Raw genomic sequence first — 113,217 nt, forward strand, 5'->3', positions numbered from 1 at the left:
AGTAGGGGCTGCCGGCCGCTACGGGTGCGGGCAGCGCCGGTTCGGGGGAGATCCCGTCGGCGGCCTGGAGGGCGGCGACCGGGTCCACCAGGCCGAAGCCGCGGGCGTCGTCGCGGCCGCCGGAGGGCGAGTTGGAGGCGGTGTCCTCCAGCAGCTTCTTGACCTGCGCCGGTGACAGGCCGGGGTGGGCGGCCTTGACCAGGGCGACCGCGCCGGAGACGAACGCGGAGGCCGCGCTGGTGCCCCAGCCCTCGTAGTACGAGCGGTCGGGGTCGGCGATGACCACGCCCACGCCGGGGGCGCTGACGGTGGCGTACCAGCTGCGGGTGGAGAACGAGGCCTTCTTGCCCTTGCGGTCGACGGCCGTCACCGCGATCACCCCGGGGTAGGCGGCCGGGTAGGAGGCGCGGTCCCCCTGTTTGCCGCCGTTGCCCGCGGAGGCCACGACGATCACGCCCTTGCCGAGGGCGTACTGGACGGCCTCGTCCTCGGCGGCCTGGTGGTGGGCGGAGCTGCTGTCGTCCCCGAGGGAGAGGTTGATCACGTCGGCGCCGTGGTCGGCGGCCCAGCGGATGCCGTCTGCCAGGGCGCCGCCCTTGCTGTCGCGGGCCTTGTCGCGGCCGGGGTCGCCCTCTTCCAGAATCACGCGGACCGGCAGGATCTTCGCCTGGGGGGCCACGCCGAGGACTCCGCCCAGCCGGCGGGAGCCGTGGCCGTGCCCGGCGATGATCCCGGCCATGGCGGTGCCGTGGCGGGCCCAGGCGCGGTCGCCCCGGACGGCGCCCATGCCGACGAGGTCCGTGCCGACGAGGACCTGGCCGGCCAGGTCGGGATGGGTCGGGTCGACCCCGGTGTCGAGGACCGCCACGGTGACCCCCTCGCCCTGGGTGGTGCCCCAGGCCTCCTTGGCGCGCAGGGCCATCAGCGCCCACTGGCGGTCGCGGATGGCGTCGGCGGCGGCCGGGGGCGCCGCGGTGACGACGAACAGGGCTCCGAGGGCGAGGGCTGCCGGGAGCAGTGCGCGGCGGGTCATCGGGTGGCCTCCGGAGCTGCCGCCGGGGCCGGCGAGGACTGCGGCGTCTGCGGGGCCGGCCCGCTCGGCTTGGCGGGCGAGCCGGCCACGAGGCTCCGCAGGGAGCCTTCCATCAGGTCGGCGACGGCCTTGGCCTCGTAGCCGAGGCCGGACTCGGCCACGCGGCCGCTGGCGTCCTCGCCCATCTTCTCCTCGGCGGGGGCGGGAGCACCGAGGCGCCGGCCGTCGGCGAAGGCGGAGACGGTGTAGACGACGACGGGTGCCTCGGTGAGCACGGAGGCGGTCCATGCGGCCCGGCGGTTGTCGCGGAACCCGTATCCGGAGGGCGCTGTCAGCCGGCCGCGCAAGGAGTCCATGGCGGGGGCGGTGGCGGGGGTGAAGACCATGCCGACGGTGACGAGCGAACTGCGGGTGGCGTCGGTGTAGGTGGCGCGGAGCACGCGGGCGCACCCGGTGGCGGCGAGCAGGGCCTGCCAGTCGGCGGTGAGCGCGTCGGGGCAGTCGGCGTCGGTGGCGGGGGTGATACGGGTCCACGTGCGGTCGGCGCCGCCGGGCCCGGCGCCCTGCCCGTCGAGGACGAGCGGGAACAGGGTGTCGACCGGGGTTTCATGCCAGAGGGACGCGGCCTTGCGATAGGCGGCGTCGGGGGCCACGGGCCGGTGTGCGGCCTGGTGGTCGATGACGGCCTTGTAGCCGGCCCCAATGGTGAGATTGAGGCCGATGAGGCCGCACAGGACGGCGGCGAGGACCGCTCCCGGGCGTCGCCGTGGCGGTACTGGGGTCCGGTCGGGCGCGGTCAGGACCTCGCCGTGCGGTGTGGACGTGCTCATCCGGCGGCTCAGCCCCCCGGTTCCGTCGGCTGCCTGCCCCTACTTTACGCGCCCGCCGGTGCTGCGATGTTCGGCCGGGGAGGAGTGGCAGCAGACCGATTCGAACTATCGCCTCAATACCCAAAACGGGCACCCGGTGGTCGGGACCGAGCTGTGACCGGAGCGCCCTTCCCGTCCCCTGACCTGGCCGGGCGTCCCGCCGCGCCCGCGCACCCCTACCCACGGGTACACCCATCTGGCAGGCTGCCGCCCATGAACTCCCCCGCCGCCGACCGGGCCCGTTACGACCGGGCCACCGCCCATCTCGACGCTCCGCTCGCCCTCGTGGACCTCGACGCGTTCGACGCGAACGCCGACGACCTCGTGCGGCGCGCCGGCGGGAAGCCGGTCCGGGTGGCGAGCAAGTCCGTACGGTGCCGGGTCCTGCTCGAACGGGTCCTCGCACGGCCCGGCTTCGCCGGGATCATGTCGTACACCCTCGCCGAATCGATCTGGCTGGCCCGCTCCGGCTTCGAGGACGTCCTGCTCGCCTACCCGTCGGCCGACCGGGCCGGCTTCGCCGAGCTCGCCGCCGACCCGAAGCTGGCCGGCGCGGTCACCGTGATGGTCGACGACATCGCGCAGCTGGAGCTCGTCGACCGGGCCCGCGACGGCGGCGGCCAGGAGATCCGGGTCTGCCTGGAACTGGACACCGCCCTGCACCTCTTCGGCGGCCGGGTGCGCGTCGGCGCCCGCCGCTCCCCGCTGCGCGAGCCCGCCCAGCTCGCCGAGCTGGCCCGCGCGGTGAGCTCCCGGCCCGGCTTCCGGGTGGTCGGGCTGATGGGCTACGAGGGCCACGTGGCCGGGGTCGGCGACGCCCTCGCGGGGCGCCCGCTGAGGTCGCGCGCCATCCGGCTGATGCAGGGCGCCGCCCGCAAGGAACTGGCCGCCCGCCGGGCCGAGGCCGTACGGGCCGTGCGCGCGGTGGTCCCGGACCTGGAGTTCGTCAACGGCGGCGGCACCGGCAGCGTCCAGCAGACCGCCGCCGAGGACGCGGTCACGGAGATCGCCGCCGGGTCGGGGCTCTACGTACCGCGGTTGTTCGACAACTACACCTCTTTCAGCGGCCGTCCGGCGGCGCTCTTCGCCCAGCCGGTGGTCCGCCGGCCCGGGGTCGGGGTGGTCACGGTGCTCGGCGGCGGCTACCCGGCCTCCGGCGCTCCCGGCGCGGACCGGCTGCCGGTGCCGTACCTCCCCGAGGGGCTGCGCTACGACCCGCAGGAAGGGGCCGGCGAGGTGCAGACCCCGCTGCTCGGCAGCCCGGCCGACGATCTGCTGATCGGCGACCGGGTCTGGTTCCGGCATGCGAAGGCCGGTGAACTGTGCGAGCGCTTCGACGAGTTGCACCTGGTGCAGGGCGACCGGGTGACGGCCACCGCCCCGACCTACCGGGGCGAGGGCCGCACCTTCCTCTGAGGGTGGCGGGGCCTACTGGAACACGGAGTCCGTCTGGTCGGGGATGACGCTGGTGTCGCCCCGCAGGACGGGCCCCGGGGTGCCGTCCCGGCCGGTGAAGCCGGTGGTCGCGCACGGGTACGGCGCGGCCTTCTGCTTCTTGGGCTGGATGAACATCGGGTTCACGATCCACTTGCCGTCGCTGTTGTCGTACGCGCGGCACATCAGCTCGCTCTTGTTGCGGTTCAAGACGAGCCGCAGCACGGTCGCGTCCCGCAGGAACGACACGTCGGTGTCGGAGTCGCCCGCGGCGAACACCTGGCGGCGGGCGGCCGGCTGGACCTTCTCGGCCGCGGCCCCGCGGACCCCGAAGATCTCCTTGTTGATCCAGCAGCGCTTGCCGTCGATGTACGTGATCATCGTGTCTGCGCCGTCCTCGACGGACCCGCAGCCCTGCAGGTGGGAGGTGAGCTTCCCGCCGCGCGTGGTGGTGTTGCGGATGCCGATGACGTGCCCGGCGTCGATGCCCACGCCCTCGGCCCACACCTCGACGACCGGCTGCGGGGAGGCCGAGCTGATCCAGACGTCGAAGCCGGCCTTCTGCAGGGCGTCGATGAGCTCCTTCTGCTGGTCGTAGTAGCGCACCCAGCCGGTGGCGGTGGTGCTGCCGACCCGCTGTGTGGCGTCGACCGGCGCGGCCAGGTTCTCGGCCCGCGCGGCGGCCGCGAAACCCCGGACCTCGCGCGCGGTCCAGCCCTGCATGAGCTGCGGCAGCCAGGCGTAGGCGGGCTCGACCGTACGGCGGTCCCAGCCGGCGAAGGCGGGAGCGGCCGAGCGGGTGGCGGCGGTGCCGTAGACGGCGATGAGCTCGTCGGCGCAGCCGGCTCCCTCGGGGGCGCCGGTGGGCAGCGGGGCGCCGGGGGACGCGAGGGCGCCGCAGGCCTCGGCCAGGGCCTTCGCCGCGGCCGGGGTGAGGTAGCGGCTGGTGCTGGTCCAGTCGCCCTTGGCGGGCTGACGGATCTTTCCGTTGCGCAGCAGCCAGAACATCTGCGCGTCGCCCACGTCGTTCTTGACGACGGTGTTGTCCCAGTCGAAGACCGCGACGGGCTTGTCGCGGTTCGGCCGGTACGGGTTGCACCTGCCGTAGTCGTCGATGAGCCGCTGGAGCCGGGCCTGGTTGTCCCCGTACCAGTCGGCCTTCAGCACGGGAGTGGTGCAGTGGGCGCCGGGGCGTGCCTGGGCCGCGGGCGCGGCGGCCACGAGGGTGCCGGCGGCTATCGCGACGGCGGCGCCGACGGCCTGGAGCCGCCGCATGGAACTGAGTCGGGTCACTGGGGTGAACTCTCCTGGTTCTTCTACGAGATCGTCGCGGACGGTGGAGCACGACAGCCGGGCGTCGTGCGACGCCCGGCTGTCGGGGAGGTGCGGTCCGGGGTGAATCCGTGGCGGCGGGCGCCCCTGTGCGGCCTACAGGGGGGTGACGTACGCGCCGGAGATTCCGCCGTCCACCAGGAAGTCGGTGGCGTTGATGAAGGAGGAGTCGTCGCTCGCGAGGAAGGCGACGGCGGCGGCGATCTCGGTGGGCTCGGCGAACCGGCCCAGCGGGATGTGCACGATCCGGCGAGCGGCGCGCTCCGGGTCCTTGGCGAACAGCTCTTGCAGGAGCGGGGTGTTGACGGGCCCCGGGCAGAGCGCGTTGACGCGGATGCCCTCGCGGGCGAACTGCACGCCGAGCTCGCGGGACATGGCGAGTACGCCGCCCTTGGAGGCGGTGTAGGAGATCTGCGAGGTGGCGGCGCCCATCCGGGCGACGAAGGAGGCGGTGTTGATGATGGAGCCCCGGCCCTGGCGCTGCATGTAGGGCAGGGCGGCCTTGCAGCACAGGTAGACGGAGGTGAGGTTGACGTCCTGGACCCGCTTCCAGGCCTCCAGGCCCGTGGTGAGGATCGAGTCGTCGTCCGGGGGCGAGATACCGGCGTTGTTGAAGGCGATGTCCACCGAGCCGTAGGTGTCGAAGGCGGTCTTGAACAGGGCCTCGACCTCCTCCGGGCTGGTCACGTCGACCTTCACGAAGGTCCCGCCGACCTCCTCGGCCGCTGCCTTGCCGGCGGTCTCGTCGATGTCACCGCAGACGATGTTGGCGCCTTCGGAGGCCAGTCGGCGGGCGGTGGCGAGGCCGATGCCGCTGCCGGCTCCGGTGATGACGGCGGTACGGCCGACCAGACGGCGGCAGACGATCTCTTCGGTGGGTTCGGTGCTCATGTTCTTCAGGCCTCCGTGCTGATGAAGACGTTCTTGGTCTCGGTGAAAGCGGTGAGGGAGTCCGGTCCGAGCTCGCGCCCGAGTCCGGACTGCTTGTAGCCGCCGAAGGGGGTCGAGTAGCGGACGCTGCTGTGCGAGTTGACCGACAGGTTGCCGGCGGCGACGGCCCGCGAGACGCGGAGCGCGCGGCCCACGTCGCGGGTCCACAGGGAGCCGGCGAGGCCGTACTCGGTGGCGTTGGCCAGGCGTACGGCGTCCTCCTCGTCCTCGAAGGGCAGGACGACGGCGACCGGTCCGAAGACCTCCTCGGTGGCCACGGCGGCGGTGGGGCCGACGCCGGTGACGAGGGTCGGGGGGTACCAGAAGCCGGGGCCCTCGGGGGCGGTGCCCCGGACGACGGTGAGGTCATCGGTGACGTAGGACCGTACGCGGTCCAGTTGCGCGCGCGAGATCAGTGGCCCCAGCTGCGTGTTCTCGTCGAGCGGGTCCCCGACGACCACCTTCTCGACGGCGGGGACCAGCAGTTCCATGAACCGGTCGTACGCGGAGCGCTGTACGAGGATCCGTGTGCGGGCGCAGCAGTCCTGGCCGGTGTTGTCCAGGAAGGACATGGGGGCCGCGGCCGCCGCCGCCTCCAGGTCGGCGTCGGCGAAGACGATGTTGGGGTTCTTGCCGCCGAGTTCGAGGGTCAGCCGCTTCACCCGGTCGGCGCACTTGGCCATGATCCGCTTGCCGACGCGGGTGGAGCCGGTGAACACGATCTTGGCCACCCCCGGGTGCTCGACGAGGGCGTCGCCCGCGACATCGCCCCGGCCGGGCAGCACCTGCAGCAGGTGCTCGGGGAGTCCGGCCTCCCGGGCGAGCTCGGCGAGGCGCAGTGCGGTGAGGGGGGTGGTCTCGGCGGGCTTGAGGATGACCGCGTTGCCGGCGGCCAGGGCCGGGGCCAGGCCCCAGGCGGCGATCGGCATGGGGAAGTTCCACGGCGCGATCACGCCGATGACACCGAGGGGTTCGAGGAAGGTGATGTCGATGCCGCCGGCGACGGGGATCTGGCGGCCGGAGAGCCGTTCCACTCCCCCGGCGGAGAAGTCGAGCACGTCACGGACGTTGCCGGCTTCCCAGCGGGCGTTGCCGATGGTGTGGCCCGCCTCCCGGACCTCCAGCAGGGCCAGTTCCCCGATGTGGCCGTCGACGACCGCGGCGAAGCGGCGCAGCAGCCTGGCCCGGTCGGCGGGCGCGGCCGCCGCCCAGACCCGCTGGGCGGCGGCGGCCCGTACGACGGCGGCGTCGACGTCGTCCCGTGTGGCGGCCGGGACGACGGCGACGATTTCCTCGGTGGCCGGATTCAAGACTTCCAGCGCATCGGACACGTGGTGGCCTTTCAGACGTTCGGGTGCGGTGGGTGCGGCGGGTCCGGTAATGGGGTGATGCGGTGAGCCCGGCGATGCGGTGAGCCCCGCGACGCCATGGGGCCCGTGACGCGGAGAGCCCCGCGACGCCGTGGGCCCCGTGACGCCGTAGGTCCCGTGCTGCGGTGCGGACGGGCGTCCGGACGGCTCCGGCCCTACAGGCGTTCGAAGGAGCGGCGCAGTTCCCAGTCGGTCACCGCGGAGTCGTAGGCGTCCAGTTCGACGCGGGCCATGTTCCGGTAGTGGGCGACGACCTCGGGGCCGAAGGCGGCCTTGGCGATCTCGCTGTTCTCCCAGAGCTCGGCCGCCTCGCGCAAGGTGGTGGGAACGTGCGCGTAGTCCGCGGTGTAGGCGTTGCCGGTGCAGGGCTCGGGCAGTTCGAGGCGGTTCTCGATGCCGTAGATCCCGGCCGCGACCAGGCCTGCGACGGCGAGGTGCGGGTTGACGTCGCCGCCGGGCAGGCGGTTCTCGAAGCGCATGGAGCGGCCGTGGCCGACCACTCGGAGCGCGCAGGTCCGGTTGTCCACGCCCCAGGCGACGGCGGTCGGCGCGAAGGATCCCGGCCGGAAACGCTTGTAGGAGTTGATGTTGGGGGCGTAGAGAAGGGAGAAGTCGCGCAGTGCGGCGAGCTGGCCGGCCAGGAAGTGGCGCATCACGGGTGACATACCGCCGTGCTCGTGCGCGTCCGGGCCCTCACCGGCCATCGCGCTGCGTCCGTCGGCGTCGGTGAGCGAGAGGTGGATGTGACAGGAGTTGCCCTCGCGCTCGTCGTACTTGGCCATGAAGGTGAGCGAGACGCCCTCCTGGGCGGCGATCTCCTTCGCGCCGGTCTTGTAGACGGCGTGCTGGTCGCAGGTCTTCAGCGCCTCGTCGTAGCGGAAGACGATCTCGTGCTGGCCGAGGTTGCACTCGCCCTTGGCCGACTCCACGACCAGGCCGGCGGCCTGCATCTCGTTGCGGATGCGGCGCAGCAGGGGCTCGATGCGGCCCGTCCCGAGGACGGAGTAGTCGATGTTGTACTGGTTGGCGGGGGTCAGGCCCCGGTAGTTGGAGTTCCAGGCCTGCTCGTAGGTGTCCTGGAAAATCATGAACTCCAGCTCGGTGCCCACCATCGCGGTGTAGCCGTGTTCGCCGAGGCGCTCCAGCTGGCGGCGCAGGATCTGCCGGGGGGCGGCGACCACGGGCGAACCGTCGTTCCAGGCGAGGTCGGCGAGGAGGAAGACGCTGCCCGGGTTCCAGGGGATCCGGCGCAGGGTGGCGAGGTCGGGGTGCATGGCGAAGTCGCCGTAGCCACGGTCCCAGGAGGACATCTCGTATCCGTCGACGGTGTTCATGTCCGTGTCGACGGCGAGGAGGTAGTTGCAGCCCTCGGTGCCGTGCTGGAGGACCTCGTCGAGGAAGAACTGTGCGGCGAACCGCTTGCCCTGGAGCCGCCCCTGCATGTCGGGGAAGGCCAGGACCACTGTGTCGATTTCACCGCTGGCGACGAGAACGCGGAGTTCCTCGGGCGAAAGCGGAGGCTTGCGGTCTACCACGGGATTCTCTCCTTCGGTGAGCCGAGGGGGCCTAAGGTATTGAATAGAACCATTGCTTGGGAAGGGGAGGAGCCCATATGACCGATACGGCGAACGAAGGCGACGCGGTCGCCCGGCTCAATCCCGTACTGCGACAGGTACGGGCGGGCAACGGTTTCGAGGAGGCGCTGGAGCAGATTCTCCAGGTGGTCCGGCTCGGGCTGGTGCCGGGCGGGGAACGGCTGCCACCCGAACGCGAGTTGGCGGAGCGGATGGGGATCAGCCGGGTGACGCTCCGCGAGGTGCTGAAGGTACTCCAGGACCAGGGCCTGGTGGAGGCCCGGCGCGGACGGTACGGCGGAACGTTCGTGCTGTCCCGCCCCGACACCCCGGCCGGAGGTACCGAGGAGGAGCTGCGGCGCCGGGTCGAGGGCGTGGACATCGAGGACGTCCTGCGCTTCCGCGAGGTCCTGGAGGTGGGAGCGGCCGGCCTGTGCGCCTCCCAGGGACTGTCCGAGCGGGACACGGACCGGCTGCTCGGCGCGCTGACCGCCACCCACGACGCCCCGCTGACCGAGTACCGCCGCCAGGACACGCTCTTCCACCTCACCTTGTGCGAACTCGCCGGATCCGCCACCCTGACGGCCCAATACGCGGCGGTCCGGGCCACCGTGAACGAGCTGCTGGACTGCATCCCGCTGCTGGTGCGCAACCTCGAGCACTCGCAGCAGCAGCACAGCACCCTGGTGGAGGCGGTACTGGAGCGGGACCCGGAGGCGGCGCGCGAGGTGATGCGCGAGCACTGCTGCGGCACGGCGGCGCTGCTGCGGGGGTTCCTGGCCTGAACCCGGGGCGCACGGAAACCTGCCGGCCCGGGGGCGCGGAAGCCGCCGAGAGCCATTCGTAACCCCCGTTTAACGCAGGGGTCTTGCGCCCGCCACGCCCGAGAGGCAAAGGTACGCCACACAACCATTGCCCTAGGCAGGAGCGCACATGGCCGACGACACCGGCGCACGGCTGGCAGCCGTACCCGAACCCACCACGTCCCTCGAGAACTCTGCCCCCGAGAACGGCGCCGACGGCTACCTGGCGCGCCGCACCCTGCGCCGCGGCAGCGCCGGCTGGCTGCTGCTGACCGGTCTCGGCGTCGCGTACGTGGTCTCCGGCGACTTCTCCGGCTGGAACATCGGCCTCGCCCAAGGCGGTTTCGGCGGCCTCGCCATCGCCACCGTCCTGATGGGCGCGATGTACGCGTGCCTGGTCTACTCCCTCGCCGAACTCTCCGCGATCCTGCCCACCGCCGGCGGCGGTTACGGTTTCGCCCGCCGGGCGCTCGGCACCTGGGGCGGCTTCCTCACCGGCACCGCGATCCTCATCGAGTACATCCTCGCCCCGGCCGCCATCGCCATCTTCATCGGCGACTACGTGGAGTCCCTCAACCTCTTCGGCCTCACCTCGGGCTGGCCCGTCTACCTCGCCTGCTTCGCCGTCTTCATCGGCATCCACCTGTGGGGCGTGGGCGAGGCGCTGAGCTTCTCGCTCGTGGTCACCGCCATCGCCGTGATCGCGCTGATCGTCTTCGCCGTCGGCGCGTTCACCCAGTTCGACCCCGCCAACCTCGACAACATCGCCGTCGACACCACCGCCGCCGGCTCGAGCTCCTGGCTGCCGCTGGGCTTCCTCGGCATCTGGGCCGCGTTCCCCTTCGGCATGTGGTTCTTCCTCGGCGTCGAGGGCGTGCCGCTGGCCGCCGAGGAGGCCAAGGACCCGGTCCGCTCGGTGCCGCGCGCCCTGTCGATCTCCATGGGCATCCTGGTCCTGCTCGCCCTGGTCACCTTCCTCGCCTCGACCGGTGCGCGCGGAGCCGACGCCATCAAGGACGCGGGCAACCCGCTCGTCGTCGCCCTGGAGGGCGACCCCGGCCTCTCCTGGCTGAAGACCTTCGTCAACTACGCCGGTCTGGCCGGGCTCGTGGCCTCCTTCTTCTCCCTCATCTACGCCGGCTCCCGCCAGCTGTTCGCCCTCTCCCGGGCGGGCTACCTCCCGCGCTTCCTGTCCTTGACCTCGAAGCGCAAGGCCCCGTACCTGGGTCTGCTCATCCCCGGCGCCATCGGCTTCGCCCTGGCCGCCGCCACCGGCAACGGCCCGCGCATGCTGAACATGGCGGTGTTCGGCGCGACCATCTCCTACGCGCTGATGGCCCTCTCCCACATCGTGCTGCGGCGCCGCGAGCCCGGCCTGGAGCGCCCGTACCGCACGCCGGGCGGCATGGCGACCTCGACGGTGGCCCTCGTACTGGCCCTCTCGGCCCTGGTCGCCACCTTCCTGGTGGACAAGGACGCGGCATTCATCGCCCTGGCCGTGTACGCCGTCGCCCTCGCCTACTTCGCGTTCTACAGTCGGCACCACCTGGTGGCCTCCGCGCCGGAGGAGGAGTTCGCGGCGCTGGCGGAAGCCGAGGCCGAGCTCTCCCGCGACTGATCCCCGCCCGCCGCCCTTTTCGGAGGTATCCCCCGTGCCCAGGCCGCTCATCGGCATCACCACCTACGTCGAGGAATCCACCCGCTACGGGGTGTGGGACGTCCCCACGGCCCTCGTGCCCACCGGGTACCACCGACTCGTCCAGGCCTCGGGCGGCAGCGCCGTCCTGCTGCCGCCGGACGAACCGGAGGCGGCGGCGGAGGTACTGGCCCGGCTCGACGGGCTGGTCGTCGCGGGCGGGCCGGACGTGGACCCGGCCCGCTACGGGGCCGCGCGCGATCCCCGCACCGGACCGGCGGCGACCCTGCGCGACGACTGGGAGCTCTCCCTGATCTCCGCGGCCCTGTCCTCCCGTACGCCCCTCCTCGGCATCTGCCGTGGGATGCAGGCACTGAACGTGGCCCTGGGCGGGACCCTGATCCAGCACATCGACGGCCACGCCGTGGTCCCGGGGGTGATCTCCTGGCACTCGGTCCGCCCGGTCCCCGGCACGCTGTACGCGGCGCTGGTCCCGGAGGAGTCGCACGTCCCGACCTACCACCACCAGGCCGCGGACCGGCTGGGCCGGGGCCTGATCGCCTCGTCCCACGCGGCCGACGGCACGGTGGAGTCGATCGAGCTCGCCGACCCCGCGCACTGGGCCCTGGGCGTCCAGTGGCACCCGGAACTCGACGAGGACACCCGCGTGATGTCCGCCCTGGTCGCGGCGGCCTCGATCTGCTCCGTCCCCGCCTGACCGGCCGTCACCCGCCCGCGCCGTCGTCCGGCTTGTGTCCGGAGGGTGGCGGGGGCGGGCCCCGGACGCCCATGCTGGGGGGATGGACGACACGGGAACCCCGGTGTTCCGCTGGCGGGCCGGGCACCAAAAGCAGTGGATCTTCGAAGGGGGAGCGTTCCCCGTCTGCGTGCTGACGCCGCTGACGGTGCTGCTCGCCTTCCTCGCACCGTCCGTTGCCCAGCCCCTCGGACTCGGTACCGCCTTCGCGATCGTGTTCTGGGGACGGGGCTGGGTCCGCACGTGGAGGACCGTGACCGAGGTGCGGGTGGAGACCGGCTCCCGGCAAGGGCTCCTGCTGCGCCAGCGGTACGGCCGCACCCGCGCCTACCCGTTGGACGCCGTCACCGCGGTGCGCCCGCTGCAGGTCGGGGCGGTCTCCAGGGTCATGGTGGAGGCCGGCGAGGACGACGAGCGGACCGAGACCGACGAGATGGTGCTGATCCTGGAGGTGGGCGGAACCACCCGCACCACGTACGCCGCGCACGGGATCTCCACGGCCGCCGTCCGGCCCCTGGTGGAGGAACTGCGCCGCGCGTGCCCGCGGGCCGTCGTGGCCGAAACGGAGTACCGCATGCGCCACTACGTCGACGTCGAACGGGGCATGTCCCCGGGCTGACCCGGGCCTTGCCCTTGGGCCGCGGCCCCGCCCGTGGCCCTACGCGGCGGGCCGGTCCGGCGGGCCGGGTCAGTCCGGCGGTCAGTGCCGGGTCAGCGACAGCAGGTCCCGCGCCGGGCCCGCCGGGCGGGAGCCCGCGGGCCACACCGCGCGCAGCGCCCGGTCCAGGGGCGTACCGAGGACCGGCACGGACACCAGCCGTCGCCCCGCCAGCTCGTCCCTGACCGCCAGTTCCGACAGCACGCACGGCCCGGCCCCGCTCAGCGCCGCTGCCTTGACCGCCGTGGTGGAGGCCAGTTCGAGCAGCGGCTCCGCCAGCCCCCCGCAGCCGGCCAGCGCCGCGTCCAGGACCTGCCGGGTCCCCGAGCCCCGCTCCCGCAGGATCAGCGGGGTCGCCGCCAGCTCGGCCGCCTCGACCCCGCGCGAACGCCGCGCCCACGGGTGTCCCGGAGCCACCGCCACCACCAGCCGGTCCTGGGCGATCACCGCCGCGTCGAGCCCCTCGGGCACGCTGAGGCCCTCCACGAAGCCGAGGTCCGCCTCGTGCGTGAGGACCCGCTCCGCGACGGCCGCCGAGTTCCCCGCGTGCAGGGACACCGCCGTGTCGGGCCGCTGCCCGCGCAGCGTGATCAGCCAGCCGGGCAGCAGGTACTCCGCGATGGTCATGCTGGCCGCGACCCGCAGCCGGGAGTCGCGGCGGCCCCGTAGCGCCTGCGCGCCCGCGTCGAAGGCCTCGGCCGCCTCGACGACCCGCCGGGCCCAGTCCGTGACCAGCGCGCCTTCCCGGGTCAGCGTCGAGCCGCGCGGGGAGCGGTCCACGAGTGCGACCCCGAGCCGGGTCTCCATCGCCCGGATCCGGCTGCTGGCGGCGGGCTGGGTGATTCCGAGCCGCCGGGCGGCGCCGCTCAGGCTGCCGACGCGTGCGACCGCGATCAGTAGTTCCATGGCCCCCAGGTCCGGGACCCGGTGTGCCAGCGGAACCTGCCCTTCGGTCCACTCTTCGGTACCGCGCCCATTACCCATAACTTCAGTTTATGCCCTCATAGGAACGGACCCTCTGCCGTCCGGCCCCGCCCGGCGGGACGCTGGACCCATGGCCACCACCCTCGTACGACCCCGTCCCACCACCCCCGGGACCCCCCGCGCCGGAGCCCACAAGGCTCCCGCCCTGCGTCACCTCGGCCCCAACTGGTACGCCTGCGTCATGGGCACCGCGATCATCGCCAACGCCGGCGCGACCCTCCCCTACCAGCTCCCCGGCCAGCGCGTGGTCTGCCAGATCTTCTGGGTGCTGGCCGCCACCGCCCTCGCCGTCCTGCTGACCGCCCGGGCCGGGCACTGGCTCCACCACCGCGACCAGGCCCGCGCCCACCTCCTGGACCCCGCCGTGGCCCCTTTCTACGGCTGCCTCGCCATGGCCCTGCTGGCCGTCGGCGGCGGCGCCCTCATCGTCGGCAAGGACCTCATCGGAGTTCCCGCCGCCGTCGCCGTGGACACCGTCCTGTTCACCGCCGGCACCGCGACAGGCCTCCTCGCCGCCGTCGCCGTCCCCTACCTGATGGTGGTCCGCCACAAGGTCGAGGCCCACCAGGCCACCCCGGTCTGGCTGCTCCCCGTGGTCGCCCCCATGGTCTCCGCGGCGCTCGGCCCCCTGCTCATCCCCCACCTCCCCGCCGGTCAGGCCCGCGAGGCCATGCTGCTCGGCTGTTACGCCATGTTCGGCCTCAGCCTGCTCGCCACCCTGCTGCTGCTCCCCCTGATCTTCGGCCGGCTGATCATCAGCGGCCCCCTCCCCCTGGTCCTCACCCCGACCCTGTTCCTGGTCCTGGGCCCCCTCGGCCAGTCCACCACCGCGGTGAACTCGCTCGCGGACATGGCTCCCCGGTCGATGGCCGGCCCCTACTCCGGCGCCCTCTCCGCCTTCGCGGTCGTCTACGGGGTCCCCGTGATGGGCTTCGCCCTGCTGTGGCTGGCGCTGGCGGCGGCGATGCTGGTGCGGGCCGCCCGGGGCGGCATGGGGTTCGCCATGACCTGGTGGGCGCTGACCTTCCCCGTCGGCACCTGCGTCACCGGTGCGGCCGGACTGGCCCGGCACACCGGGCTCGCCGCCTTCTCCTGGCTGGCCGCGGCCCTCTTCCTGGCCCTGCTGACGGCCTGGCTGCTGGCCGCCGCGAACACCCTGCGCGGCCTGGTCACCGGCCGCCTCCTGGCCGCGCCCGCCACGGTCCGGACACCGGCCGTCTGAGCCTGGGCGGCCAGGTCGCCTACCCCGCGGCGCGCAGGGCCGCCGCCAAGGCCGCCGGGGCCTCGGCCAGCGAGGGGCCGTACCAGGTGAGATGGCGGCCGTCGACGAACGCGGCGGGGATCCCGGGGAAGGCCTCGGGCCCGTCCCCGGGGGCGAAGGCGTACGGCTCGTCGGGGAAGACCACCAGCTCGCAGCCGACGGCGGCCAGCTCGGCCGCGGCGATCTTCGGATACCGCTCCGCGTGCCCGGCGTAGGCGTTGCGCACGCCGAGACGGGCCAGCAGGTCCCCCGCGAACGTATCGCGGCCCAGCACCATCCAGGGCCGTCGCCAGATCGGCACGAAGGCCGTCCGCGGCTCCCCGGCGGGTTCCACCCGGGCCCACGCGGCCTCCGCGTCCGCCAGCCACCCGGGCCGCTCCAGCCCCATGGCCCCCACCAGGACCCGGTCCAGTTCACCGAACGCCTGCGGGAGGTCGCGTACCTCGGTGACCAGGACCTCCAGCCCGGCCGCCCGCAGCGCCGCCAGGTCCGGGGCCCGGTTCTCCTCCTCGTTGGCGAGGACCAGATCCGGGCGCAGCTCCGCGATCGCGCGTACGTCGGGGTTCTTCGTCCCCCCGATGCGCACCACGTCCCCGAGGCCGGCCGGGTGGGTGCACCAGTCGGTCACTCCGGCCAGCGCTCCGGGCGCGCTCACGGCCACCGCCTCGGTCAGGGACGGCACCAGCGAGACCACCCGCATCCCGGTCAGCGCTCAGCGTCCGGGCGAGGGCGGTTCGGAGGTCGCGTGGATGTGTTCGCCGACCGCGACGATCAGGATCCGGGTGTCCTCGGTGACGGCCCGCCAGCGGTGGCGCACGCCACCGGACAGGAACAGCGCGTCGCCGTTCTCCAGCCGGTACGCCCGCCCCTCGGCCTCCACCTGGCAGGCGCCCGAGACCACGTACATCAGCTCGTCGTTGCGGTGCTGGTACTCGCGGCCCGCGTCCTGGTCACCGGTGAACTCCAGTGCGTGCAGCTGGTGGTGTCCGCGTACGAGGGCCCGTACGCCGGGTACGGGGGTGAGCCCGGACTCGTCGCCGGCCCGTACGAGGTCCACGGTGCGCGCGGTGTCGGAAGCGGCCAGCAGATCGACGGCCGTGGTCTCCAGCGCGTCGGCGACCCGCTCCAGGGAACGCATGCTGGGCCGGGCCCGCTCGTTCTCTATCTGGCTCAGGAAGGGAACCGACAGTCCGCTGCGCGCGGACACGGCGGCCAGGGTCAGGTGCAGCGCCCGGCGTCTCTTGCGCACGGCCACACCCACCCGGAGCGGTTCCCTGGAGTCCTTGTCCCTGTCCCGCTCCTTGTCGTCCGCGCCGGCCGTCGCTCCGCGTCCGTTCTTGGCGTCGGTGCCGCTCTTGCCCTTGGTGCCGTCCCTGTCGTCCATGGCGGGGCTGCCCTCCCCTTGTCCCGGTCCGTCGCACACCGCAATCGGTGTGCTGTAAGCACCTTACGCAGCAACCGGCCCCGGTTTCGCGTTCAAGGGCCGAGGAGGCCGCACCCGCGCCACTTTCCGTTTGCCCTCAGTGCATCATCGTGACCGTGACGACGACTCGACGCCTGATGCTCCTGGACACCGCTTCCCTCTACTACCGCGCGTACTTCGGTGTGCCGGACTCCGTGAAGGCCCCCGACGGCACTCCGGTCAACGCCGTCCGCGGCTTGCTCGACTTCATCGGCCGCCTCGTGCGGGACCACCGGCCCGACGACCTGGTGGCGTGCATGGACGCCGACTGGCGGCCCCACTGGCGGGTGGAACTGATCCCGTCCTACAAGGCCCACCGGGTCGCGCAGGAGACGGAGAACGGCCCGGACCTCGAGGAGACCCCGGACACCCTGGCCCCGCAGGTCCCGATCATCGAAGCGGCCCTGGACGCCTTCGGCATCGCGCGGGTGGGCGTCGCCGGTTACGAGGCCGACGACGTGATCGGCACCCTCACCGGCCGCGCCACCGGCCCGGTGGACATCGTCACGGGCGACCGGGACCTGTACCAGCTGGTCGACGACGCGAAGCAGCGCCGGGTCCTGTACCCGCTGAAAGGCGTGGGCACCCTCCAGGTGACCGACGAGGGGTGGCTGCGCGAGAAGTACGGGGTGGACGGCCCCGGCTACGCGGACCTGGCGCTGCTGCGCGGGGACCCGAGCGACGGCCTGCCGGGCGTCCCCGGCATCGGCGAGAAGACGGCGGCGAAGCTGCTGGACGCCTACGGGAACCTGGCCGGGATCATCGCGGCGATCGACGACCCGAAGTCGAAGCTCACCCCCACCCAGCGCAAGCGGCTGGACGAGTCCAGGCCGTATCTGGCGGTGGCCCCCAAGGTGGTGCAGGTCGCCTCGGACGTCCCGCTGCCGCCGTTCGACCCGGCGCTCCCGGGCGTTCACGCCCAGCCGGATCTTGCCGCCGCACTCGCCCACCGGTGGGGCCTGGGTGGAGCAGTGGAACGTCTGAGCAGCGCACTGCGCCCTTGAGGTGCTAACTTAGGTAATCCTAAGCTTCACGGAGTCAGGGTCGGAAAGTCAGGGAGACGTCGTGGCAGAAGGACGCGTCCGCAAGGTCGGCACCGCAGTCGTCGTGCGCACCGAGCGATTGACCCCGCACATGGTGCGGATCGTCCTGGGCGGTGCGGGTCTGGCCGGATTCGGCGCGGGCGATTTCACCGACCACTACGTGAAGATCCTCTTCGCGCCGGACGGCGTCGCCTACACCACCCCCTGGGACCTGGACCGGATCCGTGCGGAGCACCCGCGCGAGGAATGGCCGCGCCAGCGGGCGTACACGGTGCGCGCCTGGGACCCGGCCCGCCTGGAGCTGACCCTCGACTTCGTCGTCCACGGCGACGAGGGACTGGCCGGCCCCTGGGCCGCCGGCGTCCAACCGGGTGAACTCGTACGTTTCCTCGGGCCGGGCGGCGCCTACACCCCGGACCCGGCCGCCGGCTGGCACCTGCTGGTCGGCGACGAGAGCGCCCTGCCGGCGATCGGCGCGGCCATGGAGCGGATGCCCGCCGGGGCGCGGGTGCACGCGCTCGTGGAGGTCCAGGGCTCCGACGACGAGCTGAAGATCTCCACCCCCGACGGCACCGTCCCGGTCTGGATCCACCGGGGCTCCCGCCCGATCGGGGAGGCGCTGACCGAGGCCGTCCAGGCCTTGTCCTTCCCCTCCTCCGACGTGCACGCCTTCGTGCACGGCGAAGCGGGCTTCGTCAAATCCCTGCGCCACCACCTGCGCGTCGACCGCGGCATCGCCCGCGAGCGCCTGTCCATCTCCGGCTACTGGCGCCTCGGCCAGACGGACGAGGGCTGGCGCGCGAGCAAGCGGGACTGGAACGCGGAAGTCGAAGCCGAGCAGGAACGCCCCCTGGCCGGCGCCTCGTCCTGACGCGGCGGCGAACCCGGCCAACCGGGGACGCGGCGGCTCCCTCCCAGGGGCGATGCGCTCGCAAGGCGGTGTCACCCGGTCGGCGGCACAATGGGGCCATGCGTAAGCTCCGCGCATTCACGGCAGCCGGAGCGGCCGCCCTCCTCGCCACGGCCGGGACGGCGGCGGCCGCTCCGAGCCCGCCACCCGCGCCCACGGCCCAGCTCACGGACGCCCAGGTCGACACGGCGGTGCGGCGCCTCGACGGGACCGTCGCCGAGATGATGCGCCGCACGGGAGTCCCGGGAGTCTCCGTCGCCGTCGTCCACGACGACAAAGTGGTCTACCTCAAGGGGTTCGGCCTGCGACGCGTCGGCGACGAGGCCGCCGTGGGCCCCGACACGGTCTTCCAGATCGCCTCCCTCTCCAAACCGGTCTCCTCCACCGTCGTCGCGGGGGTCCTCAAAGAACCCGCCGACTGGGACCGGCACGTGCCACTACCCGGCTTCGCCCTCGGGGACCCGTGGGTGACCTCCCACGTCACCACCGCCGACCTGTTCTCCCACCGCAGCGGCCTGCCCGACCACGCCGGCGACCTCCTCGAAGACCTCGGCTACGACCAGGCGTACATCCTCGACCACCTGCGCATGGCGCCCCTGACCCCCTTCCGCGCGAGCTACGCCTACACCAACTACGGGCTCACGGCCGCAGCCGAGGCGATCGCCCGCTCCCAAGGCACCACCTGGCAGAAGCTCAGCGCCGACACCCTCTTCAAGCCCGCCGGCATGACCCGCACCAGCACCGAGTTCCAGGCCTTCGTGGACGCCCCCGACCACGCCGCCACGCACGTGAAGAACCCCGACGGCACCTGGAGCCCCCGCTTCGTCCGCGAGCCCGACGCCCAGGCCCCGGCCGGCGGTGTGAGCAGCTCGGCCCGCGACATGTCCCGCTGGCTGCGGCTCCAGCTCTCCGGCGGCACCCTCGACGGCAAGCGGATCGTCCCCGCCGACACCCTCGCCCGCACCCACGTCCCCGAGATCGTCTCGCAGCCGCCCGCCTCCCCCACCGCCCGGACCGGTTTCTACGGGCTGGGCTGGAACGTCGGCTACGACGACGCGGGCCGCCTGCGCCTGAGCCACTCCGGGGCCTTCGACCTCGGCGCCAACACCAGCGTCACCATGCTTCCCCTGGAGAAGCTCGGCATCGTCGTCCTCACCAACGGCGCACCCATCGGCCTCCCCGACGCCGTCGCCGCCGACTTCTTCGACACCGCCGAACACGCGAAGCCCTCCACCGACTGGCTGGCCCTGACCGGCTCCCTCTACGCCCAGCTGAACGCGCAGGGCCGCTCCCCCACCGACTACGCCCGCCCACCCACCGATGGCAAGCCCGCCCGGGAGGACTCCGCGTACACCGGAACGTACGCGAACCCCTACTACGGCAAGGCGACCGTGGCGTCCACGGCCGAGGGCGGGCTGACGCTGTCCCTCGGCCCGGGGCCGATGGTCTTCCCCCTCACCCACTACGACGGGGACACCTTCAGCTACGAGACCGCCGGGGAGAGTTCGGTCGGCCGCACCGGTGTGTTCTTCTCCCCTGCCGACCGCACGGTCCGCGTCGAGTACCTGGACGCCGACCACCTGGGGACCTTCACCGGCGGATAGCCGCATAGCCTGTGCCGGTGAAGCGCAGATCCCACATCCCCGACGCGCCCCTGCCCCAGGTGTCCGGAATCGACCCGGTCCGCATGCGGCTGCCCCCCGACCCGGGCGGGACGTGGCCGGACCTCGGCTCCTACCTCACGGCACGCTACGAGGGCACGCGCGGCGCCGAGTCGATGGACCGCCTGCTGCGATCCGGCCGGGTCCTGGCCACCGGCGGCCGGGTGCTGCGCCCGCGGGACCCGTACGAGCCCGGCGCCTTCCTGTGGTTCCACCGGGACATGCCGCCCGAGCCCGTGGTGCCCTTCCCCATCGGGGTCGTGTACCGCGACGAGCACCTGCTGGTGGCCGACAAACCGCACTTCCTGGCCACCACCCCGCGTGGCAGCCACGTCTTCCAGACGGCCCTGGCCCGCCTCCGGGTCGAGCTCGGGCTGCCCGCGCTGAGCCCTGCGCACCGGCTGGACCGGATGACCGCCGGGCTGGTGCTGTTCAGCATCCGCCCCGAGGACCGGGGTGCCTACCAGCTGATGTTCCAGGAGCGGCGGATCCGCAAGGAGTACGAGGCGCTCGCGCCCCACGACCCGGCGGTGGAGTTCCCCCGGACCCTGCGCAGCCACATCGAGAAGGTCCGCGGGGTGATGGCGGCGACGGAGGTCGCCGGCGCCGAGCCCAACGCCGAGACCCTGGCCGAACTCCTCGCGGTCAAGGGGGACACCGGGCGCTACCGGCTGACTCCGCACACCGGGCGCACCCACCAGCTGCGGGTGCACATGAACAGCCTGGGCCTGCCGATCCTGGGCGACCCGGTCTACCCGGTGGTCCACGATCCGGCGCCCGACGACTACCGGCGTCCCCTCCAGCTCCTGGCCCGCACCCTGGAGTTCACCGATCCCGTCACCGGGATCGCGCACCGGATCGAGAGCGGCCGGACCCTGCGGGCCTGGGAGGACCGGCCCGGCTGGGAAGAGGGAGCAACCCCGGGGGAACCCCTGGCGCCGTTGTCCTAGACGCCGACGCCCGCGATCCGCAGCGCCGCGTCGGCGGTGGCCTCCGCGAAGGCGGCCACCGGGCGCGCCGGATCGGAGCGGTGGATCAGCATCACGCCTTCGATGAGGCCGAAGACCAGGTCGTTGCGGAGCACCAGTCCGGCCCGGTCATCGGCGAGTTCGGCCCCCACGCGGGTTCCGTCGAGCAACTCCCGGTAGCCGCCCCTGAGTTCCTGGCGCATCCGGCGGAAGCGGGCGAAGCGCGCACCGGAGACCTCGGGCAACAGGTAGAGCGCGCCCAGGTTGTACGGCCCCCCGCACAGCAGCAGCACGTCCGAGCGGCACAGCTCCCAGAGCCGGCGGCCGGCGGGCCGGTCCGTTTCCTGGACCAGCCGGCGGGCCAGCTCCAGGGAGGGCGCGACCGTGGACTCCAGGAGTTCGGCGAGGAGTTCCTCCTTGCCGCCGAAGTAGTGGTACATCGTGGCCTGGCGCATTCCGGCCCGTTCGGCCACCGCCCGCGTGGTGGTGGCCGCGTACCCCTTCACCGTGAACAATTCGGCCGCCGCGTAGAGGAGTTCCTCGCGCGGCGGCCGTCCGCTCGCCGGTCTCAGCTGATCGGCGCGAGGCCGACCGACCCGTCTCGGCCCGTCGTCCGTTCCACCAGTCATGGCTTGATTTTCGCACGGGACACACCGAATCGATCATGGCAAGAGATGAGATCCGGCCACAACCACTTATGGAGGAAGCTACAAGCCCGGCTAGCCCACCGAGCTGTAGGCCACCACACCGCGCAGCAGCGCCTCCACCGCCTTGCGGGCGTTGCGAGCCACCGTGCTGCCTCCCTCCGAGGAGGGCGGAGCCGAGGAGGAGGGCGCCGCGGCGGCCACCTGCCCCAGCACGTCGATGACCTGCTTGCACCAGCGCACGAAGTCACCGGCCGGCATCTCCGCCTCGCGCAGCACCTCGTCCAGGCTCTTGTCGGAGGCCCACTGGTAGACCGCCCACGCGAAGCCGAGGTCCGGCTCGCGCTGGCCCACCCCCTCCGCCTGGTTGATGCCGTGCTCCTCCTCCAGCGCGTCGAGCCGGCCCCAGATGTGGACCATCTCGCCGAGCGCGGCCTTCGCCGCGCCGCCCGGCACCTTCGGCGCCACCGCGTCGTCGGACTGCCGCGCCTCGAAGACCAGCGCCGAGACGCAGGCAGCCAGTTCGGCCGGGCTCAGGCCCTCCCAGACACCGGCCCGCAGGCATTCCGACGCCAGCAGGTCGAGCTCTCCGTAGAGCCGTGCGAGCCGCCGCCCGTGCGGGGTCACCTCGTCCTCGCGCAGGTAGTCCAGATCCGTCAGCAGCGCGTGGATCCGGTCGAAGGTGCGGGCGATGGTGTTCGTCCGGCCCTCGATGCGCTGCTCCAGCTGCCGCGTGTCCCGCTGGAGCCGGTGGTAGCGCTCCGCCCAACGGGCGTGGTCCTCACGCTCGTCGCAGCCGTGGCAGGCGTGCGCCCGCAGTTCGGTGCGCAGCCGTGCGATCTCCCGGTCGTCGGCCGCGGCCGCCCGGCCGCGCCCGGGCCGGTCCACGGTGATGTGCCCGGCCTTGCTCCGCAACTGGGACGCCAGGTCCCGACGGGACTGCGGGGAACGCGCGTTGAACGTCTTGGGGATCCGCATCCGCTCGATGGCCTCGACCGGGACCGGGAAGTCGATCGCGGCGAGCCGCTTGACCTGCCGCTCCACGGTGAGCACCAGCGGGCGCGGACCCTCGGTGTACTCGTGCCCGCGGTGCCCGTTGGAACGCCCGGCCGGCACCCCCGGATCCAGCACCAGGGCAAGCCCGGCGAACTTGCCCGTCGGCACCTGGATGATGTCGCCCGGCTTGAGCTTCTCCAGCGAACCGGCCGCCTGCGCCCGCCGCTGGGCCGCACCCTGCTTGGCCAGATCCGTCTCGCGGTCCTTGAGGTCGCGGCGCAGCCGCGCGTACTCCTCGAAGTTCCCGAGGTGGCAGGTCATGCCCTCCAGGTAGCCCTCCAGGCCCTCCTCGTTGCGCTGTACCTGCCGGGAGATCCCGACGACCGAGCGGTCGGCCTGGAACTGCGCGAAGGAGGTCTCCAGCAGCTCGCGCGAGCGGTGCCGCCCGAACTGCTGGACCAGGTTGACGGCCATGTTGTACGAGGGCTTGAAACTGGAGCGCAGCGGATAGGTACGGGTACCCGCGAGCCCGGCCAGGGCCGCCGGGTCCATGCCCCGCTGCCACAGCACCACCGCATGGCCCTCGACATCGATGCCGCGCCGCCCGGCCCGCCCCGTGAGCTGCGTGTACTCGCCGGGGGTGATGTCGGCGTGCTGCTCGCCGTTCCACTTGACGAGCTTCTCCAGGATGACCGTGCGCGCCGGCATGTTGATGCCCAGCGCCAGGGTCTCGGTGGCGAAGACGGCCTTCACCAGGCCCCGTACGAACAGCTCCTCGACGACTTCCTTGAAGGTGGGCAGCATGCCCGCGTGGTGCGAGGCGATGCCCCGCTCCAGGCCTTCGAGCCATTCGTAGTAGCCCAGGACGTGCAGGTCCTCGGTGGGGATGGAGGCGGTCCGCGCCTCGACGATCTCGCGCACCTTGGCCCGCGCGGAGTCGTCGTTGAGCCGCAGGCCCGCGTACAGGCACTGCTGGACGGCGGCCGCGCAGCCGGCCCGGCTGAAGATGAAGTTGATCGCGGGCAGCAGTCCGTCGCCGTCCAGACGGGCGATGACCTCGGGCCGCGACGGGGTCCAGATCCGGCCGCGCGAGCGCCGCTCGCGCTCGCGGTCCGCCTCGCGGACCATCTTCCCGCGCCGCCGGTCCTTCGGGCTGTACCGGCTGGAGTTCTCCTCCCGCGCCATCCGCAGCAGGTCGGGGTTGACCTCACGGCGCGCGGAACCGCGGCCGCCGTGGTCGGACTCCTCCTCGAAGAGGTCGTAGATCCGCCGGCCGGCCATGACGTGCTGCCACAGCGGTACGGGCCGCTCCTCGGAGACGATCACCTGGGTGTCGCCGCGCACGGTGTCGAGCCAGTCGCCGAACTCCTCGGCGTTGGAGACCGTGGCGGAGAGTGAGACCAGGGTCACCGACTCGGGGAGGTGGATGATGACTTCCTCCCAGACGGCTCCGCGGAACCGGTCGGAGAGGTAGTGCACCTCGTCCATCACCACGTAGCCCAGGCCGGTCAGCGATTGCGAGCCCGCGTACAGCATGTTGCGGAGCACCTCGGTGGTCATGACGACCACCGGAGCATCGGAGTTGACGCTGTTGTCGCCGGTGAGCAGGCCTACCTTGTCGGCGCCGTAGCGCCGGGCGAGGTCGGCGAACTTCTGGTTCGACAAGGCCTTGATGGGCGTCGTGTAGAAGCACTTGCGGCCCTGTTGGAGGGCCAGGTGCACGGCGAACTCGCCGACGATCGTCTTGCCCGAGCCCGTCGGGGCGGCGACGAGGACGCCCTTGCCGGCCTCCAGCGCCTTGCAGGCCTCGATCTGGTAGGGATCCAGGTCGAATTCGTACATCTCGCGGAAAGGCGCCAGGGCGGAGGCCTCTTCGGCGGCGCGGATCCGGGCAGCGGCGTACCGCTCGGCGGGTGAGAGTTCTTCGGTCATCTTGCTATCGAGCCTACCCGCCGCCCCTGACAACAGTCGCGATCTTTTGCCCGGGCCGGGACGCCCTACGCCAGGAGCCGCAGGGCCGCCGGGACGCACTCGGCGCTCACCGGGAGCGGCCCCAGCGGCTCGCCGTCCGCGTAGGCGGTGATACCGGCCGCTTCCAGGGTCACCTTCGCGGCCCGGTGGACGGTGACCTTCGGATGATCGAGGTGGGTGCCCTTGTAGACCCGCGGGAAGACCTTCAGCAAGGTGGTGCGGCTGCAGTCGCCGACGATCGTGACGTCGAACAGCCCGTCGTCGGGGACCGCGTCCGCGCAGATGCGCATGCCGCCCCCGTAGGACGAGCCGTTGCCGACGGCCACCAGCGTGGCCTCGGTCTCGATGACCGGGCCGCCGTCCAGGGTGATCCGGTACGGGAAGGGCCGGAAGGAAGCCAGCTCCAGGGCCATCGCCAGGTCGTACTTGAACCGGCCGGCCGGCAGCCGCATCCGGTTGCCGCGGTCGTTGACCCGCGAGTCGAAACCGGAGCACAGGACGGTCCCGTACCAGGTACCGCCCGCCTGCCCCTGCCCCGTGCCCGTCCCGCGGACCCGGCCGAGGTCGATCTCGCGGAACCGGCCCTCCTTGAGCGCCTCGGCGGCCAGCCGGCCCGCCCGTGCGGGTTCCCGTACGGGCAGTCCCATCGCGCGCGCGAAATCGTTCCCGGTGCCCACCGCGACCACCCCGAGCGGCACCATGCTGCCGGCGAGGGCCTGCAGCGCGAGGGAGACCATCCCGTCGCCGCCGACCGCGATCACCGCTCCGGCGCCCTCGCGGACGACGGTGCGCAGCCGGGCCAGGGCGTCCGGGGCATCGACGCCGACCACGCTGCGGACGGAGAAACCGGCCTCACGAAGCGCGGAAGCGGCCGGCTGCGCGGCGTGCGCGGCCCGGCCGCTTCCTGCGGTGGGATTGACGAAGAGGGCGATCTCAGAACTCACCCATGGGAATCTACCCGCAGGATCAGGTGGCGTCGTCGTAACCGTTGATCCGCTGGCGCCCGCCGTCGGCCTGCTCGGGCAGGTTGCCCGGGGCCGGTACGGACTCCACGTCGCCGACCGCCGACGGGGTCAGGTCGACCTCGGAGGCCTCGTCGTCGTCGAGGCCCGCGTCGGGGTTGTTCCGCGCCCGCCTGCGATCGTTCAGGTAACAGACCAGGAGCGCGACGAAGTACAGGGCGACGATCGGCCCTGCCAGCGCCAGCATGGTCAGCGGGTCACCGGTGGGCGTCGCGAACGCGGCGAAGACCGTGATGCCCAGCACCATGGCCCGCCACCAGCTCGCGAGCCGCTTCGCGGTCAGCGCCCCGGTGACGTTGAGCAGGATCAGCAGCAGCGGCAGTTCGAAGGCCAGGCCGAAGACGACGACCATGCGCGTGATCAGGTCGAGGTAGTCGTCGACCGGCAGCAGGTTGCGCGCGTTCTCGGGGGTGAACTCCAGCAGGATCACCGCGGTCTGCGGCAGGACCTTGTACGCGAGGACCGCGCCGGCGCCGAACAGCGGGGCGCCGACCGCGACGAAGGCCACGGCGTACTTCTTCTCGTGGTTGTGCAGCCCCGGAGCCACGAAGGCCCACAGCTGGTACAGCCACACCGGCGCCGAGAGCACCACACCGGCGGTGAGCGACACCTTCAGGGCGATGGAGAACGGCGCGATGAGGCCGTTGACCGTCATATCGGCGCAGGGATGCCCGTTGCGCTGCTCGACCACGCCGTTGGTACAGCCGACGGAGTCCAGGATCGGCTTCATCATGAAGTCGATGAGGTCCTTGTAGAAGAACGCGGCCACGATCGTGATCACGAGGACCGCAAGGACCGACTTCAGCAGCCGGTTTCTCAGCTCACGCAGGTGCTCGACGAGAGGCATCCGCCCTTCGGCGTCCTTTGCCTTCTGGTCCAGCTTCTCCTGCTTGCGGGCAGACTTGAGCAACCCACGTCCCTTGTCTCGTTGCAGATGTCTGGTACGACCGCGACCGGCCGGGATCAGCCCTGCGTGGTGTGGTTGGGCTCGTTCACGGGGCGGGCGCTGGTGACGTCACCGGGCGAGGCCTGGATCGTGCGCGGGGCCGCGGTCTGCTGGGGGGCCGGGTCGGCGACGGAAGCGGCGGTGGCGGCGTCGTCCGCCTCCCCCTCCTTCTTCATCGCCTTCGCCTCGCTCTTGAGGATGCGGGCGGACTTGCCGAGCGAGCGGGCCATGTCGGGAAGCTTCTTGGCACCGAACAGCAGGAAAATCACGGCAACGATCAGGAGGATCTCGAGGGGCTTCAGGTTGCCCATAATTGTGTCTTCCTTCTCACCGAGACGGCTGATTGTGGTAATCAAGACGGCCTGCCCGAAAGTGGGTAAACCGTTCTGACATGGATCGTAACCCCCGGGGGTTAACGCCAGGCAATCCCCTGGGGTATCACCGCTTGCGTGGTCAGACAGTACGACGGTTGCCCGACGATGGCTATGGCCGCACGGAGCGCCCGGCCCTGGACAGGCCCGTAGCTGCCCGCTCGAGGTCCGCGGAGGCCTCCGCGATCCGGCGCCCGGCGTCCGCCACCTGTACGGAGAGCCTGCGCACCTCCACGAAGACCCGCACGGCGAGGACGGCGAGGACGGCGAGCCCGAGGAAGCCCAGAACGATTGCGAACATCGGCCACAACATGCGAGGAGCCTAGGCCACCGACCGGCTCACACGCTGCGCAGGGTGTTCACTCCGCCACCGGTCAACAGTTCAACGATCCGCTCACCGGCCGGTTTGCGTACCGGAGCCCCGCACTCGGGACAGGTGAAGGAGTAGAAGGTCGTACGCCGACTGCCGCCGATGGCCAGGCGCAGGGCGCCCGCGTCCAGCTCGAAGCGGGCCCGGCAGTCGGGACAGGACGCCTTGAACGCGACAGGGTCGCCCCGGCCGGCCCGCACGGCCTGCGCGGGCACCTCCGGCGCGCCGTACGTCGGCGACATCGTGCGCATCCCCCTCGTCCCCTCAGCCCTGGTCCCCGGCAGCGCCGCCGACCTCGTACGCGGCGAGGGCCTCCCGGGCCGCCCGGCGCGCGCTGTCCGCCAGCTCCTGCGGGGCCACGATCCGCCCCTCGCGGCCCAGGCGCAGCGCGAGGCGGCGCAGCGAGGCCGGGTCGGGGCTGCGCAAGGTGATCCGCAAGCCCCCCTCGGGCAGCTCCTCGGCGCTGTCGTGCGGGTAGTACTCGGCGACCCAGCGCCCGCCGGGCCCGACCTCGACCACGACCTCCGGGTCCTCGGCGGCCGGCTGGACCAGCCCCTCGGACAGGTCCCGGGGCTCGATCGCGGGCGGGTCCGCCCGCTCGTCGAGCAGCCGGATTTCCGCCACCCGGTCCAGGCGGAAGGTGCGCCGGGCCTCGGAGAGGTGGCACCACCCCTCCATGTAGGTGTGACCGACTGCGAACAGCCGGATCGGGTCGACCTTGCGCTCGGTGAGCTCGTCGCGCGCGGGCGAGTAGTAGCGCAGCCACAGCCGGCGCCGCTCGGCGATGGCCCGGTCCACGTCGGCGAAGACCCCGCCCTCGGACTCGAAGGTCACCGACAGCCGGGAACTGGCCCCGGCGGCCTCGCCCGCGGCCGCCTCCAGCTTGGCGGTGGCCCGCAGCAGGGCGTCGCGGTCCCCCTCGCGCAGCCCGGGCAGCGTGGCCACCGCGCGGGCGGCGACCAGCAGGGCCGTCGCCTCGTCAGCGGCCAGCCGCAGCGGTTCGGCGGTGGACTCCCCCGAGGCGTCGGGGTTGCGCCACCAGATGCGCTCCCCGTCGGTGTCGATGTCGAGCAGGTCACCACCCCGGAAGCTGGTCCCGCACATGGGCAGCACGTCGAGGTCCGAGATCAGCTCGTCCTCGGTGATCCCGAAGGCCCGGGCCACGTCCGCGACGTGCGCACCCGGGCGCTCGCGCAGGTACGTCACCAAGGACAGCATCCGGCGCGTCTGGTCGATGGCGTTGGCAGCCATGCTGGTACGTCTCCCCCTCAGGGCGTTGCTCACTGGTCTTGCCCGGTCCACCCGCTCCGCGCGGCTGCGCGCGCTCCGGTCAGCCCTTGGCCACGGCTCGCAGCCGGTCCACCACGTCGGCCCGCAGGTCGGCCGGCTCCAGCACCACGACATCGGGGCCGAACTCCACCAGCCAGGCGTCGAGCCCGTGCCCGTACGGGATCTCCAGCTCGTCCCAGCCCTCGCCGCCGGCCCCCTCGCGCACGGCCGCGGCCTTGGCCCGCAGCGGGTAGCCCGCCCCGGCCCGCAGCCGGATCAGCGCGGAGCGCTCCGCGCTCTCCCCGGCCCAGCTCGCGACGGTCTCCCGTACGGTCACCACGTCCGGGACCTCGGCGGTGTACTTGGCGGCGCGCGAGCGGACCTTGCCCGTGATGCGGGAGAGCCGGAACACGCGCTCCGCCCCGCGGTCGCGGTCGTAGCCCGCCAGGTACCAGTGGCCGCGCCAGCACTCCAGGGCCCACGGCTCGACCTGGCGGGTCTCGGGGCGGGCGGCGGTGGACTTGCGGTAGTCGAAGACGACCGGGCGGCGGTCGCGGCAGGCGAGCATCAGCGGCTCGAACGCCGCCTCGTGCACCGGGATCCGCGGTTCGATGGCACTGTGCTGGCCCTCGTACGGGTCCGAGGCCTCCGGCATTCCGCCGGCCCGCAGCTTCTGCAGGGCGCCGCTGGCGGCGCCGGCGAGCCGCGCCTGCTGCCAGACCTTGGCGGCGAGCCCCAGGGCCGCGGCCTCCTCGGCGTCCAGCGCCACGGGCGGCAGCCGGTTGGAATCACGGCGGGCCAGATAGCCGGTATCGCCCTCCAGGTTCTCGACGGTCTCGATGACCAGCCCGAGCTCCCGCAGGTCGTCCTTGTCCCGCTCGAACATGCGGTTGAAGGACTCGTCGTTCCCGGCTTCCATGTACGCCTCGATGGAACCGCGCAGTTCCCGCTTGCTGAGCGGCCGGCGCGTCCCCAGCAGACACAGCGCCAGATTCATCAGCCGCTCGGCCTTGGCAATCGCCATCGACGCACATCCGCCTTTCCCAGACCTTCGAGGCGTGTCCCCGGTACAGCCTCGTGACCGCTGACCGTACCGCCCCGGCGGGCCTGGGCAAAAGCGAGGGCCCCTGCCTGACGGCAGGGGCCCCGCACACTTCACAGCCGGTCGATCAGGCGCCCATCAGGTCGCACACGAAGATCAGCGTCTCGCCCGGCTTGATGGCGGCGCCGGCGCCGCGGTCGCCGTACGCCAGGTGGGCCGGGATCGTCAGCTTGCGACGGCCGCCGACCTTCATGCCCTGGACGCCCTGGTCCCATCCGGAGATGACCTGGCCGATACCGAGCTTGAACCGCAGCGGCTCGCCGCGGCCCCAGGAGGAGTCGAACTCCTCACCGGTGGAGAAGGCCACGCCCACGTAGTGGACGGAGACGCCGGCGCCGGCCTTGGCCTCGGCGCCGTCGCCGACCCAGATGTCCTCGATGACGAGGTCGGTCGGGACCGGGCCCTCGGGGAAGTCGATCTCGGGCTTCTCGAGCTTGTCGCTCACGGAACTGCTCCTCAAAAACTTACGAACAGGGGGTACAACCTGGACAGTCTTACATCACTGCGACGACGTCGAGACTGAAGACCAGAGTCGAGTTGGCCGGGATCGTGCCCTGCTCCTTGTCACCGAAACCCTGGTCCGGCGGGATGACCAGCAGGATGCGGCTGCCGGCCTTCTTGCCGACGATCCCTTCCTTCAGACCCTTGACCGACAGCTCCGCCAGCGGCCACGTCACCGACTGCCCGGTGGAGTAGGTGCTCTCGAAGGTCTTGTCGTCCTTCCAGGTCTTGCCGTTGAACTTGACCACGACGCTGTCGGTGTCCTTGACGACGGCGCCATCGCCCTCCAGGACGTAGTTCGACACCAGCTTGGCCGGCGGCGTGGCGTCCTTCGGGACGGCCACGGAAACTTCCTTGCCGTCCGTGTTCGTACCGACCGTCGGCAGGTTCTTGTCTTCCTGCGGGACCGCCTTGCCCTGGGCCGAAGCCGGGATGGCGGTGCCCTTGACGATGTCCACGACGAAGACCAGCGTGGCGTTCGCCTTGATCTTCTCGCCCGAGCCCTGCTCGCCGTATCCGAGGTCCGGCGGAATCACGAGCTCCAGGCGGCTGCCGACCTTCTTGCCCTCGAGGCCCTGGTCCCAGCCCTTGATGACCTGGCCCGCGCCGATGGTCACGTCGAACGGCTTGCCCTTGCCGAAGCTCTGGTCGAACGGCTCCTTGCCGTCCCAGACCTGGCCGAGGTAGTTGACCTGGGCGACGTCGCCCTTCTTCAGCGCCGGGCCGTCACCCTCGCTGATGGTCACCACCTTCAGTTCCTTCGGCGGGGTGCCCGTCCCCTTCGACAGCGTGGGGGTCTCCCCGAACTTGGCGCCCTTCGTGATCGCGGGCGCCCCGTTCTTCATCTGGGCGGAGTCGGAGTCGGAGCCGCTGTCGCCACACGCCGCTGTCGACAGCAGCAGAAGGGGTACGACAAGCAGGCCGGCAAGTCGGCGCACGTGTTCCTCAGATCTCAGACGGCACTAAAGGTCGCCGCCACTCTAAGGCGTGGACAGGGCCCCGTACGAGATACGTACGGGGCCCCGGCCAAGATCAGTGCGATGTCACACGGCGCTGCGCGGCGCGCTACATCCCCGCGATCAGCTTCTCCACCCGGTCGTCCACCGACCGGAACGGGTCCTTGCACAGCACCGTGCGCTGCGCCTGGTCGTTCAGCTTCAGATGCACCCAGTCGACCGTGAAGTCCCGCCGCTGCTCCTGCGCACGACGGATGAAGTCGCCCCGCAGCCTCGCCCTCGTCGTCTGCGGAGGCACCGACTTGCCCTCGAAGATCTTGAGGTCGTTGCAGATCCGCGCCGCCTGCCCCTTGCGCTCCAGCAAGTAGTACAGCCCGCGCCTGCGGTGGATGTCGTGGTAGGCGAGGTCTATCTGAGCCACCCGCGGGTTCGACATCGTCATATTGTGCTTCGCCCGGTACCGCTCGATCAGCTGGTACTTCATCACCCAGTCGATCTCGGTCCCGATCCGGTCCAGGTCCTCCGCCTCGATGGCGTCCAGCGTGCGACCCCACAGCTCCAGCACCTGGTCCACGACGCCCTCGCGGATCCCCCGGCGCTCCGCGAAATCCACCGCCTTGTCGTAGTACTCCCGCTGGATCTCCAGCGCCGAGGCCTCCCGGCCGCTCGCCAGGCGCACCTTGCGCTGCCCCGTGATGTCGTGACTGACCTCGCGGATCGCCCGGATCGGGTTCTCCAGCGTCATGTCCCGCATCACCGTGCCCGCCTCGATCATGCGCAGCACCAGATCGGTGGCCCCGACCTTCAGCAGCATGGTCGTCTCGGACATGTTCGAGTCGCCCACGATCACGTGCAGACGCCGGTAGCGCTCCGCGTCCGCGTGCGGCTCGTCCCGCGTATTGATGATCGGCCGCGACCGGGTCGTGGCCGAGCTGACGCCCTCCCAGATGTGCTCCGCCCGCTGACTGACGCAGTAGACCGCACCCCGCGGCGTCTGCAGCACCTTGCCCGCACCACAGATCAGCTGCCGCGTGACGAGGAACGGGATCAGAATGTCCGCCAGCCGGGAGAATTCCCCGTGCCGGGCCACCAGGTAGTTCTCATGGCAGCCGTACGAGTTTCCCGCCGAGTCGGTGTTGTTCTTGAACAGATAGACGTCGCCCGCGATTCCTTCCTCGTGCAGGCGGCGTTCGGCGTCGACGAGAAGGCCTTCGAGAATGCGCTCGCCGGCCTTGTCGTGGGTGACCAGTTCGATCAGGTTGTCGCATTCGGGAGTTGCGTACTCCGGATGCGAACCCACGTCGAGGTAGAGGCGGGCGCCGTTCCGCAGGAAGACATTGCTGCTGCGGCCCCATGACACAACACGGCGGAAGAGGTAGCGCGCCACTTCGTCAGGAGACAGTCGGCGCTGTCCCCTGAACGTGCACGTGACGCCGTACTCGTTCTCCAGCCCGAAAATGCGGCGGTCCATGACTGAACATTACGCCTTCTGCTCTGTTCTGAAACCGAGTTCGCAGGCGTCGTTTCGATCATTTTCCCGAGAGCACCCCGGACCACCCACCCACCGACCCGCCTAAGACCCCGTCACCGAGGCCTCCGCAGAACCCTCGACCGGCCCCGCCGAACCCGCCACGAACCCCTCCCCCGGCCCAGCCGACGAACCCGCCACCGCACGACTCGCACCCGGCCGCGCCAACACCCGCTGAGTGGCCGTCAGCACCAGCAGAGCCGCCAACCCGGCCACACTCGCCACCGCGAAACCGGCCGCCGTACCCCCGGCCTCCACCGACGGACCCGCCGCCGCCGTACCGATCGCCGCACCCACCCCGAAGAACGTCACCAACCAGGAGAACGCCTCCGTCACCGTGCCCGCCGGGGCATGCCGGTCCACCACGATGAACGCACACGCCAGAGCCGGAGCCAGGAACACCCCCGCCAACGCCGCGAACCCCGTCATCGCCACCACACCCGGCACCAGCATCAACGGCAGATAACACACCGCCAGCAACGCCACCAGCAAACGCAACCGCCGCTCCGGCGCACCCGCCCACTGCCGCGCCCCGTACAGCACACCACCGAACAGCGCACCCAGCCCGAGCGCCGCCATCAGCCAGCCGTACACCGCCTGCCCCCCGTGCTCGTCCGCGTACGCCACACCCGCCACCGTGATCGAACCCAGCGCCGTCCCCACGAAGAAGAACGCCCCCAGCAACGCCAGCAGCCCCCGAGAACGCAGAGCCCCCAGCCAATGCGCCTCCCGCGGCGCCGAACGCCACGTACGCGAAGGCTCCGACACCACGACCGACAGCGCCCCCAGCACCCCGATCCCGTTGATCACCAGCAATGCCGCCGCCGGATCCCACAGCGCCACGCACAACGTCACCAGCAGCGGCCCCACCGTGAACATGACCTCCTGGGCCACCGCGTCCATCGCGTACGCCGCGTGCACCCGCTCCTCCTTGCCCCCCAGCACGCTCGGCCACAGCGCACGCAGCCCGCCCTCCAGCGGCGGCGTGAACAGCCCCGCGACCACCACCGCGGCATACGCGACCGCCACCGACCCGGTACCGGCCAACGCCAGCCACACCATGCCCAGCGCCGACACCACCGCCGCCGGCAACTGCACCCGCGGCTGCCCGAACAGATCCACCGCCCGGCCCAGCAGCGGCTGCCCCACCGCGTTCGCCACCCCGTACGCGGCCGCCAACGCACCCGCCAGGGTGTAGCTGCCGCCCTCCGCCCGGGTGAACAGCACGATCGCGATCGGCCCCGTCCCGTTCGGCAGCCGGCCTATGAGCGTGCCCACCAGCAGCCTCGCGGCATGCCGGGTCCTGAGCAGCTCCGCGTAACCCGCGGCCATGTCCGCCCCCTTCCGCCCGGAATCCAGCCGGGAGTAACCGAAGTAATACGTATAACGTGACGGGTCATACGTACCATGGCCCCAGTCGGACGGTCCACCCACCCGACCCCCCACACCCCACCTGACCTCGCACTACAGGAGCACCGTGTGACGAGACCCACCAGCCGCGACGTGGCCACCGCCGCCGGGGTCTCCCAGGCCACCGTCTCCCTCGTCCTCGGCGACAAATGGCGCGGCCGCGTCTCCGAACGCACCGCCGACCACGTCCGCCACACCGCCACCGAACTCGGCTACCGCCCCAACCTCGCCGCCCGCAACCTCCGCCTCGGCTCCACCCGCACCGCCCTCCTCGTCGTCCCCGCCCTCACCAACGAATTCTTCGCCCGCGTCTACACCGGCGCCGCCCGCATCGCCGCCCGCCACGGCTTCGGCGTCGTCCTCTACCCCTCCCCCGACGGCACCGGCCCCGCCCGCGACCCCTTCGCCTCCGCACGCGCCGCCCTCGACGGAGTCATCGCCTCCTCCATGGCCGCCGACACCCTCCACGCCCTCGCCACCGACACCCTCCCCCTCGTCATGCTCGACAGCGACCCCACCGCCCACACCGCCGCCGCCCACGTCAACCTCGCCATCGCCGACGGCATGCGCCAGGTCACCGAACACCTCCTCACCCACGGCCACCGACGCATCCTCCACCTCGCCTCGGCCGTCGACTCCTGGACCTTCACCGTCCGCGCCGACGCCCTGACCGCCCTCCTCGGCCCCCACACCGAGCTGCGCACCGTACGGGCCCCCCTCACCGTCGACGGCGCCCGTACGGCCACCGAAGCCGCCCTGGCAGCCCCCGGAGCCCGCCCCACCGCCATCGTCTGCGACGACGACATCCTCGCCGCCGGAGCCTGCAAGGCCGCCCGCCGCCTCGGCCTGCGCATCCCCGAAGACCTCTCCGTCACCGGCTTCGACGACCTCGCCCTCGCCACCGCCGTCGAACCGGAACTCACCACCGTCCGCCTCCCCGCCGAACACGTCGGAGAACAGGGCATGACCGCCCTCCTCGCCGTCCTCGAAGGCACCCCCTGGACCGCCGACGACATCCCCGTCGAACTCGTCGTCCGCGACTCCTCGGGCCCCGCGCCCACCCCCTGAAACGCAAAAGCGCCCCCGGCCTTCAGGCCGGAGGCACTCCCACTCACACACGATCCACTGCTCTACTCGGCTTCCTCATCGGGAGCCTCGTCGTTCGACACGGCATCCGCCTGAGCCGCCGCCGGCACGTCCGCCTCCAGCAGCCGCGACAGCTGCCGTCCCCGGATCCGCTTGAACTTGCGCTGCTGAGCCCGCTTACGGTCCAGCACCGCCACCTCCAGCCGCTCCGCCGGAATCGACTTGTCCGTACCGTTCGCCTGACTCGACAGCGCCTGCACCGCCAGCTTCAACGCCTCCGACAGGGTCATCCCGTCCTGGTGCCGCTGATCGAGATAGGTACTGATCTGCTCGGCATTGCCACCGACCGCGACCGATCCGTGCTCGTCCACGATCGAACCGTCGTGCGGCAGCCGATAGATCTGGTCCCCGGCCGCCGTCGCACCGACCTCGGCCACGACCAGCTCCACCTCGTACGGCTTCTCACCGGCCGAGGAGAAGATCGTGCCGAGCGTCTGCGCGTAGACGTTCGCCAGCCCACGGGCCGTCACATCCTCACGGTCGTAGGTGTATCCACGCAGATCCGCGTAGCGCACACCACCGATCCGCAGGTTCTCGTACTCGTTGTACTTGCCGGCGGCCGCGAAGCCGATCCGGTCGTAGATCTCGCTGAACTTGTGCAGCGCGCGGGACGGGTTCTCACCGACGAACACGATGCCGTCGGCGTACTGGATCACAACAAGGCTGCGACCCCGGGCGATGCCCTTGCGGGCGTATTCCGCCCGGTCGGCCATGGCCTGCTGGGGTGAGACGTAGAACGGAGTCGACACCGGCTGTCCGTCCCTTTCTTCTGGGCTCCTACGGGGCGACGGATGGTCAGAGCAGGGCGGCGCGCGGGCCGTCGGGCTGCTCCAGCCGACGATTCGTGATCTTGCGGGCCAGCTCCGAGGACTCCTCGTCGGTCAGCCTGCGGAATCCCTCTTCGGTCATGACCGTGATGATGGGATAGATGTGCCGGTACAGATCCGGGCCACCGGTCGCCGAGTCGTCGTCGGCGGCGTCGTACAACGCCTGGACGACGAGCGTCGTCGCCTCTTCCTCCGTCAGCTTCGGGTGGTACAGCTTCTTCATCGACCCGCGGGCGAAGATCGAGCCGGAACCGGTGGAGGCGTAGCCGTGCTCCTCGGAGCGGCCGCCCGTCACGTCGTAGGAGAAGATCCGGCCCCTCTCCTTGGCCTCGTCGAAGCCCGCGAAGAGCGGAACGACGGCCAGACCCTGCATCGCCATGCCCAGATTGCCCCGGATCATGGTGGACAGGCGGTTCGCCTTGCCCTCCAGGCTCAGGGTGGTCCCCTCGACCTTCTCGAAGTGCTCCAGCTCCAGCTGGAACAGCTTCACCATCTCCACGGCCAGACCGGCGGTGCCGGCGATGCCGACGGCCGAGAACTCGTCCGCCGGGAACACCTTCTCGATGTCCCGCTGCGCGATCATGTTCCCCATGGTCGCCCGCCGGTCACCGGCGAGCACGACCCCACCGGGGAAGGTCGCGGCCACGATGGTCGTCCCGTGCGGCGCCTCGATGACACCCTCGGGCAGCTTCCGATTGCCCGGCAGCATCTCGGGCTGGTGCGCCCCCAGGAAGTCCATGAAGGACGAGGACCCCGGCGTCAGGAAGGCTGCCGGTAGACGCCCTGTGCTACGAATGTTGGGTTCCACAGGTTTCCTTCCACATATGCGGCTGCACGCCTCAAGACGTCCGGCCGATCCTTGAGCTGCCCTATCCCTGCGTTGCAGCCGAAACAAAGTACGCCTCGGACCCTACCCGTCCGATGATCGTGATCCACATGCTCGGCCGGTACTTCCTGGCAGATCACGCAGACCCCGCCTTGACCCGCGATCATCTCCTCGCGCTCGGCCTCGGTAATGCCGTAATGCCTCTTGAAATACGAGGCTCGGTTGCGTTGCGCGCGGCACTCTCGGCAGTAGCTGGCCCAACCGTCCGAGCTCGTCTTGTTTCGCTCCCAGTTCGAATGGGGCTTAATCTCCCCCCACTGGGGACACCGCTTGTGGCCGGACGGCACGGGGATCTTCGCCCGCACCGTCCGCCCCTTCGCTTCCTGCCGCTGTTTGTAGTGATCGGCCTGACACTCACGGCAGTACGCCTGAAAGCCGTCCCGCATCGAGCGATTGCTCGCGAAGGCTTTGAATGGTTGAACGCGCTTGCAGCGCGAGCACCGTTTCACGCCTTCAGGCACCACCTCGGCCACCCAACCCCCCACACCTTCGAATCGAAGGAAGAACTAGCTAAGCACCTTTACTGGCCACCCTTTTGCACGAAGGACCTCACGAAATCCTCGGCGTTCTCCTCCAAGACATCATCGATTTCATCGAGTACCGAGTCGACGTCGTCGGAGAGCTTTTCCTGTCGCTCCTTGAGGTCGGTCGATTCCTCGACCGCCGCCTCCTCGACCTCCTCGGTCGAGCGCTGCGCCTTCTGCTGTCCGCCGCCGGTGTCCTTGGTCGCCATGTCTAGCTCACCCCGCTCGGTTCGCACGCTCACACGGAGAGACCCCGGGAATTCGGGATCCCTCAAGATCAGACCCTACGTCGGACCCTACAAGGAGGGCCCGACATCCGTCCCGGTACTTTCAAAACGTCCGGGTGTCTTCATGATTCCCGGGCCGGGGGCCTTTCAGCCCCCGCCCGGGCATCGATCGGAAAGGCTCAGCGGCCGGAAAGCACCCGTACCAGGTCCTCCGCCGTCCGGCAGCGGTCCAGGAGCTCCTTGACGTGCGCCCGGGTCCCCCGCAGGGGTTCCAGGGTGGGCACCCGCTGGAGGGAGTCGTGGCCGGGCAGATCGAAGATCACCGAGTCCCAGGAGGCCGCGGCCACGTCGTCCGCGTACTGCTCCAGGCACCGGCCCCGGAAATACGCCCGGGTGTCCTCCGGGGGCTTGCTCTGCGCCCGTTCCACCGCGGTCTCGTCCAGGAGCCGCTTCATCTTGCCGCGGGCCACCAGCCGGTTGTACAGCCCCTTGTCGGGCCGTACGTCCGCGTACTGCAGGTCCACCAGGTGGAGCCGGGCGGCGTCCCAGCCGAGGCCGTCACGGCGCCGGTAGCCCTCCAGGATCTCCCGCTTGGCGATCCAGTCGAGCTCCCCCGACAGGCTCATCGGGTCGGTCTCCAGCCGGCCCAGTACGTCCTCCCAGCGGGCCAGCACGTCCTTGGTCTGCTCGTCCGCGTCGGAGCCGAAACGCTCCTCCACATACTTCCTGGCCAGCTCGTAGTACTCCATCTGGAGCTGTACGGCGGTCAGCGTCCGCCCGCTGCCCAGCGTGATGAGGTGCTGCAGGCCGGGGTCGTGGGAGACCTGGTGCAGGGTGCGCACGGGCTGGTCCACGGCGAGGTCGACGTTGATGTAGCCGTCTTCGATCATGGACAGGACGAGTGCGGTCGTGCCGAGCTTGAGGTAGGTGGAGATCTCGGAGAGGTTCGCGTCGCCGATGATCACGTGGAGCCGGCGGTACTTCTCGGCGTCCGAGTGCGGTTCGTCGCGGGTGTTGATGATGGGGCGCTTGAGGGTGGTCTCGAGGCCGACCTCGACCTCGAAGTAGTCCGCGCGCTGGCTGATCTGGAAGCCGTGTTCGCGGCCGTCCTGGCCGATGCCGACGCGGCCGGCGCCGGTGAAGACGATGCGGGAGACGAAGAAGGGGGTGAGGTGGCGCACGATGTCCGAGAAGGGGGTTTCCCGCTTCATCAGGTAGTTCTCGTGCGTGCCGTAGGAGGCGCCCTTGTTGTCGGTGTTGTTCTTGTAGAGGTGGATGGGCTGGGCCCCGGGGAGCTGGGCGGCCCTGACGGCGGCCTCGGCCATGATCCGCTCGCCGGCTTTGTCCCAGAGGACGGCGTCGAGCGGGTTGGTGATCTCCGGGGAGCTGTATTCGGGGTGGGCGTGGTCCACGTAGAGGCGTGCGCCGTTGGTGAGGATGACGTTGGCGAGGCCGATGTCCTCGTCGGTGAGCTGGCTGTTGTCGGCGGCCTCGCGGGCGAGGTCGAAGCCGCGGGCGTCCCGCAGCGGGTTCTCTTCCTCGAAGTCCCAGCGGGCGCGTCGCGCCCGGTGCATCGCCGCCGCGTAGGCGTTGACGATCTGGGATGAGGTGAGCATGGCATTGGCGTTCGGGTGACCCGGGACGGAGATCCCGTACTCCGTCTCGATCCCCATTACTCGCCGTACGGTCATGCGGCCCTCCTTGCCCGGCGGCGCTCCCGTTCGGGAGCGGCGCTCAAGTACCGCTGGTGCTCCGGTGCGTCGTGTGCGGTGCCCGTCCCCGCACTGCGCGACCTGCGGTATGGAAGAGCCTAGAACCACTCGGCGCTGGTGGGGAGATCATTTCAGTCATTGACTTTGCCCTGTCACCGGCTGAAAAGAGCTGAGAAGTGTCGGGGTTAAAGAATGGTGACTGCGGGTGCCCTTGCCGGGCACCCGCAGCCGGACCGCTTTGTTACAGGTACTGACCGGTGTTGGCCACCGTGTCGATGGAGCGTCCGGTGTCCGCGCCTTGCTTTCCGGTGACGAGGGTTCGGATGAATACGATCCGCTCGCCCTTCTTTCCGGAGATTCGGGCCCAGTCGTCGGGGTTGGTGGTGTTGGGCAGGTCTTCGTTCTCCTTGAACTCGTCCACGCAAGCCTGGAGGAGATGGGCGACGCGAAGGCCCTTCTGGTTGTGCTCGAGGAAGGCCTTGATGGCCATCTTCTTCGCACGGTCCACGATGTTCTGGATCATCGCGCCGGAGTTGAAGTCCTTGAAGTAGAGGACTTCCTTGTCTCCGTTGGCGTACGTGACCTCGAGGAAGCGGTTCTCCTCGGTTTCGGCGTACATCTGCTCGACGACGGTCTGGATCATGCTGTGGACGGTCTCGGCGGTGGAGCCCTGGTGTTCGGACAGGTCGTCCGTGTGCAGGGGCAGCGTGGCCTTGAGGTACTTCGCGAAGATGTCCTTCGCGGCCTCGGCACCGGGGCGCTCGATCTTGATCTTCACGTCGAGCCGGCCGGGGCGCAGGATGGCCGGGTCGATCATGTCTTCGCGGTTGGAGGCGCCGATGACGATGACGTTCTCCAGGCCTTCCACGCCGTCGATCTCGGCAAGCAGCTGGGGGACGATGGTGTTCTCCACGTCCGAGCTGACTCCGGATCCGCGGGTGCGGAAGAGGGATTCCATCTCGTCGAAGAAGACGATGACGGGGGTGCCCTCGCTCGCCTTCTCCCTGGCACGTTGGAAGACGAGGCGGATGTGCCGCTCGGTCTCGCCGACGTACTTGTTGAGGAGTTCGGGGCCCTTGATGTTCAGGAAGTAGGACTTCCCGGTGGGCTGGCCGGTCACCTCGGCGACCTTCTTGGCAAGGGAGTTGGCCACGGCCTTGGCGATGAGCGTCTTGCCGCAGCCGGGGGGGCCGTAGAGCAGGATGCCCTTGGGGGGCCGCAGTTCGTGTTCCTTGAAGAGGTCGGGGTAGAGGTAGGGGAGCTCGACGGCGTCGCGGATCAGTTCGATCTGGTCGCCCAGGCCGCCGATCTTGTCGTAGTCGATGTCCGGGACCTCTTCGAGGACGAGGTCTTCGACTTCACTCTTGGGGACGATCTCGTAGACGTAGCCGGAGCGGGGTTCGAGCAGCAGGGAGTCGCCGGGGCGGATGGTGACGTCCAGGAGCGGCTCGGCGAGCCTCACCACCCTTTCCTCGTCGGTGTGCCCGACCACCAGGGCGCGCTCGCCGTCCTCGAGGATTTCCTTGAGGGTGACGATGTCCCCGGCCCGCTCGTACGCCATGGCCTCGACCACGTTGAGGGCTTCGTTGAGCATGACCTCCTGGCCGCGCCGGAGCTCTTCCGGTTCGACGCTGGGGCTCACGTTCACGCGGAGCTTTCGGCCGCCGGTGAAGATGTCGACGGTTCCGTCTTCGTTCGACTGCAGGAAGACTCCGAAGCCGGCCGGCGGCTGTGCGAGCCGGTCGACTTCTTCCTTGAGGGCCACGATCTGGTCGCGGGCCTCGCGCATGGTGTTCGCCAGCCGCTCGTTCTGCGCGGAGACGCCTGCCAGGTTTGTCTGGAGCTCGACGATCCGCTCTTCGAGAATCCTCGTGTGTCGCGGAGAGTCGGCGAGCTTACGTCGCAGGACGGCGATTTCCTGCTCGAGATAGGCAACCTGGCCTGCGGGGTCCTCAGACCCTCGCGTGGGCCGGATGCCGCGGTTGTTGTCGTCGTCGTGGGCTGCCACGGTCCTCACCTCCTCCGGGGGGAGCTGGACGCTTTCTGACCCTACCTGGGCTGGTGGTGATTGAAACCCCTAGATCACAAAGACGGTAGGGGTGTGTCCGATCTTCACCCTTGCGTACTCCCTCACCCCAAGGAAATACCCACCCATCAACATCGGAAAGCAGCCGGTTGTAAGGTCGAACTGTTCAACACCCGTCAGAGCTCGCGCGACTTGCCGCGAGTTGTGACCGGGATGGATCACTCAGAGCAGGGAACGGCAGGAGATATGACCGTGCAGCAGGAGGCAGTCACCGAGGGGACTGCGGGTGCCGGAGAGCCGCTCGAAGTCTGGATCGACCAGGACCTCTGCACTGGCGACGGCATCTGTGTGCAGTACGCGCCTGAGGTCTTCGAGCTGGACATTGATGGTCTGGCGTACGTGAAGAGCCCTGCCGACGAGCTGCTCGTGGAGGCGGGGGCGACCACTCCGGTTCCGCTGGTGCTGCTGCAGGACGTGGTGGATTCGGCGAAGGAATGTCCCGGGGACTGCATCCATGTAAGGCGGGTTTCGGACAGGGTCGAAGTCTTCGGTCCCGACGCGGAGTGAGCGTTCAAACACCCGTGGGGGTCGAGTCCGTAAGCTCCTGGCGGAATTTTCCGCCGGTCCAGCGCCACTTGGCGAGCTGCTTGGTATCGGGGCTGTAGCGGGGCACTTCGGGCGAGGAGTACCCGAGGAGGCTCGCGGTGACGACTCCGTCGCGGATGGTGAGCTCGGTGGCGGTCTGCTTGCGGCCGGCTTCGAGGAGGGTGGCGACGACGCGGGGGTTCGCGGTTTTCGCCGGGTCCTGGGCGAGGACGTAGAGGGCGTGGGGCGGGGTGCCGGAGCCCGCGTCGCAGCGGACGGCCGCCACGGTTTCGGGGCGGCCGTCGCCGTCCAGGTCACCTTCCGCGGTGGCCGTGACGGCTTGTGGGGCGCCTTTGCAGTCCAGGGGGTACGTGAGCGCGTGCGCGTCGGGAGCGGCCGTTTCGGGGCCGTTGGCGGCGCTCGCGGGGCGTATCGGGGTCGTCGCGGAGGCTCCGGTGGCCGGGGCGGGCTGCAGGAGTCCGGCGCCGGCTACGACGGCGGCCATGGCCGAGGCCGTGGCGAGCCAGTGGACGGGCCGGGCCCGGTAGTGCGCCGGGGTGGGGGTGCTCGGCGACGGCTCGGCGGGGCTGTGCGGCACGCGGGGTGTCTCCTGTGCGAAGGGTGACGGGGAGCCAGCATCGTGCCACACCTCACATCGGGGTGGAACGGGTGGGTCCGGACCGGCCGGCCCGCCGGCTCCGGGTGGACCGTAGGGACAACGAAAAGACGCTGTGGCGCAGTTCCCTGATGTTTCGGGGGAACTGCGCCACAGCGTCCGTTCGTTGGCGGGCCTGCCGGGCGGCGGGCCGGTCCTTGGTCAGTCGCGGTCGCCGGCCTCGGCGGCCTCGGCCGTCTCGGCGGTCTTGACGGCGGACTTGCTGCCGGGGCCGTCGTAGTCCTCGCCGTAGGCGCCCTTGGAGGGGCGGCGGCGGCGCATGGGCGGCTCGACGCCGTCCGCGAGGCGGCGGGCGGTGACGAGGAAGCCGGTGTGGCCGATCATGCGGTGGTCCGGGCGGACGGCCAGGCCCTCGACGTGCCAGTTGCGGATCATCGATTCCCACGGCTGCGGTTCGGCGTAGCAGCCGAACTCGCGGATGGATTCGACGGTCCGGGAGAGCTGGGTTGTGGTGGCCACGTAGCAGCAGAGGATGCCGCCGGGGACCAGCGCCTTGGAGACGGCTTCCAGGCATTCCCACGGGGCGAGCATGTCGAGGATCACGCGGTCGACGTCCGTGTCGGACAGGTTGTCCTGGAGGTCGCCCACGGTCAGCTGCCACGCGGGGTGCGGGCCGCCGAAGTAGCGCTCGACGTTGGCCGTGGCGATCTCGGCGAAGTCCTGGCGGCGCTCGTAGCTGTGGAGCATGCCCTGGTCGCCGATGGCGCGCAGCAGGAAGCTGCTCAGGGAGCCGGAGCCCACACCTGCTTCGACGACGCGGGCGCCGGGGAAGATGTCGGCGAAGGCCAGGATCTGGCCCGCGTCCTTGGGGTAGACCACGGCGGCACCGCGGGGCATGGACAGGACATAGTCGGGGAGCAGGGGACGCAGCGCGAGGTAGGCGACGTTGCCCGTGGTACGGACAACGCTTCCCTCGGGGGAGCCGATCAGCTCGTCGTGCGGGAAGGAACCCTTGTGGGTGTGGAAATTCTTCCCGGCTTCGAGCGTGAACGTGTAGTGGCGGCCCTTGGGGTCGGTGAGCTGTACCTGGTCCCCGACCTCGAAGGGCCCGCGTCGGCGGGCGGCACCGGTCGGTTCGGACATGTGACCAGTGTATTGGCTTCAGGACTGGGGCCGCGCCATGGCCTTCACGAAGGCTTTTTCCACGTCGAGGGTGGAGAGGACGCCGTAGATGGCGCCGTCGGACTGGAGGACGAGGTATTCGGTGGCGGGTGTGGTGCGCAGGTGGTCGAGGAGTTCTTCGCCGGTGAGATCCGCTGAAACCTTCATGCCGTTGGTGAGGTCTTGGGCGAGGGTGCCGGCGGCGACCCAGGGGCGGCGGTGTTCGGGGACGGAGGCGATGGCGCTCTCGCGGACGATGCCGGTGGGGTCTCCGAGTCCGTCGACGATGACGAGGGCGCGGGCGCCGGCTTCGTTGGCGCGGCGGAGGGCTTCGGAGAGGGGGGTGGCGGTGTCGACGGGGATGGCGCGGCGGGTGAGTTTGCGGGCGTGGAGTTCCGGGAGGTGTTCGCGCAGGCGGGCGACGCGCAGGCTGTTGCCGGCTCCGGTCCAGATGATGGCGGCGAGGATGGCGGCGAGGAGTGCGTCCATGACGGTGTCCATGCCGCCGATGTCGTCGGCGCGGTTGCCGAGGGTCCCGGTGTAGTTCAGGAGGGGCAGGCCCAGGAGGACGGCGACGGCGAGGGCGCGGCCGGCCCAGGCGGCGGCGATGGTGCCGGTCATGGGTTTGCCGGTGATGCCCCAGATGACGGCGCGGAGCATGCGGCCGCCGTCGAGGGGGAGGCCGGGGAGGAGGTTGAAGGCGGCGACGAGGAGGTTGGAGATCATGAGGCCGGCGAGGAGGACTCCGGGGACGCTGGCGGGTTCGACGGCTTTCATGCCGAGGTAGAAGGCGCCGGCGAGGAGGAGGGAGAGGAGGGGGCCGACGAAGGCGAGGACGAATTCGCGGCCGGGGGTTTCGGATTCCTTCTCGATCTCGGAGACGCCGCCGAAGAACTGGAGCTGGATGCGGCGTACGGGGAGTTTGAAGCGGAGCGCCGCGATGGTGTGGGCGAGTTCGTGGACGAGGACCGAGGCGTAGAAGGCGACGGCGAAGAAGAGTGCCACGGGGTAGCGCAGGATTCCGAGGTCGGGCAGGATCCGGTCGAGCTGGCCGCCGAAGACCCAGGTGATGAGCGCGGCGACGAGGAACCAGCTGGGCGAGACGTAGACGGGTACGCCGAAGGGGCGGCCCATGAGGAGTCCGCCGCCCGGTCCTGAGCGGCGGCCCGCGCGCTCGCCGGTTTCGTCGGTGTCTGCCACGGTTGTCCTTCGTTCGCTGCTGCCCGGTGGTGGTGCGCCGGTGGTTCTGGTGTTTTTTCCCGTGGTGTCCGGGTGCGCCGTTGCGCGGTGTGATGCTCCGATCATGCAGTGCGAGGGGGGTCGACGTCGATGGTATGCGCGTCCTGTCGGTGGCGGGTCGTAGGGTTTTGCGTATGACGACGAGCCCCGGCAGCGGTCCGGACGATGCAGTGACCGATGCAGTGACCCCTCGCGTGCCCGCCCAGGGGGCGGCCGTGGCGCCTTCTTCGCTGTCGCCTTCGCGGGCGAGCGATTTCATGCGGTGTCCGTTGCTGTACCGGTTCCGGGTGATCGACAAGTTGCCGGAGAAACCGAGTGCGGCGGCGACGCGGGGGACGTTGGTGCACGCGGTGCTGGAGCGGCTTTTCGATCATCCTGCGCCGGAGCGGACCGCGCCGCGGGCGAAGGCGTTGATTCCGGGGCAGTGGGACCGGTTGGTGGAGTCGAAGCCGGAGTTGTTGGAGCTGTTCCCGGAGGGTGATGACGGGGCGGGGCTGGCGGGCTGGCTGACGGAGGCCGAGGCGCTGGTGGACCGGTGGTTCACGTTGGAGGACCCGACGCGGCTGGAGCCGGTGGAGCGGGAGTTCTTCGTGGAGACGGAGCTGGATTCGGGTTTGCGGCTGCGCGGGATCATCGACCGGGTGGATGTGGCGCCGACGGGTGAGGTGCGGATCGTCGATTACAAGACGGGCAAGGCGCCGCGGCCGGAGTACGCCGAGGGCGCGCTGTTCCAGATGAAGTTCTACGCGTTGGTGGTGTGGCGGCTGAAGCGGGTGGTGCCGCGGCGGCTTCAGCTGGTTTATCTGGGCAGCGGGGACGTGGTGACGTACGACCCGGTGATCGAGGATCTGGAGCGGATGGAGCGCAAGCTGCTGGCGCTCTGGGAGGCGATCCGGGAGGCGACGGAGACGGGTGACTGGCGGCCGCGGAAGACGAAGCTGTGCGGCTGGTGTGATCATCAGGCGGTGTGTCCGGAGTTCGGTGGTACTCCCCCGGTCTATCCGCTGGAGTTGCCGTCGGGTGGCCGCGGGGAGTCCTGATCTTCGGGTCAGGGCAGAATGGGCGGGGTTCCCCCGTTGGTGTCCGACGAATACGAGGTAGACCCCGTGGCGATCCGCGTACTGCTGGTCGACGATCAGCCGCTGCTGCGTACCGGCTTCCGGATGATCCTGGAGGCCGAGCAGGATCTGGCGGTGGTCGGTGAGGCCGGGGACGGTCTGCAGGCGTTGGACCAGGTGCGGGCGTTGCAGCCCGATGTGGTGCTGATGGACATCCGGATGCCGCGGATGGACGGCGTGGAGGCGACGCGGCAGATCACGGGTCCGGGCCGGGACGGTCCGGCGAAGGTGCTGGTGCTGACGACGTTCGATCTGGACGAGTACGTGGTGGAGGCGTTGCGGGCGGGGGCCAGTGGGTTCTTGCTGAAGGATGCGCCGGCGGTGGAGCTGGTGCAGGCGATCCGGGTGGTGGCGGGTGGCGAGGCGATGCTGGCGCCGAGCATCACGCGGCGCCTGCTGGACAAGTACGCGGGGCATCTGCCGTCGGGTGAGGACAGCGTTCCGAACATGATCGGTTCGTTGACCGAGCGTGAGGTCGAGGTGTTGAAGCTGGTGGCCCGGGGATTGTCGAACGCGGAGGTCGCGGCGGATCTGTTCGTGAGCGAGACGACGGTGAAGACGCATGTGGGCCATGTGCTGACGAAACTGGGTCTGCGTGACCGGGTGCAGGCGGCGGTGTACGCGTACGAGTGCGGTCTGGTGCGTCCGGGGGCCGGTCAGTAGGCGCCTTCGGGTCGCTGTTCCAGGGGTACGGGTACACGGCAACGGGCCCGCTTCCGCGTGATGCGGAGGCGGGCCCGTTGTCGTGGGCGGGTGTCAGCCCTTGCGGGGGTGGGGGTCAGCCCTTGCTGATCTCCCAGAAGCGGAAGACGGTGGAGGCGTCCAGGGACCACTGCAGGCCGGTCACGTTGGGGCGGGTGACGGCGTACTGCTTGCTCTGCCAGAGGGGGAGCAGCGGGATCTCGTCGGCGACGATGTCCTGGAGGCGGCTGTAGTCGCCGCTGGCGGAGCCGCGGTCGGACTTCGCGGAGGTCGACGGGATGATCGTCCCGGTGATCTCTTTGTTGTCGTAGTTGTTGTGCAGCACGTTGTCGGGGCCGAAGAAGGGCTGCGTGAAGTTGTCGGCGTCGGGGTAGTCGGGGACCCAGCCCTTGACGTAGACGCCGTACTTGCCTGCCTGGATGTCCTTCTCGTACTGCTCGAACTCGACGGACTTGACGTCGGCTTCGAAGAGGCCGCTGCTGTTGAGCTGTTTGGCGATGAGCTGGAATTCCTGGTCGGTCGCGGGGCCGTAGCGGCTGGGCGTCGAGTACAGGGTGATCTTCACCTTGTCCTTGATGCCGGCCGTGCGGAGGGCGGCCTTGGCCTTCTCGGGCTGGGGGGCGCCGCCGTAGCGGTCGAAGAAGGCGGTGGTGTGGGAGGCGATGCCGGCCGGGACGATGGAGTAGAGCGGGGTGGCGGTCGATTCGTAGACCTGCCTGACGAGGGCTTCGCGGTCGACGAGGTAGGCGATGGCCTTGCGGACGGGGAGTTTCCCGGCCACGGGGTCGCTCACGTTGAAGACGAGGTGCTCGACTTCGGCGCCGGCTCCCTGGACCACTTCGACCTTGCCGTCTCCGGTCTGGGCGGCGACCAGGCCGGCGATGTCCTTGGCGGCGAGTCCGCGGAAGGCGAAGTCGACGTCTCCGTCTTCGAGGACCTTCTTGAGGGCGGCCTGGTCCTCGTTGAAGAACTTCATGGTGACGCCGCTGTTCTTCGGCTTGGCCTTGCCGGTGTAGGCGTCGTTGACGGAGAAGGCGGCGCTCTTGTCGTTGATGGAGTCCAGTGTGTAGACGCCCGACCCGAAGGCCTTGCCATCGGTGCGGAGTTTGTCCGCGGGGTACTGGGTGTGGTCGACGATGGAGCCGGCGCCGGATGCGATCTTGCTGGGGAAGGTCGCGTCGGGCGCCTTGAGGCGGAAGACGACGGTCTTGTCGTCGGGGGTGTCGATGGAGCCGATCGACGCGAGCATGACGGCGGGGCCGTTCTCGTCGTTGATCTTGAGGGTGCGCTCGAAGGAGTACTTGACGTCCTGGGCGGTGAGGCTGTTGCCGTTGCTGAACTTCAGTCCGTCGCGCAGGGTGCACACGTAGGTTCTGCTCTCACTGCCCTCGAAGGCGCAGGCTTCCGCCGCGTCCGGTTCGGGGGTGGTGGCGCCCTTGGGGAAGCTGAGCAGGGACTGGAAAACGTTGTTGAAGAGCAGCCAGGAGCCGGGGTCGTAGCCCGAGGCGGGGTCGGTGGCCTTGACCCTGTCGGATATGCCCATGACGACACCCTTGCCGCTGCCGGCGCTGGAGCCGTCCGTCGCACCGCAACCGCTGAGCAGTGCGGCGGTGGTGGCCGCTCCGAGCGGGGCCGCCAACCACTGGTTACGTCTCATCACGCGAACGTCCTTCTCAGTCTCACTGGGTCGTCTGGCTCTGTCTGCGTCGTCTTCCGGTCCGTGGTGTGGTCACGGGCCGGGGTCTGGGGCCGGGGTCCGGTTCCGGCCTGGGCCGGGGTCCGTGGCCGGTGCCGGTTCCGGGGTCGGGGTGTCAGCCGCTGACGCCGCGGCCGAGCTCCCAGAGCTGGAGGTCGGAGATGGAGTTGACCGACCAGGCCACTCCGGTGATCCCGTCGCGTGCGGCGACGTACTGCTTGCCCTGCCACAGGGGCAGTACGGGTACGTCCTCCGCGACGATGTCCTGCATCTCCGCGATCGCGGGGGCGGCTACGCCCCGGTCGGCGGCGCGGCGCGATTCGGGGATGAGCCTGGTGCGCACCGTGGTGTTGGCGTACGGCGTGCCCAGGAAGTTGTCCTGCTCCAGGAAGGGGGCGAGGAAGTTGTCGGCGTCGGGGTAGTCGGGGAACCAGCCGAGGCCGTAGGCGGCGTAGTCGCCCTTCTTCTGGGCGGGCCTGAACACGGCCCATTCGGCGCCCTGGACGGTGATGTCGAAGAGCCGGGTGGAGTTCAGCTGGGTCTTGAGGGCTTCGAACTCGGCCGCGGTGCCGTCACCGTAGTGGTCGTTGGTGTAATTGAGGGTGAGCTTGACCGGGGTTTTGATCCCGGCGGCCTTCAGCAGGTCGGCGGCCTTGGCGGTGTTGGCTTCGCCGTACTTGTTGAAGAAGGAGTTGACGTGGCCGGTCACGGCGGTGGGGACCAGTGAGTACAGGGGCTGCGCGGACTTGCCGTAGACCTTGTTGATGAGGGCGCCACGGTCGACGGCCGCGGCGAGGGCCTGGCGTACGGCCTTGTCCTTGACTCCGGGGGCGTCCGTGTTGAAACCGAGGTAGCGGATCTCCAGGCCGGGCATGGGGACGAGCTTGATGCCCTTGGGGGGATTCACGGAGAGCCCGGTGATCTGGGCGGGCGACAGGGTGCGGGAGACCATGTGGATGGTGCCGCGTTCCAGGGCCTTGCCCATGGCGTCGGAGTCGTCGAAGGCGCGCAGTTCGGCCTTGTCGTTCTGCAGCTTCAGGTCGCCCTTGTAGTTCGGGTTCTTGCTGAAGACGGCGCGCACCAGGCGGTTGTCCTTGACTTCGGTCTTCACCGTGTAGGGGCCGGAGCCGTCTACGGCGAAGCCCTGGCGGAGCTTCTTGGCGTCGTACTTCTTGGCGCTGACGATGCCGGCGGCGGGGGTGGAGAGTTTGTACGGGAAGGTGGCGTCGGCGGTCTTCAGGTGGAAGACGACGGTGTCGGTGCCCTTGGTCTCGACGGTGTCGATGGTGGAGAGCAGCGAGGAGGGGCCGTTCTCGTCCTTGATGGCGAGGACGCGCTCGATGGAGAACTTGACGTCCTGGGCGGTGAGCGGGTCTCCGCCGGCGAAGGTGAGGCCGGGGCGCAGGATGCAGCGGTAGCTCTCGTTGCCTGCGTCGGTGAAGCGGCAGTCGGTGGCTGCTTCGGGGACGGGCTGGCCGCCGCCGCGCGGGATGTGCATGAGCGTCTGGACGGCCTGGCGGAGGATGTTCCAGCTGCCGGCGTCGTAGGCGTAGGCGGGGTCGAGCGGGGCGGGGGCGTAGTCGGCTGCCTCGAACCGGTCGGTGGTGCCGACGACGATCGCTCCGGATCCCGCTCCTGCGCCGCCGGTGCTGCCGCAGGCGGTCAGCGCGGGGGTGAGCAGTCCGGCGGCTGCCGTCAGCGCCATGGTCTTGCGGTTCATGCTGGAAGTACTCCCTCGACCCGGCACTTGTTTCAAAGCTGGCGTGGAGGGCATCGCGACGGTCGCCCGTTCGGGGCGGAACGATCGGGCCGGTGTTGTGACGATCGGTCCACGCGGTTCCGGAACAGGGGGTGTGTTTCCGGGACGGCTGAGGTGCGGCGCAGTGCCCGGATCGACACTAGTGGCCTGGGGAGGGGTGGCTTGAACCGTGGGGAGCGGGGGTGTTGTCGCTCCGTCGCGGGAGTTGACCGGGGGTGTGCACGGGGTGGGGCGCAGATTCGGTCAGGTGCTGATCAATGGGGACACAAGGGGTGGTGCGGGAGGGGGCGCAGTGGTGCGAAGGGGTCTTTGTGGGTGACAAAGGTCACCTGGGGCAACTCCCCCGGTAGGGATGGATTTTCGGCCTCCGGGGAGGGGTACGAAAGATCCGCCCGCGGGACCTTGGTCCTGGGGGCGGATCGTCCGGTACGGAGCGTGCGCGCTCAGTTCAGCGGAGTGATGAGGGAGCGCAGGAACGGCAGGTCCACGTCTTCGAGGGAGCGGACGATGGTGCGGCCCGGGGCCGGCGCGATCAGGCCGACGGAGGGGATGGCGACGACCCGGCAGCCGGCGGCCTCGGCGGCGGCGACTCCGGTGGCGGTGTCCTCGATGACGGCGCAGCGGGAGGGGTGGGCCCCGAGGGCTTGGGCGGCGATGAGGTAGGGGTCGGGGTGCGGCTTGGTGCGCGGGACCTCGTCGCCGGCGACCGTGAGGGTGAAGCGGTCGCGTCCGAGGGTGAGCAGGACCTGGTCGATGACGCGCCGGTGGGAGGCGGAGACCAGGGCGGTGGGGACGTTGTGCAGGGCCAGCTCGCTCAGCAGGCGTTCGGCGCCGGGCATGAGGGGTACGCGGTCGGCGATGCGGGCTTCGAAGCGCTCGTTGAGCAGGACGGTGAGCTCGGCGAGGCCGATGTCGGCGCCGGTGGATTCGATGAGGAAGCCGCCGCTGCGGGTCATGGGGCCGCCGACGACGATGTCCCGCCAGGATTCGTCGAGGCGGTGGCCGAGTTCACCGAAGACACCGACTTCGATCTCCCACCAGAATCCCTCGGTGTCGACGAGGGTGCCGTCCATGTCGAGCAGCACCGCCTGCAGGGCGTGTCCGTCGGCCGTACGGGCGACGGGGGCGGGGACTGTGCTCGTCATGCGCGCACCTTTCCGGGGGTCCGTTGGGGACGACAAGGCCGGTCACCTCGCCTCCGGGGGCGTACCCGGGGGAACAGGTGACCGGCCTGTATGGGACCGACAAGTGTACGTCGTTCTGCGTCAGCGTGCGTTGAAATACTTCGCTTGGGGGTGGTGGATGACGATTGCGTCGGTGGACTGCTCGGGGTGGAGCTGGAACTCCTCGGAGAGGTGGACGCCGATCCGCTCGGGCTGGAGGAGGTCGGCGATCTTTGCGCGGTCCTCGAGGTCGGGGCAGGCGCCGTAGCCGAGGGAGAAGCGGGCGCCGCGGTACTTGAGGTCGAACATGTCCTCGACCTGTGCCGGGTCCTCGCCGCCGAAGCCGAGCTCGGCGCGGACGCGGGCGTGCCAGTACTCAGCCATGGCCTCGGCGAGCTGGACGGACAGGCCGTGCAGCTCGAGGTAGTCGCGGTAGGAGTCGGATGCGAAGAGCTTGGCCGTGGCCTCGCCGATCTTCGAGCCGACGGTGACGACCTGGAGGCCGACGACGTCGATCTCGCCGGATTCCTCGGGGCGGAAGAAGTCGGCGAGGCACAGGCGGCGGCCACGGCGCTGGCGCGGGAAGGTGAAGCGGGTCCGCTCGTTGCCGGCGTCGTCGAGGATGATCAGGTCCTCGCCCTTGGAGACGCAGGGGAAGTACCCGTAGACCACGGCCGCTTCGAGCAGGTTCTCGGTGTGCAGCTTGTCCAGGAGCCCGCGCAGGCGCGGGCGGCCCTCCGACTCGACGAGCTCCTCGTACGTGGCTCCGCCTGCGCGGGCCTGCTTGAGGCCCCACTGGCCCTTGAAGAGGGCGCCTTCGTCGAGCCAGGAGGCGTAGTCCTTGAGCGGAATGCCCTTGACCACGCGGGTGCCCCAGAACGGCGGGGTGGGGACCGGGTTGTCGGTGGGGGTGTCGGAGCGGCCGCCGGGCTCCTCCGCCTCCTCGACGAGGACGGGCGTGTCCCTCTTGGCGACGCGGCGCTGCTTGAGCTCGGGCAGGGTGGCGCCCGGGACTCCGCGCTTGACGGCGATGAGGGCGTCCATGAGGCGTAGGCCTTCGAAGGCGTCGCGGGCGTAGCGGACTTCGCCTTCGTAGATCTCGTGGAGGTCCTGCTCGACGTAGGCGCGGGTCAGGGCGGCGCCGCCGAGGATCACCGGGTAGTCGGCCGCCAGCTTGCGCTGGTTGAGCTCCTCCAGGTTCTCCTTCATGATCACCGTCGACTTCACCAGCAGACCCGACATGCCGATCACATCGGCCTTGTGCTCCTGCGCCGCCTCCAGAATCGCGGAAACCGGCTGCTTGATACCAATATTGACGACGTTGTAGCCATTATTGGTGAGGATGATGTCGACAAGGTTCTTGCCGATGTCATGGACATCCCCACGGACCGTGGCCAGCACGATCGTGCCCTTGCCATCCGCATCGGACTTCTCCATGTGCGGCTCGAGATGCGCGACCGCGTTCTTCATCACCTCAGCCGACTGCAGCACGAACGGCAACTGCATCTGACCGGAGCCGAACAGCTCCCCCACAACCTTCATACCCTCCAGCAGGGTGTCATTGACGATGTCGAGCGCGGGCCTGGTCTCCAGCGCCTCGTCGAGGTCGGCCGCCAGGCCGTTCTTCTCACCATCGATGATCCGGCGCTGCAGCCGCTCGTCCAGCGGCAACGCGAGAAGCTCCTCGGCCCGGCCCGCCTTCATCGACTTGGTGTTGACCCCCTCGAAGAGAGCCATCAGCTTCTGCAGCGGGTCATACCCCTCCGCACGCCGGTCATAGATGAGGTCGAGAGCGGTGCCCACCTGCTCATCGTCGAACCGGGCGATCGGCAAAATCTTGCTGGCGTGGACGATCGCCGAATCCAGACCGGCCTTCACGCACTCATCGAGGAAAACCGAGTTCAGCAGGACACGGGCGGCCGGATTCAGACCGAAGGAGATGTTCGACAGACCCAGCGTCGTCTGCACATCCGGGTGACGGCGCTTCAGCTCCCGGATCGACTCGATCGTCGCGATCCCGTCCTTACGCGACTCCTCCTGACCCGTACAGATCGTGAACGTCAGCGTGTCGATGAGGATGTCCGACTCGTGAATCCCCCAGTTCCCCGTCAGATCGGCGATCAGACGCTGCGCGATGGCGACCTTGTGCTCGACGGTGCGGGCCTGGCCCTCCTCATCGATCGTCAGCGCGATCAGTGCCGCACCGTGCTCCTGGGCGAGGCCGGTGACCTTCGCGAACCGGGACTCCGGCCCGTCGCCGTCCTCGTAGTTCACGGAGTTGATGACCGCGCGGCCGCCCAGCTTCTCCAGACCCGCCCGCAGAACAGGAACCTCGGTCGAGTCCAGGACGATCGGCAGCGTCGACGCGGTCGCGAAACGTCCGGCCAGCTCCTTCATGTCCGCGACCCCGTCACGGCCCACGTAGTCCACGCACAGGTCGAGCATGTGCGCGCCCTCACGGATCTGGTCGCGGACCATCTCCACACAGTCGTCCCAACGCGCCTCGAGCATGGCATCACGGAACTTCTTCGACCCGTTCGCGTTCGTCCGCTCACCGATCGCCATGAACGAAATGTCCTGCCGGAACGGCACCGTCTGATACAGCGAGGACGCACCCGGCTCCGGGCTCGGCCGGCGCACCGCCGGGCTCAGACCGCGGACCCGCTCCACGACCTGGCGCAGGTGCTCAGGCGTCGTACCGCAGCAGCCACCGACCAGGGAAAGCCCGTACTCACGGACGAAAGTCTCCTGCGCGTCCGCCAGCTCGGACGCGGACAACGGATAGTGCGCACCGTTCTTCCCCAACACCGGCAGACCCGCATTCGGCATGCACGAAAGGGGGATACGGGAGTTCCGCGCGAGATACCGCAGGTGCTCACTCATCTCAGCCGGCCCGGTCGCACAGTTCAGGCCGATCATGTCGATACCGAGCGGCTCCAACGCCGTCAGCGCCGCGCCGATCTCCGAACCGAGGAGCATCGTGCCGGTGGTCTCCACGGTCACGGAGCAGATCAGCGGGACGGACACGCCGAGGGCCTCCATGGCGCGGCGGGCGCCGACGATGGAGGACTTGGTCTGCAGGAGGTCCTGGGTGGTTTCGACGAGGAGGGCGTCGGCGCCGCCGGTGATCAGGCCTTCGGCGTTGATCTGGTAGGCGTCGCGGATGGTCGCGTAGTCGATGTGGCCCAGGGTGGGGAGCTTGGTGCCGGGGCCCATCGAGCCCAGTACCCAGCGCTGCTGCCCGGTGGAGGCGGTGAACTCGTCGGCGACCTCGCGGGCGATGCGGGCGCCGGCCACCGACAGCTCGTGGTTGCGGTCGGCGATGTCGTACTCGGCGAGGGCGGCGTAGTTGGTGCCGAAGGTGTTGGTCTCGACGCAGTCGACGCCGGCCTCGAAGTACTCGCGGTGCACGTTGGCCACGATGTCGGGGCGGGTGGCGTTGAGGACCTCGTTGCAGCCTTCGAGCTGTTCGAAGTCTTCCATCGTGGGGTCCTGCGCCTGGAGCATCGTTCCCATGGCTCCGTCGGCGACGACCACGCGGGTCGCCAGTGCCTGGCGGAGGGCGTCGGCCCGGGTCTGGGTGTCTGCGGGCGGGTTCGGCAACGAGGCCATGGTTGAGCTCCCTGGGATGCGACGGCTGTCGGCTTTGCACCCCCTCTGTGTCAAGGGTGCACGCCGCCAGGGTAACGGTGCGGCCCCGGCCCCGGTGAGGGCGTCCCACGTGGCGGACTGCATTCTGTGGCCGGGGGGCGGCGGCTTTCGGCCGGGGGCGTCCTGGACGACTCCTTGCGTCGGACTCCGCTCCCCTCATGCGAGAAGTCGGCATCGACCGATAGTGTTCAGCATTGTCGAACTACGTCAGCAGGAGGCTGCGCGATGGCACGGAACATCCAGTCGCTCGAACGAGCCGCTGCGATGCTGCGGCTCCTGGCGGGCGGCGAGCGCCGCCTGGGGCTCTCGGACGTGGCCTCCTCGCTGGGGCTGGCCAAGGGCACGGCGCACGGGATCCTGCGCACGCTGCAGGCCGAGGGCTTCGTGGAGCAGGATCCGGCCTCGGGCCGCTATCAGCTCGGCGCGGAGCTGCTGCGCCTGGGCAACAGCTATCTGGACGTCCACGAGCTGCGGGCGCGCGCGCTGGTGTGGACGGACGACCTGGCCCGCGCGAGCGGGGAGAGCGTGTACGTGGGGGTGCTACACAAGAGCGGGGTGCTGATCATGCACCACGTGTTCCGGCCCGACGACAGCCGTCAGGTTCTGGAGGTCGGGGCCATGCAGCCCTTGCACTCCACGGCCCTGGGCAAGGTGCTGTCGGCGTACGACCCGGTGGCGCACACGCAGGTCATGGAGGTCGAGCGGGAGGCCTTCACCCCCCGGACGGTCACCGACGGGGCCGGCTTCGAGGAGGCGCTGGCTCTGATCCGGGCCCGGGGCTGGGCCAGTGACGTCGAGGAGACCTGGGACGGGATCGCCTCGGTGGCGGCCCCCATCCACGACCGCCGCAAGATGCCGGTCGGCGCAGTGGCCCTCGCGGGGGCGGTGGAGCGGGTGTGCGGGGACTCCGGGGAGCCCCGGGCGTCCTTGGTGGCGTCCGTACGGGACTGCGCGCGGTCGGTTTCGCGCGATCTCGGGGCGGGCCGGTTCTGACCTTGGCGTGACCCCCATCGCTCTGCCCTGACCACCCACAGGCCACACCAAAGTGGCATTTGGGTGGTTTTTGGCGTTTGATGATCACTCAATGGCTCAATTTGTTCGATCTTCCGTCTGGTAACGATCCGGCTCTTTGGCCTGGGCAACTCTTGACGCCCGCTTCACCTGCGCGGAAAACTGCCGTTCATCGGTCGGCATTGCCGAACACCTACCGGCAATACGCGTTAGGGTGTGGCAAGGCCAGGACCGGTGCAGCACTCACCGAGTGCGTGGACCGCTGGTGGGACCCGGCGGTCCGCCCACCCCTGAACGACAAAGGAGTCGCGGGTGTCCACCTCCGACATCTTCATCGGCGAGACCATCGGTACCGCCCTGCTCACCCTGCTCGGCGGTGGCGTCTGCGCGGCGCTGACGCTCAAGAGCTCCAAGGCCCGCGGCGCCGGCTGGCTCACGATCACCTTCGGCTGGGGTTTCGCCGTCTTGATCGCCGCCTACGTCTCGGCACCGCTCTCCGGTGCGCACCTCAACCCGGCGGTCACCGTCGGCATCGCGATCAAGGACGGCGCCTGGGGCGACGTGCCGGTCTACTTCGCCGGCCAGCTGCTGGGCGCGATGATCGGCTCGGTCCTGATGTGGCTGGCCTACTACGGCCAGTTCCGGGCGCACCTGTCCGACCCGGAGCACATCCGTGACGCCAAGCTCGGCCCGGAGGACCCGCACCCGCACGACGTGGCCGGCCCGGTGCTCGGGATCTTCTCCACGGGGCCCGAGATCCGCAACACCGTCCAGAACCTGACGACCGAGATCATCGGCACCGCCGTCCTGGTCCTGGCCATCCTGACCCAGGGTCTGCAGGACGACGGCAAGGGCCTCGGCGTCATCGGCGTCCTGATCACCTCCTTCGTCGTGGTCGGCATCGGCCTCTCGCTCGGCGGTCCGACCGGCTACGCCATCAACCCGGTCCGCGACCTCGGCCCGCGCATCGTCCACTCCCTGCTGCCGCTGCCCCACAAGGGCGGCTCGGACTGGAGCTACTCCTGGATCCCGGTCCTCGGCCCCCTCGCGGGTGCCGCGCTCGCCGGCGGTCTGTACAACATCGCGTTCGCCTGATCAGCAATCGGCACCACGGCACCATCCGCACCGCCATTCTGATTCCGCCTACTTCGACACCCGCCAGGAGCAGCCACCATGACCAGCAGCACCGGCCCGTTCATCGCCGCGATCGACCAGGGCACCACCTCCTCGCGCTGCATCGTCTTCGACCGTGACGGGCGCATCGTCTCCGTCGACCAGAAGGAGCACGCGCAGATCCTCCCGCAGCCGGGCTGGGTCGAGCACGACGCCACCGAGATCTGGACCAACGTCCAGGAGGTCGTCGCCGGAGCCATCGCCAAGGCGGAGATCAACCCCTCCGACGTCAAGGCCGTCGGCATCACCAATCAGCGCGAGACCACCCTCCTGTGGGACCGCCACACCGGCGAGCCGGTGCACAACGCGCTGGTCTGGCAGGACACCCGTACCGACGGCCTGTGCAAGGAGCTCGGCCGCAACGTCGGGCAGGACCGCTTCCGCCGCGAGACGGGCCTGCCGCTCGCCTCGTACTTCGCCGGCCCGAAGATCCGCTGGCTGCTCGACAACGTCGAGGGCCTGCGCGAGCGTGCCGAGGCCGGGGACATCCTCTTCGGCACCATGGACTCCTGGGTCATCTGGAACCTGACCGGCGGCGCCGAGGGCGGCGTGCACGTCACCGACGTCACCAACGCCTCGCGCACCATGCTGTTCAACCTGCACACCATGGCCTGGGACGAGCGCATCGCGGAGTCCATGGGGGTCCCCCTCAACGTCCTCCCGGAGATCAAGTCCTCCGCCGAGGTCTACGGCCACGTCAAGGACGGGGTCCTGGCCGGCGTCCCGGTCGCCTCGGCGCTCGGTGACCAGCAGGCCGCGCTGTTCGGCCAGACCTGTTTCGCCGAGGGCGAGGCGAAGTCCACGTACGGCACCGGCACGTTCATGCTGATGAACACCGGCGACAAGATCATCAACTCCTACAGCGGCCTGCTGACCACGGTCGGCTACCAGATCGGCGACCAGAAGCCGGTCTACGCGCTGGAGGGCTCCATCGCCGTCACCGGCTCGCTCGTCCAGTGGATGCGCGACCAGATGGGCATGATCAAGACGGCGGCCGAGATCGAGACCCTGGCCTCCTCCGTCGAGGACAACGGCGGCGCGTACTTCGTGCCCGCCTTCTCCGGCCTGTTCGCCCCGTACTGGCGCTCCGACGCCCGCGGTGTGATCGCCGGCCTCACCCGGTACGTCACCAAGGCGCACATCGCCCGTGCCGTACTGGAGGCCACCGCCTGGCAGACCCGCGAGATCACCGACGCCATGACCAAGGACTCGGGCGTCGAGCTCGCGGCCCTGAAGGTCGACGGCGGCATGACCTCCAACAACCTGCTGATGCAGACCCTCTCCGACTTCGTGGACGCCCCCGTGGTGCGCCCGATGGTCGCCGAGACCACCTGCCTCGGCGCCGCCTACGCCGCCGGCCTGGCCGTCGGCTTCTGGCCCGACACCGACGCCCTGCGCGCCAACTGGCGCCGCGCGGCGGAGTGGACCCCGCGGATGCCCGCCGAGCAGCGGGATCGCGAGTACAAGAGCTGGCTCAAGGCCGTCGAGCGGTCCATGGGCTGGATCGACGACGAAGACGCCAGCTGACCGCACGGCCGGCGCAATCGACGAGCAAGTAGGAGTCAACGGATATGAGCACCCCGCAGAGCGTTCCCACCCTGGGTACGCACCCGACCGCCGGTTCGAACGCGAGCCGTGCCGAGACCCGTGAGCAGCTGGCGAAGGCCACGTACGACCTGCTGGTCATCGGCGGTGGGATCCTGGGCACCTCGGTGGCCTGGCATGCCGCGCAGTCGGGTCTGCGGGTCGCCATGGTGGACGCCGGCGACTTCGCCGGCGCCACTTCCTCGGCTTCCTCCAAGCTCGTCCACGGTGGCCTCCGCTACCTGCAGACCGGTTCGGTCAAGCTGGTCGCGGAGAACCACCACGAGCGCCGGGTGCTGGCCAAGGACGTGGCCCCGCACCTGGTCAACCCGCTCACCTTCTACCTGCCCGTCTACAAGGGCGGTCCGGTCGGGGCGGCGAAGCTGGGCGCGGGCGTGTTCGCGTACTCGGCGCTCTCGGGCTTCGGCGACGGCATGGGCAAGATCATCTCGCCGGCCCGTGCCGCCGCCGACAACCCGGGTCTGAAGACGGACGGCCTGAAGGCTGTCGCGGTCTACTACGACCACCAGATGAACGACTCGCGCGTCGCGGTCATGACGGTCCGCGCGGCCGTCGAGTCGGGCGCGGTCGTCCTGAACCACGCCGAGGTCACCGGTCTGCGCATGACGCGCGGCCGGGTCTCGGGCGCCGAGCTCAAGGACCGCCTGGACGGCACCGAGTTCGGTGTGGACGCCCGTGTCGTGCTGAACGCCACCGGCCCGTGGGTGGACCACCTGAGGCGTATGGAGGACAAGCACTCGATGCCGTCCATCCGCCTCTCCAAGGGCGCGCACATCGTGATGAAGCGCAAGTCGCCGTGGAAGGCCGCGATGGCCACCCCGATCGACAAGTACCGCATCACCTTCGCCCTGCCGTGGGAGGACCAGCTGCTGCTGGGCACCACGGACGAGGTGTACGAGGGCGACCCGGCGGACGTGCGCGCCACCGAGGGTGACATCCAGCAGATCCTGGACGAGGCGGCGTTCTCGGTGAAGGACGCCGATCTGGACCGCTCGCTGATGACGTACGCCTTCGCGGGCCTGCGCGTGCTGCCCGGCGGTCCGGGTGGGGTGGAGAAGGCCAAGCGCGAGACGGTGGTGTCCGAGGGCGCGGGCGGCATGCTGTCGGTGGCCGGCGGCAAGTGGACCACGTACCGGCACATCGGGCGTGTGGTCATGGAGAAGCTGGCCAGGCTTCCGGGCAGTCCGCTGACCGAGGACATGGAGCCGGTGAAGTCCCTCGTACGACGGATCGCGCTGCCCGGTGTCGCCAACCCGAACGCGGTGGCGCACCGGCTGCTCGTGGACCGTGAGCCGGGCTCGCGGATGGACCCGCTGACCGCGCGCCACCTGGCCTCGCACTACGGTTCGCTGGCCTTCGACATCGCACGGCTCGCGAACGAGGACCCGGCGCTGGCCGAGCGGATCCACCCGGACGGGCCGGAGATCTGGGCGCAGGTCGCCTACGCCCGGGACAACGAGTGGGCCGAGACGGCCGACGACGTGCTGCGCCGCCGTACGACGGTGACGGTCCGCGGTCTGGACAGCGCCGAAGTGCGCGGCCGCGTCGAGGAGATGCTGGCCGACAAGGCGTAAGCGGTGGCGTGAACGGGGAGAGGGGCGGTTCCAGGGGGAACCGCCCCTCTGTCGTGGGCTGTGGCCGGTGCCTCATCAAGGCTTAGGCTGACCCACGTACACAAGGGAACTTCGGAAGGAGACCTGGGTGATCGAGCTTGAGGGCGTGCCCGAGCTGATCGACCCGGTCATGGTGGCCGCGTTCGAGGGCTGGAACGACGCGGGTGACGCGGCCTCCGGCGCGGTCGCACACCTGGACCGGGAGTGGAAGGGCGAGGTCTTCGCGGCTCTGGACGCCGAGGACTACTACGATTTCCAGGTCAACCGGCCCACCGTGTGGCTGGACAACGGGGTACGGAAGATCACGTGGCCGACGACCCGGCTGTCGGTGGTCCGCATCGGCGGCGCCAAGCCGCGCGACCTGGTGCTGGTGCGGGGCATCGAACCGTCCATGCGGTGGCGTTCGTTCTGCAACGAGATCCTGGGCTTCGCCCACGAGCTGGGCGTGGAGATGGTCGTCATCCTGGGGGCGCTGCTGGGTGACACCCCGCACACCCGCCCGGTGCCGGTCAGCGGGGTGACCTCGGACGCCGATCTGGCGCGGACGATGGACCTGGAGGAGACCAAGTACGAGGGCCCGACCGGGATCGTGGGCGTCCTCCAGGAGGCCTGCACCCATGCCGGGGTGCCGGCGGTGTCCCTGTGGGCGGCGGTGCCGCACTACGTCTCCCAGCCGCCGAATCCGAAGGCGACCCTGGCGCTGCTCAACCGGCTGGAGGATCTGATCGACATCCGGATCCCGCTGGGTGAACTCCCCGAGGACGCCCGGGCGTGGCAGCTGGGCGTGGACCAACTGGCCGCCGAGGACAGCGAGGTGGCGGAGTACGTCCAGACGCTGGAGGAGGCGCGGGACACCGCGGACCTGCCGGAGGCCTCGGGCGATGCGATCGCCCGGGAGTTCGAGCGGTACCTGAGGCGGCGCGATCCTTCCGCGGCCCCGGAGCCGGGGGACGGCTCGTACCTGCGGGACACCTCCGGCGGGATGACGCGCCCGCCGAAGCGCAAGCCGGAACCGTCCCCGGAGCCGTCCGGGGAGGAGCCGCAGCCGCCCGGCGCCGCGGCGGGCGAGTCCGAGGACGAGACCCCGGAGCCACCGGAGGCGTAGCCCGTGCGGGCCGCCTCCCGGGGCCCGGACCCTGCTCCTCGAACGCCGGAGGGGCTGGAGTCGCCCTACGGGCACTCCAGCCCCTCCGGGCACGTTCGGCCTTGCCCGCGTCCTACAGGGCCACGCCGAGCAGCGCGTCCACGGTGCGGGAGACCAGGCCGGGGGCCGACTCGTCGTCGCCGTCGGAGACGAGCTGGCGCTCGACCCAGCGGTCCACGGCGGCCAGCGCCGCCGGGGCGTCCAGGTCGTTGGAGAGTGCTTCGCGGACCTCCTCCACCAGGGTGTCGGCCGCGATGCCGTCGGGGCGGGAGACGGCCGCGCGCCAGCGCTCCAGGCGGGCCACCGCTTCCGCGAGGACCGCGTCGGTCCACTCCCAGTCGGCGCGGTAGTGGTGCGAGAGCAGGGCCAGGCGGATCGCCGCCGGGTCCACTCCGGCTCGCCGCAGGGCGGATACGAAGACCAGGTTGCCCTTGGACTTCGACATCTTCTCGCCGTGCAGCGCGACCATTCCGGCGTGTACGTACGCCTTGGCCATCGGGAACTCGCCGGTCAGCACCTGAGCGTGCGAGGCGCCCATCTCGTGGTGCGGGAAGGCCAGGTCGGAGCCGCCTCCCTGGATGTCGAAGGTCATCCCCAGGTGGTCCAGGGCGATGGCCACGCACTCGATGTGCCAGCCCGGCCGGCCGCGGCCCAGCGAGCCGCCGTCCCAGCTCGGCTCGCCCGCGCGGGCGGCCATCCACAGCATCGGGTCGAGCGGGTTCTTCTTGCCCGCGCGGTCGGGGTCGCCGCCCCGCTCGGCCGACAGCAGGCGCATCGCCTCGGCGTCCAGGTTGGACACCTTGCCGAAGTTCGGGTCGGACTCCACCGAGAAGTAGACGTCGCCGTCCAGCTCGTAGGCGGCTCCCGCGTCCCGCAGCCGCTCGACCAGCGGCACGATGCCGGGTATGGCCTCGACGGCGCCGATGTAGTGCTGCGGCGGCAGCATCCGCAGGGCGGTCATGTCCTCGCGGAAGAGCGCGGTCTCGCGTTCGGCGAGCTCGGTCCAGTCCTGGTTGTCGCGCAGTGCCCGCTCCAGCAGCGGGTCGTCCACGTCCGTGACGTTCTGGACGTAGTGGACCTGCCGCTTGGTGTCGAGCCACACGCGCTGCACGAGGTCGAACGCGTTGTAGGTCGCCGCGTGACCGATGTGAGTCGCGTCGTACGGGGTGATCCCGCAGACATAGATACGGGCGACGGGACCGGGGGCGAGGGTGATCGTCCCCTGGGTCGCGGTGTCGTGGATCTGGAGGTCGCGGCCCTTGCCAGGAAGGGCGGGGACCTCAGAAGCGGGCCAGGCATGCATGCGTCGAGACTAACCGGACGGGTGTTCCGAAAACGAACCGGACCTGCACTGTTGTCTTGATCGGCACTCTTGCGCCATGGCCGGTTCTGTGCGTGCGTGCCCCGGCCCGGTCAGACGGGCGGCCACGGGATCGCGGGCCACTGCCCCGAGGGCTGCGGATGCTTCCCGGTGCGCAGCAGTAGGGCCACGCGGCCCCGTACGGCGGCCAGCTCGGCGGTGGTGACCAGTTCGGCCAGCCGGGTGGCGAGCGGCTCCCCTGCGGCCAGTGCGGCCTCCAGGGCGCTCAGCACGGATCCCGCTTCCTCGGTCAGCGGCTCCCCCGCCCAGCCCCACAGGAGGGTGCGCAGCTTGTCCTCGGTGTGGAAGGTCACTCCGTGGTCGATGCCGTAGAGCCGTCCGTCGGGAGCGGGCAGCAGGTGGCCGCCCTTGCGGTCACCGTTGTTGATCACGGCGTCGAGGACCGACATCCGGCGCAGCCGCTCGTCATCGGCGTGCACGAGCAGCGCGGTGCGGCCCTCGCCGACCTCGGCGAAGGCGACGGGCTTCCAGCCCTCGCCCGCCTCCTCGCCGTCCACGAGCGCGAGCAGTTCCGTCTGCGGGGACTCCCCCGTCTCGATCCACTGCTGGACCATTCCCTCGCCGTACGGTCCGTCGCGCAGCACGGTCGGGGGCACGAGGCCCCATCCGGTGGCCTCGGAGATCAGGTACGCGGCGACCTCGCGCCGGGCGAGGTTGCCGTCGGGGAAGTCCCACAGCGGGCGCTCGCCCTTGACCGGTTTGTACACGCAGTCGGCGCTCGCACCCCCGTGCGTGACGTTGCACAGCAGGACGGCGTTGGACGCCTCCCGGATCTGGCCGACGACGGCGAGTTCCCCGTGGGCCAGCAGTTCCTCCAGCTCCCCCGTGGCGTTCACGCCTGGCGCCGGTAGCCGTTCTGGCGCGGGCAGACGTGCCCTTCGGGGTCCAGGGGGAGGCTGCACAGCGGGCACGGCGGGCGGCCCGCGTTGACCACGTCCAGGGCCCGCTTGGTGAAGGCCCGGGCCTGGGCGCCGGTGAGGCGGACGCGCAGCATCGGCGGCCCGTTCTCCTCGTCCTGGAGCAGCCGCTCCTCGGCCTCGGCGAGGTCCTCGCCCGAGTCGGCGTCGAGTTCCACCAGCGCCTGCGCCTCGACGATCATGCGCTGGTCCTCGCCGTCCCAGGCCAGGGCCATGGTGCCGACGCGGAACTCCTCCTCGACGGGGACGTCCAGGGGTGCGGTGTCGGTCGCCTCGGCGGGGGCCACGGCCGGGACGGGGGCATTGCCCCCGGTGCGGCGTACGACCTCGTCCAGCAGTTCTTCCATCCGCTCCGCGAGCGCCGTCACCTGGGTCTTCTCCAGGGAGACGCTGGTGACGCGGGGGCCGGTGGAGGCCTGCAGGAAGAACGTACGGCGTCCAGGCAGGCCGACCGTGCCGGCCACGAAACGGTCCGGCGGGTCGTAGAGGAACACCTGACGGGGCACGTCCAGTCTCCAAGTGTCCGGGGTCCCCCGGACACGGTCCGGGGGGAGGCAGGGGCAGGACTGCGCCCATGGGTTGGCCCGCCCACCCTACTGCGCCGTTCGATCACACCGCGCCCGCACCGCCCCCCACGACCGCGTTGCCGCCGTCTTCGGCCTCTTTGTCCTCCGGCACCGTTTCGCGGGGCGCGAACGAGGCGAAGTCACCGGTGTCGCCGAGCCGGAGCAGGAAGGGCCGGGTGGGGGTGTAGCGGATCGCGGTGACCGAGCAGGGATCGACGTGGATGCGCTGGAAGAGGTCCAGGTGCATGCCGAGGGCGTCCGCGACGAGGGACTTGATGATGTCGCCGTGCGAGCACATCAGGAACACGGCGTCCGCGCCGTGTTCCTCCTCGATCCGGGCGTTCCAGTCCCGGACGGCGTCCACGGCGCGGGTCTGCATGGCCCGCATGGACTCGCCGCCGGGGAAGGCGGCGGCCGACGGGTGCTGCTGGACGATGCGCATCAGCGGTTCCGCGGACAGTTCGGAGAGTTTGCGGCCCGACCAGTCGCCGTAGTGGCACTCGCCGATCCGCTCGTCGGTGTGCAGCGCGAGACCGGGCCGGGCCGCCAGCAGCGGGGCCAGGGTCTCGGCGCACCGCTCCAGCGGGCTGGTGACGGCGGCGGCGAGGGGCACGCCGGCGAGCCGCCCGGGCAGCGCGGCGGCCTGTTCGGCTCCGTGCTCGTCGAGGGTCACCCCCGGGGTCCATCCGGCGAGCAGCCCTGCGGTGTTGGCGGTGGACCGCCCGTGTCGTACGAGGATCAGCGTGGCCATGGCCACAGCGTATGCGGTGGCGCTGGTGTGCGGACGGGGCCCCGGCAGGGAACAATGCGCGAGTGATTGTGGACTGCGCCATGTACCGCGAAGGTCGCCGCTCCGAGGCGCCCGATGACTTCTCCGATGCCCTCGACGAGGCGCGGGCGACGGGCGACGCCTTCCTCTGGGTGGGCATGCACGAGCCGACGGAGAGGGAATTCGAGCACGTCAGCCAGGAGTTCGGGCTGCATCCGCTGGCGGTGGAGGACGCGCTGACCGCGCACCAGCGGCCGAAGCTGGAGGTCTACGACGATTCGCTCTTCGTGGTGCTCAAGCCGGTGATGTACGACGACGCCTCGGACACGGTGACCACGGGCGAGCTGATGGTGTTCATCGGCGACTCCTTCGTCGTCACGGTCCGGCACGGCGAGGGGGCCGCGCTGGCCGCCGTACGCCATCGGCTGGAGCAGGATCCCGAGGTGCTCAAGCACGGCCCCACGGCGGTGCTGTACGCGGTCTCGGACGCGGTGGTCGACCACTACATCGAGGTGGCCGCCGAACTCCAGGGGGACCTGGAGGAGCTGGAGGCGGAGGTCTTCTCGCCGAATCCCTCGGACAGCAAGAACACCGCCGCCCGGATCTACGGGTTCAAGCGCCAGGTGCTCGAGTTCCGCCGGGCCACGAGTCCGCTGCTCCAGCCGATGGACCGGCTCGCCTTCGGGAACGTGCCCTTCGTGCACGGGCACGCCCAGCCGTTCTTCCGCGATGTCGCCGACCACCTGACGAAGGCGAACGAGTACATCGAGGGCCTGGACCGGCTGCTCTCGGACGCGCTGTCCGCACACCTGGCGCAGATGGGCGTCCGGCAGAACGACGACATGCGCAAGATCTCGGCCTGGGCGGCCATGGCGGCGGTCCCGACCATGGTGGCGGGGATCTACGGGATGAACTTCGAGCACATGCCGGAGCTCAAGCACCGCTGGGGCTACCCGGCGGTGGTCGTCGTGATGGTGGTCCTGTGCCTCGGACTGCACCGGATGTTCAAACGCCGCGGCTGGCTGTAGCCGGGGCGAGGCCCTACGCGAACTCGGGCGCCGAGGTCGGCGCGCCGCCCAGCGCGTCGCGGCGGGGCGGCTGGCGCAGGTCGACCATCCGGTGCCAGCCCGCGAGCCGCTCGTACGCGTACGTCCCCCGGATCCCGGCGGCCAGCACGGCCGCCTTCGGCGCGGGCCAGTCCAGCAGCCGTCCCATGCGGGCCATGACGGCGAGGCTCACGTCGCGGTAGACGCCGATCTCGGCGAGGGCGCTCTCGCGCAGGACCCGGTGGATGGTGCGGGCGTGACCGGCGCGGGCGAGACGCAGCAGCTCCTCGTGGCAGTAGGCGAGGTGGTTGTCCTCGTCGGCGCTGATCATGCGGACGGCCTTGCCGAGGTCGGGGTGGTCCCCGAAGTGGCGCAGGAGCATCAGCATCTGCTCGGAGGCACGCTGCTCGGTGACCCGGCTGTGCGCGAGGTAGACGACGATGTCGTCCTCGGTCAGGGCCCGCTCGCCGCGCAGCTTCTCGTGACTCAGTCCGATCCCGCGCCGTTCCAGCAGCATCGTGTAGTCGGTCTCCGGGGGAACCGGGACGGGGGCCAGCCCGCGCTTGCGGAGCAGCGCGTTGAAGATCCGGCCGTGCTTGTCCTCGTCGGCGCCGTGCCGGGTGATCTTGGGTGCGAGGTCGCGCATGGAATCGGGCACCAGGGCCGCGATCCGGGCGTTCTCCCAGCCGCCCTGGGACTCGCCGCCGGCGGCGATGGAGCAGAACAGCTGGAAGGACGCGTCGTGGTCGACGATCTCCCGGAACAGGCTGCGCGCAGAGAGCATGAGTCGAGTCAAGAGCCGAATCGCGGACCGGGCAACCGGGTGCGGCCCACGACTCGGCCGAATGAACGAGCGCGACCCGTGACGCCGGGGGCGTAACCCCGCGGGCGCCCCGCACGTTGTTGGCTGTGTCGGCCGTGGCGGGGAAGACCCCCCGAGCCCCCACCACGGCCGCAGAACCTCTCTCCACGCAGCCCCCGCACCGCTTCGGCGGCCGCGGGCCCGGCCTCCCCGCGTCGACCGGTCAGGCCAGGCCGGCCAGCTCCATGGCCTCGACGCCGGCCCGCAGGGCGGCTGTCCGCTCCGCCAGGGTGAAGCCGGCCGGGGCGAGCGTCAGGGTGGTGACCCCGGCCTCCGCGTAGGCCTTCATCCCGTCGGCGATGCGCTCCACCGGGCCCAGCAGCGTGGTGGAGTCGATCAGCGAGTGCGGGACCGCGGCGGCCGCGCCCTGCTTGTCGCCGGCCAGGTACTTGTCCTGGATCTCGGCGGCTTCCTTCTCGTAGCCCATGCGCTGGGCCAGCTGGTTGTAGAAGTTCTGCTTGCGGCTGCCCATTCCGCCCACGTACAGCGCGGTGTACGGGCGGAACATGTCCGCGAGCCCGGTCACGTCCTCGCCGAGGGCCAGCGGCACGGTCGGGCAGACGTCGAAGCCGTCCATCGTCAGCCCGGCCTTCTCGCGGCCCGCCCGGATGTGGGTGAGGGCGGTGGCCTCCAGGTGCTCGGCGGCCGGGAAGATCAGCAGGGCGCCGTCGGCGATCTCGCCGGTCTGCTCCAGGTTCTTCGGCCCGATCGCGGCGATGTAGAGCGGGATGTGCTCGCGCTCGGGGTGCACGGTCAGCTTGAGCGGCTTGCCCGGCCCGCCGGGCAGCGGCAGGGTCCAGTGCTCGCCCTCGTAGCTGAGGCGCTCGCGGGTCATCGCCTTGCGGACGATCTCCACGTACTCGCGGGTCCGCGCGAGCGGCTTGTCGAACTTCACCCCGTACCAGCCCTCGGAGACCTGGGGGCCGGACACCCCGAGGCCGAGCCGGAAGCGGCCCTTGGTGAGGGAGTCGAGGGTGGCCGCCGTCATGGCCGTCATCGCGGGCTGGCGGGCCGGAATCTGCAGGATGGCGGACCCGACGTCGATGCGCTCGGTCTGGGCGGCGACCCAGGCGAGCACGGTCGGGGCGTCGGAGCCGTAGGCCTCCGCGGCCCAGCAGACGTCGTAGCCGAGGCGGTCGGCCTCCTGCGCGACGGCCAGGTTGTCGGCGTCCATGCCAGCGCCCCAGTAGCCGAGATTGATGCCGAGCCGCATGTGTCGTCCCCTTGCCTGTTTACCGATCAGTAACGTGGGTCTGCGGGGACTGTAGCGCGCCAGGCTGCCCCGCGTCAGTGCCGCAGTAGTCTCAGCCCTCATGGAGCAGAGGCATCTCGGCCGCACCGGACTGCGCGTCTCCCGGATCGGTCTCGGCACACTGACCTGGGGCCGGTCGGCGGGCGGACCGGACGAGGCGGAAGCGGCCGCGCAGTTGAAAACGTTCTGGAACGCGGGCGGCACGCTCGTCGACACCGCGGACGTGTACGGGGGCGGGGAGGCGGAGTACCTCCTCGGGCAGTTGATCGGTTCCGTCGTTCCGCGGCGCGACCTGGTGATCGCGACGAAGGCGGGCGGGGTCGCGGGGCCGGACCGGCGCTTCGACGGTTCACGCGGCCACCTCCTCTCCGCCCTGGACGACTCCCTGGCCCGCCTGGACACGGACTACGTCGACCTCTGGCAGGTCCACGCCTTCGATCCGTGGACCCCTTTGGAGGAAACCCTCCAGGCCCTGGACATCGCGGTGAGCAGCGGCCGGGCACGGTACGCGGGCGTGTCGAACTTCAGTGGCTGGCAGCTCGCGAAGGCGGCGACCTGGCAGCTCGCGGCGCCGGGAGTGCGGACCCGGCTGGCGTCGACCCAGATGGAGTACTCCCTGCTCCAGCGCGGCGTGGAACGGGAGGTGGTCCCGGCCGCCCTGGACCTGGGGCTCTCCCTCCTGCCCTCCTCCCCGCTCGGCCGGGGCGTCCTGACCGGCAAGTACCGGGCCGGCATCCCGGCGGACTCCCGGGGCGCCTCGGAAACCCTGGCCGCCTTCGTGGACCCGTACCTGGACGAGGCGGCGGGCCGGATCGTGGACGCGGTCGCGACGGCCGCCCACGGCCTGGCGGTGACCCCGCTCCAGGTGGCCCTGGCCTGGGTCCGGGACCGGCCGGGGGTGGCCGCGCCGATCGTCGGCGCGCGCACGTCGGCGCAGCTCGGGGCGGCCCTGTCGGTGGAGGCCCTTAGTCTTCCGGAGGAGATCCGCCAAGCGCTGGACGACGTCTCGGCGCCCGTCCACCGCTACCCCGATCACGACTGGAGCACCTTGTGAGCGACACCGCCGCCGCGGCAGAACCGGCCGACCCGGCCCGGGAAGAAAGCCCCGCCGCCGCGGAAGCCACCCCGGCCCCGGAGCCCGCCACGAGCACCACCGCAAAACCCCCGACACCCGCCGAAGCCGAGGCCGAGGACACCTCCGCCCCGGCCGAGCCCGAGGACAACACCCCGCAGGCCGAGCCCGCACCGTCCGCCGAAGCCGAAGCCGAGGTCGAGGACACGGACGCAGACGCGGATCCGGCGCCGCCCGGCGAAGCAGGGAGCGGGGACGAGGGGCCGCAGGCCGAAGCCACGCCTGCCGGCGAAGCCGAGGACACCGACGCGGACCCCGCACCGTCCGGCGAAGCGGAGGACACCGACGAGGACCCGCAGGCCGAAGCCACGCCTGCCGGCGAAGCAGGGAGCGGGGACGGGGGGCCGGGGGCGGAGCCCCCGGTTTCGGGAAGGGGCGGGGTGGGGGGAAGCCCCGCAGGGCCCGCCACCGACACGGAGGCAACCGAGGCCACCGAGGCCACCGAGGCCAAGCCTCAGCTCAGCGAAGCGGCGGCGGAACTGGCCGCGCAGAAGATCGAGCGGGAGCGCATCGCCCGCCGCAAGGCGGACCGCGAGGCCCCGGTGGAGGCCGGCGCCAAGCTCAGCGGCACGGCTGCCGACCTGCTGGCCGCCGTACGGGCCGTGGAGAGCGGCGGCCGGCCCTCCGCGGTCTTCACCGCGCCCCCGGCGCCCCCGGCACCCCGCCGGCCGGCCCCCGAGCCCGCACCCGCCCGCGCCCCCGCCCCCTCACCGGCGACGCAGACCGCGGCCGCCCCCTCCGCGGACGCCGTCCAGGCCCTCCGCGCCGTACTGGCCAGGGGCGGCGCCCCGGAGACCCTCGCTCCGCAGGCCGCCGCCGCCCTCGGCGAGGACGCCGCCGCGCAGCTCACCGAGTCCCCCTGGCGGCTGCTGGCCGTCGCCGGGGTCCGCCCGACGCAGGCCGACGGGTTCGCCCGCGCCCTGCTCGGCGCCGAGGCGACCGGCCCCGGGGACGAGCGGCGGTCCGCCGCCCTGGTGGGCTGGCTGCTGGCGCAGGCCGCCGCCAAGGGTCACACCGTGCTGGAAGCGCCCACCCTGGAGTCCGCCCTCGCCCAGTACGGCGTACCGGACCCCGCCGAGGCGCTGGAGGCGGCCGTCGGGGACGGGGCCGCGCTGGCCTTCGAGGAGCCGGTCGGTCCGCCGGTGGGCGAGGACGAGGAGCAGCCCGTACGCATCCTCGTGGGCCTGGAGGGCTCCGCCATGGCCGAGGAGAGCCTCGCCGAGGGGCTGGCCCGCCTCGCCAACACCTTCACGGACCCCGCCGACTGGGACAAGGCCGCCACCGGCCCCGGCGGCGAGCTGATCCGCGCCGCCGCCGGGCACGGCCTGGTCACCCACACCGGCGGCGAGGCCGCCCGCGCCGAACCCCGCGCGCTCCTCGCGGCCGCCCGGGAGTTCGGCCTGCGTGCCTGCCTGGCCGCGCACGCCCCGGCCGAGGGAGCGGTCACCGTGGCGGGCCTGCTGGCCGGCGCGGAGGGCCCCGGGCGCGACGCGGACGGGCAGTTCGCACTGGATCTGCTCATCGTCCTGGACGCCCCGCAGCTGGACGTGGAGACGGCCGCCGCACTGGTGGAGTCCGTGCCCGACGGGGCCCGTCTGGTGCTGTCCGGCGACCCCGCCGTGCTCGGCTCGGCCGGACCCGGCCGGGTCTTCGCCGATGTGCTCGCGGCCCGTACCTGCCCGCAGCTCGTCTCCCGGGTCCCGGACCCGGGCCCGATCGGGGAACTGGTCTCCGGAGTCGGCGTCGGGGAACTGAACCAGGTCGACGCCCCCGGCAAGGAGGTCGTCATCGTCCCGGTCCGCGACGCCGGGGAGGCCGTGCACCGCACCGTGCAGCTGGTGGCCGAGTCGGTGCCCCGCGCCTTCGGGATCCCGGCGGACGCCGTCCAGGTGATCACCACGGGCCACGGGGGCGCGGCGGGCACCCGCGCGCTCAACGCGGCCCTCAAGGAGCGGCTGAACCCGGGCCCCGGCCGGTTCGGCGGCTTCGACCCCGGTGACCGGGTGGTCCACGTGCCCTGCGCCGGGCGGGCGCTGCCCGCCCGGGTCGTGTCGGCCGACGCGCAGGGGCTGCACCTGGCCGGAGCCGCGGGCGCGCGGATCGTCGTACCGAAGGAGCAGGTGGAGTCCCAGGTGCGGCACGGCTGGGCCGTGACGGCGCACCAGGCCGTCGGCTCGCGCTGGCCCGCGGCAGTCGTCGTACTGCCCGGGGACGCGGCTCAGGCCCTGTCGCGGGACTGGGTGTACACGGCGTTCGGGCGGGCCGAGCGGCACCTGTCGGTGGTGCACGGAGTGGACCAGGCGCTGCCGCGCGCGGTCGCGGAGGTACCGGCGAAGCCCCGTACGACCCGGCTGGCGGGTCTGCTGCGGGCACTCGTGGCCTCGGCCGCGCCGCAGCCCCAGTAGCGGACGCGCCGCGGCCCCCGTCCCGGGCGGGGCGGGGGCCGCGGTGTGTTCCGTACGAGGAGTCGGGCGGGCCGGGGTCAGGCGGTGGTCAGACCCCGCTCGGCCGGCTCGGCCCCGGCTTCCGCCTCGTCCGCGTCGTCGTCCGCGTCGTCGTCCTCGTCGTCGTCCTCGTCCTCATCGAAGACCGAACTGACGTCGAACCGGTGCATCACGTCCTGCGGATCGATGTGTGTGAAGGGCGAACCCAGCCACTCCCCCGGTTCCGCGACGTCCTCCGAAGCGGCGATCCACAGCGTGGAATCACCCTCTTCCAGCCCGAAGTCCTTGGCACGGGAGGCGATTTCGTCCGGCTCGTACTCGCCGAAGAGCACGCCGAGCGCCTCGGCGGTGCCGCCGTCGTGGCCGAGTTCCGCCTCGCGGTCGTGCGCGACGACACGTTCGGCCTGGGCGATCAGGCGCGCCGGTTCGACGACGGCGTAGTCACGGCGGATGAGCACGCTGAAGGCGGCGGGTTCGGCGGGGCCGGTGTACGGGAGCCCGTCCTCGGGACTGGGAATCTCGAACGGGGTGACCTCGTCGTGGCGGTCGTAGAGGAGCTCGTCGTACTCCTCGGCGGCGGCGGCGAGTTCGTTGAACGCGGCGTAGACGTCCGGATCATCGTCCCCGATCCTGCTCTCGACCGCGGCGAGGTGACGGTCGAGCGCGGCCTTGACCGCCTCGGCGGCGGCGCGTACCTCGGCAACAGTGGGCAGAGCGGCATCAGACATAGTGCAGACGCTATCCGTAGCGGGGCTCTCGCGGCACAATAGATGCGATGCCGGAATACGAATTTGTCGACTTGTACGTGCCCCGCGGGGTTCCACGTCAGGAAACGACCCGCCTGCTGACCGAACACGCCGAGTACGGGCATTGGGAGCTCGACCGGCTGACACTGTTTCGGGACGGCAGTCGCCGCGTGCGACTGCGCCGCCGGATCATCCGACAGGTCCGCGCGACCTGGTGACGCGAGCCCCGGGGGGCGGGGCCCGCGTCATGAGGAACCCTCAGGCCGCGCTGCGCGCCCGGCGGTAGAGCACGGCGCCGGCCAGCAGCATGGCCGCCGCCAAGGGCACTCCGGCGGTGAGCACGTCACCGGAGCCGGTCGCGGCCAGCGCCCCGGCCGGGGTTGAACCAGTACCAGTACCGGTCCCCTGGGCGGGGTGCGTCACCGGAGTCACCGCTCCGGTGCCGGGGCCCGTACCGGGGCCAGTACCGGGGCTGGTCCCAGGGCCGTTGGGAGTCCCGGGCTGCCCGGTACCCGGACCGCCGGGATTGCCGTGGTCACCGGGACCGCCCGGGTTCCCGTGGTCACCCGGACCACCCGGGTTCCCGTGGTCACCGGGGCCACCAGGGTTTCCATGGTCGCCCGGACCGCCCGGGTGTTCCGGGTGGTCCGGGCCGGTGTCCTCGTCGCACGGTTCGTGCGGGTTGCCCGGGTTGCCCGGGTGCTCGGGGTGGTTCGGGTGCTGCGGGTGTCCGGGTCGGCCCGGGAGGTTCGCGCAGCGGTTCCCGAAGGCCGGATTGAGGGCCCCCACCACCGTCACCGTGTTCCCGCAGGCTTGCACCGGCACGTCCACGGGTGCCTGGAGGGCGTTCCCGGACAGCAGCCCCGGTGAGTGCGCGGCCTGGCCGGAGGCGCCGGAGTCCGCGTGGGCGTGACCCCCTCCGAGCGCGATCAGACCCCCCGCGGCTGCCATGGTGATCAAGGTCTTCTTGCCGGTGACCTGTACCTGTCGTCGCATCTGTACTTCGTCCCCTGTTGTGTGCGTCGTGCACGCGCACGTGCACGCCCGGTCGGCGCACTGGCCGCACAGGCTCCCCCGCCTGGTACGCCGAAAGATCGTCATCGGGCCCGTAAAGCCCGGCAGCCCCGGAGCGCTGGAATGCGCTCCGGGGCCGAGAACTTCAGAAACGTCAGGCGTTGACGCAGGTGTTGCCGAAGGCCGGGTTCAGCAGGCCGATCACGGAGACCGTGTTACCGCAGACGTTCACGGGAACGTGGACCGGGACCTGGATGACGTTGCCGGACGCAACACCGGGGGAGCCGATGGCCGCACCCTGGGCACCAGCGTCGGCGACAGCCAGACCCGCTCCCGCGAGAACCAGACCACCGGTAGCAGCCGCAGCAGCGACAACCTTCTTGAGCATTGTTCCTCCTAGTAGGCAAGTGCGGTCCCAGCCGCGGACCGCACCACTTGTAACGAGGAGGGATCACCGGGGCTACGAGCGTATGAGCGCATTCACTCTTCTCAGTGGAATCCGCACACCCTCCCGATTCCGCGGCGTTAGCTACGCCCGGTTCCGCGCCCGGCCCGTCTCAGGACTCGTCGATGAACCGGTCGAGCACCCGCACACCGAACTTCAGGCCCTCCACGGGCACCCGCTCGTCGACCCCGTGGAACATCCCGGCGAAGTCCAGCTCCGGCGGAAGCTGCAGCGGCGCGAAGCCGAAGCAGCGGATGCCGAGGTCGTCGAAGGACTTGGCGTCCGTACCGCCGGAGAGCATGTACGGGACCGCGTGCGCGATCGGGTCGTGCGCCTTGAGGGCCGTCTGCATGGCGTCCACGAGCTTGCCGTCGAAGTCCGTCTCCAGCGCCTTGTCCGCGTGGACGTCCTCCCGCTTCACGCGCGGGCCGAGGATCCGGTCGAGGTCGGCGAAGAACTCGTCCTCGTAGCCCGGCAGGAAGCGGCCGTCGACGTGGGCGGTGGCCTGGCCGGGGATGACGTTGACCTTGTAGCCGGCGCCGAGCATGGTCGGAGCGGCCGAGTTGCGCAGGGTCGCGCCGACCATCTTGGCGATGCCGCCGAGCTTGGCGAGCGTGGCGTCCATGTCGTCCGGGTCGAGCGGGGTGCCCAGCGCGTCCGAGAGCTCGTCCAGGAAGCTCCGTACGGTCTTGGTGACGCGTACCGGCCACGTGTGGCGGCCCAGCCGCCCCACGGCCTCGCAGAGCTCCGTGATGGCGTTGTCGTTGTTGGTCATGGACCCGTGGCCGGCGGTGCCCTCGACCGTGAGCCGCATCCAGTGCATGCCCTTCTGGGCGGTCTCCACCAGGTACAGCCGCAGGTTCTCGTTGACGGTGAAGGAGAAGCCGCCGACCTCGCCGATCGCCTCGGTGACCCCCTCGAACAGCCCGGGGTGCTTGTCGACGAGGTGCCGGGCGCCGTAGATGCCGCCGGCCTCCTCGTCGGCGAGGAAGGCCAGCACGATGTCGCGCGGGGGCTTGCGGCCGCTGCGCATGCGGTCGCGCACGACGGCCAGCGTCATCGCGTCCATGTCCTTCATGTCGACCGCGCCGCGGCCCCACACGCAGCCGTCGGCGATCTCGCCCGCGAAGGGGTCGTAGGTCCAGTCCGCGGCGTTGGCCGGGACCACGTCGGTGTGCCCGTGGATCAGCAGCGCCGGCCGCGAGGGGTCCTCGCCCTCGATCCGCGCCACGGTCGAGGCGCGCCCCTTGTGCGATTCGAAGATCTGCGGCTCCAGCCCGACCTCGGCGAGCTGCTCGGCGACCCACTCGGCCGCCTTGCGCTCGCCGGGGCCGGAGTGGTCCCCGTAGTTGCTGGTGTCGATCCGGATGAGGTCCCGGCAGAGGTCGACGACCTCGTCCTCGCCGGAGACTTTCCTGCCCGCGCCCGATTCGCTCACGCTGCTTCCTCCCACTGATCAGTACCGAACTGCCTCCATCCTCGCGCCCCGGGCCGCTTCGCCCAAGGGCGATCCCCGGCCGCCGGGGGGTGTGATCGATGACCCTGGAATGTTTGGTAATGTTTTCCACGTCGGAACGGCCCGCGAGGGGCGCGAGACAGACACCTTGTCCGGGTGGCGGAATGGCAGACGCGCTAGCTTGAGGTGCTAGTGCCCTTCGGGGCGTGGGGGTTCAAGTCCCCCCTCGGACACCAAACGAAAACCCCACTTCGCGTGGGGTTTTCTGCGTTTTGCGAGGGGCGGGGCGGGCGAGTTCCCGCTGGAGATATTCTGGGGAAGTGAATGAGAATCTTCCCCCTTGTCCCAAATGTTCCTGCGCGTACACCTACGAGGTGAACGCGCTCGTGGTGTGCCCCGAGTGCGGTCACGAGTGGGTGCCCGCCGAAGACGGAGCGCAGGCCGCGTCGGGCTCCGGGGAGCGGGTCGTGAAGGACGCCGTGGGCAATGTGCTCAGCGACGGCGATACCGTGACGGTGGCCAAGGCGCTCAAGGTCAAGGGCAGCCCGTCGGGAATCAAGGCCGGCACCAAGGTGCGCAACATCCGCCTTGTCGACGGGGTCGACGGGCACGACATCGACTGCAAGATCGACGGCTTCGGCGCGATGCAGCTGAAGTCGAGCGTGGTCAAGAAGGCCTGACCCCGTCCCGTACCGGGCACACGAAGGAGGGGCCCCGCCGCGGCGGGGCCCCTCCTTCGTGTGCCCGGTACGGGTCAGCCGCGCGGCTGGGGCACGGAGGCCTCGGCGGTGTCGGCCGACTCGGCCGCCTGGTCGAGGCGGAAGGCCTCGTTGCCCAGGCCGATGCGGGCGTGGACCTCGGGGCGGGTGGAGCGCAGGAAGAGGCCGTACGCCAGGCCCACCACGGCGGCGGCGGCGATGATGCCGGGCAGGGCCCAGCTGAGCACGGAGCCTTCCTCGGCGCCGACCAGGACGCCGAAGTCCTTGACCGTGTAGACGGCGATGGCGAGCAGGGCGATCCCGGCGAGGCCCGCGGCGGCGAGGCGCCAGACCTGGGCGCCGGCGGTGCCGCGGCGGACGAAGAAGGCGATGACCGCGAAAGAGGCGGTGGCCATCAGGAGGGTCACGCCCAGGGCGCCGACGCTGCCCATCCAGGTGAACAGGTGCAGGACGGGCGCGGTGGGGTCGCCGGCCGGCGTGTCGTCGGTGAACGCGAAGGCCAGGACGACCACGACGGAGATCGCGGTCTGCAGGAGCGAGCCGGTGCCGGGGGCGCCGGTACCCGCGTTCGTGCGGCCGAAGGCGGCCGGGAGCAGGCCCTCGCGGCCCATGGCGAAGGCGTAGCGGGAGACGACGTTGTGGAAGCTGAGCATCGCCGCGAACATGCCGGTCACGAACAGGATGTGCAGGGCGTCGGTGAAGGCGCCGCCCAGGCGGCTCTCGGTGAGCTGGAAGAGCAGCCCGGGGCCGGCCTCGGCGGAGGCCTTGACCACCTCGCCGGGGCCGGTGGCGACGGTGAGGGCCCAGGCGCTGAAGGCGAAGAAGAGGGCGACGAAGCCGACGGCGAGGAACATCACCCGGGAGACGACGATGTGCGGCTTGCTGGTCTCCTCGGCGTACACAGGGGACTGCTCGAAGCCGACGAAGGCGGCGATGCAGAAGCACAGGGCGGTGCCGAGGCCGGCGCCGGTGAGGGTCTCCGGGTTGAAGGCGTGGAGGGAGAGGCCGGCGGGGCCGGGATCGCCGAGGGCGGCGGCGTCGAAGATGACGACGAGGACGACCTCGATGAGCAGGAGGACGCCGAGGACCTTCGCGTTGAGGTCGATCTTCAGCCAGCCGAGCGCGCCGGTGAGGGCGACGGCGGCCAGGGCCGGTATCCACCAGGCGAGTTCGGTGTCGAGGTAGGTGGCGAAGAGGCCGGAGATCTCGAAGCCGAGGATGCCGTAGACGCCGACCTGCATGGCGCTGTAGGCGACGAGGGCGACGAGCGAGGCACCGGCGCCGGCGGTGGGACCGAGTCCGCGCGCGATGTAGGCGTAGAAGGCGCCGGCGTTGTGGACGTGCCGGCTCATCTCGGCGTAGCCGACGCTGAAGAGGGCGAGGACGGCGCCGAGGATCACGAACAGCAGGGGCTGTCCGACGATGCCCATGACCCCGAAGGTGGTGGGCATGACACCCGCGACGACCATCAGGGGCGCGCTCGCGGCGAGTACGGAGAGCAGCAGGCCGGCGGTGCCGAGGCGGTCGGCGCGCAGGGCGCGGTCCTGGCCCTTGTACGTACGGATCTCGGCGCGGTCGGCCGGGTCTTTGACCGTGGTGGATCTGCCCGTCGGCATGGCGGGGTGTCCTTTCGGGGCGGGGACTGGGCGGGGTTCTTGCTGAGCGGGACTGGCTACGAGCTGGCTGAGCGGGACGGGCTGAGCGGTTTTGGCTGGGGGTCTGGCCGGGCGGTTCTGGCCGGGCGGGGCTCAGGCGGTGCCGAGTGCGGCGCTGCGTGCGGCGAGGAAGGCCTTGTGCGGGTCGAGGTCCGGGTAGGACCAGGGGGCCGGGGTGGCGTGGCTGCCGATGCGCTGGAAGAGGGCGGCCGCCTCGGCGGGGCGGCCCTCGCAGAGCTTGGCGTGGGCGAGGAAGTTGAGGTCGACCCTGTTGCGGGGGTGGTCCTCGCGCTCCCACTCCAGCCACCAGTCGAAGGCGGAGCGCAGCACCTGGCGGGCGCGGCGGCCGGACCAGTGCTCGGCTCCGGCGTCGCGGCTGTGGCCCTGTCCGGCGGCGAGCACGCGGTAGCGCTCGGCGTGGGCGATGACGGGGAGGACGGCGAGCGGGGAGTCGGCCGGGGACTCCTCGGCAGCCCAGGCGGCGAAGTCGTAGACCTCGTGGAGCGGGTCGCGGCCGGACGCGGGTGCCCGCTCGGCCAGCCGGGAGACCATCAGGTGGTGGGCGTGGTGGTGTTCGCGGTGGCGGGCCCTGACCTGGTCGAAGTGGCGGCTGAACTCCTCTTCGGTGCCGAAGGCGCGGGTCAGGAGCAGCAGTCCGAGCCAGGGCGTCGGGTCGGCCGGGAGCAGGGCCGCGGCCCGGCGGCAGGCTTCCTCGGCGGCCTCGGGGGTGCCCTTGCGGCGCAGGGCGCCGAAGACGGCCGCGCAGGCGAGGAGGGTGACGGCGTCGGCGCTCTCCGGTTCGGCGAGGAGCCATTCGCGCGCCCACGCGGTCGCGGCCGGGGTTTCGGCGAGGACGACGAGGCGGTGGCCCCGGCGGTCCCAGTCGTCGCCGGTGGTGACGAGGAGGGTGCGGGCCTTGGCCCAGCGGCCCTGGGTGAACTGGGCGCGCACGTCGACGAGTTCCGCGTCGCACAGGGCGGGGTCGAAGAGCTGGGCGTCCCGCTTGCGGGCGCGGCCGAGGGGCGGCGGAGGGGGCGACATCCGCGGGTTTCCCTCCAGGACGCGGGCGGTTGGACGGTGTGGCTGGAAGATCACGCACAGCAAAGCGGTAGGCGCAGCTCCGCGTCAAGGTCCGATCCACTGCGTGGCCTGTTTCAACTGGTCTATCGGAGGAGTGAGTTGGTAGGGTTCCTCCGTTTCACAGACGGTACGCGGACAGTACGGGGACGGCACGGGGACGGCACGGGGACGGTGCGCCGCCGGGCGCCGGGCCGCGGTGCGCGCAGGATCGTAGGGTGGTGTCCGTGACCGCCTACGAGAACCTCCCGCCCGTCGAGTTCGCCTTCCCGGGACCCCTGCGGGACCAGCTGGTTGAGGCCGTACTGAGTGGCGCCAAGACCACGACGACCGCGGTCCTCGCCGACTACGAGGCCTGCGGGGACCCGCTGCCGGTGGTGGGTGAGCTGATGGCGGTCCTGGACTCCGCCGGACGTCCGGTGGGCGTCCTGGAGGTGACGGACGTACGGGTGCTGCGGCTGGCGGACGTGGGACTGCGCCACGCACTGGACGAGGGCGAGGGATTCGCGTCAGTGGCCGAATGGCGATCCGCCCGCGAGGGGTTCTGGCACGGCCCCCAGATGCGGGAGGTCATCGGCGACCCGCAGTTCACGGTCGACGACGACACCCCGGTGGTGGCGGAGCGGTTCCGCCTGGTGACCCGGCTGCCCGTGCCCGCGCCGTAGGGCAGGGGCCCGGGCGGCCGGGCCGGGGCGGGAGCCCGGTCAGGAGACGGCCGCGGCCGCCGCGCGGCCGGCGGCGCGGCCCGAGAAGATGCAGCCGCCGAGGAAGGTGCCCTCCAGGGCCCGGTAGCCGTGGACGCCGCCGCCGCCGAAGCCGGCCGCCTCGCCCGCCGCGTAGAGGCCCGGCAGGGGTTCGCCCGTGGCGGTCAGGACGCGGGAGGAGAGGTCGGTCTCCAGGCCGCCCAGGGACTTGCGGGTCAGGATGGACAGCCGGACGGCGATCAGCGGGCCCGCCGCGGGGTCCAGGATCCGGTGCGGGGCGGCGGTGCGGATCAGTTTGTCGCCGAGGTACTTGCGGGCCCCGTGGATCGCCGTGACCTGGAGGTCCTTGGTGAACGGGTTGGCGATCTCCCGGTCCCGGGCGACGATTTCACGCCGGACCGTCTCCTCGTCGAGGAGTCCGTCCTTGGTGATGGCGTTCATGCCGCGCACCAGGGCGGAGAGGTCCTTCTCGACCACGAAGTCGGCGCCGTTGTCCATGAAGGCCTTCACCGGTCCGGGGACGGCCTGGCGCGCCCGGTCGATGACCCCGCGGACCGACTTGCCCGTCAGGTCCGGGTTCTGCTCGGAGCCCGAGAGCCCGAACTCCTTGCCGATGATGCGCTGGTTGAGGACGAACCAGGTGTGGTCGTGGCCCGTCTTCATGATGTGGTCGAGGGTGCCGAGGGTGTCGAAGCCGGGGAAGAGCGGTACGGGCAGCCGCTTGCCGGTGGCGTCCAGCCAGAGCGAGGACGGGCCGGGCAGGATGCGGATGCCGTGCTTGGACCAGATCGGGTTCCAGTTCTCGATGCCCTCGGTGTAGTGCCACATCCGGTCCTTGTTGATGTGGCTCGCGCCCGCCCCCTCCGCGATGCCCAGCATCAGGCCGTCCACGTGGGCCGGGACCCCGGAGAGCATCCGTGCGGGCGGGGCGGCGAGCCGGGCCGGCCACTGGGCCCGTACGAGGTCGTGGTTGCCGCCGATGCCGCCGCTGGTCACGATCACGGCCTGGGCCCGCAGGGAGAACTCCCCGGTGGCCTCGCGGCCGCTCGCGGTGCCCCGTACGGCGTCGGAGGGGGACAGGACCTCGCCGGTCACGGTGTCGAGGGTGCCCGCGGTGCGGGTGAGCCCGGTGACCCGGTGGCGGAACCGCAGCTGGACCAGCCCCCGGGCCACCCCGGCCCGTACGCGGCGCTCGAAGGGCTCCACCAGGCCGGGGCCGGTGCCCCAGGTGATGTGGAAGCGGGGGACGGAGTTGCCGTGGCCGTTCGCGTCGTAGCCGCCGCGCTCCGCCCAGCCGACGACAGGGAAGAAGCGGACGCCCTGGGCGTGCAGCCAGGGGCGCTTCTCGTCGGCCGCGAAGTCCACGTAGGCCTCGGCCCAGCGGCGCGGCCAGGCGTCCTCCTCGCGGTCGAAGCCGGCGGTGCCCGCCCAGTCCTGGAGGGCCAGCTCGCGGGTGTCCTTGATCCGCATGCGGCGCTGCTCGGGCGAGTCGACGAAGAACAGGCCGCCGAAGGACCAGTGGGCCTGGCCGCCGAGGGACTGTTCGGGCTCCTGGTCCAGAAGGATGACCCTGCGGCCGGCGTCGACGAGCTCGGCGGTGGCCACGAGGCCCGCGAGCCCGGCCCCGATCACGATCACGTCTGCGTCGTACGTCATGCGAAACCCGTCCTCCGTCGGTGGTGGGGCGATCCTTTGCTACGGAGCGGTAACCAGTCAACAGGAGCGGAGGGACCAGCTCATGGGCGCGGCCGACGAGGTACTGGACGTGGTGGACCGGGAGGACCGGGTGACGGGGCGCGCCCCACGGGGCGAGGTGTACGCGGCGGGGCTCGTCCACCGCTGCGTGTTCGTACTGGCCAGGGACGGGCAGGGGCGGATCTTCACGCACCGGCGGACGGATTCGAAGCTCGTCTTCCCCTCGCACTACGACATGTTCGTGGGCGGGGTGGTCGGCGCCGGCGAGAGCTACGCCCGGGCGGCCCTGCGGGAGGCGGAGGAGGAGCTGGGGGTGAGCGGGCTGGGGCAGCCCGAGCCGCTGTTCAAGTTCCTGTACGAGGGTGCTGGCGGGGCCTGGTGGAGCTACGTGCACGAGGTGCGCTGCGAGCTGCCGGTCCGACCGCAGGCCTCGGAGGTGGCCTGGCACGCGTGGCTGCCCGAGGAGGAGGTGGCGCAGCGGGTCTCGGACGGCTCCTGGCCGTGGGTCCCGGACGGGCTGGAGGCCTACCGCAGGCTGCTGGAGTTCCGCCCGGGAGGCCGCTGAGGCAGTTCTTTCCGGAATCGTGCGGATCGTGCCGGGCCAGTAGATTGGGCGGGTGATCGACTTCGTCAAGGACGTGCGGCTGTGGTTCGCGCCGGCTCGGGTGAGGGACGAGGGCGAGACCCCCGACTACCGCTTCTCGCTGGCCAACGAGCGGACCTTCCTCGCCTGGATCAGGACCGCCCTGGCCCTGGTCGGCGGTGGGTTCGCCGTGGACCAGTTCCTGCCCGACCTGCGGTGGGCGGTGCGCGCGGGGATGGCCTTCGCGCTGCTCGCGGTGGGCGCGGCCTGCGCGCTGCGCGCGGTGAACCACTGGGTGCGGTGCGAACGGGCCATGCGGCACGGTGAGGACCTGCCGATGTCCCGGTTCCCGGTGGTGCTGAGCCTGGGGGTGGGTCTGGTCGCGGTGGCGATGGTGGTGGTCGTCCTGCTGGGCTGGACGACGGGGCGGTGAGCATCTCGGCCGACCCCGCCGACCGCGAGGGTCCCGGCGGCCGGGACGCGGGGCTGCAGCCCGAACGGACCCGGCTCGCGTGGCGGCGCACGACGCTCTCGTGCGTGGTGACGGCCGTACTGGCCCTGCGTCAGGCCCTGCACGGACGCGGCTCGCCGGTGGAGCTGGCGGGTGTGGCCGTCATCGCGCTGCTCTGGTCGGCGTTCATGTGGGTCGCGCACCTTCGGATGCGGCAGCTGGCGGCGGCGCGGCCGGCCGGGCTCTCACCGCGTGCGGCGCTGGCCGCGACGGCGTGCACGGTGGGGCTGGCCGTCTTCGCGATGGCGGTCATCGTCTGAGGCGACGATCCGATGGTCCGATGGTCCGCCTTGTGGCCGACCCCCGGCGCGCAGCGGACATAAGGGGCGATCCAGGGCATCGCGCACTAGCGTCGGCGTCATGACGACTCTGCACCAGGAACACCCCGCGCAGGAGCACGCCCACGCCCACGGCCCCGAATGCGGCCACCGGGTGGTCGAGCACGGCGACCACGTCGACTACGCGCACGACGGCCATCTGCACCGCGCGCACTCCGGGCACTGGGACGAGTGCGAGCCGGCCGGGCACACCCCGCACACCGCCCACGAGCACGCCCACGGCACGGAGTGCGGGCACGACTCGGTCCGGCACGGAGACCACGTCGACTACCTGCACGACGGGCACCGGCACGCGGAGCACGACGGTCACTACGACGACCACTGACCGCGCCCTCCCCCCGGGCCGCCGTGACTGGCAGGATGCCGAGCGTCCGTCACCGCGACCCGGGGAGAGCCGCCGATGCCCGCCGAAGAGCCGTACCTCGTCCAGCCCGCGCCCGGGGTGTACGCCTACGTACAGCCGGACGGCGGCTGGTGCCTGAACAACGCCGGTTTCCTGACCGTCGGCGGCCGGACGCTGCTCGTCGACACGGCGGCCACCGAGCGGCGTGCGCTGGCCCTGCGCGCGGCGGTCCTGTCCGTCGGGGCCCCCCTCCCCCGCACGGTGGTCAACACCCACCACCACGGGGACCACACCTACGGCAACGGCGTGTTCGCGCCGCAGGCCCTGATCGTGGGGCACGACAACGCACGCTCCGAGCAGATCTCCGCCGGGCGCCAGCTGGAGCTGATCTGGCCGGCGACCGACTTCGGCGCGCTGGACATCACCGCGCCCGATCTGACGTACGGCGACCGGCTCACCCTGCACGTCGGGGAGACCGAGGTACAGGTCGTCCACCCGGGCGTCGCGCACACCACGGGCGACTCCATCGTGTGGCTGCCGGAGCAGCGGATCGTGTTCACCGGCGACCTGGTCTTCGCGGAGGGCACGCCTTTCCTGGCGATGGGCTCGCTGGCCGGTTCACTGCGGGCGCTGGAGCTGCTGCGCTCGCTGGGGGCGGAGACCGTCGTACCGGGGCACGGGCCGCTGACGGATCCCGGCGCGTACGTGGCCACCGAGCGCTACCTGCGGTACGTGGCCGAGCTGGCCCGGGAGGGCCGCGCGAAGGGGCTGACCCCGCTGGAGACGGCCCGGCAGGCCGATCTCGGCGAGTTCGCCGGCTGGCGGGAGAGCGAGCGGCTGGTGGCCAATCTGCACCGGGCCTACGCGGAGCTGGCCGGGGAGCCCGAAGGGGTACCGCTGGACATCCTGGCGGTACTGCGGGACATGACGGTGATGAACGGCGGGACGCCGATCCTCTGCCACGCCTGATCCGACGGGTCGGGCGGGCCTGCGGCACCGCACGCGCCCGAGGCGCCTTCGGCCCGCACACTGGACGGCATACCGACTGGTCGGCATGATGGGTCACGATCGTTCCGTCGTCGTCAACTCCGTACGGAGGCGCGCACCATGACCTCAGACCCGGGCCCAGGCCCCGTCCCGGCCGCCTCCGGCCCGCGAGGCCTCGATCTGGAGCGGCTGCGCGGTCACCTCGACCGGGCCCTGCCGGGCCTCGCGGCCGGGCCGCTGACCGGCCGGCTGATCGAAGGCGGCCGCTCGAACCTCACGTACGAGGTGGGCGACGGCAGCTCCCGGTGGGTGGTGCGCCGGCCTCCGCTGGGGCACGTACTGGCCACGGCGCACGACATGCGGCGCGAACACCGGGTCATCGAGGCGCTGCACGGCACCGCGGTGCCGGTGCCCGAGCCGCTGCTGCTGTGCGAGGACGAGGCCGTGCTGGGCGCGCCGTTCTACGTGATGGAGTACGTGGACGGGGTGCCTTTCCGGACGGCCGGCCAGCTCGCCGCACTCGGCCCCGAGCGGACCCGGCGGGTGGTGCTGGGCCTGGTGGACACCCTGGTCGACCTGCACGCGGTGGACCCGGAGGCGGTGGGCCTGGGCGATTTCGGCCGGCCCGAGGGCTTCCTGGACCGCCAGCTGCGCCGCTGGGGCAAGCAGCTCGCGGCCTCCCGGGGGCGGGAGCTCGCCGGGATCGACGAACTGCACGGCGCCCTCGGTCGCACCTTGCCCGACTCCCCCGCACCGACGGTGGTGCACGGTGACTTCCGGCTCGACAACGTGCTGATCGGCAGCTCCCCGTCCGGTACGGGCCCGTCCGGTACGGACGCCTCCGACACCGACCGGATCCGGGCGGTGCTGGACTGGGAAATGTCCACGCTCGGCGATCCGCTGACGGACCTCGGGCTGCTGGTGATGTACAGCTCCGACCTGGGTCTGACGGACTCCCCGGTCAGCACGACCAGCGGGGCCCCCGGCCATCCGGCGCCCGCCGAGCTGATCGAGCGGTACGCGGCCCGCTCGGGCCGGGACACCTCCCAGGTCGCCTGGTACACGGCCTTCGCCTGGTTCAAGCTCGCGGTGATCCTCGAGGGCATCCACTACCGCTTCACGCTCGGGCAGACCGTCGGCTCGGGCTTCGACCGGATCGGCGAGCTGGTCCCGGTCTTCATCGAACACGGTCTGACCACCCTCCAGGAAGGCTGAGGAACCCTGATGGATTTCGCATTCGACGCCCGGACCGAGGAACTGCGCGGACGGCTCCTCACGTTCATGGAGGAGTACGTCCACCCGGCGGAGCCCGTCGCCGCCGAGCAGCGCGCGCGGCTGGCCTCGCCCTGGGACACCCCGGCCGTGTTCGGTGAACTGAAGGCCGAGGCGCGCCGCCAGGGGCTGTGGAACCTCTTCTTCGTGGACCAGCACGGCCTGCCCGGCGGCGGGCACGGCGCCGGGCTGACGAACCTGCAGTACGCCCCGCTCGCCGAGATCACCGGCCGCAGTCCGCACCTCGCGCCGATGGCGACGAACTGCGCGGCTCCGGACACCGGGAACATGGAGCTGCTCGCCCAGTTCGGGAGCGAGGAGCAGAAGAAGCAGTGGCTGGAGCCGCTGCTGGCCGGGGAGATCCGGTCCGCCTTCGCCATGACCGAGCCCGAGGTGGCCTCCTCCGACGCCGCGAACATCGAGACCCGGATCGAGCGCTCCGCCGACGGCGACGAGTACGTGATCACGGGCCGCAAGTGGTTCATCTCCGGGGCCATGAACCCGGACTGCAAGGTCTTCATCGTGATGGGCAAGACCGATCCCGGGGGCGCCGACCCGCGCCGCCAGCAGTCCATGGTCCTGGTCCCCCGGGACACTCCGGGCGTCGAGATCCGGCGCGCGATGACGGTGTACGGGTACGAGGACCACGACCACGGCGGCCATGCCGAGGTCGTCTTCGACGGGGCCCGGGTACCGGCGGGGAACCTGATCGGCGAGGAGGGCGGCGGGTTCGCCATCGCGCAGGCGCGGCTGGGGCCGGGGCGGATCCACCACTGCATGCGGCTCATCGGGATGGCGGAGCGGGCGATCGAGCTGATGTGCCGGCGCGCGGTGGGACGTACCGCTTTCGGCAAGGAGCTGGCAGCGCAGGGCGTCGTACAGAACTGGATCGCGGACGCCCGGGTCACCGTGGAGCAGCTGCGGCTGCTGGTGCTGAAGACGGCCTGGCTGATGGACACGGTCGGGAACCGGGGCGCGCACACCGAGATCCAGGCCATCAAGATCGCGACCCCGCGTGCGGTGGTGCGGATCCTGGACGACGCGGTGCAGCTGCACGGCGCGGGCGGGGTGAGCCAGGACTTCCCGCTCGCCGAGCTGTGGGCGGCGGCGCGCACCCTGCGGCTGGCGGACGGGCCGGACGAGGTGCACCAGCGCTCGCTGGCACACCGGGAGCTCAAGCAGTACCGCTGACATCGCAGACCTGCGTACGCGCCGGAGTGGTCCAGACCATCAGAAAGGTCCGATATATTCGATATACACCCAAACCGAAAGCGGCCACCGTCATGTCTAGCTCCACCCTGACCCCGGCGCCGGCGACCCCGGCCACCGTCGCCCCCGCAACCGCGTCCGCGGCTCCGGCGGTCAAGGTCGCCAATCCCGGCCCGCTCGGCCTGGCGGCGTTCGCCCTCACCACCTTCGTGCTCAGCCTCTTCAACTCGGGGCTGATCTCGAACGCCGCGCTCAGCGCCGTCGTGCTGCCGCTGGCGCTGTTCTACGGCGGCCTCGCGCAGTTCGTCGCGGGCCTGCTGGAGTTCCGCCGCGGCAACACCTTCGGAACCACGGCGTTCGTCTCGTACGGCGCGTTCTGGATGTCCTTCGCCGCCTACGTGAAGTTCGTCGTCCCGACGCTGCCCGCCGACCAGGCGCACGTGGCGACCGGCTGGTTCCTCGTGGCCTGGTTCATCTTCACCGCGTACATGTCGATCGCCGCCATGAAGCTGGACGTCGCGCACCGCGTGCTCTTCGTCTCGCTGGCGCTGACCTTCCTCTTCCTCGCGCTCGGCGACCTGGCGCAGAGCACGGCGCTCGGCCACACCGGAGGCTTCCTCGGCCTCCTCACCGCGGGCGTCGCCTGGTACATCTCCTTCGCCGTCGTGGCCAAGGAGACCTGGGGCCGCGACGTCGCCCCGCTCGGCTAGGACCTTTCGACGGGCACGGGCACGGGCACGGGCACGGTCGCGGTCGTCGGCTCGGTGGTGCGACCCGCGGCCGCGTCGATGACCTCGTCCAGCACCTCGCGGGACCGGAACAGATCGGCGATCAGCCGGTCGATCCGGTCCCGTTCCGCTTTCAGCTCGCCGACGAGCGCGGGGGTGGCCCGGACGTTCGGCCCGCCGTCCGCATCTCGCATGCAGGGCAGGACCTGCCCGATCTTCGTGCTGTTCAGGCCCGCCGCGTAGAGCTCCTGGATCCGGACGACCCGGTCCACCGCCCGCTCCGCGAAGTCGCGGTGGCCGCCGGGGGTCCGGTCGGAGACCAGCAGTCCCTGCTGCTCGTAGTAGCGCAGCGAGCGCTCGCCGACCCCGGTGCGCGCCGCCAGTTCACCGATCCGCATGCCCCACCCCCGCCGTCCCAGGACTTGAATCTGACACTGATGTCAGGTTTTAGGTTACGGGCATGACGCACACACAGCAGGTCCTTCCCACCGTCTCCCGCCTCTTCGAGCCCGCCACCCTCGGCGGTCTCGAGCTCCCCAACCGCCTGGTGATGGCGCCCCTGACCCGCCACCGGGCGGACGCCGACGGAGTCCCCGGACACCTGATGGCCGTCCACTACGCGCAGCGCGCCACGGCCGGTCTGATCATCGCCGAGGGCACCGCTCCGAGCGCCGTGGGGCAGGCGTACCCACACATCCCCGGCATCCACACCCCGGCCCAGATCGCCGGCTGGCGGGAGGTCACCGACGCGGTACGGGCCGGCGCCGACGGCCTGGGCGCAGGTGCGGAGATGTTCCTCCAGCTCGAGCACGGCGGCCGGGTGGGCCACCCCGACACCAGCGGGCACGTCCCGCTCGCTCCGTCCGCCGTACGGTTCCCCGAGCAGCTGCAGACTCCCGGCGGGCCGCGGGACGGCGTCACTCCCCGCGCCATGACGGCCGAGGACATCCGGTCCACCGTCGCGGACTTCCGGGCCGCCGCCCGCAATGCCGTGGAGGCCGGTTTCGCGGGAGTGGAGGTGCATGCCGCCAACGGCTTCCTGCTCCACCAGTTCCTGGCGAAGGGCACCAACCTGCGCACCGACGAGTGGGGCGGCCCCGTGGAGAACCGGATCCGGCTCACCGTCGAGGTGGTCCGGGCCGTCGCCGAGGCCATCGGCCCGGAGCGGGTCGGCGTACGGATCTCGCCCGGAGTGGGCGTCAACGGCATCGAGGAGGGCGACACCGAGGCGATCTACCCGGCGCTGCTGGCGGCCCTGGCGGAGATCCGCCCGGTCTACCTCCACGCCATCTACACCGACCGGGAGCGGCCCCGGTTCCAGGAGCACCGCGCGGCCTGGCCGGGCACGCTGATCGCCAACCAGCTGCTCTCCCGGGAGCAGTTCGCGGCCGACGGCGGCAAGAGCGTCGCCGAACGGTTCCTGGCCGAGGGCGCCGACCTGGTCTCGCTGGGCCGGGGCTTCCTCGCCAACCCCGACTTCGTGGAGCGGCTGCGGACGGACGCCCCGCTCAACGAGATGCGCACCGAGTTCCTGATGCACGTACAGGGGGCGGAGGGGTACAACGACTACCCGGCGCTCGCTACCGCGTCGGTGTGATCGGCGGCTACGGGCGCAGGGCCCGCAGGAGCAGGTCCGCGAGGTGGTCGGCGACCTGCTGGGGGGTCATCGGGCCGTCCTCGCGGTACCAGGTCGACAGGTGGTGGACCGATCCGAAGTGGTAGTCCACCACCAGGTCGGCCGGGGTGGCGTCGGAGAACACCCCGGCGCGCTGGCCCTCCTCGACCAGTGCCCGGAAGCGCTCGTGGTAGCGCCGGCGCTCCGCCCGCACCTGCTTGAACTTCTCCGGGCTCAGCTGGTGCATGGAGCGGAAGAAGATCGCCGCGTCGTCCAGGTTCTCGATCGTGGTGACCACCACGTCGGCGGCCGCGGCGCGCAGCCGCTCCTCCACCGGCGCGTCGGAACCGGCCACCGCGTCGAGCCGCTGCTGCTGGAGCCGCAGCATGCGCGCGTACACCTCGTGCAGCAGATCGTCCTTGGACCCGAAGTAGTGGTAGAGCGCGCCCTTGGTCACTCCGGCGGCCTCGACGATCTCCTGGACCGAGGTCCGGTCGTAGCCGCGCTCGGCGAACAGCCTGGTGGCGACGGCCAGCAGCCGCTGCGGTACCGGGGCCTCGTGCGCCCCGACGGTCTCCGTCGTGGTCTTGGCGGCCATGGCTCCCGCCTCCTTTTCTTGGTCCTCGCGTGTGCGGTCCCGTACGGACGCGGTCCGGCCGGTTTCAGCCGTGGTCGCGTTCGCGCAGCTCCCGTCGCAGGATCTTGCCACTGGTCGTCTTCGGAAGGACAGGCAGGATCTCCACCCGGCGCGGGTACTTGTAGGCGGCGAGGCGCTCGGCGCAGTACGCGGATAGTTCCGCCGGGTCGGCCACGGTCCCGGGGCGCAGGCTGACGTAGGCCTTCACGCTCTCGCCGCGGTAGGCGTCCGGGATGCCGACGACGGCCGCCTCGCGGACGGCGGGGTGGGTGTAGAGCACGTCCTCGACCTCGCGCGGCCAGACCTTGAACCCGGAGGCGTTGATCATGTCCTTCTTGCGGTCGACCACGTAGAGCCAGCCCTCGGGGTCCATGAACCCCACGTCCCCGGTGCGCAGTTCGCCGTCCGGGAAGGCCTTGGCGGAGTCGGCGGGCAGACCCCAGTAGCCGGGGACGACCTGCGGTCCGCGGACGGCTATCTCCCCGGTCTCGCCGAAGGGCACCTCGGCGCCGCTCCCGTCGAGGATCCGTACGAGGGTGTCGGCGCCGGGCACGCCCACGGAGAGGGTGCCGGAGGCCGGGTCCACGGGGGCTTCGCGGTGCACGGGCACCGAGGCGCAGGGGGCGGTGCACTCGGTGAGGCCGTAGCCGTTGCGCAGGTAGAAGCCGAAGGCGGTGCGCAGCCTCTCGACCAGGGCGGGCGGCAGCGGGGCGCCGCCGGAGGAGACCACCTGGAAGGAGGCGAAGTGGTCCGGGGTGGCCCCGGGGTGGGCGGCGAGCGCCATGAAGGCGGTGGCCGGGCCCACGGTGTAGGCGGGGCGGTGTTCGAGGAAGGCGTCGAGTACGGCTCCGGCGTCGAAGCGGTGGGCCAGGACCAGGGTGCCCGCGTTGGTGAGGCAGGCGGCGAGCTCGCACACCATGCCGGTGATGTGGAAGAGCGGGGCGAGGGCGAAGTAGCCGGCTCCTGCGGGGACCGGGTGGCCGGTCACCTGGCGCAGGGCGTTGTGGGTGAGCGCGCCGTGGGGGTTCATCGCGCCCTTGGGGGTTCCGCTGGTGCCGGAGGTGTAGCTGATGAGGGCGGTGTCGGTGGCCCGGAGGCCCGGGTCGGGCGGGGCGGGGCGGCCCCGGCGGGCCACGGTGGCGAGGTCGGCGGCGTCGGTCGCCTGCTCCGGGCGGTCCGGCGCGAGGACGCGTACGTCGTCGCGGGTCTGGAAGTCCAGGTCGCAGGCGGTCAGGACGGTGTGTACGGCGGTCCCGTGCGCGGCCCCGCGCAGGTACGCGGACCAGGCGCCGGCCTCGCAGACCAGTGCGGTGGACCCGGAGTCGCGCAGGATGTGGCCGACCTCGCCGGACTTGTACATGGGGTTGAGCGGGACCACGACGGCCCCGGCCTTCCAGGCGGCCAGGACGGCGAGCACGAAGTGCGGGGTGTTCTGGAGCATGACGGCGACCCGGTCCCCGCGGCCGGTGCCCTGGGCGGCGAGGTGGCCGGCGAGGGAGTCGGAGAGCGCGTCGGCCTCGGCGTAGGTGAGGCGGCCGTCGAAGTAGGCGAGCGCCGTGCGCCCGGGGGCCCTGGCGACGGCGGCGCGAAAGGCGTGCAGCACGCTGGGCGGGGGTGCGATCGGGGCCCGCTGGACCGGGCTGAGGAGGCCGAGCCAGGGCTTGGCGGCGTATCCGGCGGGCGGGGCCGGGGGCGGGGTCTGCGCGGTCACCGGGATTCCCACTTGCGCTGGAGGTGGTTCATTCCGCTGAGCCAGCGGTCCGGGTCGGCGGCGCGGGACGCGTAGAACTCCGCGACCTCGGGGTGCGGGAGGATCAAGAACCGGCCCTTCTCCATACCGTCGAACAGTGCGTCCACGACCGCTTCCGGCTCGATCGCGGTCGGCGCGAGGACCAGCTCGCCCGCCGATCCGGCGGCGGTGAGCATGTCGGTCCGGACCCCCTGCGGGCAGATGGCGTGGACCTGGAGTCCGCGGTGGCGGTAGGTCAGCGAGAGCCATTCCGCGAAGGCGAGCGCGCCGTGCTTGGTGACACTGTACGGGGCCGCTCCGATCATGGTCAGCAGTCCGGCGGCCGAGACGGTGGACACGAAACGGCCGCTGCCGCGCTCCAGCCAGTCGGGCAGCAGCAGCCGGGCGGCGCGGACGTGGGCCATGACATTGACGTCCCAGGCCGCCTCCCAGACGGCCTCGTCGGCGAAGGCGTCGCCGCCGGAGGCGAGGCCCGCGTTGGCGCAGTAGACGTCCACGGCGCCGCCGAGCGCCTCGCGGGCCTCCGCGACCACGGCCGAGGCGTCGCCGGGCACGGCGACGGCGCGGGCGCCGATCGCGCCCGCGACGGCGGCGGCCTTGGCGGGGTCGAGGTCGTTGACCACGACGGTGGCCCCCTCGGCGGCGAAGCGGTGGGCGAGGGCGGCGCCGATGCCGCCGCCCGCGCCGGTGACGACGACTCGCTGGTCCTGGAACGCGTTCACGTGTCCGCCCTTCGCCCTCCGTGCCCGCGCGGCCTGCTGCCGCCCGCCGGATCACCGGCAGACTAACCAGTCGGTATGTCAGGGTGGAAGGGTGCGGCGCCCTACTTTGGCGCGATGACGCTGTCGCGACGCGGGTTGCTGGGTCTGGCCGGGGCGGCGGGAGCCGCGGGAGCCTGGGGGGCGGGAACCCCGGGGGCGGTCGCCCTGAATGCTCCGGGGCCCGGTGCGGGTCTCGGTGGGGCTTCCGGTGCGGATCCCGGTGCGGTGGCCGAAACGGAGGGCGCGCCCGCCGGCCGGGTGCGGACCGGATTCGAGCGGCTCGCCGCGGACGGGTACGCCGTGCTGGCCGGGCAGCGGGTCGGGGTGGTCACCAACCCGACGGGGATCACTGCGGACGCCCGCCACCTGGTCGACGTACTGCACGCCGACGAACGCGTGGACCTGGTCGCGGTATTCGGCCCCGAGCACGGCTTCCGGGGCACGGCCCAGGCGGGCGGTTCGGAGGGGGCCGGGCGGGATCCGGCGACCGGCCTGCCCGTGTACGACACGTACGACAAGAGCGGGCAGCCCCTGGCCGACACCTTCACGGCGGCCGGGGTCGACACCGTCGTCTTCGACATCCAGGACGTCGGCGCCCGCTTCTACACCTACATCTGGACCCTCTACGACTGCATGCGCGCGGCCGCGCTCGCCGGCAAGGCCGTGGTGGTGCTGGACCGCCCCAACCCCGTCGGCGCCCGGCGGGCGGCCGGGCCCGTCCTGCAGCGCCCGTACGCGAGCTTCGTGGGCCGGGAGCCGATCGCGCTGGCGCACGGGATGACGGCGGGCGAGCTGGCCGGGCTCTTCGCGGGCGAGTTCCTCCGGGCGAGCGGCCCGGCCGGGGAGGCGGTGCGGCTGCGGGTGGTGCGGATGGCCGGCTGGCGGCGGGAGTCCTTCTTCGACGCGACCGGGCTGCCCTGGGTCCCGCCGAGCCCGAACATGCCGACGCCGGGCACGGCCCTGGCGTACGCAGGGACCTGCCTGTTCGAGGGGACGAACCTGTCGGAGGGGCGCGGTACCACCACGCCCTTCGAGCTGATCGGCGCGGAGGGCGTGGACCGGCGGTGGGCGCAGGCGGCGAACGCGCTGGAGCTGCCCGGGGTGTGGTTCCGGGAGGCCTATTTCACGCCGTCCTTCTCCAAGCACGCCGGGAAGACCTGCGGCGGGGTCCGGCTGCTCGTCCACGACCGGGAGGCCTTCGATCCGGTACGGGCCGGGATCGGGCTGCTGGTGACCGCGCGGCGGGTGTGGAGCGGTTTCGCGTGGCGCTCGGACCATTGGATCGACCGGCTGACGGGCTCGGACCGGGTCCGGCTGATGGTCGACGCGGGAGCGGGCGTGGAGGAGATCGCGGGCGACTGGGCGGCGGGGCTGGCGGAGTTCGCGGCGGTACGGGAGAAGTACCTGCTGTATCCGTGAGCCGGTGGCGCCGAGGGGCTGGCCGGGGGGCCTGGTCCGCAGGATGCTGTGGGCAGGACACGGCGTGGAGGGGGGCGTCATGGTGCACATCGGTGGGACGGTGCCTGCGGCGGGGACGGGGTCGGGGACGGCGGGGATCGGGGTCCGGCCGTACGTGCAGTTGACCTTCGACGCGCAGGGCGACGCGGCCCCGGGCGCGCGTGAGGCGGCCTTCGGGATGGAGGCCACCGACCTGCTCGTCTTCGCCCACGGGTGGAACTCCGACCGGTCCACGGCGATCCGCCTCTTCGACCGGTTCTACGCTCCCTTCGCGGATCTGGTGGGGACCGGGGTACGGCTGGGGTACATGGGGGTCGTGTGGCCATCGATCCGGTTCTCGGACGAGCCGATACCCGACTTCGACGCCCGTGGCGTGCTGGGCGGAACGGGAGACGGGGCGGGAGGCGACGCCCCGGGCACGGAAGGGCTGGGGGGTGTCGGGCCGGGCGGTGTCGGGGAACCGGGCCACGGAACGGCCCTGGACCCGGCCACCCGGCAGGCCCTCGGCGCGTTCTGGCCGGGCCGGGGGGCGGAGCTGGACCGGATCGCCGAGCTGCTGGAGGAACGGCCCACGCACGAGGGCGGCTTCGCCGAGTTCGGCGCGCTGGTCCGGGAGCTGGCCGGGGTCGACGGGGTGGGCACCGGCGACGATCTGGCGGCGGCCTTCGCCCCGCGCGAGGTACCGGACTTCCTCACCGGGGACATCCTTCGGGTGTGCCGGGAGTTCGCCGGGGCCCTGGCGGAGGCGGGCGCCACGTTCCCCGGCGACCGCGCGGGCGCCGGGGATTCCCCCCGTCCCGGTTTCTCGGCCGGCGGCGGGGCGCGGACACTGTGGAGCGGCGCCAAAGAGGTGCTGCGCCAGGCCACGTATTACCAGATGAAGGCGCGGGCCGGGGTGGTCGGCGAGCACGGCCTCGGGCCGCTGCTGGCGGAGCTGGCCGGCCGCCGCCCGGCCCTGCGCGTGCACCTCATCGGCCACAGCTTCGGCGGCCGGGTGGTGTCCTTCGCGCTGCGCGCACTGCCGGACGGGGCGCGGAACGTGAAGTCCCTGACCATCCTCCAGGGGGCCTTCTCCCACTACGCGTTCGCCGACAGCCTGCCGCACGACCGGGGGCGCGGGGGCGCCCTGCGCGGACTGCAGGCCAGGATCGACGGCCCGCTGACGGCCTGCCACTCCCCCTACGACTCCTCCCTCAAGGTCTTCTACCCCCTGGCCTCCCGGATGGCCGGCGATTCGGCCGGTCTGCTGGGTTTCGACGAGCGGTGGGGCGCGATCGGGCACGACGGGGTACGGGGCGTGCCGGGAACACCGCGCCTGACGCTGGACGCGGCCCTGCGCGGCGGCCTGCCCGCCACGGGCTGCGTGAGCGTGGACGCGGGCTCCGTGGTCCGGCGCGGCGGCGCCCCCTCGGGGGCGCACAGCGACATCTGCCACGAGGAGCTGGCCCGTCTGGTGGTGGCCGCGGGGCGCATGGGGCGCTGAGTTCCGGCCAAGTGCCACCCGTACGCCTCGACCGCCCCCGCATGCGCCCGCACCGGGCCGGGCATGTTGGGCACACGGAGCCCGTCCTGTGGAGAACACAGTGCGGCGGGCCCGGCGCCCTGCGCTGGGCGCTCGGCGGAGGTGAAGGTGTGATGGCGGGATTCCGGAGTTTGGCCCATCAGGTGCGCGATACGCACAACGACCGGGCCCTGCGGCGCCATTCGCTGCGCCGCTGCCTGGAGCGGTTCGCCCCCTACGGGCATCGAGCGACCTGGTGGCACCTGTGCGACCGGCACGGGATCGGCCCCGAGGACCGGGCGGCGGACCCGTCGCGGCTGGTGGCCGCGCTGGAGGAGCTGGAAGACGCTCGGGCGGTCTGGCTGGAGTACGAACGGCAGTTCGCGGAGCGTAGACGCCGCGAGAAGCACGACGGGCTGCGCCGGCCCGACTGGGCGTGGGGCGGCGGCGGAGAGGCGGTGGTGCGCTGCGCCGATCCGGGGGTGCGGCCGCAGGGGACGCTGGGCGAGGTACTGAGGCGGCTGGTGGAGGCGCTGGAGTCCGAACCGGGTACGGAATGCCCCGTGTGCGGGACGCGGGAGTTGCACTGGCCGGCGGCGGCGGCCCGGGCCGCCGCCGGCAGACCCGGCAGACCCGGCGGCGTCCCGGCGGGCGCCGCGTGGGCGTGGGACGGGCCGGTGTGCGCGGGCTGCGGAATCGTGGTGCCCAGACCGGCGCTCGCGGACCCGGCGCTGCCGGGGGCCGATCTGGCGGGCGCGGCGTGAGCCCGACGCCGCCGTGGCCGGCGCAGGAGCTGGGGCCGACGCTGGTGGTGTCACTGAACGGCTCCCGGGACGCCGCCGACGGGGCGGCCGTGCCGATGAGCCCCGACGACCTGGTGGAGGCCGCGCTGGCGGCGGTGGATGCCGGAGCCCGGGAGGTACTGGTCCATCCGCGTACCCCGTGCGGCCGCGAGAGCCTCTCGCCCCGGGTGGTCGGACCGCTCCTGGAGGCCCTGGGGAACGCGGGCATCGGGGCCGGGGCCCGCACCCTGCCGGACGCCGCCGGGCCCGGGGAGGCGGGCCGGGTGGCCGTCAGCGTGGGTGCGGGTGCGGGCGCGGGCGCGGGTTTGGGTGCGGGGGCCGAGCCGGATCACGGGGGGTGGCCGGCGCGGGTGCGGAGTTGGACGGTGCTGCCCGACCGGGCGGTGGTGCGGTTCGCGGAGCCGGGAGCGCGGGAGCTCGCCGAGGCGCTGCTGGAGCGCGGGGTGGCGGTGGATGCGGAAGTCGCGGTCGGCGCGGAAGCCCGGCCGGGCGGCTTGCCCGGTCCGCTGGCGCGGTTCCTCGCCTGGCCGGTACGGGATCCCGCGCGGGTCCGGCTCGTGGCCGAGCTGTCCTGCGCCGACCCGGGGCCGGCCGCCGAGTTGCTGCGCCGGCTGCCGCCGGTGCCGGTGGTGCTGTTCGGGCGGGAGGCGGCGGCCTGGCCGGTGCTGCGGCTGGCCGCACGGTACGGCACCGGCGCGCGGATCGGCATAGGAGACGTGCTGCACCTGCCGGACGGGCGGGCGGCGCGGTCGAACGCCGAACTGGTCGCGGCGGCGGCCCGGGCGCGAGGCGTTACAACAGCCGGGAACCGGTGAGGCGTTCGCCGAAGACGTCATCCGGGTTGGACAGCGCGCAATTCTCCAGCGAGAGGCATCCGCAGCCGATGCAGTCGGTCAAATGGTCCCGGAGCCGACCGAGTTGGGCTATGCGGTGATCGAGCTCGGCGCGCCAGCTCTCGGAAAGGCGGGCCCAGTCCTCACGGTTGGGAGTGCGCCCTTCGGGGAGTTGGGCGAGTGCGTCGCGGATGCTGGCGAGGGGGATGCCGACGCGCTGGGCGGCCCGGACGAATGCCACGCGGCGTAGCGCGTCGCGGGTGTAGCGGCGCTGGTTTCCCGAGGTGCGGCGGCTACTGATCAAGCCCTTGGCCTCGTAGAAGTGCAGTGCGGAGACGGCCGCGCCGCTGCGGGCGGACAGCTGGCCGACGGTGAGCTCGTGGACCTTCTCGGGAATCTGCGGCACACCGCCGAGGGTAATCGGCCGGGCGGCCACGCGCGGTCAGGTCCGGCCAGACCGGGCAGGCGCGGGCAGAGGCGGTCAGGAGAGGCCAGGAGTGTCGTTGACAGATCCGTCGCGCCGACAGCATGCTGAGCAAGCGCTTATTCGCCAGGGAGAGGTACGGGTATGTCCGAGCCGAGGATCTTCACGTCCGCCGAGGAGCTCACCGCCGGGATCGGCGCACCGCTCGGCCCGAGCGAATGGCTGGAGGTGGACCAGAAGCGGATCGACCTCTTCGCGGACGCCACCGGGGACCACCAGTGGATCCACGTGGACCCGCGGCGGGCGGCGGACGGACCCTTCGGTTCCACGATCGCGCACGGATACCTCACACTGTCGCTGCTGCCGAGCCTGGTGCCGCAGATCATGCGGGTCGAGGGCATGCGCATGGGCATCAACTACGGGGTGAACAAGGTGCGTTTCCCGGCGCCGGTGCCGGTCGGGTCGCGACTGCGGGCGACCGTGCTGATCACCGAGGTCGTGGAGGCGGGCGGCGGCGTTCAGGTGTCGGCCACCGTGACCGTCGAGCGCGAGGGCGGCGAGAAGCCCGTGTGCGTGGCGGAGTCGGTGTCCCGCTACTACTTCTGATCCGCTACTTCCGCGCTGCTCTGCGCCGATACTTCCGCGCCGCTGCTTCCGCGCCGCCCGTTCGGCGCCGCTACTTGCGGGCCGCTAATTCCGAGCCGCGCCCGGCGCACTCGCGGCGTCCGGGCGGGCGCCCACCATGCGGAGCACGAGGCCCGAGTAGAGCGCGCCGACCTCGTCGGGCGTGCGGCGGCCGTCCGCGCTGAACCAGCGGGCGACGTCGATGCACAGCGACAGCACGGCGAGGGTGGTGCCGGATACGTCGGGGACGAAGAACTCCCCGGCGGCCACACCGTCGGCGAGGATGCGGCGGATGGCCGCGTCGCTCTGCCGGCGCAGGGCCACGATTTCGGAGCGGTGCTCCGGAGCGAGAGCATCGAGCTCGTACTGGACCACTCGCGCGGTGGTGTGATGTGCCGCGTGCCATCGCACGAAGGACCGTACGGCCGCGTCCAGCCGCTCGGCTGCGCTGCCGGGGCCGGAGGCGGCGATGTCCAGGATCTCCAGGGCCTTGTCGTGGCCGATCCGGCTGATCCGGTGGAGCAGCTCTTCCTTGGTCTTGTAGTGGATGTAGAGCGCGGCCGGGCTCATGCCGGCCCGGCCTGCGATGTCCCGCGTGGTGGTGGCGTGGTAACCGCGCTCCGCGAAAGCCTCCACGGCGGCGACGAGCAGCCGCCGCGCGGCGTCGGGAGTGACCTCCGACCACGGCCGGTAGCCGCCGATCTCCTCCGCGCTGTCCATCGCTCGCCCACCTTCTTCGGCCCGTAGGAATGAAAACCTCGGAATGAACACCTTACCGGAGGGGTGAGCAAGCGCTTAGCGATCCTGCGGGGCCGGCTGCTTCGGGGTGGCGAAGGGGTCGTAGCTCGTCATGATCTTCTCCATCCTGGCCTGGTCGACCCGGGTGACGATCTGGGTGACCTCCTGGCGGTCGCGGATCACCTTGGCGAGGGTGAAGGCCGAGGTGGTGAGGTACAGGACCGCGATGCCGAGGAAGGCGCGGACCCAGCCGTTGGCCTCGAGGTTGTAGATCCCCAGGGCCACCGCGCCGATGGCGACGCCGAAGGAGGCGACGGCCTGGCCGTAGTAGGCGCTCGTGTTCTGCTGCTTGACCGGTGTCTCGTTCATGGGTCCAGCTTCGGGCGGGCCGGGCCGCGGCACATCCGCGCACGTACTCACGTACGTACTCAGAAGGCGGAAACCCCCGTACGGGCACGGCCGATGAGGAGTTTCTGGATCTGGCTGGTGCCCTCGTACAGGGTCATCACGCGGGCGTCGCGCAGCAGCTTGCCGGCCGGGTACTCGTCGATGTAGCCGTAACCGCCGTGCACCTGGCTGGCGTTGCTCGCGGCGCGGACGGCGGCCTCGGAGGCGAAGAGCTTGGCGGTGGAGGACTCGGTGGCGAAGGGCTGCCCGCGGTCGATCAGGTCGGCGACCCGCCAGGTCAGGAGCCGGGCCGCGTCCACGTCGACGGAGATGTCGGCGATCAGCTCCTGGACCAGCTGGTGGTGGGCGATCGGCTTGCCGAACTGCTCGCGCTGGGCGGCGTAGGAGACGGCCGCGTCCAGCGCGGCCTGGGCGATGCCGACACAGCCCGCCGCCACCGACATCCGGCCCTTGGCGAGGGCCGACATGGCGACGGAGAAGCCCTTTCCCTCGGGGCCGAGCATCGCGGAGGCGGGCACGCGCACGCCGTCGAGGGCGAGTTCGGCGGTGGCCTGGCCGCGCAGGCCCAGCTTGCCGTGGATCTCGCGGCGGGTCAGGCCCGGGGTGTCGGTGGGCACGAGGAACGCGGAGATTCCGCGGTGGCCGGGCTCCTCGTTCGTGCGGGCGAAGAGCAGGACCACGTCGGCCCAGGTGCCGTTGGTGATGAACATCTTGCTGCCGCTGATCACGTACGCGTCGCCCTCGCGCCGGGCGCGGGTGGTGAGGGCGGCGGCGTCGGAGCCGGTGCCGGGTTCGGTGAGCCCGAAGCAGCCGAGGGCTTCGCCGGAGCACAGGCGAGGCAGCCAGGCGTGCTTCTGCTCCTCGCTCCCCCAGGCGGCGATGGTCTTGGCGACCAGGCCCAGGGAGACGGAGACGATGCCGCGCACGGCGGAGTCCCCGCGGCCGAGCTCCTCGGTGACCAGGACGTAGGAGAGGTGGTCGCCGCCGGAGCCGCCGTACTCCTCGGGGACGGTGAGGCCGAGGAAGCCGACGGAGCCGAGCTTCTTCACGATGGCCCGGTCCACGCTCTCGGCGCGGTCCCAGTCGGCCGCGTACGGGGCGACCTCGCGCTCTGTGAACGCACGGGCGAGATCGCGGACGGCGGACTGCTCGTCGCTGAGTTCCAGGTTCACCGGGCACCTCCGGGGCAGGACGGGGACGGGCGGACGGGGATGGACGGGCGCATGGGAACGGCCCGTTAATTAGCACCGCTAGTTTAAATCCGGCAGGCCTTACTATGTGGCGCATGGCCAGACCGCGCAAGCCCCTCCTCAGCAGATCCCGCATCGTCGAGGCGGCGGGCGCCCTGGTGGACGACGAGGGGCTCGAAGCCGTCTCGACGCGGCGGCTGGCGGCTGCGCTGGGAGTCAGCGGACCTTCGCTGTACAACCACTTCCGCACGAAGGACGAGATCCTGGACGCGGTCGCGGACGCGGTGAGCGCGCGGGTCGACCTGTCGATGTTCGAGGCCGGCGACGGCCGGGAGTGGCAGGTCGCGCTGCGCGACTGGGCCCACTCCTACCGGGCCGCCCTGTCCGACCATCCCAACATCGTGCCGGTGCTGGCGCGCGGACCGGGCCGCAGGCCGGCCGGGCTGCGGGTGGCGGACGCCGTCTACGGCGCGATGACCGCGGCCGGCTGGCCGCCGGCCCAGGCGACCCGGATCGGCGCACTGATGCGGTACTTCATCCTCGGCTCGGCGGTGGGTTCCTTCGCCCGGGGTTTCGTGGACGACGAGACGGCATACGACCCGTCGCACTACCCGCACCTGGGCCAGGCCCACCTTTTGGCGGAGCGGCAGCACGAGGTGGACGAGGGGGCCTTCGAGACGGGCCTGGCGGCGCTGCTGGACGGCCTGGCCCTTCAGTACGAGGCGCTGCGGGAGATCGCCTGAGGGGCGGGCCGCCCTGAGCGGTCCGCCAGGGGCCCGCGACAGGGGCGGGCCCCAATTGGCGGGCCCGCTGCAGAGGCGGCCCGACCGGAGGCGGGCGGCAGCAGGCGGGCGGCAGCAGGCGGGCCGCCAAACGCAGGGCACCCGGGGCAGGTCGCCCGAGGACGGATCCCAAGGGGAGCCCGCCCCGGACGGACGGTCCTAGAAGATCACCAGCGAGCGGCCGCCCTTGCCCGCCAGCATGGCGTCGAAGGCGGCCGGGATGCCGTCGAGGGTGATCCGATCGGTGACCAGGGCTCCGAGGTCGAGCCGGCCCGCGCGGACGTGGGCGGCGATCACCGGGAGGTCGCGGGCGGGGTCGCTGTTGCCGTAGACGCAGCCGGTGAGGGTGCGGGCGAAGTGGAAGATCTCCAGGGCGTGGAAGGTGACCTGCTGCTCCTTGCCGCCGATGCCGACGACCGTCGTACGGCCGCCGCGCCGGGTGGATTCCCAGGCGCCCCGGATGCTCGCGGCCCGGCCGACGCACTCGATGGCCACGTCCGCGCCGTGGCCGCCCGTGAGGGCGCGGATGTCCTTGGCCGTGGTCTCCGAGGCGAGCAGGAACTCCGTGGCCCCGGCCGCCCTGGCCAGTTCCTCCTTGTCCGGGGAGACGTCCACGGCCACGATCGGGCCCGCCATCGCGATACGGGCCGCTTGGAGGGCGACCAGACCCACGCCGCCGACTCCGAAGACCGCCACCGACTCGCCCGGGCGGACCTGGGCGCTGTGGTGCACGGCTCCGTAGCCGGTGAGGACCGCGCAGCCGAGCAGTGCGGCCTCGGCCAGCGGGATCCCTGCGGGGGCGGGCAGTACGCAGTTGGCCGCGACGACCGTCTCCTCGGCGAAGGCGGCCACGTTCAGCCCGGGATGGAGCTCGGTGCCCCGGGCGTCGTGGGCGTACACCGCCCCGACCCCGGTGAGGGCCTTGGCACAGAGCCAGACCTCCCCGATCGAGCAGTGGTGGCACTGCCCGCAGGAGGGGGCCCAGTTGAGCACCACCCCGTCTCCGGGCGCCACATGGGTGACCCCTTCGCCGACGGCGAGGACCGTGCCCGCCCCCTCGTGGCCGAGGACGGCGGGTACGGGAACCCGCATGGTGCCGTTGGTGAGGGAGAGGTCGGAGTGGCAGACCCCGGCGGCGGCGAGCCGCACCCGGACCTGGCCGGGGCCGGGATCGGGCAGCACGATGTCCCGTATCTCCAGGGGGGCTCCGACGGCGGGCAGGATGGCGGCGCGGACCATGATCGTCGTCTCCGTGTGTGCGGGGTCGTGGGGCGGGGCGGTGCGGTGCCGGGCGGCGGTGCCGAGCCGTGCGGTGGGCTGCGGCGGTGGGCCGGAGGGCTGCGGGGCTAGAACTGCAGGGACTTGGTCTGGAGGTACTCGGCGAGGCCGTGCGGGCCCAACTCGCGGCCCACGCCGGACTTCTTGTACCCGCCGAAGGGCGCGAGCGGGTTGAAGCGGCCGCCGTTGATGTCCACCTGACCGGTGTCCATCCGGCGGGCGAAGGCAACGGCCGTCTGTTCGTCGGCCGCCCAGACTGCGCCGCCCAGCCCGTAGTCGGTGCCGTTCGCGATGGCCAGGGCCTCGTCCTGGTCGTCGTAGGGCAGGATCGACAGCACCGGGCCGAAGATCTCCTCCTGGGCGATCGTCATATCGGGCGTGACGTCGGCGAACACGGTCGGGGCGATGAAGTACCCCTGCTCGTGCGGCGCCTCGGGCCCGCCCGCGACGAGGCGCGCGCCCTCCTCGACGCCCTTGGTGATGAAGCCGCGGACGCGGTCGCGCTGCTTGGCGCTGACGACCGGGCCCAGGCGGGTGGCCGGGTCGAGGGGGTCGCCGGAGGCGTACTTGGCCGCGGCGGCGGCCGCGAGCAGGACCGCCTCCTCGTAATCGTCGCGGTGGACGAGCATGCGAGTGAGCGCGTTGCAGCTCTGGCCGGCGTTGTTCATGACGTGGCCCACGCCCGCCGCGACGGCCTTGGCGAGGTCGGCGCCGGGCAGGATGACATTGGCCGACTTGCCGCCCAGTTCCAGGGCGACCCGCTTGACGGCGGCGCCGGCCGTGGCGCCGATCTGCTTGCCGACGGCGGTGGACCCGGTGAAGGAGACGAGGTCGACTCCCTCGTGCGCGGCCAGTGCCTGGCCGGCGACCAGGCCGGTGCCGGTCACCAGGTTGAAGACTCCGGCCGGGATCCCCGCCTCGTGCACGGCTTCGGCGAAGAGCTGTGCGGTCAGCGGGGTGTCCTCTGCGGGCTTGAGGACGAGGGTGCAGCCGGCGGCGAGAGCGGGTGCCACCTTGGCAACGATCTGGTGCAGCGGGTAGTTCCAGGGAGTGATCGCCCCGACGACGCCGACCGGCTCCAGCAGCACGGTCGAGTTCCCGATCCGCTCCTCGAAGGCGTACGAGGCCCCCAGCTCGGCGAAGGAGGAGGCCACGGCGATCGGCGCCCCGACGTGGACCATCTCCGAGAACCCCAGCGGCGAACCCAGCTCGGCGGTGATCGTCTCCGCCATCTCCCCCTTGCGGGCGACGAGCACGTCGCGCAGGGCGCCGATGAGGGCGGCCCGCTCGGCCGGAGCCGTGGCCGCCCAGGCCGGAAAGGCCAGGCGGGCCGCGCGTACGGCCGCGTCCACGTCCTGCGCCGTACCGTCCGGGACCGAGGCGATGGGCCGCTCGTCGGCCGGGTTGAGGACCTCGATGCGGCCGTGGCCGAGGGCGGCCCGCCACTCGCCGCCGATGTACATCCCGTCGTGGGCCTTCATGGCAATCCTCCCGAGCACGCGCGAACGCGTGGACCTGTGGACCTGTGGACCTGTGACGTCTGGTGCCGGACACCGGACGTGTGACGCCTGACGCGTGACGTGCGGTCGTACCGGACCCGACGTCGCCAACAGCCTACAAACTAGCGTCGGTAGTTTTGTGTGCGCCAGGGGCGGACGGGGTCAGATGATGCCGAAAAGCATCCCTGCCGCCAGGACCACCAAGGAGGTCAGGGCCGCCCATTTCACGGTGAAACGGGTGTGGTCGCCGAACTCGACCTTGGCCATGCCCACGAGGACGTAGACGGCCGGAACGAGCGGGCTCGACATGTGCAGGGCCTGCCCGACCAGGGAGGCGCGGGCGATCTCGAGCGGGGAGACCCCGTGGGCGGCGCCCGCCTCGGCGAGGACGGGCAGGACGCCGAAGTAGAAGCCGTCGTTGGACATGAAGTAGGTGAGCGGGAGGCTGAGCAGGCCGGTGACCAGGGCCATGTGCGGGCCCATGCCCTCGGGGATGGCGCCGACGAGCCAGTCGGCCATGTGCTTGACCATGCCGGTGCCGGTGAGGACACCGGTGAAGACGGCGGCGGCGAAGACCATTCCGGCGACGTTCAGGACATTGTCGGCGTGGGCTGCGATCCGGGCCCTCTGGTCAGGCATGTGGGGGAAGTTGACGGTGAGGGCGAGGGCGGCCCCGAGGAGGAAGAGCACCGGGATCGGGAGCAATTCCATGATCATGGAGGTGAGCAGGGCGACGGTGAGGCCGGCGTTGAACCAGTAGAGGCGGGGGCGCAGGGTCGAGCGGTGCGGGTCGAGACCCTGGAAGCCACCCTCGCCGGGGGTGGCGCCCTCGGAAGGGACGGGCGGGTTGGGCGGGGTGGACGCCACGGACCCCGCGGGCTGGTTGGGCGGGGTGGAACCGGCGAGCGGGGTGGACGGGGTGGAACCGGCAGCGGCCGTACGCGTACCCCCGGCGGCCGGGCCCGCACCGGTCACGACCAGGAGTTCCTCGGCGGGCTCCGCCGACCGGTCGATGCCGGTGCCGATGCCTGCGTCGGCGTCGGCGTCGGCATGGGTCTCGCCGGGGAGGGTCAGCAGACCGAGGCGGCGGCGTTCCTTGAGGCCGAGGACGTAGGCCAGGGCGAAGACGAAGAGCAGGCCCGCCGCGAGCGCGGGGATCATCGGCACGAAGATGTCGGCGGCGTCGAGTTTGAGCGCGGTGGCGGCGCGGGCCGTGGGGCCGCCCCAGGGCAGGGTGTTCATGACCCCGTTGGCGGTGGCCGCGACTCCGGTCATCACCACCAGGCTCATGCCCAGGCGCTTGTAGAGCGGGTACATCGCCGAAACGGTGATCATGAAGGTGGTCGAGCCGTCACCGTCGAGCGAGACGATGGCGGCGAGGACGGCGGTGCCGAGCACGACGCGCATCGGGTCGGCTTTGCAGAAGCGCAGGATGCCGCGCACGATCGGGTCGAAGAGCCCGACGTCGATCATCACGCCGAAATAGACGATGGCGAACATCAGCATGGCGGCGGTCGGCGCGAGCTTGCCGACTCCGTCGATGACGTAGTCGCCGAGCTGCGCGCCCTGGCCGGCGAACACGCAGAAGAGCGCGGGGATGAGGACGAGCGCCGCGATGGGCGACATTTTCTTCAGCATGATCAGGACCAGGAAGGTCGCGATCATGGCGAAGCCGAGGAAGGTCAGCATGGGGGGAACCTAGGTGCCGCCTCCCGGGCTCAACAAGATGTCCACCCGTGAGCAATACGAGCAAAACCCCAGCTCAGGGGATGGGTGTCAGTTCGACGGGGAAGCCGTTGAGCACGGCCGTGCCGGAGAGCGGGTCGAGCCGGGTGCCGTCGAGGAGCTGGTTGACGTTGACTCCCGGCTCGGCCGCGGCCACCGAGAGGCGGGTGCCGGGGCGGTCGTGGCCCCAGCCGTGCGGGAGGCTCACGACTCCGGCACGGAGGGTGTCGGTGACCTCTACGGGAACCTCCAGGCTGCCGCCGTCGGCGGTGACCCGGGCCAGGCGCCCGTCGGTGAGGCCGAGCCGGGCGGCGTCGTCCGGGTGGACCTGGAGGGTGCAGCGGTTGGAACCTCCGGTGAGGGCCGGAACGTTGTGCAACCAGCTGTTGTTGGACCGCAGATGGCGGCGGCCCACGAGCACCAGGGCGGCGGGGCGGTCGGCGAGCGTCCCGCGCAGCCTGGGGAGCTCGGCCGCGATCGGGTCCGGCAGGAGCTCGATCCTGCCGCTGCGCGTCCTCAGCAGGCCCGGTAGACGGGGCCGCAGCGGGCCCAGGTCGATTCCGTGCGGGTGCGCGCGCAGCCGCTCCAGCCCGAGGCCGCCCGGGCCGGAGTCCGGGGCCGCGCCGAACCGGTCTCCGTACGGTCCGACCCGGAGCATCAGGTCGAGGCGGCGCTCGGGGCCGCTGTCGCCCGCGAGCTGCGCGGCGAGGCGCGCCGGATCCTGTCCGCGCAGGGGAGAGTCCGGGTCGGCGCACTCCCTGGCGAGGACGGCCCCGATGGCCAGTTCGTCCACGGCTGCCGGGTCGGTTCCGTGCATGCCGGAGACGGCGAGTACGAGACGCGCGTGGATCTCGCACTCGTCCATGCGCCCGTCTTCGAGCGGGACTGCGGGCGGCGAGTAGCGGACCTGGTTGCGGATGGCGAAGGTGTTGAAGGAGAAGTCGAAGTGGGCACTCTGCGAGGGCGGCGCAGGTGGCAGCACGACGTGGGCGTGGCGTGAGGTCTCGTTGAGGTAGGGATCGATGCTGACCATGAAGTCGAGGCCGGCCAGGGCCGCGTCGAGGCGCCGGCCGTCGGGGGCCGACAGCACGGGGTTCGCCGCGATGGAGACGACGGCCCGGATCCGCCCCTCTCCCGGGGTCTCGATCTCCTCCGCCAGCGCGGACAGCGGGAGTTCGCCCTTGGCCTCGGGGTGGCCGCTGACCCTGCTGTGCCAGCGCCCGAGGCTGAAGCCCTTGCCGGGCCCGGCCGGCCGGGGTGCACGGTCGGTCGCGGACAGCGGGAACAGGGCTCCGCCGGGCCGGTCGAGATTGCCGGTGAGGATGTTCAGCACGTCTACGAGCCAGCTGGTGAGCGTGCCGTATTCGACGGTGCAGCTGCCGATCCGCCCGTAGACGGCGGCGCTCGGCGCGGCCGCGAGGTCGCGGGCGAGGTCGCGGATCTCTTCGGCCGGGAGGTCGCAGGCGGGGGCAACGGCCTCGGGAGTGAAACTACCGAGCGCTTCGGCGAGTTCCCCGATTCCCTGGGTGTGTTCCGCGAGCGCGCCCGGATCGGCCAGCTCCTCGGTGAGCAGGGTGTGGGCGAGGGCGGCGAGGAGCAGCGCGTCACTGCCGGGGCGCGGCGCGAGGTGGCGGTCGGCGAGCTTGGCGGTGCGGGTGCGGCGCGGGTCGACGACGACGAGGGTGCCGCCCCGTGCGCGCAGTGCTTTGAGCCGGCCGGGGAAGTCGGGCGCCGTGCACAGGGAACCGTTGGACTCGACCGGGTTCGCCCCCAGGAGCAGGAGGAAGTCCGTGCGGTCCAGGTCCGGGACCGGGATGGCGAAGGGATCCCCGAAGAGCAGCCCGCTGGAGACGTGTTTGGGCATCTGGTCGAGGGTGCTGGCGGTGAACAGGTTTCGGGTGCCGAGGGCTTTGAGGAGCATCGGCGGGTAGAGCTGGCCGGCCATGGTGTGGACGTTCGGGTTGCCGAGGACCACGCCGACGGACTGGGGCCCGTACTCGCGGACGAGGGCGGGTACGGCGGCGGCGATGGCCTCGTAGGCCTCCTCCCAGGTGGCCTCGCGGAGCCGGCCGTCGCGTCGCACGAGGGGGCTCCGCAAGCGGTCTGGGTCGGCGTCGATTCCACCGAAGGCGGCGCCCTTGGGGCAGATGAAACCGCGGCTGAACACGTCGTCGCGGTCCCCTCGGGCGCCGGTGACGGTGGCGCCTTCGATGGTGAGCGTGAGGCCGCAAGTGGCTTCGCAGAGGGGGCAGATGCGCAGGGCGGTGCGGGGCATGGGCCCTCCAGGGGCAGCGGGCTGCGGCGCGGGGCGTGAGCGGCACTGAGCATACCGACCGGTTGGGACGGTGGGGAGAGCCCCGCACCACCGGAATCGACGGGCAGCCGCCGCGCGGAGGGCCGCGGGCCGGCCGAGCAGTCCCGGACGGCCGACTGCGGGCCGGGCCGCTTCGAGTGGGGGTGGTGCCAGGCCACAGGCCGAGTCGACCCGGCTCTCTCCCCCGCCTCAATGCCGGTCGGACGCCGCTCCGAGAAGCCCGAACGCGCCGTGGATACCCTCGGCACCCGCCGCGGAAAACACTCCCGCCACCCCGAACCCCGGCCGTTCCCGCTGGTCAGCGGCGCCCATTGGTCCTTCTGCTGATGGAATTCGGCGCCCTTGGTCCGGAAAGCGCATTGCCCCTGGAGGTAGGGACGGATTGGATTGCCAAGATCAAGACGGCGGGGTGGATCTCCGCGCGGAGGAGGGGTCGACAGGCGGCCGGCTGGGCGAAAGGCCTCCCCCACCCCTCCGCACGGCGAACGACAACCCGTACGGCTTCCCGTTCAGAAGCCGGTACCGAAGGAACCGAATGACATCCACGCTCGACGGCTGTACGCCCTGGCCCGAGGAATTCGTCGACTACTACTGGGCGGCCGGCCACTGGCGGGGCACCACGCTGGACAACCTGCTGCGCGGCTGGGCCGTGCAGTTCGGTCCGCGGACCGCGCTCGTCCAGGGCGACACCCGCATCACGTACGCGGCCCTGAACCGCCGTGTGAGCCGGATGGCCGCCGGGTTCCGTCTGCGCGGCCTCCGGCCCGGGCAACGGGTCGTCGTGCAGCTGCCCGGCATCTCCGAGTTCGTCGTCACCGTGTTCGCCCTGATGCGCGCCGGCGCGACCCCCGTGCTCTGCCCGATCTCGCACCGGGCGCCCGAGGTGTCCCACGTCGTCCAGGTCACCGAGGCCGTCGGCTACATCGGGCCCTCGACCTACCAGGGCTTCGAACACACGGCGATGGCCGCCGGCATCGCGGCCCGAGGTCCCTTCCTGCGCCGGGTGTTCACCTACGAGGCTCCGGGCACCTCGTCCCCGTACGGCGGCTTCACGACCGACCCGTCGGGCTGCCACTACTTCCCGCTGCACTCCCTCGATTCCCCGCCCGATGCGGCGCTGACGCCGAGCGCCGGCCAGGTCGCCTTCTTCCTGCTCTCCGAAGGCGGCGCCGGGGCTCCCGAGCTGGTTCCGCGCACCCACAACGACTACGCCTACCAGGCGCGGGCCGCGGCCGAGCTGGTGTCCCTGAACCAGAACGACGTGTACCTCGCCGCGCTGCCGGCCGGCCTCAACCTCGCCTTCGGCGGCCCCGGCATCCTCGGCACCCTCACCGTCGGCGGCACCGTCGTCCTGGTCGAGGACCCGGACCCCGCCGCGTGCCTGGCGGCCGTCGAACGCGAGCGGGTCACCGTCACCTCGCTGACGCCGGCCACCGCCCGTCTCTGGCTCGACGCCCGTGCCGAGGCCCGGACGGATGTGAGCAGCCTGCGTCTCGTACAGATCGGCGGCGCGCCCTTGGACCGGGCGACCGCCGAGCGGGTGGGCCCCGAGTGGGGCTGCGGTCTGCAGCAGGTCTTCGGCACGGCCGAGGGGCTGCTCACCCTCACCCGGCCCGACGACCCGGACGAGACCGTGCTCACCACGCAGGGCCGTCCGCTCTCCCCCGACGATCAGATCCGCATCGTCGACGCATGCGGCGACGACGTGCCCGACGGAGAGCCCGGCGAACTCCTGGCCCGCGGCCCCTACACCGTGCGCGGCTATTACCGGGCGCCCGGCCGCAATGCCCGCTCCTTCACCGCCGACGGCTACCTGCGCACCGGCACGCTCGCCCGGCGCACGCCGGACGGCAACCTGGTGGTGACGGGCCGCCTCGCGGGCGCCGCCCGGTAGCTCGAGCAGCGGGACCGGTCAGTCCAGAACGCGTGCGAGGTAGGCGTGCATCATCGCGCGGGTTTCGGCGACGATGCCGGGGTCGCCGGCCGGGTCGGTGCGGAAGGCGAGCTGGATCAGGGCGTCGGTGGCCTCGACCGCGACGAGGACGGCCCGTTCCAAGGTGGCGTCGGGGGTGAGATCGAGGTGGGCGCCGAGGAGTTCGGTGAGGCGGACGGCGACAAGGTGGTTGGGGTCGGAGGCGGGCCCCTCGGGCGGCGGCGCCGGCACTCCGAAGTCGACGAGGGCGAAGCCGGGCACGCTGCGCTTCATGACCAGGTACTCGTCCAGCACCGCGTCGACGACCGGGCCCCAGTGGGTGCCCGGGAGGTCCGCGAGCCGCTGCTCGATGCCGTCGGCGTAACGGTCGAGGTTGCGGTGGGCCAGGGCGATGGCCATGGCCCGCTTGTTGCCGAAGAAGCGGTAGACCGAGCCGATCGGCACGCCGGCCCGCAGGGCCACGGCCCGGGTACTGAGGTTCTCGTACCCGGTCTCGTCGAGTAGCTCCGCGCAGGCGTCGAGGATCCGCGCGAGGCGGTCGGCGCTGCGCTGCTGGATCGGCGTCCGGCGCAGGGGATGGGCTGGGGGCACGGGGTCCATCATGCCGCTCCTGGGTTCACGGGTCGGCGGCGGTACCGGTTCGCCCGCCTCAGTTCAGCAGCAGGCTGAGGCCACCCACCGTGTAAGTGATCATCAGCGCGAGGAGCGGTAGTTGCCCGGCGACGGCTTTGGCGGGCGGGAAGAGGCGTACGGAGCGGTCGTGCGCGGCGATCACGCCGAGCACGTGGCCGGTGACGACGGCGATCACCTGCAGGGCGGCGAGCCCGCCGGGGCCCAAGGGCGGCAAGGGTTCTGGGGCGTTGTCAGTGCTCACTGCCATGATTACCGTGCGTGGTCCTTCGGTTACCAGGAGGGAGAAGTGGTGGGCGACGAGATAGCCGAGAGCGATCGGTACGAGTGAGTGCGCGAAGGCGGTCAGCGGGCCGGGGTGCGGGCCGCAGACGAAGCGGGTGACCGCCGCGCAGAGGCAGTAGAGGGCGGCGACGAGGGCGATGGAGCCGACGAGTCCGAGGGTGGCCGCCGCGGTGCGGCCGAGGGGGGAGGTCTGGATCGCGTTGATCCACGAGGGGTTGTCGGAGAAGCCGTCGTAAGCGGTGGATCCGAGCAGGACGCAGACGGTGGCGACGAGTCCGGGCCGCTCGGGTGTCGCGTCGAGTCCGTGGAAGGGATTACGGAGAACCAGGCGGCCGTCGCTGCGACGGCCGAGGGGGGAGAGCCGGGCGAAGAGGGCGGAGTACGCCTCGAAGGCGTCTCCATCTGCGAACCAGCGCTCGCCGTAGCGGGCGGCGAGCAGGAGTTGGACGGCGGCGTAACCGGTCAGGGCGATCAGGAGGGTGGTGGTGGACGCGGGATCGGGAGAGACGAGTTCGAGCCAGGTGAAGGCGAAGAGCCCGGCGGCGGCCGGCCATTGCCCGAGCCGGGCGGGGAGCGGGCGGGGTGTCCCGGGCTCCGGGCCCGGGGATGCCGGGCCCGGGGATGCCGGGCCCGGGGATTGCGGCACCACAGCAAGGCGCGGGGCCGGGCCTCGCGGGCTCCGGGAGGAGCGCGCGGTGGCATGGGCGCTGGCGGTATCGGCGGCTGCTGGATCCGCGGCCGTACGGAGCTTCGCCGACCGGGTGAGCAGTCGGTGCAGGGCACGGAGCGGACTGAGGAGGCGCCAGACGGGACCGAAGAGGAGGGAGGCGGGGACGAGGCCGACCCAGAGCAGGACGTAGACGGCGCCGGGAGCGGGGTTGCGGGCGGGGTCGTCGGGGCCGAGGAGGAGGTTCAGGAGGACGGCGAGCGCGGCCGCGAGGCCGAGCCCGCGCAGGGCGGTGCGGGTGGCCGGCGCGTCGGCCACCCGCTGGAACCCGGCGGGCAGGGCCATGCCGGAGCGGTCGCCGCGGAAGCGGGAGGCGGACCAGAGGAGACCCAGCGCGAGGAAGGAGACGAAAAGCGCGGTGAAGGCACCGGCGAAGGCGTAGAAGGGGGAGATCGGGAGATCGTGCTGCGATCCGATGCCGTGCGCGAGCGAGGTCAACGGATCGGCCGGGTGAAGGACCACGCCCTGGCCGGACCCGCCACCGGACGCCCCGTACGGGACGGCCGCCGGCCCGTACCCCGAACCAGGTAGGGGTACGGGGACGGGCGACAGCCCGTACGACGGGGGCAGCAGCGGAGACACGGCCGCCCGCACCGCGAGCGCCGCCGACGCGAGTCCGGTCACCGCCGAACCGCCGGGGTCGGGGCCGGAGCCGGAGCCGGAGCCGCAGCCCAGGGCGGGGTCGGGGCCGGCGTCAGGGGCCGGTCCGAAGCCGGCACTTGGGTCGGAGTCGAGTTCGGGCTCGGGCTCGGGGTCAGAGGCCGGTCCGAAGCCGGAGCTCGGGTCGGCGTCGGCGTCGGCATCGGCGTCGGCGTCGGCGTCGGCGTCGGCGTCGGCGTCGGCGTCGGGGGCAGAGTCCGGGTCTGGGGCAGAGTCCGGGTCGGGATCGGCGCCGCGGGCGTGGGCGTGGGGGGTTGGGTCATCGGACGAGGAGTTGGGTCAGGACGAGGTCGGACTCGTGGGTCTCGACCTCGAAGAGGCCCGCGTGGTCGGCCGTCAGGATCAGGGTGGCCTCCTGGCCTGCCGGCAGGGCGAGTTCCTTGTCGAAGCCGTGGACGTGCAGGGTGTCCGCGCGGTCGCTGGTGATCCGCAGGGCGACGCGTTCGCCGCGCGTCACCTCCACCCGGCCCGGGGCCGGGCTGACCTTGCCGTCCCGCACGGTGATGGTCACCGTGCGGTCGGCCTGCACCGATTCCGAGGGTGTGGGTGACGGTGCGGCCGGGGAGTGGGCGTGGGTGGACTGGGCCGGTCCGGCGGCGAGTTCGAGGGTCGCTTCGACCGGCTTGCCCGCCACCGCCCAGGCCGTGTGGTCGTCCGCGTACAGGCGGACGGTCAGGGTGCGTGTGCCGGTCTCCGGCACCTGTGCGGCGGGCAGGTGGAACCAGCTGCCGTACAGGCGGGCCAGTTTGCGGCCGTTCAACTCCAGGTGCGCGTGGCCGGCGCCCGGGAGGGCGGCGCCGCCGGTGCTGTCGGGGGTGAAGCGGAAGTTCGTCACCGCCAGTTGGAGGTTCCAGCCGTCCTCGGAGTCCGGGCGGGCGGTGAGCCGGACCTCCGGCGCGCCCTCGGCCGGGACCTCGCGGAGCCGGTGGCCCGCGCCGTCGTCGGCGGCGAGCAGGGTGCCGACGTTCCCGGAGGCCTGCTCGTGGCTGGTGCCGGGCTTGTGGTGGGTGGTGGCCCTCCCCCCACAGCCCGTCGCCGCTCCGCCCGCCAGCAGCAGGGCCAGGACGAGCAGCGCCGCGGCGCGGCCCGGCCGCCGGGTCCGGCGCGGCACCGTACCGCAGGCGTCGCACCAGGTCCGGCGCTCGGGGCGGTCGCCCGGGTGGCCGGTCACCGCGGGTCTCCGCCGGCCGCGCCCCGCTCCGGCCCGGCCTCGGGCTGCGTCGCGGGCTGCGCCTCGGACTCTGCCCCGGCGCGCAGGGTCGGTGCCGGGCCGGCCGGCACGGGGACTCGGTCGTCGGCCGGGCCTGCGCCCGGGCCGGCCGGTCGCGCCGGGCTGCCGCCGGGGCGGGCGGCGGCGACGGCCCAGAGGACCCAGATCACCGCGACGAGGGACCGGATCCAGGCGGGGCTGAGCGGGATCCAGGGGATCATCAGCA

At 71.6% G+C, this 113,217-nt stretch carries 105 protein-coding genes and 1 tRNA gene (2 of these 106 cut by a window edge); 42 read left to right on the top strand and 64 right to left on the bottom strand.

Annotation, left to right across the window (positions count from 1 at the left end; all coding sequences use genetic code 11):
- Both mycP and OTB20_RS02705 read right to left on the bottom strand, forming a co-directional pair.
- Positions 1-1,033 carry the 5' portion of a type VII secretion-associated serine protease mycosin gene (mycP, locus tag OTB20_RS02700; RefSeq protein WP_267814902.1) on the bottom strand. It extends 140 nt beyond the left edge of the window, so 1,033 of the gene's 1,173 nt are visible here — the first part of the coding sequence; the start codon lies at positions 1,031-1,033; its stop codon lies off the left edge, out of view.
- Positions 1,030-1,863: a hypothetical protein gene (locus OTB20_RS02705; protein ID WP_267814903.1), complete on the bottom strand. Its 834-nt coding sequence runs from the start codon at positions 1,861-1,863 to the stop codon at positions 1,030-1,032. The genes mycP and OTB20_RS02705 overlap by 4 nt, the downstream gene beginning before the upstream one ends.
- 252 nt (positions 1,864-2,115) lie before the next feature.
- Here OTB20_RS02705 and OTB20_RS02710 point away from each other — a divergent pair, with 252 nt between their 5' ends.
- Positions 2,116-3,318 (top strand): amino acid deaminase/aldolase, encoded by a 1,203-nt coding sequence (locus tag OTB20_RS02710; RefSeq protein ID WP_267814906.1) that lies wholly within the window; start codon positions 2,116-2,118, stop codon positions 3,316-3,318.
- Positions 3,319-3,330: 12 nt separating this feature from the next.
- Here the strand turns inward: OTB20_RS02710 and OTB20_RS02715 are convergent, their stop codons facing one another.
- The 4 genes from OTB20_RS02715 to OTB20_RS02730 all read right to left on the bottom strand — a co-directional run bounded on the left by OTB20_RS02715 (position 3,331) and on the right by OTB20_RS02730 (position 8,503).
- Entirely contained in the window at positions 3,331-4,629 is a 1,299-nt protein-coding gene (locus tag OTB20_RS02715; protein ID WP_267814908.1) for a haloacid dehalogenase-like hydrolase, read from the bottom strand.
- Between the two features lie 135 nt (positions 4,630-4,764).
- Complete coding sequence (locus OTB20_RS02720; protein WP_267814909.1) at positions 4,765-5,559, bottom strand: 3-oxoacyl-ACP reductase; 795 nt, start codon at positions 5,557-5,559, stop codon at positions 4,765-4,767.
- Between the two features lie 5 nt (positions 5,560-5,564).
- Positions 5,565-6,929, bottom strand: coding sequence for an aldehyde dehydrogenase family protein (locus tag OTB20_RS02725; protein ID WP_267814910.1), 1,365 nt, complete (start codon positions 6,927-6,929; stop codon positions 5,565-5,567).
- A 194-nt stretch (positions 6,930-7,123) separates the two neighbouring features.
- Positions 7,124-8,503: a glutamine synthetase family protein gene (locus OTB20_RS02730; protein WP_267814911.1), complete on the bottom strand. Its 1,380-nt coding sequence runs from the start codon at positions 8,501-8,503 to the stop codon at positions 7,124-7,126.
- 77 nt (positions 8,504-8,580) lie between these two features.
- On the opposite strand from OTB20_RS02730, the gene OTB20_RS02735 reads away from it, so the two are divergent.
- The 4 genes from OTB20_RS02735 (at position 8,581) to OTB20_RS02750 (ending at position 12,357) form a co-directional block, all read left to right on the top strand.
- A complete protein-coding gene (locus tag OTB20_RS02735; protein WP_267814912.1) occupies positions 8,581-9,327 on the top strand; it encodes a FadR/GntR family transcriptional regulator in 747 nt (248 codons plus the stop codon).
- A gap of 148 nt (positions 9,328-9,475) precedes the next feature.
- On the top strand, positions 9,476-10,963 hold the full coding sequence (gene eat / locus OTB20_RS02740) for an ethanolamine permease (protein WP_267814913.1): 1,488 nt from the start codon (positions 9,476-9,478) through the stop codon (positions 10,961-10,963).
- Between the two features lie 34 nt (positions 10,964-10,997).
- The gene (locus tag OTB20_RS02745; RefSeq protein WP_267814915.1) at positions 10,998-11,699 is read left to right on the top strand and encodes a gamma-glutamyl-gamma-aminobutyrate hydrolase family protein; all 702 of its coding nucleotides are present in this window, start codon (positions 10,998-11,000) and stop codon (positions 11,697-11,699) included.
- An 82-nt stretch (positions 11,700-11,781) separates the two neighbouring features.
- Positions 11,782-12,357: a hypothetical protein gene (locus OTB20_RS02750; protein ID WP_267814917.1), complete on the top strand. Its 576-nt coding sequence runs from the start codon at positions 11,782-11,784 to the stop codon at positions 12,355-12,357.
- Positions 12,358-12,438: 81 nt separating this feature from the next.
- Here OTB20_RS02750 and OTB20_RS02755 read toward each other — a convergent pair whose 3' ends face one another.
- Positions 12,439-13,380, bottom strand: coding sequence for a LysR family transcriptional regulator (locus OTB20_RS02755; RefSeq protein WP_267814918.1), 942 nt, complete (start codon positions 13,378-13,380; stop codon positions 12,439-12,441).
- A 70-nt stretch (positions 13,381-13,450) separates the two neighbouring features.
- Between OTB20_RS02755 and OTB20_RS02760 the strand changes: the two genes are divergently transcribed.
- Positions 13,451-14,602: a TDT family transporter gene (locus OTB20_RS02760; RefSeq protein ID WP_267814920.1), complete on the top strand. Its 1,152-nt coding sequence runs from the start codon at positions 13,451-13,453 to the stop codon at positions 14,600-14,602.
- 19 nt (positions 14,603-14,621) lie between these two features.
- Here the strand turns inward: OTB20_RS02760 and OTB20_RS02765 are convergent, their stop codons facing one another.
- Entirely contained in the window at positions 14,622-15,341 is a 720-nt protein-coding gene (locus OTB20_RS02765) for a helical backbone metal receptor (RefSeq protein ID WP_267814921.1), read from the bottom strand.
- Between the two features lie 12 nt (positions 15,342-15,353).
- Entirely contained in the window at positions 15,354-15,902 is a 549-nt protein-coding gene (locus OTB20_RS02770; protein ID WP_267815089.1) for a helix-turn-helix domain-containing protein, read from the bottom strand.
- Positions 15,903-16,201: 299 nt separating this feature from the next.
- On the opposite strand from OTB20_RS02770, the gene OTB20_RS02775 reads away from it, so the two are divergent.
- The 4 genes from OTB20_RS02775 (at position 16,202) to OTB20_RS02790 (ending at position 20,667) form a co-directional block, all read left to right on the top strand.
- Positions 16,202-17,107: a 5'-3' exonuclease gene (locus tag OTB20_RS02775; RefSeq protein ID WP_267815090.1), complete on the top strand. Its 906-nt coding sequence runs from the start codon at positions 16,202-16,204 to the stop codon at positions 17,105-17,107.
- A gap of 61 nt (positions 17,108-17,168) precedes the next feature.
- Positions 17,169-18,017: a siderophore-interacting protein gene (locus OTB20_RS02780; RefSeq protein WP_267814922.1), complete on the top strand. Its 849-nt coding sequence runs from the start codon at positions 17,169-17,171 to the stop codon at positions 18,015-18,017.
- Positions 18,018-18,115: 98 nt separating this feature from the next.
- Complete coding sequence (locus OTB20_RS02785) at positions 18,116-19,660, top strand: serine hydrolase (RefSeq protein ID WP_267814923.1); 1,545 nt, start codon at positions 18,116-18,118, stop codon at positions 19,658-19,660.
- A gap of 17 nt (positions 19,661-19,677) precedes the next feature.
- On the top strand, positions 19,678-20,667 hold the full coding sequence (locus tag OTB20_RS02790; protein ID WP_267814924.1) for an RluA family pseudouridine synthase: 990 nt from the start codon (positions 19,678-19,680) through the stop codon (positions 20,665-20,667).
- Here the strand turns inward: OTB20_RS02790 and OTB20_RS02795 are convergent.
- The 13 genes from OTB20_RS02795 to OTB20_RS02855 all read right to left on the bottom strand — a co-directional run bounded on the left by OTB20_RS02795 (position 20,664) and on the right by OTB20_RS02855 (position 33,693).
- Complete coding sequence (locus OTB20_RS02795) at positions 20,664-21,314, bottom strand: TetR/AcrR family transcriptional regulator (protein ID WP_267814925.1); 651 nt, start codon at positions 21,312-21,314, stop codon at positions 20,664-20,666. The genes OTB20_RS02790 and OTB20_RS02795 overlap by 4 nt on opposite strands.
- 90 nt (positions 21,315-21,404) lie before the next feature.
- Positions 21,405-24,257 (bottom strand): DEAD/DEAH box helicase, encoded by a 2,853-nt coding sequence (locus tag OTB20_RS02800; protein ID WP_267814927.1) that lies wholly within the window; start codon positions 24,255-24,257, stop codon positions 21,405-21,407.
- 65 nt (positions 24,258-24,322) lie between these two features.
- Positions 24,323-25,240, bottom strand: a complete 918-nt coding sequence (locus OTB20_RS02805) for a diacylglycerol kinase (protein WP_267814928.1) — start codon at positions 25,238-25,240, stop codon at positions 24,323-24,325.
- A 22-nt stretch (positions 25,241-25,262) separates the two neighbouring features.
- Positions 25,263-26,228, bottom strand: a complete 966-nt coding sequence (gene tatC, locus OTB20_RS02810) for a twin-arginine translocase subunit TatC (protein ID WP_267814930.1) — start codon at positions 26,226-26,228, stop codon at positions 25,263-25,265.
- 53 nt (positions 26,229-26,281) lie between these two features.
- Positions 26,282-26,578 carry a Sec-independent protein translocase subunit TatA gene (gene tatA, locus OTB20_RS02815; protein WP_267815091.1) on the bottom strand — a complete coding sequence of 99 codons (297 nt, stop codon included), beginning with the start codon at positions 26,576-26,578 and terminating at the stop codon, positions 26,282-26,284.
- Positions 26,579-26,747: 169 nt separating this feature from the next.
- On the bottom strand, positions 26,748-26,948 hold the full coding sequence (locus OTB20_RS02820; RefSeq protein ID WP_267814931.1) for a hypothetical protein: 201 nt from the start codon (positions 26,946-26,948) through the stop codon (positions 26,748-26,750).
- Between the two features lie 26 nt (positions 26,949-26,974).
- Entirely contained in the window at positions 26,975-27,256 is a 282-nt protein-coding gene (locus OTB20_RS02825) for a hypothetical protein (protein WP_420716305.1), read from the bottom strand.
- A 13-nt stretch (positions 27,257-27,269) separates the two neighbouring features.
- Positions 27,270-28,256 carry a helix-turn-helix transcriptional regulator gene (locus OTB20_RS02830; RefSeq protein ID WP_267814932.1) on the bottom strand — a complete coding sequence of 329 codons (987 nt, stop codon included), beginning with the start codon at positions 28,254-28,256 and terminating at the stop codon, positions 27,270-27,272.
- Between the two features lie 79 nt (positions 28,257-28,335).
- A complete protein-coding gene (locus OTB20_RS02835) occupies positions 28,336-29,298 on the bottom strand; it encodes a helix-turn-helix transcriptional regulator (RefSeq protein WP_267814934.1) in 963 nt (320 codons plus the stop codon).
- A 145-nt stretch (positions 29,299-29,443) separates the two neighbouring features.
- On the bottom strand, positions 29,444-29,821 hold the full coding sequence (locus OTB20_RS02840; RefSeq protein ID WP_267756686.1) for an FKBP-type peptidyl-prolyl cis-trans isomerase: 378 nt from the start codon (positions 29,819-29,821) through the stop codon (positions 29,444-29,446).
- A gap of 49 nt (positions 29,822-29,870) precedes the next feature.
- Complete coding sequence (locus OTB20_RS02845; protein ID WP_267814935.1) at positions 29,871-30,815, bottom strand: FKBP-type peptidyl-prolyl cis-trans isomerase; 945 nt, start codon at positions 30,813-30,815, stop codon at positions 29,871-29,873.
- A 127-nt stretch (positions 30,816-30,942) separates the two neighbouring features.
- Positions 30,943-32,304, bottom strand: coding sequence for a Pup--protein ligase (gene pafA, locus OTB20_RS02850; RefSeq protein WP_267814937.1), 1,362 nt, complete (start codon positions 32,302-32,304; stop codon positions 30,943-30,945).
- A gap of 102 nt (positions 32,305-32,406) precedes the next feature.
- The gene (locus tag OTB20_RS02855; protein ID WP_267814938.1) at positions 32,407-33,693 is read right to left on the bottom strand and encodes an MFS transporter; all 1,287 of its coding nucleotides are present in this window, start codon (positions 33,691-33,693) and stop codon (positions 32,407-32,409) included.
- A gap of 147 nt (positions 33,694-33,840) precedes the next feature.
- Here OTB20_RS02855 and OTB20_RS02860 point away from each other — a divergent pair, with 147 nt between their 5' ends.
- Complete coding sequence (locus tag OTB20_RS02860) at positions 33,841-34,839, top strand: LacI family DNA-binding transcriptional regulator (RefSeq protein ID WP_267814939.1); 999 nt, start codon at positions 33,841-33,843, stop codon at positions 34,837-34,839.
- A 62-nt stretch (positions 34,840-34,901) separates the two neighbouring features.
- Here OTB20_RS02860 and prcA read toward each other — a convergent pair whose 3' ends face one another.
- The 6 genes from prcA to arc all read right to left on the bottom strand — a co-directional run bounded on the left by prcA (position 34,902) and on the right by arc (position 41,101).
- Positions 34,902-35,666, bottom strand: a complete 765-nt coding sequence (gene prcA / locus OTB20_RS02865; RefSeq protein WP_267756691.1) for a proteasome subunit alpha — start codon at positions 35,664-35,666, stop codon at positions 34,902-34,904.
- Positions 35,667-35,712: 46 nt separating this feature from the next.
- The gene (gene prcB / locus OTB20_RS02870; protein WP_267814941.1) at positions 35,713-36,552 is read right to left on the bottom strand and encodes a proteasome subunit beta; all 840 of its coding nucleotides are present in this window, start codon (positions 36,550-36,552) and stop codon (positions 35,713-35,715) included.
- The gene (locus OTB20_RS02875) at positions 36,504-37,103 is read right to left on the bottom strand and encodes an endonuclease VII domain-containing protein (RefSeq protein WP_267814943.1); all 600 of its coding nucleotides are present in this window, start codon (positions 37,101-37,103) and stop codon (positions 36,504-36,506) included. Before OTB20_RS02875 ends, prcB begins: the two co-directional genes overlap by 49 nt.
- Positions 37,104-37,150: 47 nt before the next feature.
- Entirely contained in the window at positions 37,151-37,363 is a 213-nt protein-coding gene (locus OTB20_RS02880) for a ubiquitin-like protein Pup (RefSeq protein WP_133898495.1), read from the bottom strand.
- A gap of 197 nt (positions 37,364-37,560) precedes the next feature.
- Positions 37,561-39,072, bottom strand: a complete 1,512-nt coding sequence (dop, locus tag OTB20_RS02885; RefSeq protein ID WP_267814944.1) for a depupylase/deamidase Dop — start codon at positions 39,070-39,072, stop codon at positions 37,561-37,563.
- A 262-nt stretch (positions 39,073-39,334) separates the two neighbouring features.
- Positions 39,335-41,101, bottom strand: coding sequence for a proteasome ATPase (gene arc, locus OTB20_RS02890; RefSeq protein WP_267814946.1), 1,767 nt, complete (start codon positions 41,099-41,101; stop codon positions 39,335-39,337).
- 264 nt (positions 41,102-41,365) lie between these two features.
- Between arc and OTB20_RS02895 the strand changes: the two genes are divergently transcribed.
- Positions 41,366-41,686: a ferredoxin gene (locus OTB20_RS02895; RefSeq protein ID WP_267814947.1), complete on the top strand. Its 321-nt coding sequence runs from the start codon at positions 41,366-41,368 to the stop codon at positions 41,684-41,686.
- A 4-nt stretch (positions 41,687-41,690) separates the two neighbouring features.
- On the opposite strand, the gene OTB20_RS02900 is transcribed toward OTB20_RS02895, so the two are convergent.
- From OTB20_RS02900 to OTB20_RS02910, 3 genes are all read right to left on the bottom strand, one after another.
- Positions 41,691-42,302 carry a hypothetical protein gene (locus OTB20_RS02900; RefSeq protein ID WP_420716307.1) on the bottom strand — a complete coding sequence of 204 codons (612 nt, stop codon included), beginning with the start codon at positions 42,300-42,302 and terminating at the stop codon, positions 41,691-41,693.
- 219 nt (positions 42,303-42,521) lie between these two features.
- Positions 42,522-43,463 (bottom strand): tRNA (adenine-N1)-methyltransferase, encoded by a 942-nt coding sequence (locus OTB20_RS02905; RefSeq protein WP_267756697.1) that lies wholly within the window; start codon positions 43,461-43,463, stop codon positions 42,522-42,524.
- A gap of 18 nt (positions 43,464-43,481) precedes the next feature.
- Complete coding sequence (locus OTB20_RS02910) at positions 43,482-44,786, bottom strand: site-2 protease family protein (protein WP_420716308.1); 1,305 nt, start codon at positions 44,784-44,786, stop codon at positions 43,482-43,484.
- 68 nt (positions 44,787-44,854) lie between these two features.
- Here OTB20_RS02910 and OTB20_RS02915 point away from each other — a divergent pair, with 68 nt between their 5' ends.
- Together OTB20_RS02915 and OTB20_RS02920 are read left to right on the top strand one after the other, a co-directional pair.
- On the top strand, positions 44,855-45,760 hold the full coding sequence (locus tag OTB20_RS02915; protein ID WP_420716309.1) for a RecB family exonuclease: 906 nt from the start codon (positions 44,855-44,857) through the stop codon (positions 45,758-45,760).
- A 66-nt stretch (positions 45,761-45,826) separates the two neighbouring features.
- Complete coding sequence (locus tag OTB20_RS02920) at positions 45,827-46,501, top strand: response regulator (protein ID WP_267756721.1); 675 nt, start codon at positions 45,827-45,829, stop codon at positions 46,499-46,501.
- A 115-nt stretch (positions 46,502-46,616) separates the two neighbouring features.
- On the opposite strand, the gene OTB20_RS02925 is transcribed toward OTB20_RS02920, so the two are convergent.
- From OTB20_RS02925 to metH, 4 genes are all read right to left on the bottom strand, one after another.
- Positions 46,617-48,197, bottom strand: a complete 1,581-nt coding sequence (locus tag OTB20_RS02925) for an ABC transporter substrate-binding protein (protein ID WP_267815098.1) — start codon at positions 48,195-48,197, stop codon at positions 46,617-46,619.
- A gap of 154 nt (positions 48,198-48,351) precedes the next feature.
- Positions 48,352-49,956 carry an ABC transporter substrate-binding protein gene (locus OTB20_RS02930; protein ID WP_267814948.1) on the bottom strand — a complete coding sequence of 535 codons (1,605 nt, stop codon included), beginning with the start codon at positions 49,954-49,956 and terminating at the stop codon, positions 48,352-48,354.
- A 482-nt stretch (positions 49,957-50,438) separates the two neighbouring features.
- Entirely contained in the window at positions 50,439-51,140 is a 702-nt protein-coding gene (locus OTB20_RS02935; RefSeq protein ID WP_267756702.1) for an HAD family hydrolase, read from the bottom strand.
- Positions 51,141-51,260: 120 nt separating this feature from the next.
- Positions 51,261-54,770, bottom strand: a complete 3,510-nt coding sequence (gene metH, locus OTB20_RS02940) for a methionine synthase (RefSeq protein ID WP_267814950.1) — start codon at positions 54,768-54,770, stop codon at positions 51,261-51,263.
- A 264-nt stretch (positions 54,771-55,034) separates the two neighbouring features.
- Between metH and OTB20_RS02945 the strand changes: the two genes are divergently transcribed.
- From OTB20_RS02945 to OTB20_RS02965, 5 genes are all read left to right on the top strand, one after another.
- On the top strand, positions 55,035-55,802 hold the full coding sequence (locus OTB20_RS02945) for an IclR family transcriptional regulator (protein WP_267814952.1): 768 nt from the start codon (positions 55,035-55,037) through the stop codon (positions 55,800-55,802).
- A gap of 330 nt (positions 55,803-56,132) precedes the next feature.
- Positions 56,133-56,915, top strand: coding sequence for an MIP/aquaporin family protein (locus OTB20_RS02950; protein WP_267814953.1), 783 nt, complete (start codon positions 56,133-56,135; stop codon positions 56,913-56,915).
- A gap of 78 nt (positions 56,916-56,993) precedes the next feature.
- The gene (gene glpK, locus OTB20_RS02955) at positions 56,994-58,520 is read left to right on the top strand and encodes a glycerol kinase GlpK (protein ID WP_267756706.1); all 1,527 of its coding nucleotides are present in this window, start codon (positions 56,994-56,996) and stop codon (positions 58,518-58,520) included.
- Between the two features lie 44 nt (positions 58,521-58,564).
- Positions 58,565-60,172 carry a glycerol-3-phosphate dehydrogenase/oxidase gene (locus OTB20_RS02960; protein WP_267814954.1) on the top strand — a complete coding sequence of 536 codons (1,608 nt, stop codon included), beginning with the start codon at positions 58,565-58,567 and terminating at the stop codon, positions 60,170-60,172.
- 127 nt (positions 60,173-60,299) lie between these two features.
- Positions 60,300-61,316, top strand: a complete 1,017-nt coding sequence (locus OTB20_RS02965) for a PAC2 family protein (protein WP_267814955.1) — start codon at positions 60,300-60,302, stop codon at positions 61,314-61,316.
- A gap of 112 nt (positions 61,317-61,428) precedes the next feature.
- On the opposite strand, the gene mshC is transcribed toward OTB20_RS02965, so the two are convergent.
- From mshC to OTB20_RS02985, 4 genes are all read right to left on the bottom strand, one after another.
- Positions 61,429-62,658 carry a cysteine--1-D-myo-inosityl 2-amino-2-deoxy-alpha-D-glucopyranoside ligase gene (gene mshC, locus OTB20_RS02970; protein WP_267814956.1) on the bottom strand — a complete coding sequence of 410 codons (1,230 nt, stop codon included), beginning with the start codon at positions 62,656-62,658 and terminating at the stop codon, positions 61,429-61,431.
- Between the two features lie 110 nt (positions 62,659-62,768).
- A complete protein-coding gene (locus OTB20_RS02975; protein WP_267815099.1) occupies positions 62,769-63,605 on the bottom strand; it encodes an SCO1664 family protein in 837 nt (278 codons plus the stop codon).
- On the bottom strand, positions 63,569-64,159 hold the full coding sequence (locus tag OTB20_RS02980; RefSeq protein WP_267814957.1) for a DUF3090 domain-containing protein: 591 nt from the start codon (positions 64,157-64,159) through the stop codon (positions 63,569-63,571). Before OTB20_RS02980 ends, OTB20_RS02975 begins: the two co-directional genes overlap by 37 nt.
- Before the next feature lie 103 nt (positions 64,160-64,262).
- Positions 64,263-64,970, bottom strand: a complete 708-nt coding sequence (locus tag OTB20_RS02985; protein ID WP_267814958.1) for a histidine phosphatase family protein — start codon at positions 64,968-64,970, stop codon at positions 64,263-64,265.
- Between the two features lie 80 nt (positions 64,971-65,050).
- Here OTB20_RS02985 and corA point away from each other — a divergent pair, with 80 nt between their 5' ends.
- Positions 65,051-66,016: a magnesium/cobalt transporter CorA gene (gene corA, locus OTB20_RS02990; RefSeq protein ID WP_267814959.1), complete on the top strand. Its 966-nt coding sequence runs from the start codon at positions 65,051-65,053 to the stop codon at positions 66,014-66,016.
- Positions 66,017-66,029: 13 nt separating this feature from the next.
- Here corA and OTB20_RS02995 read toward each other — a convergent pair whose 3' ends face one another.
- Positions 66,030-66,818, bottom strand: a complete 789-nt coding sequence (locus OTB20_RS02995) for a ferritin-like domain-containing protein (RefSeq protein WP_267814960.1) — start codon at positions 66,816-66,818, stop codon at positions 66,030-66,032.
- A gap of 241 nt (positions 66,819-67,059) precedes the next feature.
- Entirely contained in the window at positions 67,060-68,109 is a 1,050-nt protein-coding gene (locus OTB20_RS03000; protein WP_267756714.1) for an LLM class F420-dependent oxidoreductase, read from the bottom strand.
- 100 nt (positions 68,110-68,209) lie between these two features.
- Here OTB20_RS03000 and OTB20_RS03005 point away from each other — a divergent pair, with 100 nt between their 5' ends.
- Complete coding sequence (locus OTB20_RS03005) at positions 68,210-69,202, top strand: aldo/keto reductase (RefSeq protein WP_267814962.1); 993 nt, start codon at positions 68,210-68,212, stop codon at positions 69,200-69,202.
- Positions 69,199-71,685, top strand: a complete 2,487-nt coding sequence (locus tag OTB20_RS03010) for a helix-hairpin-helix domain-containing protein (protein WP_267814963.1) — start codon at positions 69,199-69,201, stop codon at positions 71,683-71,685. The genes OTB20_RS03005 and OTB20_RS03010 overlap by 4 nt, the downstream gene beginning before the upstream one ends.
- Before the next feature lie 77 nt (positions 71,686-71,762).
- On the opposite strand, the gene OTB20_RS03015 is transcribed toward OTB20_RS03010, so the two are convergent.
- Positions 71,763-72,452, bottom strand: a complete 690-nt coding sequence (locus tag OTB20_RS03015; protein WP_267814964.1) for a hypothetical protein — start codon at positions 72,450-72,452, stop codon at positions 71,763-71,765.
- Between the two features lie 47 nt (positions 72,453-72,499).
- On the opposite strand from OTB20_RS03015, the gene OTB20_RS03020 reads away from it, so the two are divergent.
- Positions 72,500-72,688, top strand: a complete 189-nt coding sequence (locus OTB20_RS03020; protein WP_267759691.1) for a DUF5703 family protein — start codon at positions 72,500-72,502, stop codon at positions 72,686-72,688.
- Between the two features lie 40 nt (positions 72,689-72,728).
- Here the strand turns inward: OTB20_RS03020 and OTB20_RS42380 are convergent, their stop codons facing one another.
- The 3 genes from OTB20_RS42380 to OTB20_RS03035 all read right to left on the bottom strand — a co-directional run bounded on the left by OTB20_RS42380 (position 72,729) and on the right by OTB20_RS03035 (position 75,367).
- Positions 72,729-73,466, bottom strand: a complete 738-nt coding sequence (locus OTB20_RS42380) for a chaplin (protein ID WP_324290325.1) — start codon at positions 73,464-73,466, stop codon at positions 72,729-72,731.
- A 172-nt stretch (positions 73,467-73,638) separates the two neighbouring features.
- Complete coding sequence (gene chpH, locus OTB20_RS03030) at positions 73,639-73,872, bottom strand: chaplin ChpH (RefSeq protein WP_267814966.1); 234 nt, start codon at positions 73,870-73,872, stop codon at positions 73,639-73,641.
- A 169-nt stretch (positions 73,873-74,041) separates the two neighbouring features.
- Positions 74,042-75,367 (bottom strand): M20/M25/M40 family metallo-hydrolase, encoded by a 1,326-nt coding sequence (locus tag OTB20_RS03035; protein ID WP_267759695.1) that lies wholly within the window; start codon positions 75,365-75,367, stop codon positions 74,042-74,044.
- A gap of 168 nt (positions 75,368-75,535) precedes the next feature.
- Here OTB20_RS03035 and OTB20_RS03040 point away from each other — a divergent pair.
- A tRNA-Leu gene (locus OTB20_RS03040) sits at positions 75,536-75,621 on the top strand.
- Between the two features lie 84 nt (positions 75,622-75,705).
- Positions 75,706-76,065 (top strand): zinc ribbon domain-containing protein YjdM, encoded by a 360-nt coding sequence (locus OTB20_RS03045; protein WP_267814968.1) that lies wholly within the window; start codon positions 75,706-75,708, stop codon positions 76,063-76,065.
- Between the two features lie 74 nt (positions 76,066-76,139).
- On the opposite strand, the gene OTB20_RS03050 is transcribed toward OTB20_RS03045, so the two are convergent.
- Both OTB20_RS03050 and OTB20_RS03055 read right to left on the bottom strand, forming a co-directional pair.
- On the bottom strand, positions 76,140-77,720 hold the full coding sequence (locus tag OTB20_RS03050; protein WP_267814970.1) for an APC family permease: 1,581 nt from the start codon (positions 77,718-77,720) through the stop codon (positions 76,140-76,142).
- A 132-nt stretch (positions 77,721-77,852) separates the two neighbouring features.
- A complete protein-coding gene (locus tag OTB20_RS03055; protein ID WP_267814972.1) occupies positions 77,853-78,800 on the bottom strand; it encodes a hypothetical protein in 948 nt (315 codons plus the stop codon).
- A gap of 263 nt (positions 78,801-79,063) precedes the next feature.
- Between OTB20_RS03055 and OTB20_RS03060 the strand changes: the two genes are divergently transcribed.
- Complete coding sequence (locus tag OTB20_RS03060; protein WP_267814973.1) at positions 79,064-79,501, top strand: ASCH domain-containing protein; 438 nt, start codon at positions 79,064-79,066, stop codon at positions 79,499-79,501.
- 39 nt (positions 79,502-79,540) lie between these two features.
- Here the strand turns inward: OTB20_RS03060 and OTB20_RS03065 are convergent, their stop codons facing one another.
- On the bottom strand, positions 79,541-81,196 hold the full coding sequence (locus OTB20_RS03065; RefSeq protein WP_267814974.1) for an FAD-binding dehydrogenase: 1,656 nt from the start codon (positions 81,194-81,196) through the stop codon (positions 79,541-79,543).
- 82 nt (positions 81,197-81,278) lie between these two features.
- Here OTB20_RS03065 and OTB20_RS03070 point away from each other — a divergent pair, with 82 nt between their 5' ends.
- The 8 genes from OTB20_RS03070 to OTB20_RS03105 all read left to right on the top strand — a co-directional run bounded on the left by OTB20_RS03070 (position 81,279) and on the right by OTB20_RS03105 (position 87,188).
- Positions 81,279-81,800 carry an NUDIX hydrolase gene (locus OTB20_RS03070; protein WP_267814975.1) on the top strand — a complete coding sequence of 174 codons (522 nt, stop codon included), beginning with the start codon at positions 81,279-81,281 and terminating at the stop codon, positions 81,798-81,800.
- 52 nt (positions 81,801-81,852) lie between these two features.
- Positions 81,853-82,251 carry a YidH family protein gene (locus OTB20_RS03075; protein WP_267814977.1) on the top strand — a complete coding sequence of 133 codons (399 nt, stop codon included), beginning with the start codon at positions 81,853-81,855 and terminating at the stop codon, positions 82,249-82,251.
- Positions 82,248-82,589 carry a DUF202 domain-containing protein gene (locus OTB20_RS03080; RefSeq protein WP_267814979.1) on the top strand — a complete coding sequence of 114 codons (342 nt, stop codon included), beginning with the start codon at positions 82,248-82,250 and terminating at the stop codon, positions 82,587-82,589. The genes OTB20_RS03075 and OTB20_RS03080 overlap by 4 nt, the downstream gene beginning before the upstream one ends.
- A 100-nt stretch (positions 82,590-82,689) precedes the next feature.
- The gene (locus OTB20_RS03085) at positions 82,690-82,992 is read left to right on the top strand and encodes a hypothetical protein (RefSeq protein ID WP_267814980.1); all 303 of its coding nucleotides are present in this window, start codon (positions 82,690-82,692) and stop codon (positions 82,990-82,992) included.
- A 75-nt stretch (positions 82,993-83,067) separates the two neighbouring features.
- Entirely contained in the window at positions 83,068-83,979 is a 912-nt protein-coding gene (locus OTB20_RS03090; protein ID WP_267814982.1) for an MBL fold metallo-hydrolase, read from the top strand.
- Between the two features lie 138 nt (positions 83,980-84,117).
- Complete coding sequence (locus tag OTB20_RS03095; protein WP_267814983.1) at positions 84,118-85,212, top strand: phosphotransferase family protein; 1,095 nt, start codon at positions 84,118-84,120, stop codon at positions 85,210-85,212.
- Positions 85,213-85,221: 9 nt separating this feature from the next.
- Positions 85,222-86,460, top strand: a complete 1,239-nt coding sequence (locus OTB20_RS03100) for an acyl-CoA dehydrogenase family protein (protein WP_267814984.1) — start codon at positions 85,222-85,224, stop codon at positions 86,458-86,460.
- Between the two features lie 92 nt (positions 86,461-86,552).
- Positions 86,553-87,188: an acetate uptake transporter gene (locus OTB20_RS03105; protein ID WP_267814986.1), complete on the top strand. Its 636-nt coding sequence runs from the start codon at positions 86,553-86,555 to the stop codon at positions 87,186-87,188.
- Here OTB20_RS03105 and OTB20_RS03110 read toward each other — a convergent pair.
- Positions 87,185-87,604: a MerR family transcriptional regulator gene (locus OTB20_RS03110; RefSeq protein ID WP_267814987.1), complete on the bottom strand. Its 420-nt coding sequence runs from the start codon at positions 87,602-87,604 to the stop codon at positions 87,185-87,187. The two genes, OTB20_RS03105 and OTB20_RS03110, sit on opposite strands and share 4 nt — an antisense overlap.
- Before the next feature lie 62 nt (positions 87,605-87,666).
- Between OTB20_RS03110 and OTB20_RS03115 the strand changes: the two genes are divergently transcribed.
- Positions 87,667-88,803 (top strand): alkene reductase, encoded by a 1,137-nt coding sequence (locus OTB20_RS03115; RefSeq protein WP_267814988.1) that lies wholly within the window; start codon positions 87,667-87,669, stop codon positions 88,801-88,803.
- A 7-nt stretch (positions 88,804-88,810) separates the two neighbouring features.
- Here OTB20_RS03115 and OTB20_RS03120 read toward each other — a convergent pair whose 3' ends face one another.
- The 3 genes from OTB20_RS03120 to OTB20_RS03130 all read right to left on the bottom strand — a co-directional run bounded on the left by OTB20_RS03120 (position 88,811) and on the right by OTB20_RS03130 (position 91,930).
- Positions 88,811-89,419, bottom strand: a complete 609-nt coding sequence (locus OTB20_RS03120) for a TetR/AcrR family transcriptional regulator (protein ID WP_267814989.1) — start codon at positions 89,417-89,419, stop codon at positions 88,811-88,813.
- Between the two features lie 64 nt (positions 89,420-89,483).
- Positions 89,484-91,169 (bottom strand): class I adenylate-forming enzyme family protein, encoded by a 1,686-nt coding sequence (locus OTB20_RS03125; protein ID WP_267814990.1) that lies wholly within the window; start codon positions 91,167-91,169, stop codon positions 89,484-89,486.
- Positions 91,166-91,930, bottom strand: a complete 765-nt coding sequence (locus tag OTB20_RS03130; protein ID WP_267814992.1) for an SDR family oxidoreductase — start codon at positions 91,928-91,930, stop codon at positions 91,166-91,168. The genes OTB20_RS03125 and OTB20_RS03130 overlap by 4 nt, the downstream gene beginning before the upstream one ends.
- Positions 91,931-92,044: 114 nt before the next feature.
- Here OTB20_RS03130 and OTB20_RS03135 point away from each other — a divergent pair, with 114 nt between their 5' ends.
- From OTB20_RS03135 to OTB20_RS03150, 4 genes are all read left to right on the top strand, one after another.
- Positions 92,045-93,388: a DUF1343 domain-containing protein gene (locus OTB20_RS03135; protein WP_267814994.1), complete on the top strand. Its 1,344-nt coding sequence runs from the start codon at positions 92,045-92,047 to the stop codon at positions 93,386-93,388.
- A 79-nt stretch (positions 93,389-93,467) separates the two neighbouring features.
- Positions 93,468-94,910 (top strand): serine-threonine protein kinase, encoded by a 1,443-nt coding sequence (locus OTB20_RS03140; RefSeq protein WP_267814995.1) that lies wholly within the window; start codon positions 93,468-93,470, stop codon positions 94,908-94,910.
- A gap of 152 nt (positions 94,911-95,062) precedes the next feature.
- On the top strand, positions 95,063-95,692 hold the full coding sequence (locus tag OTB20_RS03145; protein WP_267814996.1) for a hypothetical protein: 630 nt from the start codon (positions 95,063-95,065) through the stop codon (positions 95,690-95,692).
- Positions 95,689-96,546: a 3-keto-5-aminohexanoate cleavage protein gene (locus OTB20_RS03150; protein ID WP_267814997.1), complete on the top strand. Its 858-nt coding sequence runs from the start codon at positions 95,689-95,691 to the stop codon at positions 96,544-96,546. The genes OTB20_RS03145 and OTB20_RS03150 overlap by 4 nt, the downstream gene beginning before the upstream one ends.
- On the opposite strand, the gene soxR is transcribed toward OTB20_RS03150, so the two are convergent.
- A complete protein-coding gene (gene soxR, locus OTB20_RS03155; protein WP_250740309.1) occupies positions 96,524-96,970 on the bottom strand; it encodes a redox-sensitive transcriptional activator SoxR in 447 nt (148 codons plus the stop codon). The genes OTB20_RS03150 and soxR overlap by 23 nt on opposite strands.
- 162 nt (positions 96,971-97,132) lie before the next feature.
- On the opposite strand from soxR, the gene OTB20_RS03160 reads away from it, so the two are divergent.
- A complete protein-coding gene (locus tag OTB20_RS03160) occupies positions 97,133-97,594 on the top strand; it encodes a MaoC family dehydratase (RefSeq protein WP_267815000.1) in 462 nt (153 codons plus the stop codon).
- A gap of 84 nt (positions 97,595-97,678) precedes the next feature.
- Here the strand turns inward: OTB20_RS03160 and OTB20_RS03165 are convergent, their stop codons facing one another.
- From OTB20_RS03165 to OTB20_RS03175, 3 genes are all read right to left on the bottom strand, one after another.
- Positions 97,679-98,332, bottom strand: coding sequence for a TetR/AcrR family transcriptional regulator (locus OTB20_RS03165; protein ID WP_267815001.1), 654 nt, complete (start codon positions 98,330-98,332; stop codon positions 97,679-97,681).
- 75 nt (positions 98,333-98,407) lie between these two features.
- Complete coding sequence (locus OTB20_RS03170; protein WP_267759746.1) at positions 98,408-98,719, bottom strand: YiaA/YiaB family inner membrane protein; 312 nt, start codon at positions 98,717-98,719, stop codon at positions 98,408-98,410.
- 59 nt (positions 98,720-98,778) lie between these two features.
- Positions 98,779-99,930 carry an acyl-CoA dehydrogenase family protein gene (locus tag OTB20_RS03175; RefSeq protein ID WP_267815002.1) on the bottom strand — a complete coding sequence of 384 codons (1,152 nt, stop codon included), beginning with the start codon at positions 99,928-99,930 and terminating at the stop codon, positions 98,779-98,781.
- 113 nt (positions 99,931-100,043) lie between these two features.
- Between OTB20_RS03175 and OTB20_RS03180 the strand changes: the two genes are divergently transcribed.
- Positions 100,044-100,691 (top strand): TetR/AcrR family transcriptional regulator, encoded by a 648-nt coding sequence (locus OTB20_RS03180; RefSeq protein ID WP_267815003.1) that lies wholly within the window; start codon positions 100,044-100,046, stop codon positions 100,689-100,691.
- Between the two features lie 198 nt (positions 100,692-100,889).
- Here OTB20_RS03180 and OTB20_RS03185 read toward each other — a convergent pair whose 3' ends face one another.
- The 4 genes from OTB20_RS03185 to OTB20_RS03200 form a co-directional block, all read right to left on the bottom strand.
- Positions 100,890-101,969: a zinc-binding dehydrogenase gene (locus OTB20_RS03185; RefSeq protein WP_267815004.1), complete on the bottom strand. Its 1,080-nt coding sequence runs from the start codon at positions 101,967-101,969 to the stop codon at positions 100,890-100,892.
- A gap of 107 nt (positions 101,970-102,076) precedes the next feature.
- Entirely contained in the window at positions 102,077-103,489 is a 1,413-nt protein-coding gene (locus OTB20_RS03190; RefSeq protein WP_267815005.1) for an aldehyde dehydrogenase family protein, read from the bottom strand.
- Between the two features lie 180 nt (positions 103,490-103,669).
- The gene (locus OTB20_RS03195; RefSeq protein ID WP_267815007.1) at positions 103,670-105,196 is read right to left on the bottom strand and encodes a CitMHS family transporter; all 1,527 of its coding nucleotides are present in this window, start codon (positions 105,194-105,196) and stop codon (positions 103,670-103,672) included.
- A gap of 73 nt (positions 105,197-105,269) precedes the next feature.
- Positions 105,270-107,507, bottom strand: coding sequence for a molybdopterin oxidoreductase family protein (locus OTB20_RS03200; protein WP_267815008.1), 2,238 nt, complete (start codon positions 107,505-107,507; stop codon positions 105,270-105,272).
- 574 nt (positions 107,508-108,081) lie between these two features.
- Between OTB20_RS03200 and OTB20_RS03205 the strand changes: the two genes are divergently transcribed.
- Entirely contained in the window at positions 108,082-109,440 is a 1,359-nt protein-coding gene (locus OTB20_RS03205) for a (2,3-dihydroxybenzoyl)adenylate synthase (protein ID WP_267815010.1), read from the top strand.
- Positions 109,441-109,458: 18 nt separating this feature from the next.
- On the opposite strand, the gene OTB20_RS03210 is transcribed toward OTB20_RS03205, so the two are convergent.
- The 4 genes from OTB20_RS03210 to OTB20_RS03225 all read right to left on the bottom strand — a co-directional run.
- The gene (locus tag OTB20_RS03210) at positions 109,459-110,079 is read right to left on the bottom strand and encodes a TetR/AcrR family transcriptional regulator (protein ID WP_267815100.1); all 621 of its coding nucleotides are present in this window, start codon (positions 110,077-110,079) and stop codon (positions 109,459-109,461) included.
- A gap of 49 nt (positions 110,080-110,128) precedes the next feature.
- On the bottom strand, positions 110,129-111,559 hold the full coding sequence (locus tag OTB20_RS03215; RefSeq protein ID WP_267815102.1) for a hypothetical protein: 1,431 nt from the start codon (positions 111,557-111,559) through the stop codon (positions 110,129-110,131).
- 481 nt (positions 111,560-112,040) lie between these two features.
- Positions 112,041-112,892 carry a cupredoxin domain-containing protein gene (locus tag OTB20_RS03220; RefSeq protein WP_420716316.1) on the bottom strand — a complete coding sequence of 284 codons (852 nt, stop codon included), beginning with the start codon at positions 112,890-112,892 and terminating at the stop codon, positions 112,041-112,043.
- A 56-nt stretch (positions 112,893-112,948) separates the two neighbouring features.
- Positions 112,949-113,217, bottom strand: the 3' portion of a protein-coding gene (locus OTB20_RS03225; RefSeq protein WP_267815011.1) for a right-handed parallel beta-helix repeat-containing protein. Its footprint extends 1,909 nt past the window's final position; the window shows 269 of its 2,178 coding nt (coding positions 1,910-2,178); its start codon lies beyond the right edge, outside the window — the gene reads right to left on this strand; its stop codon occupies positions 112,949-112,951.

Source organism: Streptomyces sp. H27-H1 (assembly GCF_026627445.1).
Taxonomy (GTDB): Bacteria; Actinomycetota; Actinomycetes; order Streptomycetales; family Streptomycetaceae; genus Streptomyces.

Bases quoted from the DNA above. Each gene is read 5' to 3' on its own strand.
- OTB20_RS02925 (WP_267815098.1), bottom strand. From the start codon at position 48,197: ATGAGACGTAACCAGTGGTTGGCGGCCCCGCTCGGAGCGGCCACCACC.
- metH (WP_267814950.1), bottom strand. From the start codon at position 54,770: ATGGCCTCGTTGCCGAACCCGCCCGCAGACACCCAGACCCGGGCCGAC.
- OTB20_RS02760 (WP_267814920.1), top strand. From the start codon at position 13,451: ATGGCCACCACCCTCGTACGACCCCGTCCCACCACCCCCGGGACCCCC.
- eat (WP_267814913.1), top strand. From the start codon at position 9,476: ATGGCCGACGACACCGGCGCACGGCTGGCAGCCGTACCCGAACCCACC.
- OTB20_RS03190 (WP_267815005.1), bottom strand. From the start codon at position 103,489: ATGAAGGCCCACGACGGGATGTACATCGGCGGCGAGTGGCGGGCCGCC.
- OTB20_RS03185 (WP_267815004.1), bottom strand. From the start codon at position 101,969: ATGGTCCGCGCCGCCATCCTGCCCGCCGTCGGAGCCCCCCTGGAGATA.
- OTB20_RS02905 (WP_267756697.1), bottom strand. From the start codon at position 43,463: ATGTCCGAACCGACCGGTGCCGCCCGCCGACGCGGGCCCTTCGAGGTC.
- OTB20_RS02915 (WP_420716309.1), top strand. From the start codon at position 44,855: ATGACGACGAGCCCCGGCAGCGGTCCGGACGATGCAGTGACCGATGCA.
- OTB20_RS02795 (WP_267814925.1), bottom strand. From the start codon at position 21,314: ATGACTGGTGGAACGGACGACGGGCCGAGACGGGTCGGTCGGCCTCGC.
- OTB20_RS02910 (WP_420716308.1), bottom strand. From the start codon at position 44,786: ATGATCGGAGCATCACACCGCGCAACGGCGCACCCGGACACCACGGGA.
- OTB20_RS03085 (WP_267814980.1), top strand. From the start codon at position 82,690: ATGACGACTCTGCACCAGGAACACCCCGCGCAGGAGCACGCCCACGCC.
- OTB20_RS03195 (WP_267815007.1), bottom strand. From the start codon at position 105,196: ATGCTGACCTTCCTCGGCTTCGCCATGATCGCGACCTTCCTGGTCCTG.
- OTB20_RS03120 (WP_267814989.1), bottom strand. From the start codon at position 89,419: ATGGCCGCCAAGACCACGACGGAGACCGTCGGGGCGCACGAGGCCCCG.
- OTB20_RS02710 (WP_267814906.1), top strand. From the start codon at position 2,116: ATGAACTCCCCCGCCGCCGACCGGGCCCGTTACGACCGGGCCACCGCC.
- OTB20_RS02855 (WP_267814938.1), bottom strand. From the start codon at position 33,693: ATGGCCGCGGGTTACGCGGAGCTGCTCAGGACCCGGCATGCCGCGAGG.
- dop (WP_267814944.1), bottom strand. From the start codon at position 39,072: ATGACCGTACGGCGAGTAATGGGGATCGAGACGGAGTACGGGATCTCC.
- OTB20_RS03090 (WP_267814982.1), top strand. From the start codon at position 83,068: ATGCCCGCCGAAGAGCCGTACCTCGTCCAGCCCGCGCCCGGGGTGTAC.
- OTB20_RS02945 (WP_267814952.1), top strand. From the start codon at position 55,035: ATGGCACGGAACATCCAGTCGCTCGAACGAGCCGCTGCGATGCTGCGG.
- OTB20_RS03170 (WP_267759746.1), bottom strand. From the start codon at position 98,719: ATGAACGAGACACCGGTCAAGCAGCAGAACACGAGCGCCTACTACGGC.
- OTB20_RS03205 (WP_267815010.1), top strand. From the start codon at position 108,082: ATGACATCCACGCTCGACGGCTGTACGCCCTGGCCCGAGGAATTCGTC.
- OTB20_RS03160 (WP_267815000.1), top strand. From the start codon at position 97,133: ATGTCCGAGCCGAGGATCTTCACGTCCGCCGAGGAGCTCACCGCCGGG.
- chpH (WP_267814966.1), bottom strand. From the start codon at position 73,872: ATGCTCAAGAAGGTTGTCGCTGCTGCGGCTGCTACCGGTGGTCTGGTT.
- OTB20_RS02895 (WP_267814947.1), top strand. From the start codon at position 41,366: ATGACCGTGCAGCAGGAGGCAGTCACCGAGGGGACTGCGGGTGCCGGA.
- OTB20_RS03140 (WP_267814995.1), top strand. From the start codon at position 93,468: ATGGTGCACATCGGTGGGACGGTGCCTGCGGCGGGGACGGGGTCGGGG.
- OTB20_RS02735 (WP_267814912.1), top strand. From the start codon at position 8,581: ATGACCGATACGGCGAACGAAGGCGACGCGGTCGCCCGGCTCAATCCC.
- OTB20_RS03105 (WP_267814986.1), top strand. From the start codon at position 86,553: ATGTCTAGCTCCACCCTGACCCCGGCGCCGGCGACCCCGGCCACCGTC.
- OTB20_RS42380 (WP_324290325.1), bottom strand. From the start codon at position 73,466: ATGCGACGACAGGTACAGGTCACCGGCAAGAAGACCTTGATCACCATG.
- OTB20_RS02800 (WP_267814927.1), bottom strand. From the start codon at position 24,257: ATGACCGAAGAACTCTCACCCGCCGAGCGGTACGCCGCTGCCCGGATC.
- OTB20_RS03210 (WP_267815100.1), bottom strand. From the start codon at position 110,079: ATGGACCCCGTGCCCCCAGCCCATCCCCTGCGCCGGACGCCGATCCAG.
- OTB20_RS02830 (WP_267814932.1), bottom strand. From the start codon at position 28,256: ATGGCTGCCAACGCCATCGACCAGACGCGCCGGATGCTGTCCTTGGTG.
- OTB20_RS03110 (WP_267814987.1), bottom strand. From the start codon at position 87,604: ATGCGGATCGGTGAACTGGCGGCGCGCACCGGGGTCGGCGAGCGCTCG.
- OTB20_RS02785 (WP_267814923.1), top strand. From the start codon at position 18,116: ATGCGTAAGCTCCGCGCATTCACGGCAGCCGGAGCGGCCGCCCTCCTC.
- OTB20_RS03050 (WP_267814970.1), bottom strand. From the start codon at position 77,720: ATGCCGACGGGCAGATCCACCACGGTCAAAGACCCGGCCGACCGCGCC.
- OTB20_RS02930 (WP_267814948.1), bottom strand. From the start codon at position 49,956: ATGAACCGCAAGACCATGGCGCTGACGGCAGCCGCCGGACTGCTCACC.
- glpK (WP_267756706.1), top strand. From the start codon at position 56,994: ATGACCAGCAGCACCGGCCCGTTCATCGCCGCGATCGACCAGGGCACC.
- OTB20_RS03015 (WP_267814964.1), bottom strand. From the start codon at position 72,452: ATGTCTGATGCCGCTCTGCCCACTGTTGCCGAGGTACGCGCCGCCGCC.
- OTB20_RS03065 (WP_267814974.1), bottom strand. From the start codon at position 81,196: ATGACGTACGACGCAGACGTGATCGTGATCGGGGCCGGGCTCGCGGGC.
- OTB20_RS03020 (WP_267759691.1), top strand. From the start codon at position 72,500: ATGCCGGAATACGAATTTGTCGACTTGTACGTGCCCCGCGGGGTTCCA.
- OTB20_RS03115 (WP_267814988.1), top strand. From the start codon at position 87,667: ATGACGCACACACAGCAGGTCCTTCCCACCGTCTCCCGCCTCTTCGAG.
- OTB20_RS02960 (WP_267814954.1), top strand. From the start codon at position 58,565: ATGAGCACCCCGCAGAGCGTTCCCACCCTGGGTACGCACCCGACCGCC.
- OTB20_RS02880 (WP_133898495.1), bottom strand. From the start codon at position 37,363: ATGGCGACCAAGGACACCGGCGGCGGACAGCAGAAGGCGCAGCGCTCG.
- OTB20_RS03095 (WP_267814983.1), top strand. From the start codon at position 84,118: ATGACCTCAGACCCGGGCCCAGGCCCCGTCCCGGCCGCCTCCGGCCCG.
- mshC (WP_267814956.1), bottom strand. From the start codon at position 62,658: ATGCATGCCTGGCCCGCTTCTGAGGTCCCCGCCCTTCCTGGCAAGGGC.
- OTB20_RS03165 (WP_267815001.1), bottom strand. From the start codon at position 98,332: ATGGACAGCGCGGAGGAGATCGGCGGCTACCGGCCGTGGTCGGAGGTC.
- OTB20_RS02985 (WP_267814958.1), bottom strand. From the start codon at position 64,970: ATGGCCACGCTGATCCTCGTACGACACGGGCGGTCCACCGCCAACACC.
- OTB20_RS02835 (WP_267814934.1), bottom strand. From the start codon at position 29,298: ATGGCGATTGCCAAGGCCGAGCGGCTGATGAATCTGGCGCTGTGTCTG.
- OTB20_RS02705 (WP_267814903.1), bottom strand. From the start codon at position 1,863: ATGAGCACGTCCACACCGCACGGCGAGGTCCTGACCGCGCCCGACCGG.
- OTB20_RS03180 (WP_267815003.1), top strand. From the start codon at position 100,044: ATGGCCAGACCGCGCAAGCCCCTCCTCAGCAGATCCCGCATCGTCGAG.
- OTB20_RS02995 (WP_267814960.1), bottom strand. From the start codon at position 66,818: ATGCTCTCTGCGCGCAGCCTGTTCCGGGAGATCGTCGACCACGACGCG.
- OTB20_RS03145 (WP_267814996.1), top strand. From the start codon at position 95,063: ATGGCGGGATTCCGGAGTTTGGCCCATCAGGTGCGCGATACGCACAAC.
- OTB20_RS02720 (WP_267814909.1), bottom strand. From the start codon at position 5,559: ATGAGCACCGAACCCACCGAAGAGATCGTCTGCCGCCGTCTGGTCGGC.
- OTB20_RS02935 (WP_267756702.1), bottom strand. From the start codon at position 51,140: ATGACGAGCACAGTCCCCGCCCCCGTCGCCCGTACGGCCGACGGACAC.
- OTB20_RS03070 (WP_267814975.1), top strand. From the start codon at position 81,279: ATGGGCGCGGCCGACGAGGTACTGGACGTGGTGGACCGGGAGGACCGG.
- OTB20_RS02750 (WP_267814917.1), top strand. From the start codon at position 11,782: ATGGACGACACGGGAACCCCGGTGTTCCGCTGGCGGGCCGGGCACCAA.
- OTB20_RS02775 (WP_267815090.1), top strand. From the start codon at position 16,202: ATGCTCCTGGACACCGCTTCCCTCTACTACCGCGCGTACTTCGGTGTG.
- OTB20_RS03135 (WP_267814994.1), top strand. From the start codon at position 92,045: ATGACGCTGTCGCGACGCGGGTTGCTGGGTCTGGCCGGGGCGGCGGGA.
- OTB20_RS02765 (WP_267814921.1), bottom strand. From the start codon at position 15,341: ATGCGGGTGGTCTCGCTGGTGCCGTCCCTGACCGAGGCGGTGGCCGTG.
- OTB20_RS03000 (WP_267756714.1), bottom strand. From the start codon at position 68,109: ATGCGGCTCGGCATCAATCTCGGCTACTGGGGCGCTGGCATGGACGCC.
- pafA (WP_267814937.1), bottom strand. From the start codon at position 32,304: ATGGACCGCCGCATTTTCGGGCTGGAGAACGAGTACGGCGTCACGTGC.
- OTB20_RS03100 (WP_267814984.1), top strand. From the start codon at position 85,222: ATGGATTTCGCATTCGACGCCCGGACCGAGGAACTGCGCGGACGGCTC.
- OTB20_RS02755 (WP_267814918.1), bottom strand. From the start codon at position 13,380: ATGGGTAATGGGCGCGGTACCGAAGAGTGGACCGAAGGGCAGGTTCCG.
- OTB20_RS02820 (WP_267814931.1), bottom strand. From the start codon at position 26,948: ATGTTGTGGCCGATGTTCGCAATCGTTCTGGGCTTCCTCGGGCTCGCC.
- OTB20_RS03055 (WP_267814972.1), bottom strand. From the start codon at position 78,800: ATGTCGCCCCCTCCGCCGCCCCTCGGCCGCGCCCGCAAGCGGGACGCC.
- OTB20_RS03005 (WP_267814962.1), top strand. From the start codon at position 68,210: ATGGAGCAGAGGCATCTCGGCCGCACCGGACTGCGCGTCTCCCGGATC.
- OTB20_RS02825 (WP_420716305.1), bottom strand. From the start codon at position 27,256: ATGCGCACGATGTCGCCGACGTACGGCGCGCCGGAGGTGCCCGCGCAG.
- corA (WP_267814959.1), top strand. From the start codon at position 65,051: ATGTACCGCGAAGGTCGCCGCTCCGAGGCGCCCGATGACTTCTCCGAT.
- OTB20_RS03200 (WP_267815008.1), bottom strand. From the start codon at position 107,507: ATGCCCCGCACCGCCCTGCGCATCTGCCCCCTCTGCGAAGCCACTTGC.